At 70.1% G+C, this 114,057-nt stretch carries 96 protein-coding genes, 1 tRNA gene and 1 pseudogene (1 of these 98 only partly in view); 39 read left to right on the plus strand and 59 right to left on the minus strand.

Translation table 11 applies throughout. The features are described 5' to 3' along the window. The 11 genes from ABD927_RS07530 to ABD927_RS07580 all read right to left on the minus strand — a co-directional run. Positions 1 to 475: outer membrane protein assembly factor BamE (locus ABD927_RS07530; protein WP_425570208.1), on the minus strand; the 475-nt coding region annotated here is incomplete at its 3' end. Positions 476 to 498: 23 nt separating this feature from the next. Further along, entirely contained in the window at positions 499 to 4,233 is a 3,735-nt protein-coding gene (locus ABD927_RS07535; protein WP_345247924.1) for a YadA-like family protein, read from the minus strand. Positions 4,234 to 4,541: 308 nt separating this feature from the next. After that, positions 4,542 to 5,441 (minus strand): isocitrate lyase/PEP mutase family protein, encoded by a 900-nt coding sequence (locus ABD927_RS07540; protein ID WP_345247926.1) that lies wholly within the window; start codon positions 5,439 to 5,441, stop codon positions 4,542 to 4,544. A gap of 33 nt (positions 5,442 to 5,474) precedes the next feature. Next, positions 5,475 to 6,104 carry a 3-isopropylmalate dehydratase small subunit gene (gene leuD / locus ABD927_RS07545; protein WP_345247928.1) on the minus strand — a complete coding sequence of 210 codons (630 nt, stop codon included), beginning with the start codon at positions 6,102 to 6,104 and terminating at the stop codon, positions 5,475 to 5,477. A 26-nt stretch (positions 6,105 to 6,130) separates the two neighbouring features. After that, complete coding sequence (leuC, locus tag ABD927_RS07550) at positions 6,131 to 7,558, minus strand: 3-isopropylmalate dehydratase large subunit (protein ID WP_345247930.1); 1,428 nt, start codon at positions 7,556 to 7,558, stop codon at positions 6,131 to 6,133. Further along, the gene (locus ABD927_RS07555) at positions 7,555 to 8,538 is read right to left on the minus strand and encodes a tripartite tricarboxylate transporter substrate binding protein (RefSeq protein WP_345247932.1); all 984 of its coding nucleotides are present in this window, start codon (positions 8,536 to 8,538) and stop codon (positions 7,555 to 7,557) included. Before ABD927_RS07555 ends, leuC begins: the two co-directional genes overlap by 4 nt. 13 nt (positions 8,539 to 8,551) lie before the next feature. Next, positions 8,552 to 9,580, minus strand: a complete 1,029-nt coding sequence (locus ABD927_RS07560; RefSeq protein ID WP_345247934.1) for a tripartite tricarboxylate transporter substrate binding protein — start codon at positions 9,578 to 9,580, stop codon at positions 8,552 to 8,554. A gap of 133 nt (positions 9,581 to 9,713) precedes the next feature. Next, the gene (locus tag ABD927_RS07565; RefSeq protein ID WP_345247936.1) at positions 9,714 to 10,610 is read right to left on the minus strand and encodes a TauD/TfdA dioxygenase family protein; all 897 of its coding nucleotides are present in this window, start codon (positions 10,608 to 10,610) and stop codon (positions 9,714 to 9,716) included. 32 nt (positions 10,611 to 10,642) lie between these two features. Next, positions 10,643 to 11,653 (minus strand): Bug family tripartite tricarboxylate transporter substrate binding protein, encoded by a 1,011-nt coding sequence (locus ABD927_RS07570; protein ID WP_345247938.1) that lies wholly within the window; start codon positions 11,651 to 11,653, stop codon positions 10,643 to 10,645. A gap of 106 nt (positions 11,654 to 11,759) precedes the next feature. After that, positions 11,760 to 13,244, minus strand: coding sequence for an aldehyde dehydrogenase family protein (locus tag ABD927_RS07575; protein ID WP_345247940.1), 1,485 nt, complete (start codon positions 13,242 to 13,244; stop codon positions 11,760 to 11,762). Positions 13,245 to 13,525: 281 nt separating this feature from the next. Then, the gene (locus tag ABD927_RS07580) at positions 13,526 to 14,299 is read right to left on the minus strand and encodes an IclR family transcriptional regulator (protein ID WP_345247942.1); all 774 of its coding nucleotides are present in this window, start codon (positions 14,297 to 14,299) and stop codon (positions 13,526 to 13,528) included. 206 nt (positions 14,300 to 14,505) lie between these two features. Between ABD927_RS07580 and ABD927_RS07585 the strand changes: the two genes are divergently transcribed. Next, positions 14,506 to 16,146: a GMC family oxidoreductase gene (locus ABD927_RS07585; RefSeq protein WP_345247944.1), complete on the plus strand. Its 1,641-nt coding sequence runs from the start codon at positions 14,506 to 14,508 to the stop codon at positions 16,144 to 16,146. A 43-nt stretch (positions 16,147 to 16,189) separates the two neighbouring features. On the opposite strand, the gene ABD927_RS07590 is transcribed toward ABD927_RS07585, so the two are convergent. Next, entirely contained in the window at positions 16,190 to 17,515 is a 1,326-nt protein-coding gene (locus tag ABD927_RS07590) for a carbohydrate porin (RefSeq protein ID WP_345247946.1), read from the minus strand. A gap of 108 nt (positions 17,516 to 17,623) precedes the next feature. Here ABD927_RS07590 and ABD927_RS07595 point away from each other — a divergent pair, with 108 nt between their 5' ends. The 3 genes from ABD927_RS07595 to ABD927_RS07605 all read left to right on the plus strand — a co-directional run bounded on the left by ABD927_RS07595 (position 17,624) and on the right by ABD927_RS07605 (position 20,342). Continuing rightward, positions 17,624 to 18,241, plus strand: a complete 618-nt coding sequence (locus ABD927_RS07595; protein ID WP_425570209.1) for a UbiX family flavin prenyltransferase — start codon at positions 17,624 to 17,626, stop codon at positions 18,239 to 18,241. Positions 18,242 to 18,381: 140 nt separating this feature from the next. After that, positions 18,382 to 19,764: an APC family permease gene (locus ABD927_RS07600; protein WP_345247950.1), complete on the plus strand. Its 1,383-nt coding sequence runs from the start codon at positions 18,382 to 18,384 to the stop codon at positions 19,762 to 19,764. Beyond that, positions 19,761 to 20,342 carry an SAM-dependent methyltransferase gene (locus ABD927_RS07605; RefSeq protein ID WP_345247952.1) on the plus strand — a complete coding sequence of 194 codons (582 nt, stop codon included), beginning with the start codon at positions 19,761 to 19,763 and terminating at the stop codon, positions 20,340 to 20,342. Before ABD927_RS07600 ends, ABD927_RS07605 begins: the two co-directional genes overlap by 4 nt. Here the strand turns inward: ABD927_RS07605 and ABD927_RS07610 are convergent. From ABD927_RS07610 to ABD927_RS07620, 3 genes are all read right to left on the minus strand, one after another. Further along, on the minus strand, positions 20,291 to 21,424 hold the full coding sequence (locus ABD927_RS07610) for a toxin-antitoxin system YwqK family antitoxin (protein ID WP_345247954.1): 1,134 nt from the start codon (positions 21,422 to 21,424) through the stop codon (positions 20,291 to 20,293). The genes ABD927_RS07605 and ABD927_RS07610 overlap by 52 nt on opposite strands. Before the next feature lie 196 nt (positions 21,425 to 21,620). Continuing rightward, entirely contained in the window at positions 21,621 to 22,844 is a 1,224-nt protein-coding gene (locus tag ABD927_RS07615) for an IscS subfamily cysteine desulfurase (protein ID WP_345247956.1), read from the minus strand. Positions 22,845 to 23,018: 174 nt separating this feature from the next. Further along, positions 23,019 to 23,951 carry a LysR family transcriptional regulator gene (locus ABD927_RS07620; protein WP_345247959.1) on the minus strand — a complete coding sequence of 311 codons (933 nt, stop codon included), beginning with the start codon at positions 23,949 to 23,951 and terminating at the stop codon, positions 23,019 to 23,021. A 121-nt stretch (positions 23,952 to 24,072) separates the two neighbouring features. On the opposite strand from ABD927_RS07620, the gene ABD927_RS07625 reads away from it, so the two are divergent. From ABD927_RS07625 to ABD927_RS07640, 4 genes are all read left to right on the plus strand, one after another. Continuing rightward, positions 24,073 to 24,609 (plus strand): thiamine pyrophosphate-binding protein, encoded by a 537-nt coding sequence (locus ABD927_RS07625; protein ID WP_345247961.1) that lies wholly within the window; start codon positions 24,073 to 24,075, stop codon positions 24,607 to 24,609. After that, the gene (locus ABD927_RS07630) at positions 24,594 to 25,205 is read left to right on the plus strand and encodes a thiamine pyrophosphate-dependent enzyme (protein ID WP_345247962.1); all 612 of its coding nucleotides are present in this window, start codon (positions 24,594 to 24,596) and stop codon (positions 25,203 to 25,205) included. The genes ABD927_RS07625 and ABD927_RS07630 overlap by 16 nt, the downstream gene beginning before the upstream one ends. Before the next feature lie 90 nt (positions 25,206 to 25,295). Continuing rightward, entirely contained in the window at positions 25,296 to 26,273 is a 978-nt protein-coding gene (locus tag ABD927_RS07635) for a D-2-hydroxyacid dehydrogenase family protein (RefSeq protein ID WP_345247964.1), read from the plus strand. A gap of 35 nt (positions 26,274 to 26,308) precedes the next feature. Next, positions 26,309 to 27,304, plus strand: a complete 996-nt coding sequence (locus ABD927_RS07640) for a Bug family tripartite tricarboxylate transporter substrate binding protein (protein WP_345247966.1) — start codon at positions 26,309 to 26,311, stop codon at positions 27,302 to 27,304. A gap of 20 nt (positions 27,305 to 27,324) precedes the next feature. Here the strand turns inward: ABD927_RS07640 and ABD927_RS07645 are convergent, their stop codons facing one another. The 5 genes from ABD927_RS07645 to ABD927_RS07665 form a co-directional block, all read right to left on the minus strand. Further along, complete coding sequence (locus tag ABD927_RS07645) at positions 27,325 to 28,503, minus strand: M24 family metallopeptidase (protein ID WP_345247968.1); 1,179 nt, start codon at positions 28,501 to 28,503, stop codon at positions 27,325 to 27,327. 20 nt (positions 28,504 to 28,523) lie between these two features. Continuing rightward, complete coding sequence (locus tag ABD927_RS07650; protein WP_345247970.1) at positions 28,524 to 28,865, minus strand: hypothetical protein; 342 nt, start codon at positions 28,863 to 28,865, stop codon at positions 28,524 to 28,526. 23 nt (positions 28,866 to 28,888) lie between these two features. Then, positions 28,889 to 29,872 (minus strand): Bug family tripartite tricarboxylate transporter substrate binding protein, encoded by a 984-nt coding sequence (locus tag ABD927_RS07655; protein WP_345247972.1) that lies wholly within the window; start codon positions 29,870 to 29,872, stop codon positions 28,889 to 28,891. A gap of 80 nt (positions 29,873 to 29,952) precedes the next feature. Next, positions 29,953 to 30,696 (minus strand): transporter substrate-binding domain-containing protein, encoded by a 744-nt coding sequence (locus ABD927_RS07660; RefSeq protein WP_345247974.1) that lies wholly within the window; start codon positions 30,694 to 30,696, stop codon positions 29,953 to 29,955. Then, entirely contained in the window at positions 30,678 to 32,138 is a 1,461-nt protein-coding gene (locus tag ABD927_RS07665; RefSeq protein WP_345247976.1) for an amidase, read from the minus strand. Before ABD927_RS07665 ends, ABD927_RS07660 begins: the two co-directional genes overlap by 19 nt. A 104-nt stretch (positions 32,139 to 32,242) precedes the next feature. Here ABD927_RS07665 and ABD927_RS07670 point away from each other — a divergent pair, with 104 nt between their 5' ends. From ABD927_RS07670 to ABD927_RS07680, 3 genes are read left to right on the plus strand one after another with little or no spacing between them, the layout of a single operon-like run. Continuing rightward, complete coding sequence (locus ABD927_RS07670) at positions 32,243 to 33,160, plus strand: LysR family transcriptional regulator (RefSeq protein ID WP_345247978.1); 918 nt, start codon at positions 32,243 to 32,245, stop codon at positions 33,158 to 33,160. Positions 33,161 to 33,208: 48 nt separating this feature from the next. Continuing rightward, the gene (locus ABD927_RS07675) at positions 33,209 to 33,670 is read left to right on the plus strand and encodes an NUDIX hydrolase (RefSeq protein WP_345247980.1); all 462 of its coding nucleotides are present in this window, start codon (positions 33,209 to 33,211) and stop codon (positions 33,668 to 33,670) included. 52 nt (positions 33,671 to 33,722) lie between these two features. Beyond that, on the plus strand, positions 33,723 to 34,229 hold the full coding sequence (locus tag ABD927_RS07680; protein WP_345247982.1) for a hypothetical protein: 507 nt from the start codon (positions 33,723 to 33,725) through the stop codon (positions 34,227 to 34,229). Positions 34,230 to 34,254: 25 nt separating this feature from the next. Here ABD927_RS07680 and ABD927_RS07685 read toward each other — a convergent pair. From ABD927_RS07685 to ABD927_RS07705, 5 genes are all read right to left on the minus strand, one after another. Then, a tRNA-Val gene (locus tag ABD927_RS07685) sits at positions 34,255 to 34,329 on the minus strand. A 96-nt stretch (positions 34,330 to 34,425) separates the two neighbouring features. Continuing rightward, positions 34,426 to 35,142 (minus strand): DNA polymerase III subunit epsilon, encoded by a 717-nt coding sequence (gene dnaQ, locus ABD927_RS07690; protein WP_345247984.1) that lies wholly within the window; start codon positions 35,140 to 35,142, stop codon positions 34,426 to 34,428. Positions 35,143 to 35,207: 65 nt separating this feature from the next. Next, entirely contained in the window at positions 35,208 to 38,315 is a 3,108-nt protein-coding gene (locus ABD927_RS07695) for an efflux RND transporter permease subunit (RefSeq protein ID WP_345247986.1), read from the minus strand. Between the two features lie 10 nt (positions 38,316 to 38,325). Continuing rightward, complete coding sequence (locus ABD927_RS07700) at positions 38,326 to 39,435, minus strand: efflux RND transporter periplasmic adaptor subunit (RefSeq protein ID WP_345247988.1); 1,110 nt, start codon at positions 39,433 to 39,435, stop codon at positions 38,326 to 38,328. Positions 39,436 to 39,724: 289 nt separating this feature from the next. Beyond that, positions 39,725 to 40,525 (minus strand): class I SAM-dependent methyltransferase, encoded by an 801-nt coding sequence (locus ABD927_RS07705; protein WP_345247990.1) that lies wholly within the window; start codon positions 40,523 to 40,525, stop codon positions 39,725 to 39,727. Here ABD927_RS07705 and gloB point away from each other — a divergent pair. The 3 genes from gloB to fabI all read left to right on the plus strand — a co-directional run bounded on the left by gloB (position 40,524) and on the right by fabI (position 43,870). Beyond that, positions 40,524 to 41,339 carry a hydroxyacylglutathione hydrolase gene (gene gloB, locus ABD927_RS07710; RefSeq protein WP_345247992.1) on the plus strand — a complete coding sequence of 272 codons (816 nt, stop codon included), beginning with the start codon at positions 40,524 to 40,526 and terminating at the stop codon, positions 41,337 to 41,339. The genes ABD927_RS07705 and gloB overlap by 2 nt on opposite strands. Before the next feature lie 135 nt (positions 41,340 to 41,474). Further along, positions 41,475 to 43,034, plus strand: a complete 1,560-nt coding sequence (locus ABD927_RS07715) for a LysM peptidoglycan-binding domain-containing protein (RefSeq protein WP_425570211.1) — start codon at positions 41,475 to 41,477, stop codon at positions 43,032 to 43,034. A 38-nt stretch (positions 43,035 to 43,072) separates the two neighbouring features. Beyond that, a complete protein-coding gene (gene fabI / locus ABD927_RS07720) occupies positions 43,073 to 43,870 on the plus strand; it encodes an enoyl-ACP reductase FabI (RefSeq protein ID WP_345247994.1) in 798 nt (265 codons plus the stop codon). Between the two features lie 224 nt (positions 43,871 to 44,094). Here the strand turns inward: fabI and lldD are convergent, their stop codons facing one another. Next, positions 44,095 to 45,234: an FMN-dependent L-lactate dehydrogenase LldD gene (gene lldD / locus ABD927_RS07725; RefSeq protein WP_345247996.1), complete on the minus strand. Its 1,140-nt coding sequence runs from the start codon at positions 45,232 to 45,234 to the stop codon at positions 44,095 to 44,097. Between the two features lie 106 nt (positions 45,235 to 45,340). On the opposite strand from lldD, the gene ABD927_RS07730 reads away from it, so the two are divergent. Then, positions 45,341 to 46,069 (plus strand): FadR/GntR family transcriptional regulator, encoded by a 729-nt coding sequence (locus tag ABD927_RS07730; protein ID WP_345247998.1) that lies wholly within the window; start codon positions 45,341 to 45,343, stop codon positions 46,067 to 46,069. Between the two features lie 21 nt (positions 46,070 to 46,090). Here ABD927_RS07730 and ABD927_RS07735 read toward each other — a convergent pair whose 3' ends face one another. The 6 genes from ABD927_RS07735 to ABD927_RS07760 form a co-directional block, all read right to left on the minus strand. Further along, positions 46,091 to 46,885, minus strand: coding sequence for a 2-keto-4-pentenoate hydratase (locus tag ABD927_RS07735; RefSeq protein WP_345248000.1), 795 nt, complete (start codon positions 46,883 to 46,885; stop codon positions 46,091 to 46,093). Between the two features lie 25 nt (positions 46,886 to 46,910). After that, entirely contained in the window at positions 46,911 to 47,873 is a 963-nt protein-coding gene (locus tag ABD927_RS07740) for a Bug family tripartite tricarboxylate transporter substrate binding protein (RefSeq protein WP_345248002.1), read from the minus strand. 41 nt (positions 47,874 to 47,914) lie between these two features. After that, complete coding sequence (locus tag ABD927_RS07745) at positions 47,915 to 48,412, minus strand: aromatic-ring-hydroxylating dioxygenase subunit beta (protein WP_345248004.1); 498 nt, start codon at positions 48,410 to 48,412, stop codon at positions 47,915 to 47,917. A 9-nt stretch (positions 48,413 to 48,421) separates the two neighbouring features. Continuing rightward, positions 48,422 to 49,729 carry an aromatic ring-hydroxylating oxygenase subunit alpha gene (locus tag ABD927_RS07750; protein ID WP_345248006.1) on the minus strand — a complete coding sequence of 436 codons (1,308 nt, stop codon included), beginning with the start codon at positions 49,727 to 49,729 and terminating at the stop codon, positions 48,422 to 48,424. Between the two features lie 291 nt (positions 49,730 to 50,020). Further along, positions 50,021 to 50,149: a hypothetical protein gene (locus ABD927_RS07755; RefSeq protein ID WP_345248008.1), complete on the minus strand. Its 129-nt coding sequence runs from the start codon at positions 50,147 to 50,149 to the stop codon at positions 50,021 to 50,023. 55 nt (positions 50,150 to 50,204) lie between these two features. Beyond that, the gene (locus tag ABD927_RS07760; protein WP_345248010.1) at positions 50,205 to 50,546 is read right to left on the minus strand and encodes a hypothetical protein; all 342 of its coding nucleotides are present in this window, start codon (positions 50,544 to 50,546) and stop codon (positions 50,205 to 50,207) included. A gap of 143 nt (positions 50,547 to 50,689) precedes the next feature. Between ABD927_RS07760 and uvrA the strand changes: the two genes are divergently transcribed. After that, the gene (gene uvrA / locus ABD927_RS07765; RefSeq protein WP_345248012.1) at positions 50,690 to 56,593 is read left to right on the plus strand and encodes an excinuclease ABC subunit UvrA; all 5,904 of its coding nucleotides are present in this window, start codon (positions 50,690 to 50,692) and stop codon (positions 56,591 to 56,593) included. A gap of 82 nt (positions 56,594 to 56,675) precedes the next feature. Continuing rightward, positions 56,676 to 57,320 carry an aminotransferase class IV family protein gene (locus tag ABD927_RS07770; protein ID WP_345248014.1) on the plus strand — a complete coding sequence of 215 codons (645 nt, stop codon included), beginning with the start codon at positions 56,676 to 56,678 and terminating at the stop codon, positions 57,318 to 57,320. On the opposite strand, the gene ABD927_RS07775 is transcribed toward ABD927_RS07770, so the two are convergent. Together ABD927_RS07775 and ABD927_RS07780 are read right to left on the minus strand one after the other, a co-directional pair. Further along, positions 57,317 to 58,420 carry an AraC-like ligand-binding domain-containing protein gene (locus tag ABD927_RS07775; protein WP_345248016.1) on the minus strand — a complete coding sequence of 368 codons (1,104 nt, stop codon included), beginning with the start codon at positions 58,418 to 58,420 and terminating at the stop codon, positions 57,317 to 57,319. The genes ABD927_RS07770 and ABD927_RS07775 overlap by 4 nt on opposite strands. A 145-nt stretch (positions 58,421 to 58,565) precedes the next feature. Further along, positions 58,566 to 59,432: a tRNA threonylcarbamoyladenosine dehydratase gene (locus ABD927_RS07780; RefSeq protein WP_345248372.1), complete on the minus strand. Its 867-nt coding sequence runs from the start codon at positions 59,430 to 59,432 to the stop codon at positions 58,566 to 58,568. Positions 59,433 to 59,715: 283 nt separating this feature from the next. Here ABD927_RS07780 and ABD927_RS07785 point away from each other — a divergent pair, with 283 nt between their 5' ends. From ABD927_RS07785 to ABD927_RS07805, 5 genes and pseudogenes are all read left to right on the plus strand, one after another. Continuing rightward, entirely contained in the window at positions 59,716 to 60,903 is a 1,188-nt protein-coding gene (locus ABD927_RS07785) for an MFS transporter (protein ID WP_345248018.1), read from the plus strand. A 43-nt stretch (positions 60,904 to 60,946) separates the two neighbouring features. Continuing rightward, complete coding sequence (gene pdxH, locus ABD927_RS07790; protein WP_345248020.1) at positions 60,947 to 61,579, plus strand: pyridoxamine 5'-phosphate oxidase; 633 nt, start codon at positions 60,947 to 60,949, stop codon at positions 61,577 to 61,579. 56 nt (positions 61,580 to 61,635) lie between these two features. Continuing rightward, positions 61,636 to 62,667, plus strand: a pseudogene (locus ABD927_RS07795) (DUF72 domain-containing protein); the annotation flags it as partial. Between the two features lie 115 nt (positions 62,668 to 62,782). Then, positions 62,783 to 63,295, plus strand: coding sequence for a flavin reductase family protein (locus ABD927_RS07800; RefSeq protein ID WP_345248022.1), 513 nt, complete (start codon positions 62,783 to 62,785; stop codon positions 63,293 to 63,295). Between the two features lie 22 nt (positions 63,296 to 63,317). Next, a complete protein-coding gene (locus ABD927_RS07805; protein WP_345248024.1) occupies positions 63,318 to 64,142 on the plus strand; it encodes a hypothetical protein in 825 nt (274 codons plus the stop codon). Between the two features lie 56 nt (positions 64,143 to 64,198). Here ABD927_RS07805 and ABD927_RS07810 read toward each other — a convergent pair whose 3' ends face one another. From ABD927_RS07810 to purE, 3 genes are all read right to left on the minus strand, one after another. Then, positions 64,199 to 65,203, minus strand: a complete 1,005-nt coding sequence (locus ABD927_RS07810) for an L-threonylcarbamoyladenylate synthase (protein WP_345248026.1) — start codon at positions 65,201 to 65,203, stop codon at positions 64,199 to 64,201. A gap of 171 nt (positions 65,204 to 65,374) precedes the next feature. After that, positions 65,375 to 66,466 (minus strand): 5-(carboxyamino)imidazole ribonucleotide synthase, encoded by a 1,092-nt coding sequence (locus ABD927_RS07815; RefSeq protein ID WP_425570216.1) that lies wholly within the window; start codon positions 66,464 to 66,466, stop codon positions 65,375 to 65,377. Positions 66,467 to 66,591: 125 nt separating this feature from the next. Further along, positions 66,592 to 67,119, minus strand: coding sequence for a 5-(carboxyamino)imidazole ribonucleotide mutase (gene purE / locus ABD927_RS07820; protein ID WP_345248030.1), 528 nt, complete (start codon positions 67,117 to 67,119; stop codon positions 66,592 to 66,594). 198 nt (positions 67,120 to 67,317) lie between these two features. Here purE and trxA point away from each other — a divergent pair, with 198 nt between their 5' ends. Continuing rightward, positions 67,318 to 68,160 carry a thioredoxin gene (gene trxA / locus ABD927_RS07825; protein ID WP_345248032.1) on the plus strand — a complete coding sequence of 281 codons (843 nt, stop codon included), beginning with the start codon at positions 67,318 to 67,320 and terminating at the stop codon, positions 68,158 to 68,160. A gap of 35 nt (positions 68,161 to 68,195) precedes the next feature. Here trxA and ABD927_RS07830 read toward each other — a convergent pair whose 3' ends face one another. From ABD927_RS07830 to tkt, 6 genes are all read right to left on the minus strand, one after another. Next, positions 68,196 to 68,597, minus strand: coding sequence for a CCDC90 family protein (locus tag ABD927_RS07830; protein WP_345248034.1), 402 nt, complete (start codon positions 68,595 to 68,597; stop codon positions 68,196 to 68,198). Positions 68,598 to 68,702: 105 nt separating this feature from the next. Further along, positions 68,703 to 69,587, minus strand: coding sequence for a phosphoribosylaminoimidazolesuccinocarboxamide synthase (locus ABD927_RS07835; protein WP_345248036.1), 885 nt, complete (start codon positions 69,585 to 69,587; stop codon positions 68,703 to 68,705). 37 nt (positions 69,588 to 69,624) lie between these two features. Beyond that, positions 69,625 to 70,689: a class II fructose-bisphosphate aldolase gene (fba, locus tag ABD927_RS07840; RefSeq protein ID WP_345248038.1), complete on the minus strand. Its 1,065-nt coding sequence runs from the start codon at positions 70,687 to 70,689 to the stop codon at positions 69,625 to 69,627. A 58-nt stretch (positions 70,690 to 70,747) separates the two neighbouring features. After that, positions 70,748 to 71,953: a phosphoglycerate kinase gene (locus ABD927_RS07845; RefSeq protein ID WP_345248374.1), complete on the minus strand. Its 1,206-nt coding sequence runs from the start codon at positions 71,951 to 71,953 to the stop codon at positions 70,748 to 70,750. Continuing rightward, positions 71,953 to 72,963: a type I glyceraldehyde-3-phosphate dehydrogenase gene (gap, locus tag ABD927_RS07850; protein ID WP_345248040.1), complete on the minus strand. Its 1,011-nt coding sequence runs from the start codon at positions 72,961 to 72,963 to the stop codon at positions 71,953 to 71,955. Before gap ends, ABD927_RS07845 begins: the two co-directional genes overlap by 1 nt. 56 nt (positions 72,964 to 73,019) lie before the next feature. Continuing rightward, the gene (gene tkt, locus ABD927_RS07855; protein ID WP_345248042.1) at positions 73,020 to 75,068 is read right to left on the minus strand and encodes a transketolase; all 2,049 of its coding nucleotides are present in this window, start codon (positions 75,066 to 75,068) and stop codon (positions 73,020 to 73,022) included. A 124-nt stretch (positions 75,069 to 75,192) separates the two neighbouring features. Between tkt and ABD927_RS07860 the strand changes: the two genes are divergently transcribed. Beyond that, positions 75,193 to 75,933 carry a 16S rRNA (uracil(1498)-N(3))-methyltransferase gene (locus ABD927_RS07860; protein ID WP_345248044.1) on the plus strand — a complete coding sequence of 247 codons (741 nt, stop codon included), beginning with the start codon at positions 75,193 to 75,195 and terminating at the stop codon, positions 75,931 to 75,933. A gap of 187 nt (positions 75,934 to 76,120) precedes the next feature. On the opposite strand, the gene ABD927_RS07865 is transcribed toward ABD927_RS07860, so the two are convergent. The 4 genes from ABD927_RS07865 to ABD927_RS07880 form a co-directional block, all read right to left on the minus strand. Then, complete coding sequence (locus tag ABD927_RS07865; protein WP_345248046.1) at positions 76,121 to 76,567, minus strand: barstar family protein; 447 nt, start codon at positions 76,565 to 76,567, stop codon at positions 76,121 to 76,123. A gap of 3 nt (positions 76,568 to 76,570) precedes the next feature. Beyond that, entirely contained in the window at positions 76,571 to 76,966 is a 396-nt protein-coding gene (locus tag ABD927_RS07870; RefSeq protein WP_345248048.1) for a guanyl-specific ribonuclease, read from the minus strand. A 122-nt stretch (positions 76,967 to 77,088) separates the two neighbouring features. Further along, positions 77,089 to 79,389, minus strand: a complete 2,301-nt coding sequence (locus tag ABD927_RS07875) for an NADP-dependent malic enzyme (protein ID WP_345248050.1) — start codon at positions 79,387 to 79,389, stop codon at positions 77,089 to 77,091. 195 nt (positions 79,390 to 79,584) lie between these two features. Then, positions 79,585 to 80,499, minus strand: a complete 915-nt coding sequence (locus tag ABD927_RS07880) for an FAD-binding oxidoreductase (protein WP_345248052.1) — start codon at positions 80,497 to 80,499, stop codon at positions 79,585 to 79,587. Between the two features lie 153 nt (positions 80,500 to 80,652). Here ABD927_RS07880 and ABD927_RS07885 point away from each other — a divergent pair, with 153 nt between their 5' ends. After that, complete coding sequence (locus ABD927_RS07885) at positions 80,653 to 81,813, plus strand: pyridoxal phosphate-dependent aminotransferase (RefSeq protein ID WP_345248375.1); 1,161 nt, start codon at positions 80,653 to 80,655, stop codon at positions 81,811 to 81,813. A 43-nt stretch (positions 81,814 to 81,856) separates the two neighbouring features. Here ABD927_RS07885 and ABD927_RS07890 read toward each other — a convergent pair whose 3' ends face one another. Then, on the minus strand, positions 81,857 to 82,786 hold the full coding sequence (locus tag ABD927_RS07890) for a lytic transglycosylase domain-containing protein (RefSeq protein WP_345248054.1): 930 nt from the start codon (positions 82,784 to 82,786) through the stop codon (positions 81,857 to 81,859). Positions 82,787 to 83,433: 647 nt separating this feature from the next. Between ABD927_RS07890 and ABD927_RS07895 the strand changes: the two genes are divergently transcribed. Continuing rightward, positions 83,434 to 84,984, plus strand: a complete 1,551-nt coding sequence (locus ABD927_RS07895; RefSeq protein WP_345248056.1) for a UbiD family decarboxylase — start codon at positions 83,434 to 83,436, stop codon at positions 84,982 to 84,984. On the opposite strand, the gene ABD927_RS07900 is transcribed toward ABD927_RS07895, so the two are convergent. From ABD927_RS07900 to ABD927_RS07920, 5 genes are all read right to left on the minus strand, one after another. After that, positions 84,941 to 85,360 (minus strand): hypothetical protein, encoded by a 420-nt coding sequence (locus tag ABD927_RS07900; protein ID WP_345248058.1) that lies wholly within the window; start codon positions 85,358 to 85,360, stop codon positions 84,941 to 84,943. The two genes, ABD927_RS07895 and ABD927_RS07900, sit on opposite strands and share 44 nt — an antisense overlap. Then, positions 85,357 to 85,764 carry a phage holin family protein gene (locus ABD927_RS07905; RefSeq protein WP_345248060.1) on the minus strand — a complete coding sequence of 136 codons (408 nt, stop codon included), beginning with the start codon at positions 85,762 to 85,764 and terminating at the stop codon, positions 85,357 to 85,359. Before ABD927_RS07905 ends, ABD927_RS07900 begins: the two co-directional genes overlap by 4 nt. An 11-nt stretch (positions 85,765 to 85,775) precedes the next feature. Then, on the minus strand, positions 85,776 to 86,081 hold the full coding sequence (locus ABD927_RS07910) for an ElaB/YgaM/YqjD family protein (protein WP_345248062.1): 306 nt from the start codon (positions 86,079 to 86,081) through the stop codon (positions 85,776 to 85,778). A gap of 208 nt (positions 86,082 to 86,289) precedes the next feature. Further along, positions 86,290 to 87,777: a D-alanyl-D-alanine carboxypeptidase/D-alanyl-D-alanine endopeptidase gene (dacB, locus tag ABD927_RS07915; RefSeq protein ID WP_425570213.1), complete on the minus strand. Its 1,488-nt coding sequence runs from the start codon at positions 87,775 to 87,777 to the stop codon at positions 86,290 to 86,292. Between the two features lie 194 nt (positions 87,778 to 87,971). Beyond that, positions 87,972 to 89,555 carry a methyl-accepting chemotaxis protein gene (locus ABD927_RS07920; RefSeq protein WP_345248064.1) on the minus strand — a complete coding sequence of 528 codons (1,584 nt, stop codon included), beginning with the start codon at positions 89,553 to 89,555 and terminating at the stop codon, positions 87,972 to 87,974. 283 nt (positions 89,556 to 89,838) lie between these two features. On the opposite strand from ABD927_RS07920, the gene ABD927_RS07925 reads away from it, so the two are divergent. Further along, positions 89,839 to 90,945 (plus strand): S-(hydroxymethyl)glutathione dehydrogenase/class III alcohol dehydrogenase, encoded by a 1,107-nt coding sequence (locus tag ABD927_RS07925; RefSeq protein WP_345248066.1) that lies wholly within the window; start codon positions 89,839 to 89,841, stop codon positions 90,943 to 90,945. Between the two features lie 117 nt (positions 90,946 to 91,062). Beyond that, positions 91,063 to 91,914 carry an S-formylglutathione hydrolase gene (gene fghA / locus ABD927_RS07930; RefSeq protein ID WP_345248380.1) on the plus strand — a complete coding sequence of 284 codons (852 nt, stop codon included), beginning with the start codon at positions 91,063 to 91,065 and terminating at the stop codon, positions 91,912 to 91,914. Between the two features lie 134 nt (positions 91,915 to 92,048). On the opposite strand, the gene ABD927_RS07935 is transcribed toward fghA, so the two are convergent. Beyond that, the gene (locus ABD927_RS07935) at positions 92,049 to 92,966 is read right to left on the minus strand and encodes a LysR family transcriptional regulator (RefSeq protein ID WP_345248068.1); all 918 of its coding nucleotides are present in this window, start codon (positions 92,964 to 92,966) and stop codon (positions 92,049 to 92,051) included. A 154-nt stretch (positions 92,967 to 93,120) separates the two neighbouring features. On the opposite strand from ABD927_RS07935, the gene ABD927_RS07940 reads away from it, so the two are divergent. Next, complete coding sequence (locus ABD927_RS07940; protein WP_345248073.1) at positions 93,121 to 94,434, plus strand: 3-isopropylmalate dehydratase large subunit; 1,314 nt, start codon at positions 93,121 to 93,123, stop codon at positions 94,432 to 94,434. Then, positions 94,431 to 94,985 carry a LeuD/DmdB family oxidoreductase small subunit gene (locus ABD927_RS07945; protein WP_345248075.1) on the plus strand — a complete coding sequence of 185 codons (555 nt, stop codon included), beginning with the start codon at positions 94,431 to 94,433 and terminating at the stop codon, positions 94,983 to 94,985. Before ABD927_RS07940 ends, ABD927_RS07945 begins: the two co-directional genes overlap by 4 nt. 54 nt (positions 94,986 to 95,039) lie before the next feature. On the opposite strand, the gene ABD927_RS07950 is transcribed toward ABD927_RS07945, so the two are convergent. The 4 genes from ABD927_RS07950 to ABD927_RS07965 form a co-directional block, all read right to left on the minus strand. Further along, positions 95,040 to 97,169 (minus strand): TonB-dependent receptor, encoded by a 2,130-nt coding sequence (locus ABD927_RS07950; protein WP_345248078.1) that lies wholly within the window; start codon positions 97,167 to 97,169, stop codon positions 95,040 to 95,042. A gap of 60 nt (positions 97,170 to 97,229) precedes the next feature. Beyond that, positions 97,230 to 97,622, minus strand: a complete 393-nt coding sequence (locus ABD927_RS07955) for a hypothetical protein (RefSeq protein ID WP_345248080.1) — start codon at positions 97,620 to 97,622, stop codon at positions 97,230 to 97,232. A gap of 225 nt (positions 97,623 to 97,847) precedes the next feature. Beyond that, a complete protein-coding gene (locus ABD927_RS07960; protein ID WP_345248382.1) occupies positions 97,848 to 99,146 on the minus strand; it encodes a sensor histidine kinase in 1,299 nt (432 codons plus the stop codon). A gap of 83 nt (positions 99,147 to 99,229) precedes the next feature. Beyond that, positions 99,230 to 99,931 carry a response regulator transcription factor gene (locus ABD927_RS07965; protein WP_345248082.1) on the minus strand — a complete coding sequence of 234 codons (702 nt, stop codon included), beginning with the start codon at positions 99,929 to 99,931 and terminating at the stop codon, positions 99,230 to 99,232. Between the two features lie 135 nt (positions 99,932 to 100,066). Between ABD927_RS07965 and ggt the strand changes: the two genes are divergently transcribed. The 5 genes from ggt (at position 100,067) to ABD927_RS07990 (ending at position 109,330) form a co-directional block, all read left to right on the plus strand. Further along, positions 100,067 to 101,845, plus strand: a complete 1,779-nt coding sequence (gene ggt, locus ABD927_RS07970; protein WP_425570214.1) for a gamma-glutamyltransferase — start codon at positions 100,067 to 100,069, stop codon at positions 101,843 to 101,845. Between the two features lie 130 nt (positions 101,846 to 101,975). Next, the gene (locus tag ABD927_RS07975; RefSeq protein WP_345248084.1) at positions 101,976 to 103,598 is read left to right on the plus strand and encodes a glucan biosynthesis protein G; all 1,623 of its coding nucleotides are present in this window, start codon (positions 101,976 to 101,978) and stop codon (positions 103,596 to 103,598) included. Continuing rightward, the gene (gene mdoH, locus ABD927_RS07980; protein WP_345248086.1) at positions 103,582 to 105,861 is read left to right on the plus strand and encodes a glucans biosynthesis glucosyltransferase MdoH; all 2,280 of its coding nucleotides are present in this window, start codon (positions 103,582 to 103,584) and stop codon (positions 105,859 to 105,861) included. The genes ABD927_RS07975 and mdoH overlap by 17 nt, the downstream gene beginning before the upstream one ends. 135 nt (positions 105,862 to 105,996) lie before the next feature. Next, positions 105,997 to 108,201 carry a sulfatase-like hydrolase/transferase gene (locus tag ABD927_RS07985; protein WP_345248088.1) on the plus strand — a complete coding sequence of 735 codons (2,205 nt, stop codon included), beginning with the start codon at positions 105,997 to 105,999 and terminating at the stop codon, positions 108,199 to 108,201. Then, positions 108,188 to 109,330 carry a formylglycine-generating enzyme family protein gene (locus tag ABD927_RS07990; RefSeq protein WP_345248090.1) on the plus strand — a complete coding sequence of 381 codons (1,143 nt, stop codon included), beginning with the start codon at positions 108,188 to 108,190 and terminating at the stop codon, positions 109,328 to 109,330. The genes ABD927_RS07985 and ABD927_RS07990 overlap by 14 nt, the downstream gene beginning before the upstream one ends. On the opposite strand, the gene ABD927_RS07995 is transcribed toward ABD927_RS07990, so the two are convergent. Continuing rightward, positions 109,327 to 110,202, minus strand: coding sequence for a LysR substrate-binding domain-containing protein (locus tag ABD927_RS07995; protein ID WP_345248092.1), 876 nt, complete (start codon positions 110,200 to 110,202; stop codon positions 109,327 to 109,329). The genes ABD927_RS07990 and ABD927_RS07995 overlap by 4 nt on opposite strands. 167 nt (positions 110,203 to 110,369) lie before the next feature. Between ABD927_RS07995 and ABD927_RS08000 the strand changes: the two genes are divergently transcribed. The 4 genes in view from ABD927_RS08000 to ABD927_RS08015 are tightly spaced (at most 18 nt apart) and all read left to right on the plus strand, a layout consistent with a single transcriptional unit that may run on beyond the window. Continuing rightward, positions 110,370 to 111,365: a Bug family tripartite tricarboxylate transporter substrate binding protein gene (locus tag ABD927_RS08000; RefSeq protein WP_345248094.1), complete on the plus strand. Its 996-nt coding sequence runs from the start codon at positions 110,370 to 110,372 to the stop codon at positions 111,363 to 111,365. Continuing rightward, a complete protein-coding gene (locus tag ABD927_RS08005; protein ID WP_345248096.1) occupies positions 111,362 to 112,243 on the plus strand; it encodes an SMP-30/gluconolactonase/LRE family protein in 882 nt (293 codons plus the stop codon). The genes ABD927_RS08000 and ABD927_RS08005 overlap by 4 nt, the downstream gene beginning before the upstream one ends. An 18-nt stretch (positions 112,244 to 112,261) precedes the next feature. Further along, a complete protein-coding gene (locus ABD927_RS08010) occupies positions 112,262 to 113,857 on the plus strand; it encodes an AMP-binding protein (RefSeq protein ID WP_345248098.1) in 1,596 nt (531 codons plus the stop codon). Beyond that, positions 113,854 to 114,057: the 5' portion of a thiolase family protein gene (locus ABD927_RS08015; protein WP_345248100.1), read on the plus strand. The gene runs 927 nt beyond the window's last position; the window shows 204 of its 1,131 coding nt (coding positions 1-204); it begins with the start codon at positions 113,854 to 113,856; the stop codon falls past the right edge of the window. The genes ABD927_RS08010 and ABD927_RS08015 overlap by 4 nt, the downstream gene beginning before the upstream one ends.

The following is a 114,057-nucleotide window of genomic DNA, read 5'->3' on the forward strand; positions in this document are numbered from 1 at the left end:
GCGCGGCAGCCGCCGGCGGCGGCGTGCTGGGCGCCGGCCGCGGGTAGACCAGGTCGGCGCATTCCCGTTTGTCCCAGTTGCCGGCGTCGGTCTTCATATCCTTGTCGAAATGCAGCTGGTACTGGCAGGTGATGTACTCATTGCCCCTGCCGGTGCGGAAATTGAAGATGTAGTTCCAGGTATGGACGCCGAACACCCCTTCGTGGAAATGCGGCGCGCCCAGCAGGTCGTACACCTGGGGCTTGGTCAGCCCCGGGATCACTCGGCGCAGGTTGTCCAGGCTGACGAAGGTGCCTTCCTTGAAGGTCGCGCTGTCGCGCGCGGGGAACACCACGCTCATGCCGTTGCTGGCCGGCTGCGGCGCCGGCTTGGACGAGCCGCGGAACATGGAGCAGCCGCCCATCAGCAGCAGCGGAACCAGGCAGGCCGCCAGCCGCTTCGCATTCTTGTTGCTCTTGTGGGTATTGCGGATCATCCTGATCTCCGATGCGCGCGGGCCTACCATTGATAGCCCGCGCCGATCACGGCGCCGACCTTGCCCTGGGTGTTGACGTTGCCGGCGAACTTGTAGACCCAGCGGCCGTTTTCCGAAATGGTCGACACGCCGACCGCGATCGCCGACTGGCCGAGGTAGTGGCTGGCCGCGGCCGAAGCCATGCTGCGGCCCGGCGCGTAGGCCTGCGGCAGGCCGGCCACCGCCATCGCGGAAGCCGCGCCGGCGTTGGCGTTGCGCTCGATGCCGCGCATGTCGTCGCGCAGGCTGCTGATGCTGTTGCCGATGTCGGCGGTGGCGCCGCGCAGCTGCTGCACGTTGACCGCGTCGGTATCGGCCGAGCCGGCCGCCACGTTGGTGATCTTGCGTTCGGCGCCGGCCGCGCCCACCGATACTTCGCCGGCCGAACTCTGCGCCGCCGACAGGCCGTAGGCGCGGTAGTTGCTCTGCGCGCCCACCGTGGCCGACGAACCGGCGCCCAGCGCCACGCTGTTGGTGGCCGTGGCGCTGGCACCGTTGCCCAGCGCCATCGCATTGGTGGCGCCCGAACCCACCTGGGCGCCGTTGCCGAGCGACAGCGCGCCGCTGCCCTGGGCCTGCGCGCCGTTGCCGACCGCGATCGCGTTGTTGCCCGAGGCCACCGCGCCCGCGCTGAGCGCGGTCGCGTTCTGCCCGCTTGCCTGCGCGCCGCTGCCGAGCGCCGTGGCGCCCTGTCCGGCGGCCTGCGCGCCATTGCCCAGCGCCGTGGCGTTGGCGCCGGTGGCCGACGCGGTATTGCCGACCGCCGTGCTGGCCGCGCCGGAGGCCACCGCGCCCGCGCCGCCGGCCGCCGAGTCGGTGCCGCTGGCCACGGGCTTGGGCCGGTTGGCCGAGTTCTCGACCTGGAACATGCCGTCCTTGCCTTCGGTGATGTTGGTGACGTCGCCCGATACCGCCTTCAGCTGGCGGACGTTGGCGGCGTCGGTGTCTTCCGTGCCGTCGGCCACGTTGGTGATCTGCCGCTCGTTGCCGGCCGAACCGACCGATACGGTATTGGCGCGGTCGGCCACCGAATCGGCGCCGAGGGCGACGCTGTTGTCGGCGCTGGCCTGGGCATTGGAACCGAGCGCCGTGGCGCGGGCGCCGCTGGCCGTCGAGCCCGAGCCGACCGCCGACGATCCGGTACCGCTGGCGACCGCGCCGGAGCCGACCGCGGAAGATCCCGCGCCGCTGGCCTGCGCGCCGTTGCCGGTGGCGGTGCCGTCGTCGCCGGCGGCCGCGGCGGCGTTGCCCACGGCCACGCTGCGGCTGCCGGTGGCCGTGGTGCCGCCGCCGGCGGCCAGGCTCTCGGTGCCGGTGGCCTGGGCCTCGCCGCCGGCCGACCTGACCTTGAAGTACAGATTGGGATCGCCCTGCTGGATGTTCTTGATCAGGTCGTACAGGCTGGTGTTGCTGATCTGGTTGGTGGTGTCCTGCGTCCAGTGCCACAGCTGCGAGCCGTTGACTGCCTGGGTGCTGCCGGACGTCTCGGCGCCGGGGGCGACGTTGGAAATCAGCGTGGACGGGCCGCCCGGGTTCAGCGTGATCGAGGTGCGGGCGGTGCTGTCGTACTTGACCGCCAGGCTGTCCACGTCGTCGATCTGCTGGTTGAGCGCCTTCAGCTGCGCGACGTTGGCCGCGTCGGTGTCGTCGGCGCCGGCCGCCACGTTGGTGATCTTGCGTTCGGCGCCCACGCTGCCCACCGATACTTCGCCGGCCGAGGTCTGCGGCGCGGCCAGCGCGAAGGCGGCATAGCCTGTCTGCGCGCCCACCGTGGTGATCGAGCCGGCGCCGAGCGCCACGCTATTGGCCTGCGAGGCATTGGCGCCGCTGCCCAGCGCCACCGCATTGGCGGCGCCGGCCTGAGCGGCGCCGCCGGCGGCGACCGTGTCGGCGCCGGTGGCCGCGGCGCCGGCCAGCGTCGAGTTGGCGCGGAAATACTTGGTGCCGTTGTTGTCTATGTTGGTCACCGTGTTGCTGATGTTGGTGACGTTCTCGTTGGTCGCGTTCAGCTGCGAGCCATTGACGGCGTCGGTGCTGGTGGCGCTGACGTCGCCGTTGGCGACGTTGGTGATGCGCGTGCCGCCGGTGCCGCCCTGCAGCGTTACGACTTTCTTGGTGCCGTCGTCGTACTGGACGGCATTGGCGTCGCCGGTTTCGATCGTGGATTCCAGCGCCTTCAACTGGCGCAGGTTGACCGCGTCGGTGTCGGCCGTGCCGCCGGCCACGTTGGTGATCTGGCGTTCGCTGCCGGGCGCGCCCACCGACACGGCGCCCTGCGTGGGCACCGCGACCTTGCTGTAGGCCTCGACGCCGCTGCCGGTGCGGTCCGCCACCGACTGGTAGCCGAGCGCGACGCCGCCGGCCACCGTGGATGACGCGCCGGCGCCGAGGATGGTCTGGGCGTTGGCGTTGCCGAAGGCGTTGTCGCCGATCACCACCGAGTAGCCCTTGCGCAGCGAATAGTCGTCGGTCGGCACGCCGGGCTTGGTCGGGTCGGTGAAGATGGTGGAGGCATCTTCGTTCGGCAGCAGATGGCGCGCGCCGGTGCCGATCACGACTTCCTGCGAGCCGTTGGCGCTGGCGCCATCGCCCACCAGCACCTGGTTGTTCTGCGCGGCGGGCACGTCCCAGCAGGTGGCGCCGACCAGGTTGAGCACGTTCAGGCAGTTGTTCGCCGTGACGTAGTCGGGCGCCGTCGCCGTATCGGACAGCAGCAGGCCGTTCTTGTAGGTCAGGCCGGAATTGATGTTGGTGATGTAGTTGCCCGAGGTGACGCCGCCCAGCAGCGTCAGGCGCTGGTCGGGCAGCGAGCCGCCGCCGGACAGCGTGCCGGTGACCGGCGCCAGGTCGAGCACCGGCAGGCCGATCAGATTGACGACCCGGAAGCGCGCATTGATGTTGTCGCGGTTGACGCTGAGCGCGCCGGACCGCAGCCAGTCCTGCTGCGAATTGAACGCCGCCATGGTCAGCGGCGACAGCCCCTGGCCGACGCTGCCGAACAGGCCAGCGGTACCGACTACCAGGCCGGTGGGGGGCGCGGGCGACAGCGGCGGCGGCACCGAACCCTCGGGAGGCGGCGCCGCCGCCGCTGCCGCCATGGGGGCCGCCAGCATGTTCGACGACATGGAAAAGGTACTGGCGGCCGGGATCGGGGCGATCGCCTGAGCGGCCGAGGCAAGCGATGCGGGCTCGGCAGCCAGCGCGGCCGGCGCCAGCGCGGTCCGCGCGGTTGGCGCGGTTGCCAGTGCCTTGCGGTCGTCGGCCGCGGCAGCCTGGGCCGAGGGCGGCACGGCGTGCGGGGACGATGGCGCTGCCACGGCGGCCTGCGCCGTCGAGGCGGCGGTCTGCGCCGTCGAAGCGACGGTCTGCGCCGTCGAAGCGGCGGTCTGCGCCGCCGACGCAGCGGCGTTGGCCGGGGCGCCGCCCAGAGCGGCCGCCATCTGGGACTGCATCGGCGAAGCCGACACGGCCCGTGCTGGCTGCAGCATCTGCTGCTGCACGGCACCCACCGGCATGCCGATGCCTGCGCCTTCGGTGAGCCGGCTATTGAGCAGGCCCGGCACGCCGTTCATATCGGCAGCCGCGGCCGGCGCGGCCACCGCAGCCGCGGCCAGCACCGCCACCGCGCCCCCCGCTCGCCCGCCACGCCGCACGTTCTCCGCGGCGGCGATCCAGCACTGCAGCGCATCGCTCCATACGGTCCGATAGATCTTGTTCAATTCCCTGCCCCCCAATGATTCGAAGCGTCCGCGCGCATCCGCGAAGGCCTTGCGGCGGCGAGCGCCGGCTGTGTCGAGAGGCTTCGAGCAAGACCTATGCCATCGCGCCGCGCAAGTATTCGCGCGACGTGCCCGAACGGCGCAGATCGTTGAAACACAAGGGGATATCGACGATCGGGAGAGTTTCCGATGCTGCGATAGTCGCAGCGGAAAACGATGTGGAAGGGGTCCGGCGTTACGCTGCGTTACGGGAAATGAGATGGGGCGTTACGTAACGCGGCGCACGCGCGGGCTGGCGAACGCCGCCGTCAAAGCCGGGTCTGCTCGTCTTCGGGCACGCCATAGCGCGCTTCCGCCGCCTGGTGCTCGGGCAGCCCGACGATCTCGTTGAGATGCTTGAAGGTGGCCATGCTATCGCGCAAATGGCCGATGGTCCCGGTGCGCCGCAACTCGCCCAGCATCCGCTCGATCGGCGCAATCGCCGCCAGCAGTCCGTACAGCGCGAAGGTGGCCAGCCTGAACCCCATGCGCCCCAGTTCGTCGGCCGGGATGTCGGGCGACTTGCCGCTGGCGGCCATGTTGTACAGCAGCGGCACGCCCTTGAAATGGCGGGCCACCCGCTCGGTCTGCTCGCGGCCCACCGGCGCCTCGATGAACAGCATGTCGGCCCCCGCCTCGCGGTAGCGCTCGGCGCGCTCGAAGGCCGCCTCGATTCCTTCCACGGCGATCGCGTCGGTGCGGATCACCAGCATCAGGTCGGCGTCGACGCGCGCGTCGCAGGCGGCCTTGATCTTGGAGACCATCTCGGCGGCCGGGATCACCCGCTTGCCGGCCAGGTGGCCGCATCGCTTGGGCGAAACCTGGTCCTCCATGTGCAGCGCGGCGGCGCCGGCCTTCTCGAAATCGCGCACGGTGCGCAACACGTTCATCGCATTGCCATAGCCGGTGTCGATGTCGGCCAGCACCGGCAGTCCCGAGGCATCGACGATGCGCCAGGTGTTGTCCAGCATCTCGGAAGCGGTCAGCAGGCCGACGTCCGACATGCCCAGCCGCGTCACGCTGGTGGCGAAGCCCGACATGTACACCGCCTCGAACCCGGCGCGCGCCAGCATGCGGGCCATGAAGGCGTCGCCGGCGCCGGGCGCCATGACGCAGGCGTCGGGCTGGCTGGTGAGCCGGCGCAGGCGGGTGGTCAGTTTTTCGGTCATTGATGTATCTCCAATGGCGGATCGGACCGCCTCTCATGAAACGCCGGCGGGCGGGCGATGCCGCCAGGGCATATCGGCCCGCATGCGGCTTTCGTAGGCTTCGATCTCCGGCAGATGCTGCAGGATCAGGGCGATGTCGTCGAGGCCCTGCAGCAGCCGCTGCCGGGCCGTTTCGGCGAGGTCGAAAACGTGGCGCCGCCCGTCGGGACCGGTCAGCGATCGGGTTTCCAGATCGATCTCCAGGCAACTGCCCGGGCGCTCGCGCAACAGACGGCGCAAATCGGCACAGGCCGCTTCCGGCAGCACGACCGGCAGCATGCCGTTCTGCAGCATGTTGCCGTAGTACAGTTCGCCGAAGCTGGGCGCGACCACGGCCGAAAAACCGTAGTCGAGAACGGCGTAGACCGCGGCCTCGCGCCCGGAGCCGCAGCCGAAATTGGCTCCCGCGACGAGGATCTTCGCCGCCCGGTACGGCGCCTGGTTCAGTACGAAGTCCGCCCGTTCGCGGCCATCGCCGTCGAAGCGCAGGTCGTGCAGCAGATACTGTTGCAGGCCGTCGCCGCGCGCCTTCTTGAAGAAGCGGGACGGAATCAGCTTGTCGGTATCGACATTGTCCATGTCGAGCGGCGCGGCAACGGCCGTGATGCGGGTGAATGGCGACATGCGGGCTCTCCTCGCGTGGCGGGCCGTCAGGCCAGCAGCCGACGAACGTCGGTCAGCCTGCCGGTCACGGCTGCGGCGGCGGCCATGGCCGGGCTCATCAGGTGCGTGCGCGACCCTTTGCCTTGGCGGCCCTCGAAGTTGCGGTTGGAAGTCGCGGCGCAGCGCTCGCCTGGCGGCACCACATCGCCGTTCATCGCCACGCATGCCGAGCAGCCGGGGGCGCGCCATTCGAAACCGGCTTCGATGAAGACACGGTCCAATCCCTCCGCCTCGGCCTGCCGCTTGACCAGCCCTGAGCCGGGCGAGACGAACGCCGGCACGGCCGCCTTGCGGCCGCGCAGCACCGCCGCCGCGGCCCGCAGGTCTTCGATGCGGCCGTTGGTACAGCTGCCGATGAAGACGCGATCGACGGCCACCTCCTGCAGCGGCGTGCCGGGTGCCAGGCCGATGTAGCGCAGCGCGGCTTCCATCTGCGTCCGCCGCTGGGGATCGTCGACGGCTCCAGGGTCGGGTACCGACGCGCTGATCGGCAATGCATGTTCGGGCAGCGTGCCCCAGGTCACGATGGGCTCCAGCGTGCCGGCGTCGATCGCGACCTCGCGGTCGAAGCGGACGCCGTCGTCGGTCGGCAGCGTGCGCCAGAACGCCAGCGCGGCGTCCCAGTCGCGTCCGCGCGGCGCGTAGGGACGGCCGGCCAGATACTGATAGGTGGTGTCGTCGGGGGCGATGATGCCGCTGCGGGCGCCGGCCTCGATCGACATGTTGCAGATGGTCATGCGCTGCTCCATGCTCATCGCACGGATCGCCGTGCCGGCGTATTCGATGACGTGGCCGACCGCGCCGGCCACGCCGATGCGGGCCAGGATCGCCAGCATGACGTCCTTGGCGCCGACGCCGGGGCAGGGGCGGCCGTCCACCTCGATGCGCATGGTCTTGGGCCGCTTCTGCCACAGGCACTGGGTGGCGAGGATCTGCTTGTTCTGGGACGCGCCCACGGCGAAGGCAAGCGCCCCCAGCGCGCCATGCGTGGCCGTGTGCGAGTCGCCGCAACTGACCGTGAGCCCCGGTTGCGTGATGCCCTGCTCCGGCCCGATCACATGCAGGATGCCCTGCCGCTCGTCGTCCAGGCCGAAGTGTTCGAAGCCATAGTCGCGCGCATTCCGTTCCAGGTAGCGCACCAGCTCGCGCGATTCGGGATCGCCGATGCCGGCCAGACCGCGCTCCCGGCCGACGGTGGAGGCGAAATGGTCGGGCGAACCGAACACCTGGCCCGGCCGCCGCACCGTGCGGCCCTCCTTGGCCAGGGCGCCGAAGGCATGGAAGGAGCCTTCGGCCACGAAATGCGTATCGATGCCGAGCAATGCCTCGTCGCCCTGCTCGACGATCACGTGACGCCGCCAGATTTTTTCGAATAGCGTGCCGGACGTGGCCATGGTGCCCGCTCCCGTCGTCATTGCCCTGCCGCCACGTTGTTGGCGACTGCCAGTTCCGCCCACCGCGCCACGTCGCGGCGCAGGAAATCGCCGAAGTGGTCGGGCGAATCGCCCACCGTCAGCGCTCCCTGCTCGGTGATCAACTCGTGCATGGCCGGCTCGCGCACGATGCGGGCGATCGCGCCGTACAGCGCATCCACCGCCGCGCGCGGCGTGCCCGCGGGCGCCAGCATCGCATTCATGGTCACCATTTCGAGCGCCGGCAGCCCGGCATCGGCGAACGTGGGCACGTCGGCATAGCCTGTGAGCCGCTCTTTGTAGGCCACCGCCAGCATCCGCATCCGTCCTGCCTTCAGGAACGGCACGGCCGACAACAGCGTGGAAAAGCTGATGTCGATGCGGCTGGAGGCGACGTCGAGCAGCGCCGGCGCCGCGCCGCTGTACGGCACGTGCGTGAGGCTGATGCCGGCCAGGTTGCCGAACAGCGCGGCGGCCAGATGCGGCGGGCCGCCCGGGCCGCTGGAAGAATAGGTCAGCGCGCCGGGCTGCTGCTTGGCGAGCCGGATCACGTCGCTTACCGAGCTGGCCGGCAGATCGTTGCGCACCAGCAGAACCATCGGCATGAAGGCGACGTTGCTGACCGGAACGAAATCGCGGATGGGATCGTAGCCGACGTTCTTCATGATGGCCGGCCCGAGCGCGAAATAGCTCGTGGTGAACAGCAGCGTATGTCCATCGGGAGCGGCCCGCGCCACTTGCGCGGCGCCGATGGCGCCGCCGGCGCCGAGCTTGTTCTCGACCACGAACGGTTGGCCGAGTTCTTCGCCCAGCCGCTTGGCCAGCGCGCGCGCGAGGATGTCGGTGCTGCCGCCGGCATTGAAGGGGACCACCACGCGTACCGGACGCGTCGGGTACGGCCGGTCTGCCGCGCCCGCCGGCGCCGCCCATGCGACCCACAGCGCAGCGGCGATGAGCCATCTGCGGATGAAATGTCTGAACATTACTGTCTGTCTCCTATGCGTCGGCCTTGAGCCCGATGGAACGGATCAGCCGCGTGAACTTGTCGGATTCGCGATGCAGGAAGCTGCCGAACTGCTCGGCGCTGCCGGACGCGATGGTCATGCCGCTGGAGTCCGCCAGCTGCTTGAGTTCCGGCGCGCCCAGGGCCCAGTTGACGATTTCGTTGAGTTTGGCGATTTCGGGCGCGGGCGTGCCGGCCGGCGTCAGCAGCCCGTACCAGTTGGTCATGTCGAAGCCTGGCAGGCCGCTTTCGGCGATGGTGGGCAGGTCGGGCGCGATGGGCGAGCGCTCGGCGGTGGTGACGCCCAGGCCGCGCAGCTTGCCCGAGCGGATGTGCGGCAGGCTGCTGTAGATGGCGCAGAAATAGGCCGGCACGCGGCCGCTCTGTACGTCGGTCATGGCCACGCTGGGACCTTTGTACGGCACGTGCACGAGCCGGATGCCGCTCATCGCCGCGAACTGTTCGGCGGCCAGGTGGGGCAGCGAACCGATGCCCGACGAGGCGTAGTTGATCTGCCCGGGATGCGCCTTGGCCAGCGCAATGAATTCCTGCACCGAGTTCACGCCCAGCGAAGGATGCACCACCAGCACCAGCGGGCCCGAGGCCAGCAGCGCCACCGGCGCCAGGTCGCGGTCCTGGTCGTAGGGCAGGTCTTTGTACAGGCTGGCGCCGGTGGCATAGCCGGCGGCCACCAGCAGCAGCGTGCGGCCATCCGGCGGTGCCTTGGCGGCGACGGCGGCGCCCACCGTGCCGTTGGCGCCGCCGCGGTTCTCGACCACCACCGGCAGGCCCAGCCGTTCGGTGAATTTCTGCCCCAGCGCCCGCGCGAAGCCGTCGGTGCCGCCGCCGGCCGGATACGGCGAAATGATGCGCATGGTGCCGGCCGCGGGGTTCTGCGCATGCGCGCCCCCGGCCGCCGACGCGCCCGCCGCCAGCCCCGCCAGCGCCAGGCACAGGCGCCGCCGCGCGCCGTCTTCCGGGCCGCGGGCGGCGCCCGCGTCAAGCTCTTCGGTTCGATACATGGTCTCGCTCCTCGCTCATTCTTGTCATGGGCATCACTGCCGATGCCGCCCATCCAGGGCACAGCGGATCCGGCTCCGCCGGTCCGCCAGTGCCGCCCCTTGAGGGGCGCGCGTAAGCGCGTAGGGGGTGGGCTCAACTCGGCACGCGCTGCTCCAGATCGACCTCGACGCCGCGCGTCGCTTCCAGATCGCTTTCGTGCAACTGCCCCTTGATCATGATCCGGTACAGCTTCCTCAGCTGGGTCATGTCGTAGTCGGCATTGGCCTGGTGCATCACGCTGCGGTTGTCCCAGATCACCATGTCGCCGTACTTCCACTGGTGCCGGTATTCGTAGCGCTGCTGGGTGGCATGGGCCATCAGCTCGGCGATCAGGGCCTGCGCCTCGTCGTCGGGCATGCCGATGATCGAATCCATGCGCACCGGGTTCAGGTACAGGTATTTGCGGCCGTTCTCGGGATGGATGCGCACCAGCGGGTGGATGGCCGGCGGCGGCAGGTGGGCGGCCGTGTCGTCGTCGACCTTGATCAGCTTGCGCGGGCTGTACTGGCTGACGTAGACGTGCACGGCCAGCAGCTTGTCGATGCGCTTCTTCATCGGCTCGGCCAGGTCGTCGTAGGCCGCATGGACGTTGACGAACTGCGTGTCGCCGCCGCGATCGGGCAGCGCCACCGGATGCAGCACGGTGGCCTTGGGCGGCACCGGGTCGTTGGAATGATCGGTATGGAAGCTTTCGCCGACGATGTAATACTTGCCCGGCGCCACCTCCAGGTTCTTGACCTCGAAGATCGACGAATCCTCGGTGGTATCGCCCGAGCGGCGGTGGTGCGGCATGATCTCGCCGAAGATCTGCGCCGCCCGCTTGAAGCGCTCGGGCGGCAGGTCCTGGTCGCGGAACACCAGCACGCCATGGCGCGCCAGCGCGGCGTTCAGTTCGGCGCGCAGCCGGTCGGACACCGGCTGCGACAGGTCGAGGCCGCGGATCTCGGCGCCGGTCTGGTGGGGCGTCAGCGGGGTGATGGTATGGCTCATGGACTTCGCTCCTTGTCGAATGCGAACGGGGTTCAGTTCTCTACCCGGATCTTCGCGTCGCTGACGACCTTGCCCCATTTGGCGACCTGCGCACGCACGTAGTCGGCGGCCTCCTGCGGGGAACTGGTGGTGGCGTCGGTGCCGACCGCGGCCAGCCGCGAGATGGTTTCGGGGTCGCGCAGCGTGCGGCCGAAGGCGGCGTTGAGCTTGTCGACCACGGCCTGCGGCGTGCCGGCCGGCGCCAGGATGGCGTACCAGACCGAATCGCCCAGGCTGGGGAAACCGGCCTCGGCCATCGTGGGCACCGATGGCAGTTCGGGCGCGCGCTTGTCGCCGGTGACGCCGAGCGCCTTGAGCTTGCCGGCCTTGATCTGCGGCATCGCGGCCGGCAGCGACACCAGCGACATCTGCACTTCGCCGGCCAGCATGCCGACCACCGTTTCAGGCGTGCCCTTGTACGGGACGTGGACGAGGTCGATGCCGCGCTCGGTCTTCAGCAGTTCCCACTGCAGATGGCCGATGCTGCCGACGCCGGCGCTGGCATAGTTGAATTTGCCGGGCCGGGCCTTGGCCAGCGCCACCAGCTCGCTCACGCTGTTGGCCGGCAGCGATTCGGGCACCACCAGCACGAAGGGCTGCAGCCCCAGCATCGTGACCGGCCGGAAATCCTTGACCGGATCGAAGCCGACCTTCATCAGGCTGGGGATCACCGAAAAGCTGATGCTGGCCAGCAGCAGCGTGTAGCCGTCGGGCGCGGCCTTGGCCACCTGGCGCGCGCCGATGGCGCCGCCGGCGCCGGCCACGTTCTGCACCACCACCGTCTGGCCCAGTACCGGCCCCAGCGTGGAGGCGGCGGCGCGCGCGGTGGCGTCGCTGCCGCTGCCGGGCGTGAACGGCGTCACCAGCGTGACCGGACCGGCAGGATACGGCTGCTGCGCCTGCGCGCCGGCCGCGACCGAGATGCCGGCCAGCACGATCGCCGCGGCCAGCCTTGCGGCCGTGCGCGCGCGGTGGCCGGCCTCCATTCCGAGTGCCTTTTCCATCGTCTCCTCCTCGTTCGGCCGTCGGCCGGGGAATCCGGCCGCGGCGCATGTCGTTGCTGCTCTTGGTACGCCGAACGGTGGCTGCCGGCCCGGACGGCCGGCCCGGTCAGCGCGCGGTCGGCAGCATCACGGTTTTCAGCTGCGTGTAGTGATGCACGGCCTCGACGCCTTTCTCGCGCCCGATGCCGCTGTTGCGGTAGCCGCCGAACGGCGCCTCGACGTTGACGCCCAGGTAGCTGTTGATGCAGACCTGGCCGGCCTGGATCCGCGCCGCCATGCGGTGGGCGCGGCCGATGTCGGCCGTCCACACGCCGGCCGCCAGGCCGTATTCGCTGTCGTTGGCGATGCGCAGCGCCTCGTCCTCGCCGTCGAACGGGATCAGGCACGCCACCGGGCCGAAGATCTCTTCGCGCGCGATGGTCATGGCGTTGTCGACCTCGGTGAACACGGTGGGCTGCACGAAGCAGCCGCCGGCCAGCCGGCCTTCGCGCAGGCGCTGGCCGCCGTACGCCAGGCGGGCGCCTTCGCGCTTGCCGGTTTCGATATAGCCCAGCACGCGCTGCATCTGCTCTTCGGATACCAGCGGCCCCATGTTCGGGTCGTCGATGCCCGGGCCGATGGTGACCGCCTTCAGGTTGGCCACCAGCCTGTCGGTGAAGGCCTGCAGCACGGGCCGCTCGACAAGCTGGCGCATGCCGGCCGAGCAGCTCTGGCCGGCGTTCTGGATGACGGTCTGGGCGGCGCGGCGGGCGGCCTCGTCGAGGTCGGCGTCGGCGAACACGATGAAGGGCGACTTGCCGCCCAGCTCCAGCCCCACCGGGCAGATGCGCTGCGCGGCGCCGCGCATCACGCTGCGGCCGGTTTCCACCGAGCCGGTGAAATTGATCTTGCGCACCAGCGGATGGTCGACCAGCGCCTGGCCGGCCTCCTCGCCGAAGCCGGTCACCACGTTGAAGGCCTGGGCCGGCACGCCGGCCTCGATGCACAGCTGCGCCAGCTCGAAGGTGGTCAGGCAGGTCTGCTCGGCCGGCTTGACCACGATCGAGTTGCCCGCCGCCAGCGCCGGCGCGATGCCGCGTGCGGCCTGGCTGATCGGGCTGTTCCACGGCGTGATGTGGGCCGTGACGCCATAGGGCTCGCGCAGCGTATAGACCAGGTTGCCGCCCGGCGCGGGCAGCGTCTCGCCGTGGATCTTGTCGGCGATGCCGGCGTAGAACTCGAAATAGCGCGCGCAGGCCTCGACGTCGCTCGCCGAGGTCTTCAGCGGCTTGCCCGTGTCGAGGGTTTCCAGGTGCACCAGCCGCGCCTTGTTCCGGCGCACCAGTTGCGCGGCGTGGTTCAGGATCTGGCCGCGACGATGGGGATCGAGCGCGGCCCACTGGCGAAAGCCGGCGTCGGCGGCGCGGACGGCGCGGTCGACGTCCTGTGCGTCGCCGCGGGCGTAGCGGCCCAGGGGATCGCCGGTGGAAGGGTCGTAGCCTTCGAAATAGCGTCCGGCGGCCGGGGCCGTCCATTCGCCGCCGATCAGGTGTTCGTACTGCGCCCGGATGGCGTGTTCGTTGGAAGAGGACGTTTTTTCGCGCGTATCCAATGCGGTCTCCTGGTGCCGGCCGTCCGCCGTGCCGGACCGCACGATCAGAACGACCGTTTTTCTGAAATTCCGTCTGAAAGAACTTTTATTCTATTTCTTTACGATTCTCGGACGGCGCCATGGCCGCTGTCAAGCGTGCGGCGTACAACCGCGGTGCAGGCGGATGCGGATGGATACGTAGGCGGGGAGGAGACCGCGGGATGCGGCCCGGCGGCCGGGCAGCGAGGGGAAGGGGGAAGGCCGGGGCCGCGCGACGGGCGGCTCCGGCGGGTTTATCGGCGTCAGCCGACCGACGCCAGGCCGGCGGCGGCGGCCACGCCCGCATCGCCCGCGGGCTGCGGCCACTGGCCGCCCAGCGATTGCGTGGCGCGCTCGGCGGCGATCGCGATCAGCGTGCTCATGCGCTGCACGGCCAGCTCGGAAAAGCGCTCCAGCGGCCCCGACAGCGACAGCGCGCCCATCAGGATGCCGGAAGGGCCGAACACCGGCGCCGCCACCGCGCCGCACAGCGGATCGCGTTCGCCGAACGAGGTGTAGACCAGCGGCGCGTTGCCCGCGGCCGGCAGGCCTTGCGCGAAAGTGCGCAGCACCTTGCCGGCGGCGCCCTTGTACAGCGGCAGCACCATGCCGGGGCTGACGCGGTCCAGCGTGGAATGGCTGGAATCCACGCGGAACAGGCACAGGCGCGTGTCGTCGCCGTGCCGCACGTGGAACGACGGGCTTTCGGTGCCGCGCCCCACCAGCCATTCGAGCACCGGCTGGATGCTCTGCTTCAGGCCATGGGTGATGTCGAACGAGCGGCCGAACAGGAAGGCGAGCGGCCCGAGCGCATAGAGGCGGTCGGTACGGTGCACCACCAGGCCGCTGCGTTCGAGCGAGGCCAGCAGCCGCAGCAGCGTGCTTTTGTACATGCCGGTGGCGCGCGCCAGGTCGGCCAGCGAAAGCGGCGATTCGGCGCGCGCCAGCGCGATGGCGATGGTGAGCGCGCGGTCGACCGCGGCCACGCCGCCGGCGGGCGACGATGAAGAGGGGGACTCGGGGGCGATGTCAGGCATGGGGACGGGGAAGGACGGCGTGGCGCCACGAGGATGCCGAACCACCGTTCCACTAAACGGAATTATGCAACCCCCGATTATAAGAATGGCCCGCCTGCAGTGCAATGAAGGCCGCGGCGCAATACCGTCTTGACGTCGACTGGAGGACACCCAATACTAAAAGAGAACCTTTGTTTTGCACAAAAGAACAACCAGGAGACAGCAAGGTGTACGTAGACCATCTCCCCGCCGGGGCGGCCTTCGATTTCATCGTCGTCGGCGCGGGCTCGGCAGGCTGCGTGCTGGCCAACCGGCTGAGCGAAAACGGCCGCCACCAGGTATTGCTGGTGGAAGCAGGCGGCCGCGATACCCACCTTAACTTCCGCATTCCGCTGATGGTGGCCAACCTGCTGCGCGACGACCGCGTGACCTGGCCTTTCATGACCGAGCCCCAGCGGCACCTGAAAGGCCAGCGGATGCCGTGGCGCCGCGGCAAGGTGCTGGGCGGCTGCAGCTCGATCAACGGCAACGTGTTCGTGCGCGGCGACCCGGCCGAATACGACGCCTGGCGCGATGCCGGCTGCGCCGGCTGGGGCTACGCCGACCTGCTGCCCTACTTCAAGAAGCTGGAAGACTTTCCGCAGGGCGACCCGGCCGTGCGCGGCACCGGCGGCCCGATACACTGCACCCGGCTCGACGAACAGTCCGATCCGCTGTCGGAAGCCTTCGTGGCCGCCGCCGGCGAAGCCGGCTTCCCGCGTTCGCCCGACTACAACGACGGCCGGCACTACGAAGGCGCCTTCTATCTCCAATATTCCACGCGCCGCGGGCTGCGCAACAGCTCGTCGGTGGGTTATTTGAAACCGGCCGCGCGCCGCCCCAACCTGACGGTGCTGCTGGGCGCCACCGCCACCCGCGTGCTGCTGGCCGGCGGGCGCGCCACCGGCGTCGAACTGCGCCTGGGCGACACGCTGCGCCAGGTGCAGGCCCGCCGCGAAGTCGTGCTGTCGGCCGGGCCGCTGCAATCGCCCAAGCTGCTCGAACTGTCCGGCATCGGCAACGCCGCCGTACTGCAGGACCTCGGCATCCCGGTCGCGCACCACCTGCCGGGCGTGGGCGAGAACCTGCGCGACCATCCCAACGTGCGGGTCACCTTCCGCTGCGCCAAGCCGATCACCATCAACGACGTCGTGCGCAGCCCCTGGCTGAAGCTGCGCGAGGGGCTGCGCTTCGCGCTCAAGCGCGAAGGCCTGCTCACCGTCTGCTCGGTCACCGCCGGCATCAACCTGCGCTCGCGCGCCGACGCCCGCCAGCCCGACCTCGTCATGCGGCTGCAGCAGTTGTCGGGCGCCAATCGCTACGCCCGCACCCGCGCCCACGGCCTCGACCCGTTCTCGGGCTTCGCCATCGGCGCGATGGTGATGCAGCCGAAGTCGGTCGGCAGCGTCCATGCGCAGTCGCGCGATCCGCTTCAGCAGGCGCGGATGGATCCGCGCTATCTTTCGCACGAAGACGACGGCCGGCTGTTCCTGGAGGCGATGCGGCTGGCGCGCCGGCTGGCGAAGATGCCGTCGCTGCAGCCGCTGGTGCTGGAGGAAACGCGGCCCGGGGCCGAGGTGGTGGGCGACGACGAACTGCTCGACCACATCCGCGAAACGGTGGGCACCAGCTGGCACATGCTGGGCACCTGCAAGATGGGCGTCGACCCGATGGCGGTGGTCGACCCCGAGTTGCGGGTGCGCGGCGTGGGCGCGCTGCGGGTGGTCGATTCGTCGGTATTCCCGACCATTCCGTCCACCAACACCAACATCCCGACCATCGCCACCGGCGAAAAAGCCGCCGCCATGCTGCTGGCGGCGGCGCACTGAGCCTGCCGGCAACGCGGGCCCGCCGCCGCGCGGCGGCGCGGGCTCAAAACTCCGTGTGCACCCGCAGCGAAAACACCTTGGCCGGCCCGCGGTCGCGGTTGTAGCCGGGATTGCGGACGAACTGCGCGTCGGCCGTCAGCCATAGCCGCTTCAGCGGCCGCCAGCTGTAATAGCCTTCGACGATGCGCTCGCTGCCGTACGACAGCCCGCCGTCGCCGAGGAAGGCGCCCAGCCCGCCCCGCCGCAGGTACTCGCGGTGCGCCGACGACAGCCCGTTGAGCGCCAGCGCCAGCCCGGCCGTGTCGCCCGGCCGCGACCACGCGCCGCCGTCCAGCGCGAGGCCCGCGGCCAGCGCGCGGTCGATCTCGGTGAAGGCGTAGGTTTCGGTCTTGCCGTCGGCCCGGCTGGCGCGCAGGAACACGGAGGCGCCGGCCCCCACCGCCTGTTCGAAGCCGAAGCCGAACCCCGACTTGCTGTGCTCGGCGCGCACCGTCGCCAGGTCGGGCGCGCCGCCGCCGCCCTGCGCCGCCGCGATCGCGTCGTCGAAACTGCCCATGCGGGCATGGTTGCGGAAGGCCAGCACGCGGGCCGTGCCGGCGCGGCCGAACAGCGTGTAGTCCTTCTGGAACTCCACCTGGTCGCCATAGTGGCGGCCCAGATGGGTGTCGAGTTCCGTGCCGTTGGACTCGCGCGGCTGCATGAAGCGGCCGGCGCGCACCGCCCAGCCGTCGCCGATGTATTCCAGCGACGCGCCCCAGGTATAGCCGCGCGCGTCGGCGGCATAATCGAAAGCGCCATAGGTCATGAACGACCAATTCAGGAACTGCGTGCGCGGGTCGTGGCTGGCCTCGACGCCGTCGAACACGTCCAGCACCGAGAGATTGCCGGCAGTCAGTACCAGCCGCCGCGTGTCCACCGTGCCCGCCAGCTGGTTCATGTCGGCGTCGACGTCCTGCGTGGCGCCGCCCAGCCCCCAGGTCTGGCGCACGAAGGCGCGGGCGCGGTACAGGGTCAGGTCGGAGCCGGCGGTCTTGGCCAGTTCGCCGTTGCTCAGGCCGCCCATGCCGTGCAGGCCGGACAGCGCGGCGCCGCGCGCGCCTTCGCCGTTGAAATGGAATTCCGCGCCCTGCCACAGGCGGGCGCCGACGTCGATCGTGGCGGTGAAGGAATAGCTGCGGGCCGACGGGGCGCCCAGGCTGTTGGGGCCGTCGTAGGCGGCATCCATCGATGGCTTGCGCTGCCAGACGTAGGTGGATTGGGCATGCAGCGCGAAACGCTCGCCGGCATCGTCGCCTTGGGCGGACGCCGGCAGCCACGGCGCCGCGCAGGCAAGTGCGAGGCAGGCGCCGCCGAACCGGCGGAAAATCATGGAGCAACCCCTGGCGCGGCCAAAAGCCGTTAGCATAGCCGCCGCGGCATGACGCGCAAATGACCCGCGGCGCGCCTGTCGCGGCACCCGCACATTATGGAGACATCGATGAGCCGTTCCCGCGGCCCCAACCAGAAAAACCGCCTGATCGTCGCCATCACCGGCGCCAGCGGCTCCATCTACGGCATCCGGCTGCTGGAGGCCTTGCGCAGCATGCCGGACTGGGAAAGCCACCTGGTGGTGTCCGACGCCGGCGTGCTCAATACCATGCACGAGCTGGGGCTGGGCCGCAAAGACCTGAACGGGCTGGCCGACGCCGTCTACCACCCGGCCGACGTGGGCGCGGCCATCGCCAGCGGCTCGTTCCTGACCGAGGGCATGGTGATCGCGCCCACCTCGATGAAAACGCTGGCCGCCGTGGCGCATGCCTTCGCCGACAATCTCATCACGCGCGCCGCCGACGTCGTGCTCAAAGAGCGCCGCCGGCTGGTGCTGCTCACGCGCGAGGCGCCGCTGAACCTGGCCCACCTGCGCAACATGGTCGCAGTCACGGAAATGGGCGGCATCGTGTTCCCGCCGGTGCCCGCCTTCTACAGCAAGATGGCCACGCTGGACCAGATGGTCAACCACACTGTGCTGCGCACGCTTGACCTGTTCGGCGTGCATTCGGAACGGCTGGGCCGCTGGACCGGCCTGAAACACGGCTCGGTGGCGTCGGAGGAATGACGCCCGGACCGTGACCCGTCGTTCAGGAATATGTAAACTTCCTTGACCGCGCTGGCGGCTCGCGCCGGCGCGCTGGCATAGTCGCCCATTGCGACGCCGTCCGTCCGGGCGGCTTCCCCGTCCATCGTCCAGGATCCGCCATGAACCCAGGCCCGCAACGCCCGGCCGATCCCGCCCCGCGCCGCCTGCTGCGCACCGTCGACGTGATGGCGCTGGTGGTCGGCATCGTCATCGGCGCCGGCATCTTCAGCGCGCCGGCGCTGGTGGCCGCCAACGCCGGCACGCCGGGGCAGATGCTGGCGGCCTGGCTGCTGGGCGGGCTGATCGCCGTCGCGGGCGCGCTGTGCTACGCCGAACTGGCCACCGCCTACCCCGACGCCGGCGGCGACTACAGCTTTCTGCGCCTGGCCTTCGGCGACCGGCTCTCCTTCCTGTTCGCCTGGGCGCGGCTGACGGTCATCCCCACCGGTTCGATCGCGCTGCTGGGCTATGTGTTCGGCGACTACATGACCCAGGTGTGGCGGATCGGCCCGCACTCGGCGGCGCTGTACGCGGCGCTGATGGTGGCGGCGCTGACCCTGCTCAACATCGCCGGCCTGAAGGCCGGCAAGTGGACGCAGAACGCGCTCACGCTGGTGGAAGTGGGCGGCGTGGCGCTGATCGTCGCGGTCGGGCTGCTGGCCGCGCCGCCCGCCCTGCCCGCGGCCGTGCCCGCCGCGGCGCCGGCCGCCGCCAACTGGGGGCTGGTGCTGATCTTCGTGATGCTGACCTACGGCGGCTGGAACGAGGCCGCCTACGTGTCGGCCGAGGTGACCGGCCCCGGCCGCAGCCTGCCGCGCGCGCTGTTCTGGAGCCTGGCGCTCATCACCCTGCTCTATCTGCTGGTCAACGCGGCCTACCTGAGGATGCTGGGGCTGGCCGGCATGGCGGCCTCCGACGCCATCGCCGCCGACATGATGCGCCTGGTGTTCGGCGAGCCCGGGGCAAGGCTGATCGCGGCGCTGATCGCCGTCTCGGCGCTGACCTCGGCCAACGCCACCATCCTGGCCGGCGCCCGCACCACCTATGCCTTCGGCCGCGACACGCCGATGTTCGCGCCGCTGGGCCGCTGGAACCTGCGCCGCGACACGCCGGCCGCCGCGCTGTGGGTGCAGGGCGCGGTCGCGCTGGCGCTGGTGGCGCTGGGCGCGGTCACCCGCAGCGGCTTCGCCACGATGGTGGAATACACCGCGCCGGTGTTCTGGCTGTTCTTCGTGCTGACCGGCGTGTCGCTGTTCGTGCTGCGCCGGCGCATGCCCGGCGCGGCGCGGCCGTTCAGGGTGCCGCTGTATCCGTTCACGCCGCTGGTGTTCTGCGCCACCAGCGCCTACCTGCTGTACGCCAGCGTGCGCCATACCGGCATCGGCGCCATCGCCGGCCTGGCCGTGCTGGCGGCCGGCGCCCTGCTGCTGCTGGCGCGCCCGGACGCGGCGCGCACCCACGGCGCGCCATGGGTTCCGACCCGGCAAGGAGATCCCTCATGAATCCGGCTTCCCCCCGCGCCCTGTGGCGCGCCGCGCTGCTCGCCGTGGCCCTGGCGCTCGGCGCCGCGGGCTGCGCGGGCGGCGGACGCTATCTGCGCAGCCCCGACGTCATGTACGTGCCGACGCCGCAGTCGGTGGTCGACGCGATGCTCGACGTGGCCAAGGTCGGCCCGGGCGACGTGCTGTACGACCTGGGCTCGGGCGACGGCCGCATCCCCGTCACCGCGGCCCGCCGCTTCGGCATCCGCGCGGTGGGCTTCGACATCGACGCGCAGCGGATCCGCGAGGCCAATGCCAACGCCGCCCAGGCCGGCGTGGCCGACAAGGTGAAATTCATCCAGGCCGATCTGTTCGAGCAGGATCTGTCGGAAGCCACCGTCATCACGCTGTACCTGCTGCCGGCGCTGAACATGAAGCTGCGGCCCAAGCTGCTGGCGCTCAAGCCCGGCACCCGCATCGTCTCGCATGCCTTCGACATGGAAGAGTGGCAGCCCGACCGGGTACTGACGGTCGACGGCGAACGGATCTATTTCTGGACGGTGCCGGCCTCGGGCGGCGCGCCGTCCGGCCATTCGTGAACGCTCTGCAGCCGGCCCGCGTTGTCGTAGGTGGCCTCGGCGCGTAGCCGCCCGCTGCGGTCGTACTGGCGGTGCACGCCGGTGGGCAGGCGATCCTGCCGGCGCGTGATCACGTAGCTGCCCTGCGCGGCCGGCGTGCCGTCGTCGTAGAAGTCTTCCACCGTTACCGTCTGCACGTCGCCCTCGTACTGGTAGGTGGAAGTGCGGCGCGGCGAGCCGTTCAGGTAGAAAGTGCGCTCCACCGCGAGCTGGCCGTCGAGCCAGCGCCGCTCGCTGGTCATCACGCCGGTGGTCTCGTGGAACAGCTGTTCGGACTCCTTGACCAGCGTGTCGCCCTGGCGCGCCCAGCGCTCTTCGCGGATCCGCACGCCCGATTCGGCATAGCTGCGCTCGCGCCGCTCCGGCGGGCCGAATTCGGTTTCGGTGGACAGCTTGCCGTCGGGCCAGTAGGTGGACATCTGCAGCCGCTTGCCGGCCAGGTAGCTGACCTTCGCATGCAGCACGCCGCCGGGCAGGTACAGGTTCACCACCGACACCTTGCCGCGGTGGCCGCACAGCCGGGCGTCGTCGACCACGCTGCCCAGCACCGGCCGGTCGGCGCAGCGGATGTCGGTCAGCAGGCCCTGGTCGCCGTACTGCACGAAGGCCTCTTCCAGCCCGGCCGGGCCGTAGGCCGCCACCCGCTTGAGCCGGCCGTCGGGATAGTAAGTGATGCCGATGCCGGTGGCGCGGCCGTCGACGTAGGTTTCGTCGCGCAGCACCTGCCCCGATTCGGAAAACTCGCGCGCGCGGCCGTCGCGGCGGCCCTTGTCGTCGATCTGGTATTCGAGCACCGGCTTGCCGTTGCGGTAGACGCGGACCAGGCCGACCTGCTTGCCGCCGCTCAGCTCCTGCTCGCGCAGCAGTTGGCCGGTATCGTGGTCGACGCAGCGCATCAGCCCCGAACGGCCGGCGATGCCATGGCCGTTGAACGGATTGACCGCCACCCCGTCCACCTCGCAATCCTGCGCCGCCGCGGCCGGCACGGACGGCAGGACCAGCAACCAGCAGAGCAGACGGGCGAAGCGGAAAAGCTTGGACATGAACGGAGCCTGAAGAGCGGGCGCCGGCCGGCGCCCGGCCCCGCACCGGCCATCCTACCTTAAGCTTCCTGTATGCAAGCTGAGCGGCCCCTTGCGTCGCGCCCCGCCAGCCCAACTGCCATCCCGGATGCGGCGGATCCGGCTCCGCCGGTCCGCCCGCATCGCCCCAGGGGGGCGCGCGAGGCACGTAGGGGGGTCAATGCGCTGCCCATTGGATGGACTCGAGGTCGATGCCTTCCTGCACCATTTCCCACAGCGGGCTGAGTTCGCGCAGCTTGCCGACCTTGGACTTGACCAGCTCGACCACGAAATCGACCTCCTGCTCGGTGGTGAAGCGGCCGAGCGTGAAGCGGATCGAGCTGTGCGCCAGTTCGTCGCTGCGGCCCAGCGCGCGCAGCACGAACGAGGGCTCCAGCGAGGCCGAGGTGCAGGCCGAGCCCGACGACACGGCCACGTCCTTGATCGCCATGATCAGCGACTCGCCCTCGACGTAGTTGAAACTCACGTTCAGGTTGTGCGGCACGCGGTGCTCGAGGCTGCCGTTGACGTAGACCTCGGGGATCTCGCTCAGCCCGGCCAGCAGGCGGTCGCGCAGGCGGCCCACGCGCCGCGCCTCGTCCGCCATTTCCAGCCTGGCCAGGCGGAAGGCCTCGCCCATGCCGACGATCTGGTGCGTGGCCAGCGTGCCCGAGCGCATGCCGCGCTCGTGGCCGCCGCCGTGCATCTGGGCCTCGATCCGCACGCGCGGCTTGCGCCGCACGTACAGTGCGCCGATGCCCTTGGGGCCGTACAGCTTGTGCGCGGTAACGGTGAGCAGGTCCACGCCCAGGGCCTGCACGTCGACGGGGATCTTGCCGGCGGCCTGCACCGCATCGCAGTGGAACAGCACGCCGCGCTCGCGGCACAGGCGCGCCATGGCCGCGATGTCCTGGATCACGCCGATCTCGTTGTTGACCATCATGACGGATACCAGGATGGTGTCCGGGCGGATGGCGGCTGCCAGCCGCTCCAGCGGCACCAGGCCGTCGGGGTCGACGTCCAGATAGGTGGCCGAGAAGCCCTGGCGCTCCAGCTCGCGCACGGTATCGAGCACCGCCTTGTGCTCGGTCTTGACGGTGATCACGTGCTGGCCCTTGCCGCGGTAGAAATGGGCCGCGCCCTTGATCGCCAGGTTGTTGCCTTCGGTGGCGCCGGAGGTCCAGACGATCTCGCGCGGGTCGGCGTTGAGCAGCGCGGCGACGTGGCCGCGCGCGGCCTCGACGGCTTCTTCGGCCGCCCAGCCGTAGGCGTGGCTGCGCGAGGCCGGGTTGCCGAATTGTTCGTACAGATAGGGCACCATCGCGTCGACCACCCGGGGGTCGACCGGCGTGGTGGCGCTGTAGTCCATGTAGACAGGCAGGCGCAATGGAGTCTGGGGCATGTTCTGATCCTGGTGTAGCCGGCGGTTCCGCCAATGGCCGCCATGGTAGCCCGCCCGGCCCCGGCATAAGGTAATACCCCGGCTGGCAGCGTTGAAAAACCGGCCCGCCCGCCCTGTGTGGCATGCTCGCCACAGCCTGCCCGCCGGCCAGGCGCGGCCGCGCGCTTGCTCCCGTCATTCCCCCAGCCAGCGGCCCTCCAGCCACGACCCCGAGACCACCGCCCGCCGCGCCTCGCGCACCAGCAGCTCGAGCGCGCAGCGCACGGGCCGCGCCGTGGGCCGTCCGGCCGGCAGCGCCAGCACGATGGTGCGCGCAAGCGCCGGATCGGCCAGCGGGGCGCCGCGCAGCTTGCCGCTGCGCAGGTCGTCGGCCACCGCGATCGGCGGCAGGACGGTCAGCCCCTGGCCGCCCAGCACCAGGCTGCGCTGCACGCTCAGGGCATTGGTTTCGACCGCGATGTCGAGCGCGACGTTGGCCACGGCGCAGGCATGGTCGACCAGCGTGCGGATGCCGTGCGGCGCGCTGGGCAGCACCAGCCGGCGGCCGGCCAGTCCGGCCAGCGGCACCGGACGCGACGGCCGCAGGCCGCTGCGCGGCGGGCCGATGACCCACAAGGGCTCTTCGATCAGCGGCGACGTCTGGATATCGGCCGAGCGCCGGATGCCATAGAGCAGCGCCGCGTCCACCTCTCCCGATTGCAGCCATTGCAGCAGCGTGCCCGCATAGCCCATGGCGATGCAGACGCGGATGCCGGGGTACTCGGCGGCGACCGCCGAGGCGAAGGCGCTGGACAGCATGTCGATGCTGCTGGGCAGGAGGCCCAGCGTGACCAGGCCGCTGACGCCTTCGTCCACTCCGGCGATCTCGGCCCGGGCGCGGTCCAGCTCCAGCAGGGCCCGGCGCGCGTGTTCCGCCAGCGCCTGGCCCGCCCGGGTCAGGCTCATGCCGTAGCGCTCGCGCTCGAACAGCGGCGCGCCGACGTCGTCCTCCAGCAGGCGGATCTGCCTCGACACCGCGGGCTGCACCAGATGCAGCATGCGGGCCGCCCGGGTCACGTTACCGGTTTCGGCCACCGCCAGGAAGGCGCGAAGCTGCTTGAGATCCATGGATGAATACCCCGATGACGAACTGTGATTGCTCCATGCCAATTTTCTATTTCTGGCCGGATCGGATCAGATTTTATGATTCCTTGGTCCTCCACCTCCTCCACCCTTCCCGGCCCCATCCATGAGTCCATCGCATCCGGCCGCGCCGGCCTGGCAGGAAGCCATCTTCAGAATCCTCAAGCAGGGCGGCGTGCGGCAGATCGCCTACGTGCCCGACGCCGGCCACGCCCACCTCATCCGCAGCGCCATCGCCGATCCCGACATCGAAGACATCGTCCTGACCACCGAGGAAGAAGGCGTGGCCCTGGCCGGCGGCGCCTGGCTGGGCGGCCAGCGCGCGGCGCTGCTGATGCAGAGCAGCGGCGTGGGCAATTGCGTGAACATGTTCTCGCTGCTGCAGGCGGCCGACTTTCCTTTCTTCGCGCTGGTGACCATGCGCGGCGAATACGCGGAGTTCAACCCGTGGCAAGGCCCGATGGGCAGGGCCACCCAGGGCGCGCTGGAGCTGATGGGCATCCATGTGCTGCGCGTGTCGCGCGCCGAGGAAACGGAAGAGATCGTGAGCGCCGGCTTCGACGCCGCCTTCGAGGCGGGCGGCAAGGTCGCCGTGCTGCTGGGCCAGAACCTGATCGGGCGCAAGAAATGGACAAGCCATTGACGGCCCCGGCCGCGCACGGCCGGCGCGCCGACCGCCGGGCCTTCGTCGCCCGGCTGCTGGCGGGCGTGCCCGATGCCCTGGTGGTGGCCGGCCTGGGCTCGGCCTCCTACGACGTTTTCGCCGCGGGCGACCGCGACCGGAACTATTATCTGTGGGGCGCCATGGGCGGCTGCGTGCCGCTGGCGCTGGGGCTGGCGCTGGCCCGGCGCGGCGAGTCGGTGGTGGCGATCACCGGCGACGGCGAACAGCTCATGGGAATCGGCAGCCTGGCCACGGTGGGCGCCAAGCAGCCTCGCAACCTCACCATCGTCGTGCTCGACAACGCCCATTTCGGCGAAACCGGCATGCAGCGCAGCCACTCCGGCCTGGGCACCGACCTGGCCGCCGTGGCCCGCGGCTTCGGCATCGCCGACGCCTTCGCCGCCGACGGCCTGGACGCCTGCGACGACATCGCCCGCCGCATCCGGGCGCGCCAGGGCGTGGCCTTCGCCCAGGTCTTGATCGAGGCCGACGAACCGCCGCGCGCGCTGCCGCCGCGCGACGGCCCATTCATCAAGAACCGCTTCCGGGCCGCGCTGGGCCTGCAGCCGATATAGCCGCGCCTGCGCGGCCGGGCCCGAGCCCGGCCCTGGCGCGCTCGTTTTGAAGATGCCGGGGCTGCGCTCCCCGGGACCACAGGAGACCCCATGCGCATCGCCATCGCGGACGACTACCAGGATTGCGTCAGAAGCCTGGATTGCTTTTCATTGCTGGCCGGCCATGACGTGACCGTGTTCCGCACCGCGTCGCGCAGCCGCGCCGAGCTGGCCGGGCGGCTGCGCGACGCCGACGCGGTGGTCGTGGTCAGGGAGCGCATCGCCATCGACGCCGATCTGCTGGCCGCCCTGCCCCGGCTCAGGCTGGTCGCCCTGGTGGGCCGGCACAGCAAGCTGATCGACTACGCCGCCTGCACCCAGGCCGGGGTGATCGTCACCAACGGCGTCGAATCCTCGCCGATCGCGCCGGCGGAACTGACGATGGCGCTGATCCTGGCCTCGCGCCGCAACGTGGTGACCGAGGCCGCCCGCATGAAGGTGGGGATGTGGCCCGCCACGCTGTCCTATCGGCTCGCCGGCTCCACGCTCGGGATCTTCGGGCTGGGCGCGATCGGCTCGCTGGTCGCCCGGGCCGGCGCCGGCCTGGGCATGCGGATACTGGTGTGGGGCGGCGAATCCTCGCGCGGGCGCGCGGCCGAAGAAGGCTACGAGGTCGCCGCCTCGAAGGCGGAATTCTTCCAGCGCGCCGACGTGCTCTCCATGCACCTGCGCTACAGCCCGCGGTCGGCGAATTCGGTCACCCGCGCCGATCTCGCGCTGATGAAGCCGTCGGCGCTGTTCGTCAACACCGCGCGCGCGGAGCTGGTCGAAAGCGGCGCGCTCGAAGCCGCGCTGGCGGCGGGCCGGCCGGGCTTTGCCGCGGTCGACGTGTATGAAGACGAGCCGGTGCTGGACGGCAATCACCCCTTGCTGGAAATGGACAACGCGCTGTGCCTGCCCCACCTCGGCTGGGCGGACCGCGAAACGTTCGAGCTCTATTTCGGCGAGGCGTTCGAGCAGGTGCGGCGCTATGCGTCCGGAGAGGAACTGCGCGTCGTCAACAAGGAGGTTCTGGGCCGAGACAAGTAGTCCGACAGGCACGACGAAAACACAGGAGACGCAAAATGATCGAAGGCAGGATGCGGCCGCTCGGCCGCAGGGGGATGGCTGCGCTCATTCTCCACGCAGTGCTGGGTTTTGCGGGCGCGCATGCGCAATCCTATCCGGCCCGCGCGGTACGCATCATCGTGCCGCAGGCGCCGGGCTCCTCCGCCGACGCCATCGCGCGCATGGTGGCCACCAAGCTGGGCGAAAAATGGCCCGCCGCCGTCGTCGTGGAGAACCGGCCGGGCGCCAACGGCAACGTCGGGATGGACGCCGTGGCCAAGTCCGCGCCCGACGGCTACACGCTGGGGCTGGCCGTGCCGAGCACGATGACGGTCAACCCGCTGGTCTACAAGACGATGCCGTTCAAGCCGCAGGAAGACCTGGCGGCGGTTTCGCAGCTGACCGCGATCACGTTCGGCATGTTCGCCAATCCCCAGCTGCCCGCCCGGACGCCGGCCGAGCTGGTGGCCTATGCGAAGACCCGGCCGCAAGGCCTGAACTTCAGCTCGGCCGGGGTTGGCAACCTCGGCCACCTGGCGGCCGAGCTGTTCGCGGCGCAGACCGGCGTGCCGATGACCCACGTGCCGAACAAGGGCGACACGCCCGGCCTGATGGACGTGATGTCGGGCCAGACCGACGCCATGTTCGCGCCGCTGCCGTCGGGCGTCAGCTTCGTCCAGGGCGGCCGGCTCAGGTTGCTGGCGATCGCCTCGCCGCGGCGCTCGCCGCTGTTTCCCGAGGTGCCGACGCTGGGCGAATCCGGCATCCCGAACGTCGTGACCGAAGGCTGGACCGGCCTGGTCGTCCCCGCCGGCACGCCGCCCGCGACGATCGCGATCATCCAGAAGGCCGTGGCCGGCGTGCTGGCCGACCCCGAGGTGGCCGAGGCGATCCGCAAACAGGGATTCGACGTCGCCGGGTCCACCAGCGAGCAATTCGCCACGCTGATGCGCCAGGAGTCGAAGAAGTGGAGCGACCTGATCGCGGCGCGCAGCCTGAAGCTGGGCGATTGACGGCGCCCTGGGCTCGGCCGCTACCAGACGAGCGGATCGCGCGGATGGCGGGTGAGCAGTTCCCAGCCCGTCTCGGTAACCAGCACCATGTCGCCGATCATCGCGCCGCCCACGTCCGGCACGAACAGATGGGGATGGAGCTCGAGCAGCATGCCCGGCAGCGCCTCCACCGGCTCGCGCGGCCGGCCGTCCTTTTCCCAGGCATTGGGGAAGGCCTGGCTGGCGACGGGGTCTTCGTAGGCGTAGCCCAGGCCGTGGCCCGAGCGCGTGCGGCGCACTTCGCCCTCGGCGTAATGGCGGTGCAGCACCGTGTCCATCGCGTCGTCGACCCGGCATAAATCCTCGCCCGGCCGCAGCGCGTCGAGCGCGGCGTCGAACATGTCGCGGCAGATGCCGTACAGCCGGCTCTGCGCCGGCGTCGGGCCGCCCACCGTGCCGGTCCGCACGGCATGGCCCCAGTGGCCGTCGACAGTCAGCATCACGCCGGCCAGCAGCTGGTCGCCCGGCCGCGGCCCGCGCAGGCCTTCGTCCAGGTTGTAGCGGAAGAAGTCGGCCGCCGGCGCGACCGTCAGCCAGGTATCGCAGTAGTCGCAGCCGGCATCGCGCGCGGCATGGGCCATCGCGGCCTGCAGCCGGTAGCCGGGCAGGCCGGCGGGCACGGCCCGCGCCAGCGCGTCGAACACGGCGTCGCAGGCGGCGGCCGCGGCGCGGTGGAAGGCCAGTTCGGCGGCGCCCTTGCGCACGCGGTGCCGGGCGATGCGGCGGTCGAAATCGAACACCCAGTCGATGTCCGGCAGGGCCACCGCCTGCCAGACCGGCGCCGGCGTCTCGTCGTAGCCGAGCCAGGCGATGCGCCGGCCCGCCTCCCGCAGCAACGGCGCAGCGTGGCGGCCGAAGTCGCGCGGCGCCACGTGGCGCACGTCGTCGAACCACAGGCGGCTTTCGGCGGTGCGCGGCCGCATGTGGAATTTGCGGCCGGTCAGCAGCGATGGCGGCCGGCCCGGCCGCAGCACCAGCAGCGAAGGCGTATTGACGCCGTCGAAATCGCACAGGAAACGCAGCCAGGCATGCGCGCCGGCCTGGTTGCCCAGCGCGCTGCCGGGCGCATAGACGGCCAGCGCCGAGATGCTGGCCGCCACGAGGTCCGCTTCCACGGCCGCCACGCGCTGCCGCAGCAGGGCGGAATCGATACGGTCCATGTCCCGGCTCCCGCCGCCCGTCAAGGCGTGCCGGCCAGCCGGCCCAGGCGCCGCTGGCGCGACTTGACCCGCGGCCGGATCAGCGGCGCCCAGCGGCCCTTGTCCGACTCGGCCTGCCATTGCGGCGTATCGGGCAGGCCGGCCTCGGTCAGGTAGTAGAGCGCCGAATAGAAGAGCCAGCCGCGCTCGTTGGGCTCGTGGTCGCGGAAGCGCACCACGCCCAGCACGCCGGGCACGGTCAGGATGTTGGGAATGTGTTCGGTCTCGTAGATCTCGTTGAACAGCGCCTCGTCCGCCGGATCGATCTCGAAGCTCACCATGTAGAAGTAGCGCGCGCCGGGCGGGTATGCGGGGGTAGTCATCACGGTCGTCCTGGAAGTGCGGGTCATTCGGGCTGGATGCCCGAGTTCTTGATCACCTGGGTGTACTTGGCCAGTTCGCTGCGCACGAAGGCCGTCAGGTTCTCGGGGGTATTGTCGGGCGCGACCTCGGTGCCGAGCTGGCGCAGCCGCTCCTTGACGTCGGGCATGTTGCTGATGCGGTTGATCTCGCGGTTCAGCTTGTCGATGACGGGCGCGGGCGTTCCCGCCGGCGCGTGGATGGAATACCAGCCGTTGGCTTCGAATTCCGGCAGTCCCGCCTCGGCGAAGGTGGGCAGGTCGGGCGCCTCGGGCATCCGCGTCTTGCGGGCGATGGCCAGGCCGCGCACCTTGCCCGTGCTGACGTAGGGCATCAGCGCGGCCGCGGTGTCGATCACCAGGTCCACCTCGTGCGCCATCAGCGCCACGTAGCCGGGGCCTGCGCCCTTGTACGGCACGTGCAGCATCTGCACCCCGGCGACCTGGCTGAACACCATGCCCGAGGTATGCATCACGGAGCCCACGCCGCCGGAGGCGAATTTCAGGTCGCCCGGCCTGGCCTTGGCCAGCTTGATCAGCTCGCCCACCGAATGCGCAGGGACGTCGACGTTGACGGCCAGGATGACGGGCGCGATGCCCAGCAACGCGACCGGCGCGAAATCCTTGATCGGGTCGTAGCCGGGATTGCGGTACAGGTTGGGGCTGACCGCGTGGCTGGCGATCGACGACAGCAGCAGCGTATAGCCGTCGGGCGCGGCGCGGGCCACCTGGGCGGTGGCGATGGTGGTGCCGGCGCCGGGCCGGTTCTCGATCACCACCGCCTGCCCCAGCGACTCGGTCAGCTTCTGGCCGAACAGCCGCGCCAGCGTATCGTTGCCGCCGCCCGGCGCGAACGGCACGATCAGGCGGATGGGCCGGGTCGGATACGCCTGCGCGCGGGCGCCGGGCGCGATTGCGAACATCGACGCGAGCGTCGCGCATGCGAAGACCACCACATTCCTTGCTTTCATAAGGCACCTCTCATCCACGGTTGATAGCGCAGCAATAAACGGTGTGCCTCTTCCCTCCCCCTCGGCGGCGCGGTGCCCGCTCAGGGGCTGGCGGCGATCTGCGCGCCTTCGATGCCGTGGCGCGCCAGCGCGTCGCGCACGAAGCCCGAGCCGCGCGCCCATTCGACGAAGGCGTCGAACGCGGCGCGGGCCTCGGCCGGGCGGCCGGCCGGGATGATCGCCGCCTGCCGGATCACCATGAAGCCGCCGTCCAGCAGGCGCACGCCCGGAAAGCGCGGCAGGTCGGCTTCCAGCTGCTGGCGGATGCCGGCGCCGGCGGCGTGCCCGCCGGCCACCATGTCCTCGACCACCTGTTCGGACAGCGGTACCCGCAGCAGCCGCGCATGCCGCAGATGGCGGGTCAGGAACAGGTCGTAGGCGCTCTCCAGGCCCACGACCACGTCGATGCCCGGGCTGTCCACCTGTTCGTTGCGCTCGATCGGCGAGCCCGGCGGCACCACGTAGGAGCCGATGATCTCCAGGTAGGCGCCGGTGAAATGGATGCCCTCGGCCCGGCCCGGGTCGATCGCCATGAAGCCGATGTCGGCGGCGCCGCCGGTGACCGCGGCAAGCGATTCGGCGGCGGAGCGGTACTGGCCGAACTCGGCCGCCACGCCCAGGCGGCGGGCGAACTCGTGGCTCAGGTCCACCGCCACGCCGGCCGGCGCGGGGGCGCCGCCGCGGCTGCCGGTCAGGATGGGATTGCCCATGTTGAGGGCGACGCGCAGCGCGCCGGTGGGCGCCACGGCGGCCACGAGGGCGCGGGTTATGGGAATGGCGTCCATGGTCGGCCTGTGGCTCCTGGCGATGGGTAGGGGGAGGCGGGCGCCGCGCCGTCCGGCGGCAGGCGAAGGTGCCAATCGGTGAGCGCCTGGTAGCGGTGGGCGATGGCCAACAGCAGGTCGGCGCCGCCGCTGCCGGCGGCGATCTGGATGCCGATAGGCAAGCCCTGGTCGTCGAAGCCGCAGGGCAGCGCGATGCCGCACACGTCCAGCAGATTGAGCATGCGGGTGAAACGGATCGGCGGATCGAGATGATCCGCCCCGTCCAGCGCCACCGCGGTGGCGGGCGTGGCGGGCGTGACCACGGCGTCGAAGGCGGCCGCCGCCGCGGCCCGGTACGTGGCCTGCCACCGTTCGCGGGCACGCAGCGCGTCGATGTAGGCAGTGGCGGGGATGCGCGCGCCGGCCAGCAGGCGCCGGCGTACCGGTTCGTCGATCGGCTGCCCGGCGTCGGCCGCCAGCCTGCCATGTTCGGCGGCGCCTTCGGCCAGCATGATGGTACTGGTGACATCCGCCGCTTCGGCGAAGCCGCCGGGCCATGCGGCGGCGACGATGCGGGCGCCGTCGCGCCGCATGGCCTCCAGCGCGGCCTCGTAGGCCTCGCGCACCGGGCCGGCCACGCCTTGCAGGTCGGCCTCGCCCAGCCGGCCCAGCCGGACGCCCTGCAGGTCGCGCGCCTGCGCCAGCTGCGGCAACGCCCGCCCGGCATCGGCGCGGACGGCATCGTAGGCGGCGGCCGCGTCGATGGCGGAACGGGCGAACAGGCCGACGCTATCCAGCGTGCGGCTGAGCGGCAGCACGCCGCGGCGGTCGATGCCGCAGGCCTCCGGCTTGAAGCCGGTGATGCCGCAAAAGGCGGCGGGAACGCGTACGGAACCGCCGGTGTCGGTGCCCAGGGCCAGCGGCGCCATGCCGGCGGCCACGGCCACGGCCGAGCCGCTGCTGGACCCGCCCGGCACGCGGTGGGTGCGCTCGTCCCAGGGATTGCGGGGCGTGCCCATCTGCTCATTGGCGCCCCAGGCGCCCAGCGCGAACTGCACCAGATGGGTCTTGCCGAGAATGATGGCGCCGGCCGCCTGCAGCCGCTCCACCACGGCCGCCGAACGCGACGCGCGGCGGCCCGACCGGGCCGACAGCCCGAAAGTCGTGGGCCGGCCTTCGACCTCGATGGCGTCTTTGACGGCGACCGGCATGCCGTGCAGCGGCCCCAGCCAGGTCCCGGCCCGCAGCAGGCGGTCGGCCTGCTCCGCGGCGGCCAGCGCGCCGTCGGCATAGACCTCGACGAAAGCGCCCAGGCGGCCGTCATCGTCCCGGATGCGCGCCAGGCAGGCCGCCGCCAGATCCACGCAGCTCAGCGCGCCCTCGCGCAGCGCCCGGCTCAGTTCGTACAGCTGCGGAAGGCATGCGCTCTTTGGACTGGCGAGCGGCGCTGCGGGATTGGTCACTGCCGTGGGCTCCGGGCGGCGTTGGAAACATTGCCACGATATGACCAAGTTCGGCTAAGCTGACAGCGACAAATTCTTTCGGGAATTGATAAAAGCTTCTTATCATGCGGATCACCCTGCAGCAGATCGAAGCATTCTTCTGGTCGGCCCGCCTGGGCAGCTTCCACGCCGCCGCCCGCCACCTGAATTTCACCCAGCCGGCCATTTCCGCCCGTATCAAGGAACTGGAATCGACGCTGCAGGTCCGGCTGTTCGAGCGCCGCAACCAGCGCATCGAGCTCACCCATGCCGGCCGCAACGCCCTCAGCCACGCCGAGCGCCTGCTCGGCGCCGGCCAGGAACTGGAACGGATGCGCGGCGGCGAAACGCTGGAGGGCGTGCTGCGCTTCGGCGCCGACGAGTCGTCCGCCATGGCCGGCCTGACCGGCATCCTGGCGCGGCTGCACGCCATGCATCCCGAACTGCAGATCGAAGTGACGATCGACATCGGCACCGTGCTGCGGCAGAAGGTGGGCCGGCGCGAACTCGACGTGGCCATCCATTCCTCGCTGGGCGAGCTGCCGGCGCCGCACGTGGTCGAACAGGTATTGGGATGGGTCGCCTTCGACTGGGTGGCCGCGCCGGCCCTGGACGTGGCGCCCGGCCCCTTCGACCCGGCGCGGGCCGTGGCCTGCCCCATCGTCACCAACTCGCCGCCCTCCACCCTCAACAGCCTGGTGCGCAACTGGCTACAAGCCGGCGGCTACGACTTCAAGGTCCACAACGCCTGCAACTCGCTGTCGCTGATGCTGCGCCTGGCCGAAGCCGGCCACGCCATCGCCATCCTCCCCGCCTCCGCCACCCGCGACAGTTTGCAGGCCGGCACTCTGCGCACCCTGCCCGCCGACCCGCCCATCCCCCTCGTCGCCTTCGCCCTTTCCTACCTGGGCGAAGACCGCGGCGAAGAATTCACCGGCGTGATCGACATCGTGCGCGATGTGCTGACCGAAGCCGGCTACTTCGCGCTGCCGGCCCGCACGTGAGCTCCCTCAGGAAGGGCACCGCGGCTAAAATGCCCTAGGATCCTGCTCATGGATACCCGTTCGTCCTCTCGCCTGCTCGTCCTCGATGCCCGCGACCGCATCCTGCTGTTCCGGTTCGTGCACCGGCGCGGCCCGCTGGCCGGCCGCGATTTCTGGGCCACGCCGGGCGGCGGTCTTGAACACGGCGAGGACTTTGAGGCTGCCGCGCGGCGCGAGCTGCACGAAGAAACGGGTTTCAAGTCCGCCGAAATCGGCCCGCCGATCGCGCGGCGCTGCTTCGAGATGCAGATGCCGGACGGCACATACGTGCTTGCGGACGAAAGGTTTTTCGTGGTTCGGGTTCAGGAGCGGGCCCTGTCCAGGGATGGGTGGACCGATCTGGAGCGCGACGTGATGGCCGAGCATCGCTGGTGGACACTGGATGAACTGCGGACCACTCGCGATGCTGTTTTCCTGGACGACATCCTGGCCATCCTGGCCGGCGCGGGGATCAGTCCGGCACTACGATAGCGAGTTCTGTGCACGGCCGATTGAAGTAGCCGCATCATCAAGGAAGTGAGCAATGGAATCTGGCAACCGAAGAGAAGAGAAGGTCGACATCAGACTGGGCGCCGAGAACGCCTACCGCCTTTCCTGGACGGCTTACGCGAAGCCGATCATTGTCCTTTTGATAGTCTATGCCATCGCCTATCGGATTTATCTCTGGCGACCCGCCGCCGGGGTAGCTGTAGCAATAGCCTGGACTGCTATTTTCGCGCTGACGGTTTGCTCGAACCGAGCCGTTCGCCTCTATACGAACGATCAAGGCGTATGGGTGAGTAGTGGAATTTTTCCGTGGACCAAGGGCGTCAGCGGCGTGCGCTGGAGAGATATCGACGAGGCGGTTTTCTTCACGGGGTTCCTGGCCTGGGCTTTCAACTCCTACCGTATCCGTGTCGGGCACCGCTTCACAAAGTCCAGTGAGATCGTGCTGCCTTCCGTAGCGAACGGCCGCAAGGCCGTCGAGTACATCAATCAGCAGCTGGGCGAGCATATTCGAAGCGCAGCTCTTGCGCGTGACGCCTCTTAGCGGCGCTCTTGTTTCAAAGGATTCTTGGTGGGCGGTACAAGTTTCGAACTTGTGACCCCTGCCGTGTGAAGGCAGTGCTCTACCACTGAGCTAACCGCCCGTCGGCGCATGGCCGTCGGAGAATCCGGCTGTTTGGCAGCCGGGAGCCCGAGACTATAGCACAGTTTTCGGGCGCAGCGCGCACAAGGGCAGCGCTTTACGCCGCCTCGGCCGGCGCCTCCAGCCTGCGCCACAGCGTGGCGCCCTTGGACTCCTTGTCGAGGCCCTCCAGGTACGCCAGGTGGGCCGCCAGTTCCTCGGGATCGGGCGCGGTCACGGGCAGCACGTGCGGATCGAAGGCGCCGAAGTCGAGGGTGCCGCCGGCGGCGGTGTCGTCCAGTTCGATCACCAGGCTGTCCTGGCCGCGCGTCATCGCCAGCCACACCTCGGCCAGCAGTTCCGAGTCCAGCAGCGCGCCGTGCAGCACGCGGTGGGCGTTGGAGATATCGTAGCGGTCGCACAGCGCGTCGAGCGAGTTGCGCTTGCCGGGGTGCAGTTCGCGCGCCTGCAGCAGCGAATCGACCACGCCATCGCAGCATTCGCGGAACGGCGGGCGCTGCAGCCGGGCCAGTTCGGCGTTCAGGAAGCGGATGTCGAACTCGGCGTTGTGGATGATGACCTGGGCGCCGCAGATGAAATCGAGGAATTCGTCGACCTTGTCTTCGAAGCGCGGCTTGTCGGACAGAAACTCGGTGGTCAGCCCGTGCACTTGCAGCGCGCCCGGGTCGCTGTCGCGGTCGGGGTTCAGGTAGGTGTGGAAATTGCGCTGGGTGACGCGGCGATTGAAGATCTCGACGCAGCCGATTTCGATGATGCGGTGCCCCTGCTGGGGATCGAGGCCGGTGGTTTCGGTATCGAGGACGACGTAGCGCATGCGGGCTTCCGGGAAGACGGCGGGAAAGACAGGCGTCAGTGTAGCGAAATGCGCCGGGGCGGACATCAGCCCACGGTTTCGGGCTCGACCTGCGGCGGCAGCCCGTGGCCATGCCCCTCGCCGGCCTCCTCGCCGATCGGCAGCGGCCGCTTGCGCACGCCGGCGATCAGCGAGTACACGCAGGGCACCACGAACAGCGTCAGGAAGGTGCCCACCGTCATGCCGCCCACGATCACCCAGCCGATCTGCACCCGCGACTCGGCGCCGGCGCCCTGGGCCAGCGCCAGCGGCACCGCGCCCAGCACCATCGCGCCGGTGGTCATCAGGATGGGCCGCAGCCGCATCACGCTGGCCTCGATCACGGCTTCCAGCAGCGGCTTGCCGGCGTCGCGCAACTGGTTGGCGAATTCGCAGATCAGGATGCCGTGCTTGGTGATCAGCCCCACCAGCGTGATCAGCCCGATCTGGCTGTAGATCGACAGCGTGCCGCCCGACAGCCACAGCGCCAGCAGCGCGCCGGTCATCGACAGCGGCACCGACAGCATGATGATGAGCGGGTTGCGCCAGCTTTCGAACTGCGCCGCCAGCACCAGGTAGATGAAGGCCACTGCCATCGCGAACACCAGGTAGATGCTGCCGGCCGAATCGCGGAACTCGCGCGACTGGCCGTTCAGGTCGGTCTGCACGCCGGGCGGCAGGGTGCGGGCGGCGATGTCTCGCATGACGGCCAGCGCGTCGCCCAGCGCATAGCCCGGCGCCAGCGTGGCCGACACCGTGACCGATCGCAGCCGGTTGAAATGGTTCAGCGTCTGCGGCGAGACGCCTTCGCGCACGTGCAGCAGGTTGGCCAGCTGCACCATCTCGCCGCTGCGGGCGCGCACGTAGATGTCGGAAATGTCGTTCGGATTGGAGCGGTCGCGCGGGATCACCTGCACCAGCACGTCGTACTGTTCGCCGCTGTCCTTGAAGCGGGTGACCTGCCGCCCGCCCAGCATCGATTCGAGCGTGCGCCCCACGCGGTCGACGTCGACGCCGACGTCGGCCAGCTTGTCGCGGTTGACCTGCACGCGCAGCTCGGGCGTATTGAGCTTGAGGTCGGTCTGCACGTTCTGCACGCCCGGGTAGCGCGACAGCTCGGCCAGGAAATTGTCGACGATGCCCGCCAGCTCCGGGTACGAAACCTGGCTCATGATGACGAACTCGACCGGCGACGAACGCGCCGATTGCCCCAGCGACGGCGGATTGGTCGGGAAGGCCTGCACGCCGGGCAGCGCGGCGAACCTGGGCTGCAGTTCGCGCGCGATCTGCTGCTGCGATTTGCTGCGTTCGTCCCACGGCTTCAGGCGCAGGATGGCGTTGCCGTCGGTCACGATGGGGAAGCCGGCCACCGCCTGGTGCGCTTCCATTTCCGGGATGTCGGCGTAGATCTGCTCGATGCGGCGCAGGTAGTCGGTGGTGTAGCCCACGGTGGCGCCCTGCGGCGAGGTGACCCGGCCGTAGATGGCGCCGCGGTCTTCCACCGGAGACAGCTCGCTCTTGATGGTCTGGAACAGCGGCACGCTGCTGGCGCCCACCGCCAGCCCCAGCGCCACCACCCACCAGCGATGGCCCAGCGCGAAAGCCAGCGCGCCGCGGTAGCCGCGGTTGAGCCCGTCGAGCCCGCCCTCGATCAGGTTGTAGAGGCGGCTGTGCTTCGTTTCGTGGTGCAGCAGCAGCGAGCACATCATCGGCGTCAGCGTGAGCGCGACGAAGCCGGAAAACAGCACCGCGCCGGCCAGCGCCAGCGCGAACTCGATGAACAGCCGGCCGGTACGGCCGGTGGCGAAGGCCAGCGGCGCGTACACCGTGACCAGCGTGAGCGTCATCGCCACCACGGCGAAGCCGATTTCCTTCGAGCCCAGCAGCGCCGCCTGCATGCGCGACTTGCCTTCCTCGATGTGGCGGAAGATGTTCTCCAGCACCACGATGGCGTCGTCCACCACCAGGCCGATGGCCAGCACCATCGCCAGCAGCGTGAGCGTGTTGACCGAGAAGCCGAAGGCGTACATCAGCGAGCAGGCGCCGATCAGCGACACCGGTATCGTGACGATGGGGATCAGGCTGGCGCGCAGGTTGCGCAGGAAGAAGAAGATCACCAGCACCACCAGCACGATGGCCTCGACGATGGTGTGGAACACCGACTCGATCGATTTCTCGATGAACACGGAGGTATCGTACGACACCGCCAGCCGCATGCCCTCGGGCAGCGTCGGGTTGATCAGCTCGATCTCGCGCCGCACCTCGCGCGACAGGTCGAGCGGGTTGGCGGTGGACTGCTTGACCACGCCGATGTTGAGCGCCGGCTGGCCGTTGAAGCGCGAGGTGACGCGCTCGTCCACCGGCCCCAGGCCGACGGTGGCGACGTCGCGGATCCTGACGCTGTAGCCGTTCACGTTGGCGATGACGACGTTCTCGAACTGCTCGCGCGTGTTCAGGTCGGTGGCGGCCACCACCGAGAACTCGCGCGCGTTGGATTCGATCCGGCCCGACGGGATCTCCACGTTCTGCCGCCGCAGCGCGTCTTCCACGTCCTGCACCGTCAGGCGATAGCCGGCCAGCTTGCCGCGGTCCACGTTGATGCGCATGGCCGGCAGGCGTTCGCCGAATACCCGCACCTCGGCCGCGCCCGGCAGCACCGACAGCCGCGGCTTGATGAAGCGGTTGATGTAGTCGGAGGCCTGCATGCTCGACATCGCGCCGGCTTCCACCGCCAGGTACATGATGGGCTGGGTGTCGGCCTCGACCTTGGCGATGATGGGCTCGTCGATCTCGTCCGGCAGCCGGCCGCGCACCCGCGAGACCTTGTCGCGCACGTCGGCCGCGGCGGCGTCGGGCGACACCGACAGCCGGAAACGCACGTTGATGTTGCTGCGCTCGGAGCGGCTGGTGGAGGTCATCAGCTCGACCCCTTCGATGCCCGACAGCGAGTCTTCCAGCACCTTGGTGATCTGCGATTCGATCACCTCGGCCGACGCGCCCTTGTAAACGGTGGACACCGACACCACCGGCTCGTCGATCTGCGGATACTCGCGCACGGTGAGCCGCGAATACGAGATCAGGCCGACCAGCACCACCAGCAGCGACAGCACCGAGGCGAACACCGGCCGCTTGACGCAGATTTCGGACAGGACCATGGCGGCGGCCTCAGAGCCCGGCGGCCTGCGCCGTTTTCACGGCGGCGCCGGGGTGCAGCTTGTGGGAACCGGCCACCACCACCACGTCGCCCTCGGCCAGGCCCGAGACCACCTCGACCCAGCCTTCGCGGCGCTGGCCGATCTCGACCTGCACCCGCTGCGCGCGGCCTTCCTCGACGCGGAACACGAACTGCTCGTCGCCGGCCGGCGCCAGCGCCGCCTCGGGCACCATCAAGGCCTGCGCGCGCTCGGCCAGCAGCAGCCGCACGCGGGCGAACATGCCGGGGCGCAGCAGGCCCGCGTCGTTGCGGACCTGGGCGCGCATCACGATCGAACGGCCGCCGGCGTCGATGGCCGGGCTGATGGCGATCACCTTGCCGTCGAATACCTTGCCCGGCACGGCGTCGAGCGAGATCTGCAGCAGCTGGCCATTGCGGATCTGCGACAGGTACAGCTCGGGGATGCGGAAATCCACCTTGAGCGGATCGATCGCCTCCAGCGGCACCAGGTCCTGGCCGACGCCGACGTAGTCGCCGACCGACACGCTGCGCAGCCCGATCACGCCGTTGAACGGGGCGCGGATCTGGTTCTTCTCCAGCTTGACCTCGGCCAGCACCATCGCCGCCTCCTGCACCTTCAGCGCATTGTCGACCTCGTCCTTGGCCTGCTTGCTGATGAAGCCTTTCTGCTGCAGCTCGATCGACCGCTCGTAATTGCTCTTGGCCAGCGAGTGGTTGGCGCGCGCCTGCTGCAGCTCGGCGCGCGGCACGGAATCGTCCAGGCGCACCAGCACCTGGCCCTTGCGCACCCGCTGTCCCTCGGTGAACAGGATCTCGCTGATGCGGCCCGCGACTTCAGGCCGCAGCGTGACGGATTCGTCGGACCGCAGGCTGCCGACCGCGGTGATGCCGCGCTCCAGCGGCTTGCTGGCCACCGTCACGACCTCCACCGCCACCGCCTGGGCCTCGCGCTGGCGGGCCGGGGCCTCGCGCGCGGCCGGCGCCGCCACGCCGGCAGCGCCGGCCGCGCCGCCCTTGAACGCGCGCGGCGCGAAATACCCGGCGCCACCGCCAACGGCGAGCGCGGCGACCACGATCAGGATGACGGAGCTTTTCTGCATGGCGGGGAAGGCCGGGAGGCAACAAACTGTATCGTGCAATTTAGCATTGCCCGACTGCCGCGTGGCGACTATCGATTCCAATGGCCCACCACCGCGGCCCCAACCCCGGGCACCGCGGATCCGGCTTTGCCGGTCCGCCGGTGTCGCCCCTTGAGGGGTGCGGCGAAGCCGCAAGGGGTGGGCCTTCCTCTCCGGTCCGCCGGTGTCGCCCCTTGAGGGGCGCGGCGAAGCCGCAAGGGGTGGGCCTTCCTCTCCGGTCCGCCGGTGCCGCAAGGGGTGGGCCTATTCCTTAGGCAATCGGGCCTCGTCCGTGCCGCGCATGAGTGTTTACCCGGGTGGTAGCGACAGCGGCCGCCGAACGGGCCGGTTTCTGGGTTTTCCACGCCGGCCCGATGATCCGCAGGCCCGCCGTGCGCTTGATCGCCGACAGCACGTACAGGCCCCCGGCGAACGGCCACCAGCGCTCGCCGGCGTGTTCGAGGAACGCCCAGCGGCGCAGCCAGGTTTCGGAGCGGCAGGCCGGCACGTAGGCGCCGGCGCGGCTGGCGCCCACGTCGAACGACAGCAGTTCCAGCCAGTCCCGCAGCCGTGCCTGCGACAGCGCCCGCAGGCCGCGCGGCAGGAACGGCGTGCGCCAGTGCAGCAGCGGCGGCGCGCCCCACAGGCTCCACGGATTGAAGCCTGTGATCACCAGCCGGCCTTCGGGCATCAGCACCCGTTCGGCCTCGCGCAGCACGCGATGCGGGTCGCGCGAACACTCCAGCGTGTGCGGCAGCACCAGCAGGTCCAGGCTCTGGGCGTCGAACGGCAGGTCTTCGGCGCGCGCCACCGCCAGCGCCGTCCAGCGCGGCCGCTGCGCCGGCGCCGGCAGGCCTTCGGCCACCAGCCCCTTGAAGGCGATGCGATTGGCGCGCAGCCCATCGATCTCGGGCAGGCCGACCTGCATCGCATAGAAGCCGAACACGTCCCCCACCTGCAGGTCGAGCTGTTCCTGTTCCCAGGCCAGCGCATAGCGGCCGGGGTCGGTCGCCAGCCAGCGGGCGAGTTCTACAATCGGGGCATCCTGGTCGGCACTAAGGGGCATCGGCATGAATGATTCTGGCAAGGAAGAACGACGGGCGGCAGCCTCGCCGGTTTGCGCGCTGCGCGCGTTCAACGATAACTATATCTGGCTGGTCCGGCACGACACGCTGGCCGCGGTGGTGGACCCCGGCGACGCGGCGCCGGTGCTGGCCGCCCTGCAACGGGACGGCCTGCGACTGCACGCCATTCTACTGACCCACCACCACAACGACCATGTCGGCGGCGTGGCGGAACTGGTGCAGCGCACCGGCGCCACCGTGTTCGGCCCGGCCGGCGAGCGGCTGCCGCACTGCGACCGCCGGCTCGCGCAGGGCGACCGCGTGACGCTGCCCGAACTGGACCTGGACCTCGGCGTGCTGGACGTACCGGGCCATACCGCGGGCCACATCGCCTACTTCGGCCGCGCCGCCGGCGTAGAACCGCTGGTGTTCTGCGGCGATACGCTGTTCGCCGCCGGCTGCGGCCGGCTGTTCGAGGGCACGCCGGCCCAGATGCACGAGTCGCTGGCCAAGCTCGCCGCGCTGCCGGCCGCCACGCGGGTCTACTGTGCGCACGAATACACGCTGTCCAACCTGCGCTGGGCCGAGGCGGTCGAACCCGGCAACGGCGCGCTCGCCGCCTGGCACGGCGAAGCCCGCCGCCTGCGCGAGGCCGACCGCGCCACGGTGCCGACAACGATCGGCCTGGAACTGCAGGTCAACCCCTTCCTGCGCACCGCGGTACCCGCCGTGGCGCAGGCCGCCGCGCGCCACGCCGGCCAGCCGCTCGCGTCGCAGGTGGATGTTTTCGCCGCGCTGCGCGAGTGGAAAAACAAATTCTGACCGGGCTTATGTAACTGCTTGCATTGTCTGGCATCGGGCCGGCAAAAGCTGCGATTTTGTAAAACAACCTTGACGCCGACCCGGCCTGCTTCGTACTATGCCCGCGCTGAGTACGCCGGTATTCCCATGAAAAACATGCAATCGCGCCCCCGCGGCGTACTATTCACGCGGGGAGGCCTCCGCGATGGCATCCTGATCCTGGCCCCGTTCAAGTTCCTGGCTGCCGCCGCCGCTTTGGCGCTGGCGGGCTGCGCCGCCGTGGCACCGCCACAGGCGGACGGCGGATCGATGCATGCGTCGGCCAAGCCTGTCCTCGAACGCCCTGCCGCCCTGAGCGCAGAGCGCGCCACACTGCCCTCCATCGATTCGTTCGCCGGCTACGGCCAGGCCGCCGCTTCCGACGACGGCATGCGGCTCGACGCGCCGCTGGCGCGCCATACCTCGCGCCCCGGCCTGGCGCCGCTGGTGGTCGACCTGACGGTCCAGCCGACCGACATCTGGTCGCGCCTGCGCCGCAGCTTCGCCATCCCCAACATCGACACGCCGCTGGTCAAGGAATGGGAGGCCTACTACGCCGCCCGGCCCGACTATCTCCAGCGCAGCGCCGAACGGGCCAGCAAGTACCTGTACTACATCATCGAAGAAATCGACCAGCGCGGGCTGCCCAGCGAGCTGGCCCTGCTGCCCTTCGTCGAGAGCTCCTACGACCCGTGGGCGCTGTCGAGCGCCAAGGCCTCGGGCCTGTGGCAGTTCATACCGGCCACCGGCCACAACTACAACCTCAAGCAGGACTGGTGGCGCGACGAGCGGCGCGACCCGATCGCCTCGACCAACGCGGCGCTCGATTACCTGCAGTACCTGTTCGACTTCCACGGCGACTGGCAGCTGGCGCTGGCCAGCTACAACTGGGGCGAAGGCTCGGTCAAGCGCGCGATCGAAAAGAACGAGGCGCAGAACCTGCCCACCGACTACCTGTCGCTCGACATGCCCGACGAGACCCGCAACTACATTCCGAAGCTGCAGGCGATCAAGAACATCATTTCCAACCCGACCGCCTTCGGCCTGACGCTGCCGCCGATCGACAACCAGCCGTATTTCGTCACGGTCACCAAGAGCCGCACGATGGACGTCAAGACGGCGGCCCAGCTGGCCGAGATGCCGCTGGACGAATTCAAGGCGCTGAACCCCTCGTACAACCGCGGCGTGATCATCGGCGGCGACGAGCCCACGCTGATCCTGCCGGCCGACCGCGTTGCCGTGTTCGAGGCCAATCTGCAGGCGCACAGCGGCTCGCTGTCGTCGTGGCACCATCACACGGTGGCGCGCGGCGAAACGCTGGCCACCGTGGCCCGCAAGTACAAGACCTCGATCGCCACGCTGCGCAAGGCCAACAACCTCGGGCCGCGCAGCAAGGTGCTGGCGGGCGCCGTGCTGGTGGTGCCGGTGGGCGGCGCGGCCGAAGCCGCGGTCATCGCCAGCGGACCGGCCAATCCGGTGCGCTCGGCAGTCGCCCGCGCCCCCGCGCCCCGCCTGAGCGCGCGCACGTACAAGGTGCGGCGCGGCGACACGCTCAGCTCGATCGCGCGGAAGTACGGCACCACGGTGGCCCAGCTGCGAGCGCTCAATCACCTGAAGAGCTCGGCCCTGTCGATCGGCCGCACGCTGCAGATCCCGGGCACGGGCGTCAGCGGCTGATACACTGCCGGCGGTCAACTTCCAACACAGGTAACCGTATGGGATTTCTCGCCGGCAAGCGCATTCTCGTCACCGGAGTGCTGTCCAACCGCTCCATTGCCTACGGCATCGCCCGCGCCTGTCACCGCGAAGGCGCCGAACTGGCCTTCACGTACGTGGGCGAGCGCTTCAAGGACCGGGTGGCCGAGTTCGCCGCCGAGTTCGGCAGCAAGCTGGTGTTCGAGTGCGACGTGGCTTCCGACGAGCAGATCGCATCCACCTTCGCGGGCCTGGCCGGGCACTGGAACAAGCTCGACGGCCTGGTGCATTCGATCGGCTTCGCGCCGCGCGAGGCGATCGCGGGCGACTTCCTCGACGGCCTGTCGCGCGAGGCCTTCCGCATCGCGCACGACATCTCGGCCTACAGTTTCCCGGCCATGGCCAAGGCGGCGCTGCCGCTGCTGCAAGGGCCGGACGGCCAGGGCACCGGCTCGGTCCTGACGCTGACCTACCTGGGCGCCGAGCGCGTGGTCGAGAACTACAACACCATGGGCGTGGCCAAGGCTGCCCTCGAAGCCTCCGTGCGCTACCTGGCCTCGGCGCTGGGACCGCGCGGCATCCGCGCCAACGCCATCTCGGCCGGACCCATCAAGACCCTGGCGGCCAGCGGCATCAAAGACTTCTCCAAGATCCTCAAATTCGTCGAAACCCATGCGCCGCTGCGCCGCAACGTCACCATCGACGACGTCGGCAACGTGGCCGCCTTCCTGCTGTCCGACCTGGCAGCGGGGATTACTGGCGAAATCACCCATGTCGATGCTGGGTTCTCTACGATTGTTCCCGGGACGGGAGAATGAGGTTCTCGGGGTTCTTTGTGGGGTTGAGTACTTAAGGCGTTCGGAGCCCGTTGGGCGGCCCTGGGCGGCGCAGAGGAGGCGAGCGAGGCGCACGCGAAGGAAGGGCTCCGAAGCGGGCCCGTACGAGCGGGCCGAAGCGGTGTCCGGAAGCCCCACGAGGGGCTGGAGGACCGACTCCTCTACGCCCCACAGGCAAGCCCCACCCCCGTCGGCCGGTCAAGAACTCAACCTTCCCGATCCAACAAATCAACATTGATCTCGGCAATCGACTTAGCCCCGGTCAACGTCATCGCCACGCGCATTTCCCTTTCGATCAGTCCGAGCAGATTGGCCACGCCAGCCTCGCCGCCCACGGCCAGCGCATAGGCGAAGGCGCGCCCCAGCAGCACCGTGTCGGCGCCCAGCGCCAGCATGCGGACCACGTCGAGCCCATTGCGCACGCCGCCGTCGGCCAGGATGGCCAGTTGCCCCTTCACCGCGTCGGCGATCGGCGGCAGCGCGCGCGCCGACGACAGCACGCCGTCCAGCTGGCGCCCGCCGTGATTGGAAACGACGATGCCGTCGGCCCCGAAACGCACGGCGTCGCGCGCGTCTTCGGGATCCAGGATGCCTTTGATGACCATCGGCCCCTTCCAGAAGTCGCGGATCCACTCCAGGTCTTTCCATGAGATCGACGGGTCGAAATTGGCCGCCAGCCAGCCGATGTAGTCTTCCAGGCCCGTCGGCCGGCCACGGTAGGCCGACACGTTGCCCAGGTCGTGCGGACGGCCGAACAGACCCACGTCCCAGGACCAGGCGGGATGGCGCATCGCCTGCAGGTAGCGGCGCCATTCGGCGCGCGGGCCGCTCATGCCCGAATGGGCGTCGCGGTAGCGCGCGCCCGGCACCGGCATGTCCACCGTGAACACCAGGGTCGAGCAGCCCGCCGCCTGCGCCCGCTCGAGCGCGTTGCGCATGAAGCCGCGGTCTTTCAGCACGTAGAGCTGGAACCACATCGGGCGCGACAGGCCGGGCGCCACTTCCTCGATCGGGCATACCGAAACGGTCGACAGCGTGAACGGGATGCCCTTGCGGTCGGCGGCGCGCGCCGCCTGCACCTCGCCGCGCCTGGCCAGCATGCCGGCCAGGCCCACCGGCGCCAGCGCCACCGGCATCGCCAGCGTCTCGCCGAACAGGCGCGTTTCCAGGCTCAGTTCCGACATGTTGCGCAGCACCCGCTGCCGCAGCGCGATGTCGGCCAGGTCGTCGACATTGCGGCGCAGGGTGCGCTCGGCATAGGCGCCGCCGTCGACGTAGTGGAACAGGAAGGGAGGGAGCTTGCTCTGCGCGGCCGCGCGGTAGTCGGTGCAGGAGGAAATGATCATATCGGTCGTGGGTGCGAACGGGACAATGCGGGAGGCGAGGCCCAATCATCTCATATGCTAAACTGGTAACACCAAGTTGGTAGGACCAATGTAGGTATATAAGTCCATGATCTCATCCAATCCAGCCCCGCTTTCCGGCCAGGCCGGAGAAGCCGAAAAGCCCCTGATCACCAAGATCATGGCGTTTCTGAAAGACCGCCGTTTCGAGCCGGGGGAAAAGCTGCCGTCGGAGCGCTATCTGGCCGCCCGCTTCGGCGTGGGCCGCAATGCGCTGCGCGAGGCCATTGCCATGCTCAGCGCATTGCGGGTGCTCGAAACCAAGGCCAATTCGGGAATCTACTTGAAGGACACGGCCGCCGAAAGCAGTTTCGAGGCAATCGTGCTGCTGTCCGAGCTGGGCACCACCCCGTCGGCCCGCGAAGTGGTGGACATGATGGAAGTCCGCATCACCCTGGAATTGGATGCGATGACACGCGCCTGCGAACATCGCACCGAAGAAGACATCCGGCAGTTGCGGGAGATCCTGCGTCAGACCGACGCCGTGCTGGCCGCCAACGGCAACATGGTCGAGCTGGACCAGGCCTTCCATATGAAACTGGCGTCAAGCTCCCACAACGTGGTGCTGGTGCGCATTCTCCACGCCTTTTATCTCCTGTCGCTGCAGCGCCGGCGCGTCTACTTCGAAAATGTCGAGGCGGGCCGGGCTGCGGCAAGACAGCACCACATGCTGGTCGACGCCATCGAGCAGCGGAATGCGGCCGCGGCGCGGGAGATCATGCAAAAACACATGGGCGATGCGACCCGATACTGGTCGGAGATCCTGCTGGGAAGCTAGCCCCGGCGCCGCCCGGACGGGTCATCCGAAACGGACCGATACGTCGCCCAGGGTGTGGAAGCTGGCGCGGAAGTCGTCGCCGGCATTCGCGGCCGACGCCTCCACCCATCCGCCGGTCATCACCACCATGCCTTCTTCCAGCCCCTCCCCACGGGTGGCCAGATCGTTCACCAGTTCGACCACCGCATAGGCCGGATGGCCCAAGACCTGCGCGCCGGCGCCGGTGGCCAGCACCTCGCCGTTCCGATAGAGCGCGCAGCCCACGCGCGCCAGGTCCAGCCCGTCGAGCGCGCACCGCTGCGTGCCGATGACGTGCCGGGCGGACGACACGTTGTCGGCCACGGCCGAATAGGCGTCGAAAGGGCCGGGGACGTAGCGCGAATCCAGGATTTCGAGCGCCGGCGCGACGTGGGCCGTGGCGCGATATACGTCGTCGAACGTGCAGAACGGGCCGCGCAACGAACGCTTCATGACGAACGCGACCTCCGGCTCGATGCGCGGGCCGATCAGGGCGTCCGCGGCGATGCTGCCGCCGCTCGCCACGCCGGCGCCGGCGAGCAGCTTGCCGGCCAGCGGGGCGGCGAGCGACATCGCGGCCAGCCTGGCGCGCGTGGTAATGGCGACCTTGTAGCCGACGATGCGATCGCCGGCCGCCATATGCCGGCCGATCAGGGCCTGTTGAATCCGGTACGCGCCTGCGAGCGACGCGGTCCCGTCCGGGCGGGCGTCCGACGGCCTGGCGATGGGAACGCGGGTGCCGGCCGCCTCGTACAGCTGGCGCGCGATCGGTTCGGTGCGGGAGGTTACGGTGTTCATGCGGCGGATCCTGGCTGGACGTCCCTCATTGGGGAACCACGCCGGCGATGTCGATCATCGCCTTCGTGCGCTTCGATTCCTCCGCAATGCGCCGGGACAGCGCCGCGGGGCCGCCATCGAGCGGCATGAAATCGGGGATTTTCTTCAGGAAGTCCGGGTTCTTCAGTACGGCCCGCACGTCGGCGGCGATCTTTTCCGTCAGCTCCGGCGGCGTGCCGCCGGGCGCGAACAGGCTGTGCCAGATCGACAGTTGCAGATAGGGATAGCCCAATTCGGCGGTGGTCTTGATGTCCGGGTAGCGGGGATCGCGCTGGGGGCTGGCGACGGCAAGCGCCTTCAGGCGGCCCGCCTCCATCAGCTTCCCCGCCACCTGGCCGCTCGACAGGGACAGCTGCACCTCATCGCTCAGCACCGCCTGGATGGAAGGCGCGATGCCCTTGTAGGGCACCTCGAGCAGATCGAGCCCCTCGTTGTGGGCGAGGGAGGCCCAGGCCAGCTGCGGCGGACTGCCCGGTCCATAGGAGCCGTACGAATACTTGCCCGGGTTCGCCTTGGCCAGCCTGACGAACGCCGCCAGGTCGCCGGCCTGGACCGAGGGCGCGGCAAGCAGCATCTGGTTGGCCTGCACCAGCGGGGCGATCGGCGCCAGATCCTTGTCGAGATCGATGGGCTGGTCCTTGGTCAGGAACTTGTTCGAGATGACCAGCGCGTCGTGCGCGATCAGCAATGTGTAGCCGTCCGGGGGCGACTTGGCCGCGGCCACCGCCCCGACCCACCCTCCCACGCCCGGCCGATTCACCACCACGACCGGCTGCTTCCAGCGTTCGCCCAGATAGGGCGCCATGGTGCGGGCCAGCGCGTCCAGCCCGCCCCCCGCCGCGACGGGAACGATGATGGTCACCGGGGAGTGCGGGAAGGACTGCACGTCGGTGCCGGCCTGTGCGGCACAGGCCGCGCCGAGGGCCAGGGCGGCCACTGTTTTTTTCATGATGTCTCCGTTTGTCGGGATGATCCGCCAGGGCGGTCGGGTCAGAGGATGAAGCTGAGCTTGCCGTGGGGCCGCAAGGCTTCCATGTCGAGCATCGCGCGGCGTTCCTGGATCAGCCAGTCGCCGTCGACGCGCTTGAGGGTGTGGACGTAGCGGCCGACGTAGGTGTCGGCCTGGCCGTGCGCGAATTGCCAGACCGCGAAATTGGCGGCAGCCCGTGCGGTATCGGCCCCGGCCTCCAGAACGCGGACGTTGGTCACCAACCTGCGCGTCCGCGACCGGGGGTTCTCGGCCCAGTTCACCTTGCCCATCAATTGCTCCACCCGCGATCTCAGCATCACCGGCGTATCGGCGACGAGAAACAGCGCGGTGCGAGGATCGGCATCGGGAGCATCCAGCGGAGGCACCAGATACCTGGCGTCGTCAGTCAGCAGCCTCATCCATTCGGCCAGCCGCCACTCGTCCAGCAGCGCGGCCTCGGCGACGAAAATGCGCTGGGCATCGTGTACGGTCAGCGTCGCGTTCGATACGGTTTCCATGTCGTCGTCTCATGCCAAGGCAGCGGTGGGCCGGGCCGCGCGGTCGGTACAGTCGGTATCCCCCTTGCGATCGAGCATGAGGGCGTGCCAGCGCCGCCAGAAGGCTCGCATCTGCAATTCGTCGGTGGCGATCGGCGCTGCGCGCTTCATGCCCCGGGAAATGTCCGACCAGGGGGCTTCGCGCCAGGCCGCGTAGCCGCGCTGGCAGCCTTCCAATGCGCTCACGTCGTCGGGCGTGCCGAAGCCGGCCGGCCCCAGGAAGGAAATGAAATTCTGGAAACGCTGCGCCCGCAGCGTGGGGCTGTCGCTCTTGGGCATGAGGCCCCAGGCCTCGATTTCCATGTAGTCCGGCGCCACCGGGTAGAAGGTGCGCACCGTCCGCCAGGTGGAGATCAGGATGAGGTTCGGAAAGATGAAGACATTCCGGTCGAAATCGCATGCCTGGTGGGCGTAATCGACGCCATGCTCGGCCTCGATCCGCCTGCGCCGTTCGGCAAGTTCGGCGGCGGCGCCGGCCTCCAGCGCGGTGTTGTGCTTGGCTTTTTCGGAAACGGCGTGTCCATTGCCCAAGGCGCGGCCCGCGCTGCCGGGCCTGGCCATCTGGTCGACGTTGGTGCGTATGCCCAGATCGTTCAGGTATTTCTTGAAAAAGCGCTGATGGGTCGGAATGCCGTGGTAGGAATCGATGCTGTTCTCCACCAGCAGCTTCCAGTTCGCCCGCATGCCGTAGGCCTGCGCGCCCTGCACCACTTCCAGTTCCGCAGGCGAGCCGGCGGAATCGACCACGTAGTCGATCTGCTGCCGGGCCTCGGGCCCCAGGTAGCTCGCCAGGTCGACGGCTTCCTTGTCGAAGCAGACGAACATCAGGCCTCGATAGCTTTCGAAGCGAGGGACCGCGGACAGCCCGTGCTCGCCCGCATCGAAGGCTTCGGAATAGGCGTCCGCGCCGGGCACGCCGATTAGCTTGCCGTCGAGGTCGAACGTCCACGCGTGGTAGAAGCAGTTGAAGCTGCGGGCGTTGCCCGACTTTTCGCGGCAGACCGCGTTGCCGCGATGGGAGCACGCATTGACGAAGGCGCCGACGCGCCCCTCCCGATTGCGCACCAGCAACAGCGGCCGCCCTCCGACCTTGCGAGTGATGAAATCGCCGGGCGAGGCCACTTCGGACTCATGGCCGGCATACAGCCAGCAACGGTCGAAGACGCGGTCGCGCTCCAGTACGAAAATGGCCGGGTCCACGAATGCCTTGCGATGCACGCGGAATATGCCGCAGTGGCGATCGTCCTCGACCAGGCGCTCGATCTCCTCCAGGTCCATATGGCTGTCCTCCAAATTGGTTCCACCAAAATGGTATCACACGTCTGATGGGGCAAATTTGGACCTACATCATGTAGGAGCGGACGATGCGCGGCGGCAAAAAACAAAAAGCCGTGGCATCTTTCGATGCCACGGCTTTCCAGAAGCAGTGCGTACGGCCTTCAGTTACCTGCGGCGCTACGCACTTCTATCGCATACCGCAACCCATCCAGGATGCGGCGGATCCGGCTCCGCCGGTCCGCTCGCATCGCCCCTCGAGGGGCGCGCGCAAGCGCGTAGGGGTGGGCTTAACTACGCCCGCTTGACCTTCTCGAGCATCTTGAAGATGCCCTTCGGGGCGCCCACGAACAGGCGCTTGAAGCCCTTGCCCAGGCAACGGCGCTCAAGGGTGTTGCGGCGCGTGCGCTTCTTTTCAGCCATGTCGATCTCCCAGCTTGAATCTTGAATTAGGTCAACCAGCGATTCTAGCCCGAATTCAGTGGATCTGGGGAGGAACCGCTTCGGTTTCGATCGCGGTCGAGCCCGTCAGGCCGACGCCGCCGAGGAATTCGGCGGTCTGTTGCTCGGCGCGGCCGAGGATGCGGCCCAGGACCTTGTCGGTCTGGTGGCTGACGACTTGCCAGGTGTGGGTGACGACGGGAACGGTGTAGACCACCAGCACGATGGCGGCCAGCAGCACGGCGAGCACGGCCAGCACCGCCAGGCGCAGGCTGCGCGGCGGAGGGAGCGCGGCGTCGCCGAGCGTCGGAACGGGGATGTAGAATCCGGCTTCGACGCCCAAGGGATCGCTAGAGGGGTAGAGATCGCGCTTGTGCATAGGGATAATACTAACGCCGCGACCTATATAGGCCGGTTCCGCAGTTGTTACAAAAGCTTATCAAACGTTGCGGTTTTCCCTAATGGGCGGCTGGGCTACGATGACAGGATTGCCGTACCGGAATACGGCCCCATCTGACGTCAATGACTTCCGCCTCCTCCTCCCAGGATTCCCCAGACGCCGCCCCCGCCATCCGCGTGACCGGCGCCCGCCAGAACAACCTCAAGAACCTCAGCCTCGACATTCCCACCAATGAACTGGTGGTGGTGACCGGCGTGTCCGGCTCGGGCAAGAGTTCGCTGGTGTTCGACACGCTGTATGCCGAGGGCCAGCGCCGCTACGTCGAGACTTTCTCGCCCTACGCGCGCCAGTTCCTCGACCGCATGGACAAGCCCCAGGTCGACCGCGTGGAAGGCATTCCGCCGGCCATCGCGATCGACCAGACCAACCCGGTGCGCAGTTCGCGCAGCACGGTCGGCACGATGACCGAGCTGAACGACCACCTGAAGCTGCTGTTCGCGCGCGCCGCCACGCTGTACGACCGCGACACGGCGCTGCCGGTGCGGCAGGACACCGCCGACACCATCCACGATTCGCTGGCGCAACGCGCCGAACGGGCAGGCGACCCGCGCCTGGCGGTCACCTTCGCCGTGACCGTGCCCGCCAATTTCGGCGAAGACGAGATCCGCGCCTTCCTGGAGCGCCAGGGCTACACCCGCGTGCACGCGCGCCGCAGCGAAGGCAACGGCAAGGACGCGCACCAGGTGCTCGACGTGGTGCAGGACCGCTTCCGCTTTTCCAATGCCGGCCGCGCGCGCGTGATGGAGGCGCTCGACACCGCGCTGCGGCTGGGCGCCGGCCGGGTCGACGTGCGCGTGCTGGGCGACGATGGCGCCGAGCGGGAGGTCTGGAAGTACAGCGACGGCCTGCACTGCCCGGAAAGCGACATTGGCTACGCCGCGCCCACGCCCAGCGCGTTCTCGTTCAATTCGCCGCTCGGCGCCTGCGAGACCTGCCGCGGCTTCGGCCGCGTGATCGGGATCGACTACGGCCTGATCGTGCCCGACGAGAACAAGACGCTGCGCGGCGGCGCGGTCAAGCCGTGGCAGACCGCGAGCTACAAGGAATGCCAGGACGACCTGGTCAAGTACGCGGGCCGCGCCGGCGTTCCGCTCGACGTGCCGTGGAACCGGCTGACCGACGCCCAGCGCGAATGGGTGCTGGGCGGCACGCCCGACTGGAAGGGCGGCAACGAGGCCTGGAAAAAGCAGTGGTACGGCGTGAAGCGCTTCTTCGACTGGCTGGAAACCAAGGCCTACAAGATGCACATCCGCGTGCTGCTGTCGAAGTACCGCGCCTACACGCCCTGCCCCGCCTGCCGCGGCTCGCGGCTCAAGCCCGACGCGCTGCTGTGGCGCGTGGGCAGCAAGGCCGACGCCGACGCGGTGCTGCCCGAAAGCGACGGCAAGTACGCCCGCTTCCGGCCGGTCCACGCCAAGTGGAGCGCGGCCCAATTGGCCGCCCTGCCCGGCCTGACCATCCACGACCTGATGCTGCTGCCGATCGAGCGCGTGCGCCGTTTCTGCGACGCGCTGAAGTTCGACGGCGTGCTCGATGCCGCCACCGAGCTGTTGCTGGAAGAGATCCGCGCGCGCCTGAAATTCCTGTGCGACGTCGGCCTCGGCTACCTGACGCTGGACCGCCAGAGCCGCACGCTGTCGGGCGGCGAAGTGCAGCGCATCAACCTGACCACGGCGCTCGGCACCTCGCTGGTCAATACGCTGTTCGTGCTCGATGAGCCTTCGATCGGGCTGCACCCGCGCGACATGGGCCGCATCGTCGAGGTCATGCACCGGCTGCGCGACGCCGGCAATTCGCTGGTGGTGGTGGAGCACGACCCGCAGGTGATGCTGGCGGCCGACCGCGTGATCGACATCGGCCCCGGCCCGGGCGAGCGCGGCGGGCGCATCGTGTTCAACGGCACGCCGGCGCAGTTGCGCGGCGCGCCCACCCTCACCGGCGATTACCTGTCCGGCCGCCGCCACGTGGCCGCGCCGCGGCCGATGACGGTCACCGCCGGCACGCCGCGCCTGATCGTGGAAGGCGCGCGCGAGCACAACCTGAAGAACCTGCACGTGGAATTCCCGCTGGGCCGGCTGGTGTGCGTGACCGGCGTGTCGGGCTCGGGCAAGTCGACCCTGATCCAGGACGTGCTGTATCCGGCGCTGCTCAAGCTCAAGGGCAAGCCGACCGAGTCCCCGGGCGCGCACGACCGCATCCTGGGCGACGACTGGCTGGCCGACGTGGTGATGGTCGACCAGTCGCCGATCGGCAAGACGGCGCGCTCGAATCCCGCCAGCTACGTGGGCGCCTTCGACGGCATCCGCAAGCTGTTCGCGCAGGCCCGGCTGTCGAAGGAGCGCGGCTACACGGCCGGCATGTTCAGCTTCAACGCCGGCGACGGCCGCTGCCCCACCTGCGGCGGCACCGGCTTCGAGCACGTCGAGATGCAGTTCCTGTCCGACGTCTACCTGCGCTGCCCGGACTGCGACGGCACCCGCTTCCGGCCCGAGGTGCGCGAAGTCACCATCGAGCGCGGCGGCCGCAGCGCGTCGATCTCCGACGTGCTCGACATGACGGTGACCGAGGCGCTGGAATTCTTCGCCGGCGAACGCGACATCGAGTACGGGCTGGCGCCGCTGGCCGACGTCGGGCTCGAATACGTGCGGCTGGGCCAGCCGGTGCCGACCCTGTCGGGCGGCGAGGCGCAGCGGCTCAAGCTGGCCGGCCACCTGGCCGAGGCAGCGCGCTCCGGCATTTCCACCATCGGCGCCAAGCTGTCGAAAAAGGGCAGCCTGTTCCTGTTCGACGAGCCCACCACCGGCCTGCACTTCGACGACATCGCGCGGCTGATGGGCGCGTTCCGCAAACTGCTGGCGGCTGGCCACACGCTGATCGTTATCGAACACAACCTCGACGTGATCCGTGCGTCGGACTGGCTGATCGACCTCGGGCCGGAAGGCGGCGACGCCGGCGGCTTCATCGTCGCCACCGGCACGCCGCAGGACGTGATGGCCCATCCGGATTCGCACACCGGCCGCGCGCTGCGCGAGTACGAGGCGGAGATCGGCACGCTGGCGGCGGCCGAGGAAGCTGCGGCGCGGACCACTGCGGCGCTGGCCGACGCGGCCGACGCCGCGCGCGAAGCCGATGCGCTGGCGGCGCGCGCAGACGCGCTCGCGGTCGCCGAGCCCGCGGTGCCTTATGGCACGGCGGCCAATGCCGCCGGCACCGCCGATGCCCCCGCCGCTGCCGCTGCGCCCGAGCCGGCAGCGAACGACACCGACGCCGGCACGCCGCTGCAGAACCTGCTGACGCGCCGCCGCCACGCGGCGCAGTCGATCCAGATCAAGAACGCGCGCGAGCACAACCTGAAGGGCGTCGACGTCGAGATCCCGCGCAACCTGTTCACGGTCATCACCGGCGTGTCGGGCTCCGGCAAGTCGACCCTGGCCTTCGACATCCTGTTCAACGAAGGCCAGCGCCGCTATCTGGAATCGCTGAACGCCTACGCGCGTTCCATCGTGCAGCCGGCCGGCAAGCCCGACGTCGACGCCATCTTCGGCATCCCGCCCACGGTGGCGATCGAGCAGCGCACCAGCCGCGGCGGCCGCAAGTCGACCGTGGCGACGATGACCGAGACCCACCACTTCCTGCGCCTGCTCTACATGAAGCTGGGCACGCAGTACTGCCCCAACTGCGACATCCCGGTCGAGCCGCAGACCTTCGACCTGATCGTCAGCCGCATCATGCGCGACCTCAAGGGCCGGCACGTGGGCATCCTGGCGCCGCTGGTGACCGCGCGCAAAGGCTACTACACCGACCTCGCCAAGTGGGCCGCCAACCGCGGTCACAGCCACCTGCGGGTCGACGGCGCCTTCGTGCCGACCGCCAAGTGGCCGCGGCTGGACCGTTTCAAGGAACACGACATCGACCTGCCGGTGGCCGACTTCCTGGTCGATCCGGCGCACGAGGCGCAGCTGCGCGACGCGGTGCACGAGGCGCTCGAGCATGGCCACGGCATCCTGCGCGTGGTGTGGCCGCTGGAGCGCCTGCGCGCCAGCATCGACGGCGGCGATGCCACGCTGGCGCCCGAGCTGGAGGAACTGGTGTTCTCGGTCAAACGGGCCTGCCCATCGTGCGGCACCAGCTTCCCCGAGCCCGATCCGCGCATGTTCTCGTACAACTCCAAGCACGGCTGGTGCCCGTCCTGCTTCGGCACCGGCGTCAGGCTGCAAGGCTTCGACGCCGAACAGACCGGCGAGGAGACCGCCTGGAATGCCTGGTACGAGGGCGAGGTGCTGCCCTGCCCGCAATGCCAGGGCCAGCGCCTGAACCGCAATGCGCTGGCAGTGCAGTGGCGCGGCAAGTCGATCGCCGAACTGGCCTCGATGTCGGTGCGCGAGGCCGCGGCCTTCTTCCTCGGCCTGGAAACCTCCGGCCGCGAAGCCGAGATCGCGCGCGACATCCTGGCCGAACTGCGCAGCCGGCTCGAATTCCTGCAGGAGGTGGGCCTGGGCTACCTGGCGCTCGACCGCGCCGCGCCCACGCTGTCGGGCGGCGAGGCGCAGCGCATCCGGCTGGCGGCGCAGCTCGGCTCCAATCTGCAGGGCGTGTGCTACGTGCTGGACGAACCCACCATCGGCCTGCACCCGCGCGACAACCGCATCCTGCTGAACGCGCTGTCGCGGCTGGAAAGCAAGGGCAACACGCTGGTGGTGGTGGAGCACGACGAGGACACCATCCGCCGCGCGGCCCACGTGATCGACATCGGCCCCGGCGCCGGCGTGCGCGGCGGCCGCGTGGTGGCGCAGGGCACGGTGGACGACATCGTGGCCAACGGCGAATCGCTTACCGGCCGCTATCTCGCCCACCCGCTGCGCCACCCCTTGCAGGCGCGGCGCCCGGTCGACGCCGCCACGCCGTCGGTGACGGTGCGCGGCGCGCGGCTGCACAACCTGCGCGACGTGCAGGCGCGCTTCCCGGTCGGCCGGCTGACAGTCGTGACCGGCGTGTCGGGCTCGGGCAAGTCGACCCTGGCGCGCGACGTGCTGCTCGACAACCTGCAGCGCCGGGTCGGCAAGGAAGCCAGCGGCTGGACCGGCTGCGCCGGCATCGACGGCTGGGAGCGCATCGACCGGGTGCTCGAAGTGGACCAGACGCCGATCGGCAAGACGCCGCGCTCCTGCCCGGCCACCTACGTGGGCTTCTGGGACAACGTGCGCAAGCAGTTCGCCGACACCGCCGAAGCCCGCATGCGCGGCTGGAACGCCGGCCGCTTCAGCTTCAACACCGGCGGCGGCCGCTGCGAGGTGTGCGAAGGCCAGGGCATGCGCACCATCGAGATGAATTTCCTGCCCGACGTGAAAGTGCCGTGCGACGTATGCGGCGGCAGGCGCTTCAACCGCGAGACGCTGGCCGTGCACCTGCGCGGCAAGAGCGTGGGCGACGTGCTGGCGATGGAGATCGACGAGGCGGTCGACTACTTCGCCGCGCACCCGGCCATCCTCAATCCGCTGCAACTGCTGCAAAGCGTGGGCCTGGGCTACCTGACCCTGGGCCAGCCGTCGCCCACGCTGTCGGGCGGCGAGGCGCAGCGCATCAAGCTGGTGACCGAGCTGGCCAAGGCCCGCATGGAAGAAGGCGTGCTGCGCACCGGCCGCGCCAATCGGCAGCCGCACACGCTGTACGTGCTGGACGAACCCACCGTGGGCCTGTCGATGGCCGACGTGGAAAAGCTGATCCGCGTGCTGCACCGGCTGGTCGACGCCGGCAATACGGTGGTGGTGATCGAGCACAATCTGGACGTGATCGCCGAGGCCGACTGGCTGCTCGACATGGGCCCGGAGGGCGGCAGCGAAGGCGGCCAGCTGGTCGTGCAGGGCACGCCGGAGCAGGTGATGGCGCAGCGCGCGCGATCCCACACCGGCGCGGCGCTGCACGATTTCCTGGTGCCGCGCGACGAAGCCGCGATGGCCGCGGGATGAGGCGCGCGCACACGCGGCAGGGGCGGCCCCGGCCGCACGGACGGAAGCGCGGCGACGCGCCGGCAACGCGGAAGTTGCGTCGATGCGCCCGCGCCTGATCGAGACCGTGCGCGTGGCGGCCGACGGCGGCATGCCGCTGCTGCCGTGGCACGTCGAGCGCCTGGCCCGGTCCTGCGCCGCGCTCGGCTACCGCTGGCCGGCCGAGCGTGTACAGCGCGCCGTCGCCCGCGCGGCCGCCGGGCTGCCCGAAGGGCAGGCGCACCGGCTGCGGCTGGAATTGGCCGACGACGGCGCCGTCGATATCGGCCATGCCGTGCTGCCGCCGCTGCCGGAACGGCCGCGCGTCGCGCTGGCGCCCGGCCGCCTCGACTCGCGCCAGCCGCTGCTGCGCCACAAGACCACTTTCCGCCCCTGGTACGCCGAGGCCGCCGCCTGGCTCGACGCGCACCCGGACCATTTCGACCTGATCTACCTGAACGAGCGCGGCGAATGCTGCGAGGGCAGCCGCAGCAACCTCTACCTGCGGCTGGACGGCCGCTGGTACACGCCGCCGCTGGAATGCGGCGCGCTGCCGGGCGTGCAGCGCGCGGCGCTGCTGGACGACGAGGCGGTGGAGGAACGCGTGCTGACGGCCGCCGACCTGCAGGCCGCCGACGCGGTGCGGCTGTCGAACGCGCTGCGCGGCTGGTTCGACGTAAAACTGCATGAGGCTTCCCCGATCGCCTAATCGCCCGGCCGGCGATCGCCTAGGAAGGCCTGGCGCACTTCGCGCGCGGAGGCGCCGAATAGCCGGCGGAAGGCGCGGCTGAAGGCGGCCTCGTTCTGGAAGCCCCAGGCGCCGGCGATGTCGCCGATGCGCCGGTGCGCGTGCTGCGGCGAGGTGATTTCGCCGAAGCAGCGGCGCAGGCGCCGCTCGCGCAGGTAATGGGAAAAGCCGCCGTAAGGCGTGAACAGCCGGAACAGCGTGGGGCGCGAGACGCCGAACCGGCGGCAGATTTCGTCGGGACACAGCTCGGGCGAACCGAGATGGGCCTCGACATGGCGCTTGATGCCGTCCAGCGCGGCACGGCGCAGGTCGGACGCGGCCGTTTCGGCGGCGCCCGACGCCGGGCCGGCGCAGCCGGCGATCATGGCCGCGCTGCCCTGCAGAATCATCTGCCCTTGGGCCGCGCTCAATTGCGCGGCGCGCGCGCAGACCGAGACCAGGTGTTCGGACAGGATGCGGCCGGCGGCGGTATCGCCACGGATCACCAGGCCGTGGGCGGCGTCGGGCCGGTCCAGCAGCGGCTCCAGGATCGGCCGCGGGATGACCAGCAGCGTATAGCGGAAGCCCTGCGCCGCGCAGCTGACCGGCCGCGTCATGTCGAACAGCGCAACGTCGCCCGCCTTCACCTGCACCGCCCGGCCGCCGGCGTCGCCGCGGCAGCCGCCGCGGCGGAAGGCCTGCACCATGTAATGATCGACCCCGCCGCGCGCGGCCAGCGCGGCCGGGCGGCTGAACTGCTGGGGCGCCGATTCGACGCTGCCCAGCAGCATCGACCCCAGCCGGTAGGTCTGCATGCGCGCATGGAACGATGCCAGGCCGCCGGCCGGCGCCACGTCGAACAGGCCGGCGATCGCGTCGCACCAGGCGCGGAAGGCCTCGGCGCCGGAAGAGAAGTGGCGGCTGTCGAACGACGACGTGGGCAGATAGCGGTGATGGCCGCCGGCCGGCACGGCCGGCGCCCGCCGGGGTGTCTCCGCGACGTCCGGCGCGGCGCCCCGCCATGGCGGCCATCCGGCGTCGGTGGCGGGAAAGGCTGCGGGAAACGGCGCCGCGTCAGCCATGGCGATGGTCCTTGCTCGGGGGTTTCGGTAGGGGGCCAGGCATGCGGACGTCGGATGGCGCCGCATATGTTGCAAATCATGTCAGCGCTCAAAAGAATACCGCAAGACCCTAGGAAATTCCTACCGCAACACCTAAGAAATCGGACTACAACGGCGCACTGTGCTTCCGGCGCGACGACTTCCGGCCGGCATCGTCCAGCACCGCAGCCAGCGCCTCGTGCGCGGCGGCCAGGCCCATGGCGGCGGTGACCGTGACGATCGAACCGTAGCCGGCGCACGACAGTCCTTGCGGCGCTTCCGCGCCGGCTCGCGCGTCCAGCCATTGGCCGGGCAGGCGAGCCGGCTGGTCCACCCACAGGGTCCGCACCTTCATGCGCGGCAGGCGCGCGGCCTTGCCGCCGGCGCCGCCGCCCGGGTAGCCATGGCGGCGCCGCAATTCGTGCCGGATCTTGGCCAGCAGCGCGTCGTTGCGCGCCTCGGACAGGTCGCCCGCGCGCAGCGCGAGCGGGTCGGTCTTGCCGCCGGCGCCGCCGCATACCACCAGCGGCAGGCCGGCCCCGCGCGCGTGCAGGATCATGGCCAGCTTGGCCCGGACCTGGTCGGTGCAATCGGCCACTGCGTGCAGGCCCGGCGCCAGCAGCGCCGCCACGTTGTCCGGGGTCAGGAAGTCGTCCACCAGGGTCAGCCGGCAGCCGGGATGGATGGCCCGGATCCGGTCCGCCATCGCCTCGACCTTGGCCTGGCCGAGCGTGCCTGACAGCGCATGCACCTGGCGGTTGACGTTCGATTCGGCGATATGGTCGAGATCGATCAGCGTCAGCGCGCCCACGCCGCAGCGCGCCAGCGCCTCGGCCGTCCACGAGCCGACGCCGCCCAGCCCCACCACCGCCACCGAGGCGGCCGCCAACAGCGCCGGCGCCTGCGGCCCGTGCAGGCGGCGCACGCCGCCGAAGCGCCGTTCCAGGTCGGCGCCGCCGGCATCGCCGTCGGGGTCCAGGGGATGATGGGCCATGCCATGGGCGGGCGCGACAGGCAGGGCGGCCGACGGCCCGGCGGCCGGCGAAGTGGGCAAGGCGGCTGCGGAGGGGGCAGCGGGAGACGACGGCATGATGCGGGCGGACGCGGAACGAAGAGACGTTCCGATAGTAGCAGCGCGCGCCTGCGCCGGGGCGGGGGTAGAATGGACGCTCCCATAACGCATAACCGCCGATCCGACGCAATCGGCCGGGCCCGCCCGGGCCCCTCTTCTCGCCTTGGCAGACATCGCCCCTCGCCATTCCCCGGCGGTCCGGCCCATGCCGGCGGCCAGCCTCGACACACGCAGCGTCCTGCTGATCTGCACGCTGGCGGTGCTGGCCCATTTCGGCCTGACCGGCGGCCGGGTGGCCGTGGCGCTGGGCGCGCTGGCGCAGGGGTCCTCCAGTTTCACGGTGGGCGTGATGATGGCGCTGTTCGCCGTGCTGCCGATGCTGCTGTCGGTGCACAGCGGCCGCTGGGTCGACCGCATCGGCGTGCGGCGCCCGATGCGCGTCGGCGCCTGGCTGCTGCTGGCGGGCAGCGCCCTGCCCTGGATCATCCAGGACACGCGCGTGTTCTTCCTGTCGAGCTGCGCCACCGGCATCGGCTGCATGGTGTTCCAGATTGCGTGCCAGAACCTGGTCGGCATGCGGTCCGCGCCCGACGACCGCATGCTGAACTTCGCCCGGCTGGCGCTTTCGATGTCGGTGTCCGGCTTCGGCGGCCCGCTGCTGGCCGGGCTGGCGATCGATCATCTGGGCCACCGCTGGGCCTTCGGCCTGCTGGCGCTGTGCCCCATGATCGCGCTGATCGTGCTGCAGCGGCAGCGCCACCGCTTCGCCCGCGGCGGCAGCCACGCGCCGGCCGCGGCGGCGCGGCAGCAACTGGGCGACCTGCTGGCCGATCCGATGATGCGGCGGGTATTGCTCGCCACCGTGCTGCTGTCGGGCGCGTGGGACCTGAACTCCTTCATGGTGCCGATCTACGGCGCCTCGATCGGCCTGTCGGCCACCACCATCGGCGTGATCCTGTCGGCGTTCGCGTCGGCCACCTTCGTGATCCGCCTGCTGCTGCCGTGGATCCAGCGCCGCCTGCAGCCGTGGACGCTGCTGCGGGGCGCGATGGGGATGGCCGGCTCGGTCTACCTGGCCTACCCCTTCTTCGCCGAGGCGCCGATGCTGATCGGGCTCGCCTTCCTGCTCGGCCTGGCGCTGGGCAGCGGCCAGCCCAGCCTGCTGTCGCTGCTGCACGCCTATTCGCCGGCCGGCCGCATGGCCGAAGCGCTGGGCCTGCGCATGAGCCTGATCAACGGCGGCCAGTTCTGCCTGCCGCTGGTCTTCGGCGCCATCGGCACCGTGGCCGGCCACGGGCTGCCGTTCTGGACGATGGCGGCGCTGCTGCTGCCCGGCGCCGTCCTAACCGGCCGCGGGATCCGCCAGGAGGCGGCCCGGCCGCCGCAGCGCTAGCGCTATAGTGACGGCTGACGACTTTTTACCCGGAGTTTGCGCCATGTCGGTCGCCGACCTTCGCCAGAACTACCAGCTCGGCGCGCTGCTGGAAGCCGATGCCCCGGCCCGGCCGCTGGACCTCTTCACCCGCTGGTTCGACGACGCCGTGCGCGACGTGGCGCGCGATCCGAACGCGATGACGCTGGCCACCGTCGACGAGCGCGGCCGGCCGGCGGCGCGCACCGTGCTGCTCAAGGGCTTCGACGCGCGCGGCTTCGTGTTCTTCACCAACTATCTGTCACGCAAAGGGCGCGATCTCGCCCACTGCCCCTTTGCCAGCCTGCTGTTCTTCTGGCCGGTGCACGAACGGCAGATCCGCATCGAAGGCCGGATCGAACGCGTGGACGAACGCGAGTCCGACGATTACTACCGCAGCCGGCCGCTGGCCTCGCGCATCGGCGCCTGGGCGTCGGAGCAGAGCGCCGAGATCCCCGACCGCGAGGTGCTGCGGCAGCGCGAGGCGGAATTCCGCGCCCGCTTCGGCGACGATCCGCCGCGGCCGCCGCACTGGGGCGGCTACCGGCTGGTGCCCGACGGCTACGAGTTCTGGCAGGGGCGGCCGTCGCGGCTGCACGACCGGCTGGCCTACCGTCCCGACGGCGACGCCTGGAAGATCGTGCGCCTGGCGCCCTGACGAACGATGATCCACGCCGCCTGGAGCGAGACGATGCCGGCCGGGCCGCCGACGGTCCGGCCATGACGCAGCAGGCTTCGTTCTTCGCCGATGAACCGGCGCCGGCGCCGCGCAAGAAACCGCGCGCGGGCGGCGTGCCGCCCGCCGAGCCGTCCGCGGCCGTGCGCGAACTGGCCGCGGCGCTGCCGCCCGGCTTGTACCTGGGTACCTCGTCGTGGTCGTTTCCGGGCTGGAACGGCCTGGTCTACGGCGCCGAGGCCAGCGAATCGCTGCTGGCGCGCGAGGGCCTGGCTGCCTATGCGCAACATCCGCTGCTGCGCAGCGTCAGCCTCGACCGCGGTTTCTACGCGCCGCTGACGCGCGAACAATACGCCCGTTATGCCTCGCAGGTGCCCGACGGTTTCCGCTTCGTGGTCAAGGCACCGAACCTGGTCACCGACGCGGTGCTGCGCGGCGAGCGCGGCGTGCCGGCGGGGCCCAATCCATCCTTCCTCGACGCCGCACTGGCGGCCGAATGCTTCGTCGCGCCCTGCGTGGAGGGGATGGGCGACAAGGCCGGGCCGCTGGTGTTCCAGTTCCCGCCGCTGCCGCCGGAGGTGCTGGCCGATCCGGCGGGCTGGGTAGCGCGGCTGGAGGCCTTCCTTGCGGCCCTGCCGCCGCTGCCCGCCGCCGACGGACACCGGCGGCCGTTCTACGCCGTCGAGTTCCGCGATCCGCAAGTGGTCACGCCGCGCATGATGCGGATGCTGGCCGCGCGCGGCGTGCGCTACTGCGTGGCCATCCATGCCCGCATGCCGCCGGTCGAGCGGCAGCTGCAGGCGGAGGCGGCGACCGGCCCGGGCCCGCTGGTCGTGCGCTGGAGCCTGCTGGCCGGCCAGCGCTACGAACAGGCCAAGGCCCGCTTCGCGCCGTTCGACAAGATCGTCGTGCCCGATCCGGCCACGCGCGCCGCGCTGGCGGCCGCCGCGCGGCGCGCCGCCGATGCCGGCCAGCCGGCCTGGCTGGTCGCCAACAACAAGGCCGAGGGCAGCGCCCCGCTCACGCTGCAGCTGCTGGCGGCGGCCATCGCGCCGCCGGCGCAAGGCTGATGCGGGTCGCCGGCGTGGCGTAGAATCGAGGGTTCCCATCGACGATCGCGCCGCCGCCGCGCCTTCGCCCGTCCACCTTTTGCCCCAGGCGCCTCCGTACGGCGCCTTGCCCCGGATGCCAGCAGCCCGCCCGGATTTCGATTCGTCCGCCTTTCGCTCCGCCCTGGGCCGGTTCGCCACCGGCGTCACCATCGTCGCTTCGCTGGGCGACGACGGGCGGCCTTTCGGCCTGACGGTCAGTTCGTTCAACTCGGTGTCGCTGGAACCGCCGCTGGTGCTGTGGAGCCTGTCGCTGGCGTCCGGGTCGTTCGAGGCGCTGGCGCGCAGTTCGCACTACACCGTCAGCGTGCTGGCGGCCGACCAGCTGGAACTGGCCAAGCGCTTCGCGGCACGCGGCGCCGACCGCTTCGCCGGCGTGCGCTGGCGGCCCAGCGCGCGCGGCCTGCCCATCATCGAAGACTGCGCAGCCTGGTTCGAATGCTACAACCGCAGCCGCTACGCCGAAGGCGACCACGCCATCTTCGTCGGCGAGGTCGAGCGCTGCGCCCATACCCAGGCCATGCCGCTGGTGTTCCACGCCGGCGACTTCGACCTGACACCGCGCGACGGCCGCCGCCGCAGCGCCTGACCTCACCACGGAACCACCGCCCATGCCCCGTCCCCGCCTGCTCGCCTGCCTGCTTTGCGCATCGCTGCTGACTGCCTGCAACGGCTATTTCGGCGCCAGCGATGGCGACGAAGACGGCAACGGCGGCGGCAGCGCCAGCGATGCCCAGGGCATATGGGTCGGCACCACCAGCGACCGCTACCGTTTGCACATGCTGGTCACGCCCCAGAACGAACTGTGGGCACTGTCGTGGGACGAATCCTTCAACCAGGTGAGCCGGCTGACGCAGGGCAGCGGCTCGCAAAGCGGCAAGACCTTCACCGGCAGCGGCAAGAATTTCGCGGCCGGCGATTCGGCCACCGTGTCGTCGGCCACGCTGACCGGCACGGTCGAAAGCCAGGCCACCTTCAACGGCGGGCTGGGGCAGAACGTCACCTTCACGTCCAGCTACGACGGGCAGTACGGCAACCGTTTCGCGCTGGGCGATTTCGCCGGCACCTGGCAGGGCTTCGACAGCAGCGGCAGCGCCGTCACCTTCACCGTACAATCCGACGGCCGCTACCGGGCGTCATCGCAGATCAGCGGCCGCAGCGACGCCTGCAACGTCGACGGCCGGTTCGCCGCGGCCCCGTCGGACAAGAACTACGCGACCACCACGATGACCTTCGGCAGCGCTACCAACTGCCTGAGCCAGCATGCCGGCCTGAGTTTGCAGGGCGTGGCGCTGCGGCTGACCGAAACCGGCGCCGACCCGCTGCTGCTGGTGGAAGCCACGGACAGCGGCAAGACTGTGGCATGGTTCGCGTACGCGCGCCTGCAGGCCGCGACGGGCGACACGTCGGACGAAGACGGCACGGACGAAAACTGACGTCGCGGGGCCGGTCGCAATCACTGCCATGCCGATCCGGCCTCGCCTGGCGAGCCCTAGACTGGCGTACCCGGCCCCGAGCCGACCGCGGCGCGTCCCAGGCGATCGCGCACGCCGGCCCAGCGCTCGCCGTCCGGCGGGGCTTCCACCAACAGCAGATCGAGGCCGTGGCCATCCAGCGCCCGCAGCGCCGCGTACAACTGGTGAGCATAGGCCTCGGGCTCGGCCGGGGCGGCCAGCCAGCGCGCGGCGCCGCCGGGGTCGCGACGCGACCACGCCCCCACCGCCTGCCCGGCCGCACGCGCGGCAGCCAGGCGCGCCGGCAGGGCTTCGGCCGCAACAAGTTCGAGCGGCGTACGGGGCGCATAATGGGCGGCCAGCGCCCCCGATACCCGCGGCGTGGCGCGCAAGGCCTCGGCCTGGGCGCGGGTCAGCACCGGGCGCCCGAGCGTGCGCGCCAGATCGGCCGCTGCGATATGGCCGGGCCGCAGCAGCACCGGCGCGTCGCCCGACACGTCGACGATGGTCGATTCGATGCCGACCTCGCAGGCGCCGCCGTCGAGCACCAGCGGCACCGCGTCGCCGAACTCGCCCGCCACATGCTGCGCGGTGGTGGGGCTGACGCGGCCGAAGCGATTGGCCGACGGCGCCGCCACGCCGCCGCCGAACGCGGCCAGTACCGCTTGCGCGACCGGGTGCGAGGGGCAGCGCAGGCCGACCGTGTCCTGCCCGCCCGTCACGGCGTCGTCGACGCCTTGCGCGCGCGGCAGAATCAGCGTCAACGGCCCCGGCCACCAGGCGTCGATCAGGCGGCGGGCATCGTCCGGCACGCGCGCGGCCCAGCGCGACAGGTCGGCGCCCGGCGCCACGTGGACGATGACCGGATGATCGTTGGGCCGGCCCTTGGCGGCAAAGATGGCCGCGACCGCCGCCGGATTGGCCGCGTCGCCGGCCAGGCCGTAGACGGTTTCGGTAGGCAGCCCGATCAAGCCGCCGGCGCGCAACACCGCCACCGCCTCATCGATGGCAGCCTGCGTCGGGAAATCAATACGAGCCGCCATCTCAGCGCTCCATGACGCCACGCGCCTTCCACGACGCATGCCCCCCCCGCGCCGCCCCTTCCAGGATGCGGCGGATCCGGCTCCGCCGGTCCGCCCGCATCGCCCCTTGAGGGGCGCGCGAAGCGCGTAGGGGTGGACCTTGCCTTGCGCGCGCAGCGCGTAGGGGTGGGCTCATAATGCGATGCCCAGCGCGGCGGCGGCCTGGGCCGCGGCCTCGCCCGCCTCGGCGGCGGTCGCGCCCAGACAGGTGACGTGGCCCATCTTGCGGGCGCGGCGGGCCTCGGTCTTGCCGTACAGGTGCAGCTTGGCCGACGGCACGGCCAGCACGTCGCGCCAGCGCGGCTCGGCCTGCCGGCCGCCGGCGAACCAGGCGTCGCCCAGGATGTTAAGCATGACCGCCGGCGCCAGCAGCGCGGGCGAGCCGAGCGGCATGCCCGCCATCGCCCGCGCCTGCTGTTCGAACTGGCTGGTGGCGCAGGCGTCGATGCTGTAGTGGCCGCTGTTGTGCGGGCGCGGCGCGATCTCGTTGACCACCAGGCGGCCGCCGTCGAGCGCGAAGAATTCGACGCACAGCACGCCGTGGTAGTCGAGGCCGGCGGCGATGTCGAGCGCCGCCGCGGCGGCGCGGCGCCCGAGCGCGTCAGGCGCGCTGGGCGCCGGCACGGTGGAAATGGCCAGGATGCCGTCGCGGTGCACGTTCTCGGCCACGGGGTAGGTCACGGCCGCGCCATCGAAGCCGCGCGCGACCACCACCGAAATCTCGAACGCCAGCGGCAGGCGGGCTTCCAGCACGCAAGGAACGCCGCCGAAGGACTCGAACGCGGCCTGGGCCTCGGCCGGGCCGGCCACGCGCGCCTGCCCCTTGCCGTCGTAGCCCAGGCGGGCCGCCTTCAGGATGCCGGGATACAGCGAGGCCGGCGCGGCCTGCAGGTCGGCGCCGCTGCGCACGGCCAGGTGCGGCGCGACGGGCACGCCCAGGGAGGCGATGAAGGTTTTTTCGGCGATGCGGTCCTGCGCGATGCCGACCGCGCGGGCGTCGGGGCTGACCTGGCAGCGGCCGGCCAGGAATTCGAGGCTGGCGGCCGGCACGTTCTCGAACTCGGTGGTGACGGCGGCGCAGCGCTCGGCCAGCCGGGCCAGCGCCGATTCGTCGTCGTAGGCGGCGCGCAGGTGCAGGTCGGCCACCGCGCCGGCCGGACAGTCGTCCGCCGGGTCGAGCACCGCCACGCGGTAGCCCAGGCTTTGCGCGGCGTGGCAGAACATGCGCCCGAGCTGGCCGCCGCCGAGCAGGCCTAGCCACTGGCCGGGCGGGACGACGCCCGGCGCGCGGACCGGGCGATCCTGCGGTTGCGCAGCCTGGCCCGGGAACGGATGATCCTGGCGCGCGCTCATTGCGGCCCGCCCGGCGGCACCACCATCGCGCGGGCGGCGGCGGTCTGGCGGTCGCGGTAGGCGACGAGGCGGGCGCGCAGCGCGGCGTCGGTGGTGGCGAGGTTGGCCACCGCGTGCAGCGCGGCGTTGGCGGCGCCGGCCTCGCCGATCGCGAAGGTGGCCACCGGCACGCCCTTGGGCATCTGCACGATGGACAGCAGCGAATCCTCCCCGCGCAGATAGCGCGACGGCACCGGCACGCCGAACACCGGCACCGGGGTCAGCGCGGCCAGCATCCCGGGCAGGTGGGCGGCGCCGCCGGCGCCGGCGATGATGGCGCGCAGCCCGCGCGCCGCGGCCTGGCCGCCGTATTCGACCATGTCGAGCGGCATGCGGTGGGCGGACACCACGCGCGCTTCGAACGGCACGCCGAATTCGGTCAGCACCGCGACCGCATGCTGCATGACCTCCCAGTCGCTGGAGGATCCCATGACGATGCCGACCAGGGGTGGCGCGGACGGAGCGGAAGACGGGGGGCTGGACATGAAGGCGGATCCGGCATGGCCGGAACGAGAAGCGGAAACCGTGGATTTTACCCGCCGCGCCCCCATCTGGCCGTCATCCGCGCCACAACCGGCGCCGCATCAAGCACAATTCGTCTGATTCGCCGCATGGCGTACCCGCCTGCCGCACGCGCAGCGGGGCGCCCACACGAACCAATACCAATATTCAGGATTCCCGGTATGGATGTCACGCTAGCCAATTTCGAACGCGAAGTGCTGCACGCCTCGCGCGAAAAACCCGTTCTGGTCGATTTCTGGGCGCCGTGGTGCGGCCCCTGCCGCACGCTCGGCCCGCTGCTGGACAAGCTGGAACGCGACTACGGCGGCCGCTTCAGGCTGGTCAAGGTCAACGTCGACGAAAACCAGGAGCTGGCGGCCCATTTCCAGGCGCGCAGCATCCCGCTGGTGGTGGCCGTCGTCAACGGCCGGCCGGTGGACCAGTTCACCGGCGCCTTGCCGGAAGGCCAGCTGCGCAGCTTCATCGACCGCCTGCTGCCGCTGCCGCACGAGGAAGAACACCAGCGCGCCGTCGCCGCCTGGGAAGCGAGCGACACCGATGCCGCCGAAAAACACCTGCGCACGGCGCTGTCGCTCGACCCCGGCTACGACGAAGCGCGCCTGGACTACGTGGAACTGCTGATCGCCACCAGCCGGCCCGAAGACGCCAAGGCCCAGTTCGAGCGGCTGTCGGCCCGCATCAAGGCCGATCCGCGCTACGCCGCGCTGGAAACCACGCTCAACGCGGTCGAGCAGGCGCAGGAGCTGCCCGAGGAAGACGAGATGCTGGCCCGCATCGCCAAGGACCCGGCCGACCTGCAGGCGCGGCTGGAACTGGCCAACAAGCGCATCGCGCGGCGCGCGTGGGCCGGCGCGATGGACGAGCTGCTGGAGATCGTGCAGCGCGACCGCGGCTTCCAGGACGACATCGGCCGCAAGACGCTGATCGCGGTGTTCGAGATGGCGTCGGCGCAGCCGGAACTGGTGTCGCAGTACCGGCGGCGGCTGTCGGCGCTGCTGTTCTGACAGGCATGGCGGGCAGGCGCCCGCCGCCCGGGCGCTCAGAGCAGCTTGACCAGCGTGGCGAACACGCCCAGGCCGACCACCATCAGCGTGCCGAGCTTGATGGTCATGCGCTGCTCCAGCAGCTGGAGATCTTTCCGGATGCCGGTCTCGAACAGATTGAGATCTTTCCGAATGCCGGCCTCGACCCGTTCGAGATCCGTTCGGATACCGGCCTCAACCAGCTCAAGATCCTTTCGGATGCCGGCCTCGACCAGCTCAAGATCCTTCCGGACGGCGACCTCGAGCCGCTCGCCGTCCTGCCTGGTCATCAGCGTGGTGCCCGCTTCCTTCAACGCTTCCGCCAGCGCCTCGACCTTGGCCTCGGCCTGGGCAGCTGGCATGCCCGCGGCCTGCAGCCGCTTGCAGTACTTGAGCGTATCGAAGGCAAGTGCGGTCATGACGTTGTCGGAATGGCAATCCACGGCAAGATTCTACGCCCCTTGCCGTACGCCGGAATGGGGGTTGTGATGAATTTGTCATCCCCCTTGGAGCGGCGGCGCCCTTCACACCCCGACCAGCCGGACCTTGGCCTCGCGGTATTTGTCGGCCGTGCGCTCCAGCACGTCGGCCGGCAGGCGCGGCGCCGGCGCGGTCTTGTCCCAGTCCTGGGTTTCGAGCCAGTCGCGCACGAACTGCTTGTCGAAAGACGGCGGGCTGGTGCCGGGCACGTAGGCGTCGGCCGGCCAGAAGCGCGACGAATCCGGCGTCAGCACCTCGTCCATCAGGTGCAGCACGCCCTTGGCGTCTAGCCCGAACTCGAACTTGGTGTCGGCGATGATGATGCCGCGCCCGGCGGCGTATTCGGAAGCCAGCTGGTAGATGCGCAGCGAAACGTCGCGGATCTGCTCGGCCAGCGCCGGGCCGACTTCGCGCACCACGTGCTCGAAGTCGACGTTCTCGTCGTGCGAGCCGAGCACGGCCTTGGCGGCCGGCGTGAAGATCGGCTGCGGCAGCTTCTGCGCCTGCAGCAGGCCGGCGGGCAGCCGGATGCCGCACACGCTGCCGGTCTGCTGGTAGTCCTTCCAGCCGGAACCGATCAGGTAGCCGCGCACTACCGCCTCCACCAGCACCGGCTTGAGGCGCTTGACCACCACCGCACGCCGCGCCACCTGCCCTCGCTCGGCGGGCTCGACCACCGATTCCGGGTCGATGCCGGTCAAATGGTTGGGAATGATGCCCGCCAGCCGCCCGAGCCAGAAGTTGGTGAGCGAGTTGAGCACCTCGCCCTTGCCCGGGATCGGGTCATCGAGGATGACGTCGAACGCCGACAGGCGGTCGGTGGTGACGATCAGGAGCTTGTCGTCGCCCACCGCGTACATGTCGCGCACCTTGCCGCGCGCGATGAGCGGCAGGGACCGCAGGGTGGACTGGTAGAGCGGTGCGGACATGATGCGGGCCTGGGGTGGACGGGTTCGGGAACGGCGCTTACTGGACGATCTGCGCCAGCTTGCCGGAAGCGTACTGGGCGGCGATGTCGGCCAGCGGCACGGCCTTGATCTTGCCGGCGTTGCCGGCGGTGCTGAACTGCGTGTAGCGCTCGACACAGATCTTCTTGGCCGCGGCGCGCGCCGGCTTCAGGTATTCGCGCGGGTCGAACTTGTCGGGGTGCTCGGCGAAGAACTGGCGGATGGCGGCGGTCATCGCCAGCCGGATGTCGGTGTCGATGTTGATCTTGCGCACGCCGTGCTTGATCGCTTCCTGGATCTCTTCCACCGGCACGCCGTAGGTTTCCTTCATGTCGCCGCCGAACTCGCGGATGACCGCCAGCAGGTCTTGCGGCACGCTGGAGCTGCCGTGCATCACCAGGTGGGTGGTGGGCAGGCGGCGGTGGATTTCCTTGATGCGGTCGATGGCCAGGATGTCGCCGCTGGGCTTGCGCGAGAATTTGTAGGCGCCGTGGCTGGTGCCGATGGCGATGGCCAGCGCGTCGATCTGGGTGCGGCGGGCGAAGTCGGCGGCCTGCTCGGGATCGGTCAGCAGCTGGTCGCGGGTCATGGTGCCCTCGGCGCCGTGGCCGTCTTCCTTGTCGCCTTTCATCGTTTCGAGCGAGCCCAGGCAGCCCAGCTCGCCTTCGACCGAGATGCCGCGCGCGTGCGCCATCTCGACCACTTTCTTGGTGACGTCGACGTTGTAGTCGTAGTCGGCGATGGTCTTGCCGTCTTCCTTCAGCGAGCCGTCCATCATCACGCTGGAGAAGCCGAGGTTGATGGCGCCTTCGCAGACCTTGGGCGACTGGCCGTGGTCCTGGTGCATGACCACCGGGATGTGGGGATAGCTTTCGACCGCCGCGGCGATCAGCGCCTTCAGGAAGCCTTCGCCGGCATATTTGCGGGCGCCGGCCGAGGCCTGCATGATGACCGGGCTCTCGGTCTCGTCGGCAGCTTCCATGATGGCCTGGACCTGTTCCAGGTTGTTGACGTTGAACGCCGGGATGCCGTAGCCGTTCTCGGCCGCGTGATCGAGCAGTTGACGCATGGAAACCAGAGGCATGATGGACTCCTGATGGAAGTTCTCGGGCGCCGGGCGGCGGCGCCCGGCGCGTATGTCGTTAGTGGCCGGCGGCCTGGGCCCGCTCCTGCAGGACCGCCACCGCCGGCAGCGTCTTGCCTTCCAGGAATTCCAGGAAGGCGCCGCCGCCGGTCGAGATGTAGCCGACGCGGTCGGCGATGCCGTACTTGGCGATCGCCGCCAGCGTATCGCCGCCGCCCGCGATCGAGAACGCCGGCGAGGCCGCGATCGCGCGCGCCAGCGTTTCGGTGCCGCCGGCGAAGGCGTCGAATTCGAACACGCCCACCGGGCCGTTCCAGACGATGGTGCCGGCCTGCGCCAGCAGCCCGGCCAGCCTGGCGGCGGTGTCGGGGCCGATGTCGAGGATCATGTCGTCGGCCTCGACCTCGGCCGCGGCCTTGGTCTGCGCCGGCGCATCGGCCGCGAAGCGCTTGGCGGTCACGACGTCGGTCGGGATCGGCACGGCGGCGCCGCGCCTGGCCATCAAGTCGATGATGGCGCGCGCCTCGCCCACCAGGTCGGGCTCGGCCAGCGACTTGCCGATCGGCAGGCCCTGGGCCAGCATGAAGGTGTTGGCGATGCCGCCGCCCACGATCAGCTGGTCGACCTTGTCGGCCAGGCTCTTGAGGATGGTGAGCTTGGTCGATACCTTGGAGCCGGCCACGATCGCCACCAGCGGCCGCTTCGGGTCGTGCAGCGCTCGGCCCAGCGCGTCGAGCTCGGCCGCCAGCAGCGGGCCGGCGCAGGCCACCGGCGCGAAGCGGGCGATGCCGTGGGTGGTGGCCTCGGCCCGGTGCGCGGTGCCGAAGGCGTCGTTCACATACACGTCGCACAACGCCGCGAGCTTCTTGGCCAGCGCTTCGTCGTCTTTCTTCTCGCCCTTGTTGACGCGGCAGTTCTCGAGCAGGACCACCTCGCCCGGCGCCACCTGCACGCCGTCGACCCAGTCGGCCTGCAGCCGCACCGGCCGGCCCAGCAGCTCGGACAGCCGCTTGCCCACCGGCGCCAGCGAATCGGCCGGCGTGAGCGTACCTTCGGTGGGTCGCCCCAGGTGCGAGGTGACCATCACCGCGGCGCCCGCCTTCAGCGCCAGCTCGATGCCCGGCACCGAGGCGCGGATGCGAGTGTCTTCGGTGATGTGGCCGGCGTCGTCCAGCGGCACGTTGAGGTCGGCGCGGATGAACATCCGCTTGCCGGCCAGGCGGCCCTGGCCGGCAAGCTGCTGCAGCGTCAGGACCGCGCCCATCACTTGGCGGTCGCCAGCGCGACGGTGGTGTCCAGCATGCGGTTGCTGAAGCCCCACTCGTTGTCGTACCACGAGCTGACCTTGACCAGCTTGCCGATCGCCTTGGTTAGCGTGGCGTCGAAGGTGCTGGAAACCGGGTCGTGGTTGAAGTCGCTCGACACCAGCGGCTCGTTCGAATAGGCCAGGATGCCCTTGAGCGCGCCCTGCGAGGCTTCCTTCATGATCGCGTTGACCTCTTCCACGCTGGTCTCGCGGCCGGCGGTGAAGGTCAGGTCGACGATCGACACGTTGATGGTCGGCACGCGGATGGCGAAGCCGTCGAGCTTGCCGTTCAGTTCCGGCAGCACCAGGCCGACCGCGGCGGCGGCGCCGGTCTTGGTCGGGATCATGTTGTGCGTGGCCGAGCGCGCGCGGCGCAGGTCTTCGTGGTAGACGTCGGTCAGCACCTGGTCGTTGGTGTAGGAGTGCACGGTGGTCATCAGGCCCGAGACCACGCCCAGCTTCTGGTGCAGCGCGTAGACCAGCGGCGCCAGGCAGTTGGTGGTGCACGAGGCGTTCGAGATGACGGTGTGCTCTTTCTTCAGCACGCCGTGGTTGACGCCGTAGACGACGGTGGCGTCCACGTCCTTGCCGCCGGGGGCGGAGATGACCACCTTCTTGGCGCCGCCCTTCAGGTGGGCCGAGGCCTTTTCCTTGCTGGTGAAGAAGCCGGTGCATTCCAGCACGACGTCGACGCCCAGCTCGCCCCAGGGCAGCTCGGCCGGGTTGCGGTTGGCCAGCACGCGGATGCGGTCGCCGTTGACCACCATCGAATCGCCGTCGACCTCTACGGTGCCGGGAAACTTGCCGTGCGCCGTGTCGTAGCGGGTCAGGTGGGCGTTGGTCTTGGGATCGCCCAGGTCGTTGATGGCGACGATCTCGATGTCGTGCTTCTTGCCGTCTTCATAGTGGGCGCGCAGCACGTTGCGGCCGATGCGGCCGTAGCCATTGATCGCGACACGGATGGTCATGTTGTTTCCTCGATCGAAGTAAGAATTCGTTGATGGAACGTTCGGCCGGTATCCCGTCAGCCGACGACTTTTCTGACAGCACTCACGACCCGCTCGGCGGTGAAGCCGAAATGCTTGAACAACACGCCGGCCGGCGCCGATTCGCCGAAGGTGTCGATGCCGACCACCTCGCCGTCCAGGCCCACGTACTTGCGCCAGTAATCGGTGACCCCGGCCTCGACCGCGACGCGCGGCAGCCCCTTGGGCAGCACCGATTCGCGCCAGGCGGCGTCCTGCCGGTCGAACACGTCGGTGCACGGCAGCGACACCACGCGCACCGGCAGGCCCTCGGCCGCCAGCGCTTCCTGCGCGGCCAGCGCCAGCGCCACTTCGGAACCGGTGGCGACGATGATCGCGCGCGCGCCGGGCGCGTCGCGCAGCACGTAGCCGCCGCGCGCGATGGCGGCGACGGTGGCCTCGTCGCGCTCGACGAAGGGCAGGTTCTGGCGCGACAGCAGCAGCGCGGTCGGGCCGCCGGCGCGCACGTCCATGCCGACGCTGGCCGGGCGCGACACCGCCGCGCCCCAGGCCACCGCCGTCTCGGTGGTGTCGCAGGGCCGCCAGACCGACAGGTTGGGAATCAGACGCAGGCTGGCCGCGTGCTCGATCGACTGGTGGGTGGGGCCGTCTTCGCCCAGGCCGATGGAATCGTGGGTGAAGACGAACACCACCCGCTGCTTCATCAGCGCCGCCATGCGCAGCGCGTTGCGGGAATAGTCGGCGAAGGTGAGGAAGGTGCCGCCGAACGGCAGGTAGCCGCCATGCAGCGCGATGCCGTTCATGATGGCGCTCATGCCGAATTCGCGCACGCCGTAGTTGATGTGGCGGCCGAACTGCAGGCCGTCCTGGCCGGCGCGCACCGGCGCGGCGCCCTTCCAGTCGGTGTAGTTGGAGCCGGTCAGGTCGGCCGAGCCGCCCAGCAGCTCGGGCAGCGCCTCGACCAGCGCGGTGATGGCCAGCTGCGAGGCCTTGCGCGTGGCCACGGTTTCCTTCCTGGCGGCGGTGGCGGCCACGAAGGCGGCCAGCCGTTCGGCAAAATCGGCCGGCAGTTCGCCGCGCATGCGGCGGCCGAACTCGGCCGCCTCGGCCGGGAACTGCGCGGCGTAGCGGTCGAACAGCGCGTTCCACTCGGTTTCGGCGCGGGCGCCGGCGGGGCGGGCGTCCCATTGGGCGTAGACCGCGGTGGGGATCTCGAACGGCGCGTGCGGCCAGTTCAGCGCGTCGCGGGTGGCGGCGATTTCCTTGTCGCCCAGTGGCGCGCCGTGGACCTTGTCGGTGCCGGCCACGTTGGGCGCGCCCTTGCCGATCACGGTGCGGCACACGATCAGCGTGGGGCCGCCATGGGCGCCGGCCTGGGCCTTGGCCTTGGCGATGGCGTCGGACACGGCCTGCGCGTCGTGGCCGTCGACGTCGCGGATCACGTTCCAGCCGTAGGCCTCGAAGCGCTTGGCGGAATCGTCGGCGAACCAGTATTTGATCTCGCCGTCGATCGAGATGCCGTTGGCGTCGTACAGGACGATCAGCTTGGACAGCTTGAGCGTGCCGGCCAGCGACGCCGCTTCGTGCGACACGCCTTCCATCAGACAGCCGTCGCCGACGAAGGCGTAGGTGTAGTGGTCGACGATGGGCAGGCCGGGCCGGTTGAACTCGGCCGCCAGCAGCGCCTCGGCCAGCGCCATGCCGACCGCGTTGGAAACGCCCTGGCCGAGCGGGCCGGTGGTGGTTTCGACGCCCGGGGTGATGCCGACTTCGGGGTGGCCCGGCGTGCGCGAGTGCATCTGGCGGAAATTGCGCAGTTCGTCGATCGGCAGGTCGTAGCCGGTCAGGTGCAGCAGCGAGTAGATCAGCATCGAGCCGTGGCCGTTCGACAGCACGAAGCGGTCGCGGTCGGCCCAGGCCGGGTTGGCGGGGTTGTGGCGCAGGTGGCCGTGCCAGAGGGCGACGGCGATGTCGGCCATGCCCATCGGCGCCCCCGGATGGCCCGAATTGGCCTTCTGGACGGCATCCATCGACAGCGCGCGGATCGCGTTGGCCATGTCGGGGGAAAAAGCGGCTTGCTTGCTCATTGAGACACTCGATCCGGCGGAAAATCCCGCTGCTACAAAGCTTTCGAGTTTAACATTCGCGTTGGTCAGGCACCCTGCGCAGGGTACGCCGGCCGCCACGATTGTTACATCCGCCATCCTGCCGATGCCTTTGCCCCGCTTCCACCTCGAACACCCGCTGGCGCCCGAATCCCGGGTCGCGCTGCCGGATGCCATCGCCCATCATGCCACCCGCGTACTGCGTCTGCGCGACGGCGACGAGCTGGTGCTGTTCGACGGCGGCGGCGGCCAATACCCGGCGATACTGGAACTGGATGGCCGCGCGGCCTGGGCGCGCACCGGGCGCCACGACCCGCGCGAGGCGGAACTGCCCGGCCGCGTGGTGCTGGCGCAGGCCATCCCGGCCGGCGACAAGATGGACTGGGTGGTGGAAAAAGCGGTGGAAGTAGGCGCCGCCGAAGTCCAGCCGCTGGCGGCCGCCCGCAGCGTGCTGCGCCTGTCGGGCGAACGCCTCGACCGCCGGCTGCTGCACTGGCGCCGCGTGGCCGTGGCCGCCTGCGAGCAATGCGGCCGCAACCGCGTGCCGCACGTGGCGCCGCCGCTCACGCCGGCGCAATGGCTGGCGCGCGATGGCGCCGCGCCGCTGCGCCTGTTCTGCGATCCCGACGCCACGGTCCGCATGACCGACCTGCTGGCCGGTCTGCCGCAACCGCCGGCCGCCGTCGAACTGCTGGTCGGCCCGGAAGGCGGCTGGGCGCCGGAGGAATACGAACTGGCCGGGCGGCACGGCGTGCAGGCGGTGCGCTTCGGCGAGCGCATCCTGCGCACCGAAACTGCCGGCACCGCGCTGATCTCGGCGCTCAGTGCGCGGCTCGGCTGGATCTGAAGCGCGCGGCGAAAGCGTGGACATGATTTTGCGGTATTCCCCGCGCGGAACAGGCTGCCGCGCCGTCCGCCCGGGAAGTGGGCCAGGCCTTGCAGCGTAAGCAAAGAAGGCAGCGCCAGGTGTAGCACCTTGCATCGGATTCGCAGCGCTTGTAACGCGGTGCCGGGCGCGGAGCCGGCAGTGCGGACTAGTCCAGCGGGTGGAGGGCCGACGGCGCGGCCGCGCCGTCGGCCTTTTCCAGGATGAAAGCGAAGACCTTGCCGTTCTCGCGCGCGAACTCGACGGTGTCTTCGCACACCTGGGCGATGGCGGGGGCGTGCTCGGCCAGGCCCGGGTCGTCTTCGTGCAGGCCGCGCAAGGCCAGCACCATGCCCACGTCCTGTTCAAGCACGGTGTCGGTCAGGCAATCGTAGAGGGCGTCCAGATTGCCGCCGAAATGCTCGGGAAAGTCCACCGCGTTGGCGATCGCGCGCAGGACGGCGGACTTGCTCTTGGCGCGGGTGCAATCGACGTCGAACACGGCGATCTTGAGGCTGTCGGCGGCGCGGCGCAGTTCGGCCGGCTCGACGCCGGTACGGTATAGCGTCCCGCCTTTTTTCAGGCACTCGCGCAAAGAGGTCGCGTCGAGGGACATGGATCACTCCCGGATGCGTTGAAACGATGCGTAGTGATCGGCGGTGTACCAGTACTCGCCGCTGGTGGCCGGATCACCGGTACCGCCTTTGCCGGCAACAATGCGCCGGGCGCCGCGATCGCGTGCGCCCGGCGTGGGGACCGTGTACTCGGTATAGTAACCACGCGGCCGCTGGGGCAACAACCGCTCCCGGTTGAAAAAAACCACACCGTCGCGCGGATGCGTGAACGGCCCGCCGCGGTGGATCAGTATCAGCACCTGCCGCGCCTCCGGCGGCAGCTCCGAAACCGACACATTGGCGATGGTCCGCACCGGCGCCCGCGCCGGCGCCGCGCCGCAGAAGGCCAATCCGAACAGAATGGCGGCCAGCCACCGCCGCCAGCCCTTCGCCTGCATCATTCCCTCCTTACTCCAATCTCCCGGCCTGCCCCGGCCCTATCCAGGACGCCGCGGATCCGGCTCCGCCGGTCCGCCAGCGTCGCCCCTCGAGGGGCGCGCGAAGCGCGTAGGGGTGGGCCCATTCAACAGCGTGCGTTGGCGTCCATGATGGTGAGCGCCGTCATGTTGATGATGCGGCGCACGGTGGAGCTGGGCGTAAGGATGCTGACCGCGGCGCTGCAGCCCAGCAGGATCGGGCCGATCGCCACGTTGTTGCCGGCCGCCGTCTTGAGCAGGTTGTACGAGATGTTGGCCGCCTCGATGGTGGGGCATACCAGCAGGTTGGCCTCGCCCTTCAGCGTGCTGTCGGGCAGCACCTTGTTGCGCAAGGCCTCGTCGAGCGCGCAGTCGCCATGCATTTCGCCGTCGATTTCCAGCCACGGCGCCTGCTCGCGCACCAGCGCGAGCGTTTCGCGCATCTTGACCGCCGAGGCCGCGCTGCTGCTGCCGAAGTTGGAATGCGACAGCAGCGCCGCCTTGGGCTCCACGCCCAGGCATTTCATTTCCTCGGCCGCCCGGATCGTGATCTCGGCCAGCTGCGCCGCGCTCGGGTTCTCGTTGACGTGGGTGTCGACCAGCACCACCGTGCGCTGCGGCAGCACCAGGAAATTCATCGCCGCGTAGACGTTGCTGTCGGGCCGCCGCCCCAGCACCTCGTCGACGAAGCGCAGGTGCGAATGGTAGGCGCTGACCGTGCCGCAGATCATGCCGTCGGCGTCGCCCTGGCGGATCATCATCGCGCCGATCAGCGTCAGGCGCCGCCGCATCTCGATCTTGGCGAACTCCTTGGTCACGCCCTTGCGCTTGGTGAGCTCCCAGTAGGCGTTCGAGTAATGGCGGTGGCGCTCGTCGAACTCGGGATTGGTGACTTCGACGTCCTGCCCCAGGCGCAGCCGCAGGCCCAGCTTTTCGATCCGGCGCGCCAGCACGGCCGGCCGGCCGACCAGGATCGGGCGCGCCAGGCCTTCGTCGACCACCGCCTGCACCGCGCGCAGCACGCGTTCTTCCTCGCCCTCGGTGTAGACGATGCGGGCCTTGCCGCCCTCGCGCACGGTGCGGCGCGCCGCCGCGTACAGCGGCCGCATGAAGGCGCCCGAATGGTAGACGAACTGCTGCAGCTGCTCGCAGTAGGCGTCCATGTCGGCGATGGGCCGCGTGGCCACGCCGGAATCCATCGCCGCGCGGGCCACCGCCGGCGCGATGCGCACGATCAGGCGCGGGTCGAAGGGCTTGGGAATCAGGTACTCGGGGCCGAAGGCCAGGTCGGCCGCGTCGTAGGCGGCGGCCACGATCTCGCTCTGCTCCTGCCGCGCCAGCTCGGCGATGGCGTGAACGGCGGCGATTTCCATCTCGCGCGTGATGGTGGTGGCGCCCACGTCGAGCGCGCCGCGGAAGATGTACGGGAAGCAGAGGACGTTGTTGACCTGGTTCGGGTAGTCGGAGCGGCCGGTGGCGATGACCACGTCGTCGCGCGCCGCCTTGGCCAGCTCGGGCAGGATTTCCGGGGTCGGGTTGGCCAGCGCCAGGATCAGCGGCCGCGGGCCCATCGCCGCCACCATTTCCGGCTTCAGCACGCCGCCGGCCGACAGGCCCAGGAATACGTCGGCGCCGCTGATCACCTCGGCCAGCCGGCGGTGTTCGGTGGGCTGCGCGTAGCGGGCCTTGTCGGGGTCCATCAGGGCCGTGCGGCCTTCGTACACCACGCCTTCCAGGTCGGTCACCCAGATGTTGGCGCGCGGCAGGCCCAGGTCGACCAGCAGGTCGAGGCAGGCGAGCGCGGCGGCGCCGGCGCCGGAGGTGACCAGCTTGACCTCCGGCAGCCGCTTGCCTACCACCGCCAGGCCGTTGAGCACCGCGGCCGCCACGGTGATGGCCGTGCCGTGCTGATCGTCGTGGAACACCGGGATGTTCATGCGCTCGCGCGCCTTGCGCTCGACGATGAAGCACTCGGGCGCCTTGATGTCTTCCAGGTTGATGCCGCCGAAGGTCGGCTCGAGCGCGGCGATGATGTCGACCAGCTTGTGCGGGTCGGTTTCGTTGACTTCGATGTCGAAGACATCGATGCCGGCGAACTTCTTGAACAGGACGGCCTTGCCTTCCATCACCGGCTTGGAGGCGAGCGCGCCGATGGCGCCCAGGCCCAGTACCGCGGTGCCGTTGGTGATCACCGCCACCAGGTTGCCGCGGCCGGTGTAGCGGAAGGCATTGGCCGGATCGTCGACGATGGCCTCGCAGGCGGCCGCCACGCCCGGCGAATAGGCCAGCGCCAGGTCGCGCTGGGTCACGAGTTGCTTGGTGGGGGTCACCGAGATTTTGCCGGGGCGGCCGTATTCGTGGTATTCGAGCGCCGCTTTGCGCAAATTGGGATCGAGGGGCTGGGCCATTGAGGAGTCTCTGTCCTGCGGAATGCTAGTTATCTTGCAAGCTGCGGATTATCCGCCCCTGCCCGGGCTAACACAACCTGACAGACTCCCCCCTGGTCCATGCAAGCACGCGACCCATCAAGGGCACGGCGGATCCGGCTCCGCCGGTCCGCCAGTGCCGCCCCCTGGGGGGCGCGCGCAAGCGCGTAGGAGCCTCTACCCCGGCAGCAGTCCCGCGGGGTCGAACAGCGACTTGACCATCGCGTCCTGGCGATCGGCCGGGGTCTCGCGCAGCGAGTCGCGCACCGGCCGCGGGGCGCCGCGCTGCGCCGGCGGGGCGCCGGCTGGGCGGGCCTGCAATTGCACCCGCGCCACCCAGGCCAGCGTGCCGCCGCTGCCCAGCAGCACGTGGCCCGGATTCGGAACCGGCGCCGCCGCCCCGGGCGCGGCATACGGCACCAGCCCGTCGAGCCGGTAGCGCGCCGGCCAGGCCGGCTGCGCCAGCATCGCGACGGCGTCGCGCTCGCCCGCCAGCTGGAACAGGCTGGCCACCAGGCGCCCGCCGGCCGCGGAGCGCAGCGATTCGGTCGAGTCGGCGCCGAACGGCCCCAGCCGCTCGAACTGGCCGGAGGCCAGCAGCACGTCGGCCGCCAGCAGGCCGGAGTCGGCGCAGCGGCCGGGCAGCCAGTCGCCGGCGCGGGCCAGCCAGGCATCGACGGGTTCATCGTCGCCGCCTTCATCCCACTGCCACGGCAGCCCGGCCAGCCTTTCGCGGATCGCTCCGGCACGGCAGCCGGCCTGCACCGTCAGCACGCCGCGGGCGGCATCGACCGCCTCGATGGCGTCGAATGCGGAGGTGTCGAGCCGCAGCCAGTGGCGATCGGGCGGCAGCGCGGTCTCGTCGGCGCCGGACGGCACCGGCAGCACGCCGAACTCGGCGCACAGCGCGCGCGCGTGGTAGACATCCTGCTCGCGCCGCACGGCAAGGCGGCCGCGGCCCGGGCCGTCGGCCGACGCGGTGTCGTCTTCGACGCGGCCGCCCGTCACCCGCGACAGGCGGTGGCAGAACTGGCGCCACGGCGAACTGCTCAGCAATTGAGGCAGCAGGAAAGCACGACGTCCGGGTTTCATCGGCGGGGCAACGGAGCGGTGGCGGTGGCGGTGGCGGTGGCGGTGGCGCGGCGGATCATCTGCGCATTGTAGGCGAACCGCAATCGGCGCAGCGGGCCCGGTGACGCAGCCTCCGGTACCATGGCGTCTGTTCTCCCGCTCGCCTCTTTCGCCATGCCGCGCCTGTCTTCCCGCGTCGCCCGGATCTCGCCGTTCCATGCCATGGAGGTCGCCAAGCACGCCGCGCGCCTGCAGGCCGCCGGGCGCGACGTGATCCAGATGGGCATCGGCGAACCCGACTTCACCGCCGCGCCGGCCGTGGTCGAAAGCCTGGAACGCGCGGCCCGCGCCGGCCACACCCAGTACACGGCCGCGCTCGGGCTGGCGCCGCTGCGCGAGGCGATCGCGGCCTTCACCGCGCAGCGCTTCGGCGTGCCCGTCGATCCGGCGCGCGTGATCGTCACGGCGGGCGCCTCGGGCGCGCTGCTGCTGGCCTGCACCGCCCTGGTCGAGAACGGCGCGCAGGTGCTGATGCCGGATCCCACCTACCCCGCCAACCGCCACATCGTGACGGCGGCCGGCGGCACGCCGCGGCTGATCCCGACCGCGCCGGCCGACCGCTTCCAGCTCAACGCCGGCCACGTCCGTACCCACTGGACGGCGCAGACGGCGGGCGTCGTGATCGCGTCGCCCGGCAATCCCACCGGCACCTCGATCGCGCCCGGCGCGCTGGAAGAACTGGTGGGCGAAGTGCGGGCGCGCGGCGGCTTCGCCATCGTCGACGAGATCTACCTGGGACTGCGCTACGAGGGCGAACGCCGCTCCGCGCTGGCCCTGGGCGACGACGTGATCGTCGTCAACAGCTTCTCCAAATACTTCCAGATGACGGGATGGCGCCTGGGCTGGCTGGTGGTGCCGCCCGGCCTGGTCGGCGCCTTCGAACGGCTGGCCCAGAACCTGGTGATCTGCGCCCCGACCCTGTCGCAGCACGCCGCCCTGGCCTGCTTCACCCCCGAATCGCAGGCCCTGTTCGAGTCGCGGCGCGCCGTCCTGCGCGAACGGCGTGACTACCTGCTACCCGAATTCGCCCGGCTGGGGCTCGACATTCCGGTCGCGCCGGACGGGGCCTTCTATATATATAGCGATGTGCGCCGCCACGCCGCCGACAGCGCCGCGTTCGCCGCCCGCCTGCTCGACGAGGCCGGCGTGTGCGCCGTGCCCGGCATGGATTTCGGCGCCGCCGGCGCCGACCGCTATCTGCGGTTTTCCTATGCGACGGGGCTGGACCGGCTGCAGGAAGCGGTGCATCGCCTGGGCCGGCTGCTGGGGGCGTAAGGGGAAAGAACACGGCGCCGCGGTTGCGGCGCCGTGGCGGTCATCACATGACCGTGGCAGACGCCGCGGCCGCGCGCGGCGCGGGCGCCGGCGGGATCAGTTCGGCCGTCGCCGCCTGCTGCGGCTCGGCAACCGGCTTGTCGGCGGGCATGCCGGCCGCGGAGGCCAGGCGCCGCCGCTCGGCAAGCACCTTATCGCCGTAGGGACTGTCGCCGGTGGGGGTCGTACCCACGTACATGCGCAAGCCGGCCACCAGCGAGCCGCCACGCACGATGCAATCCTTCAGGATCAGCGCGCCCACGTGGATGTTCGCCACCGGGTTCCATGCAGCCTGTTCGCCGCCGAAGCTCTGGAATTTGTCGACGTGGACCTTGGTCAGCACCTGCATCAGGCCCTGCGCGCCGACCTGGCTTTCGGCAAAGGGGTTGAAGCTGGACTCGATGGCCATGACAGCCAGCAGGAGCAAGGGATCGATGCCCATTTCCTGGCCCACGCCATAGGCGGTGGAAACCAGCATGCGGGTCGCTTCGTTGGAAACCCGGTATTTGCGCGCGATGTAGCGGCCCAGGGATTCCAGCTGGGCCGGCGAAGCCTTGGCCACCGGCAGCTTGGCGGCCGAACGGCCGTCGCCGACCGATTCGAGGAAGGCCACGCTGCGGTTCCGCACAACCGGCGCGACCACGGCATCGGCCGACGCCACGGCGGCCGCCGGCACGGCCGGCACCGCTGCGACGGGCGCCGGTTCGGCCTCGGCGACCGGCGCGGCGGCCGGCGCATCGGACGAGCCGGCTTCCATATCCACATACAGCAGGCGGGCCTGGGCGCGCAGCTCCGGAGACAGCTGCAACGCACCGAAAAGGACCAGCATCGCCAGGCCCAGATACAACGTATACGAACGAGATGCGTCGGCAAACCCTTTGCGGATCCTGACCGTCATCTGCTTCAGCGGCGAGCGCGACTGCGCATCGACCATGCCATTTTCCTCCTTGCGGGGGCGGACCAAAAAAAACGCCGCTCCCCGGAGCGCATGCTCCAGATCGTGGCAGGCCCAGCCTGCTTGGCTGAACATCGCACGGCCGCCGGAATGGCGGCCAGTACACCTGCATGACCCGGTACCGCGTGGCACCGATGCAGTCATGCCTGTTTCGGGCGGAGGGCGCGTTCGCGCCGAGGACTCTCCAGTTGTGGGCGCCCGACGGCCCGTTGACATCGCCTGAGGTCCTGGACGGACCTTCCCGGACCGGCCGGCATCCCCGAAGGGGCTGCCGCGCAGCGGGCGGGATCACGTGCCGCAGACTTCGTCCGCCCCGGCTGGCGGGGCATGTCGAGGACAGAAGGCGGCTACAGGCGTACCCTGAAAGTGACCGGATTGTAGGAAGGCCCTTCGGCAGAGGTCAACCGTAAATTTGGATGGTCCGTCCCCGAAATCGGGGCGATGTTTCTACCGGCAAAGCCGGTGCCGCACCCTGTTTTCCGTATGTGGAAAGATCAAATTAAGTAAGCACTAACTAATAAATCGCCGAAAAAATGTTTGGATACACATGTGGAAATGTGGCAAATGCCGCATAATCCCCCGCCTTTTCCACGTTTTGCCTACCGATATCCAGCCCGAGACCTGCCGTGAAATACCGCGACCTCAGAGATTTCCTGCGCCAGCTCGAGGCCGGCGGCCAGCTCAGACGCATCGCCACGCCGGTGTCGGCACGCCTGGAAATCACCGAAATCAGCGATCGCGTGCTGCGCGCCGGCGGCCCCGCACTGCTGTTCGAGCACGTATTGCACGCCGACGGCCGGCGCGCGCAGATGCCCGTGCTGGCCAATCTGTTCGGCACGCCGGGCCGCGTCGCGCTGGGCATGGGCGCCGACGACGTGGCCGCGCTGCGCGACGTGGGCGAACTGCTGGCTTCGCTGCGCGAACCCGAGCCGCCGCGCGGCTTCAAAGACGCGCTGGCGAAGGTTTCGATGCTGAAGTCGGCCCTGTGGGACATGGCGCCGCGCGAAGTCCGCAGCGCGCCGTGCCAGGAGGTCGTGCTCGAGGGCGACGCGGTCAACCTGGCCCGGCTGCCCATCCAGCACTGCTGGCCCGGCGACGTCGCCCCGCTGCTTGCCTGGGGGCTGGTGGTCACCCGCGGGCCGCAGCGCAAGCGCCAGAACCTGGGCATCTACCGCCAGCAGCCCATCGGGCGCAACAAGCTGATCATGCGCTGGCTGGCGCACCGGGGCGGCGCCCTCGATTTCCGGGAACACGCAATGGCCTATCCGGGCCAGCCCTTTCCAGTGGCGGTCGCGCTCGGGGCCGACCCCGCCACCTTGCTGGGCGCGGTCACGCCGGTTCCCGACGCGTTGTCGGAATACCAGTTCGCCGGGCTGCTGCGCGGCGCGCGCACGGAAACCGTACGCTGTCTGGGCAGCACGCTCGCCGTGCCGGCATCGGCCGAGATCGTGCTGGAAGGCCACATCCTGCCTGCCTCGGATCCGCGCGCCGCGGCGCCCGCCGCCTTGCCGCCGGGCACGCCGCCAGCGCCCGACACCGGCTACGAAATGGCGCTGGAAGGGCCCTACGGCGACCACACCGGCTACTACAACGAGCAGGACTGGTTTCCCGTGTTCACCGTGGACCGCATCACGATGCGGCGCGACCCCATCTACCACTCCACCTACACCGGCAAGCCGCCGGACGAGCCGGCCGTGCTGGGGGTGGCGCTGAACGAAGTCTTCACGCCGCTGCTGCGGCGGCAACTGCCCGAGATCGCCGATTTCTACCTGCCGCCCGAGGGCTGCAGCTACCGGCTGGCGGTGGTGTCGATCCGCAAGCAGTACGCCGGCCACGCCAAGCGGGTCATGTTCGGCATCTGGAGCGTGCTGCGCCAGTTCATGTACACCAAGTTCATCGTGGTGGTGGACGACGACATCGACGTGCGCAACTGGGCCGACGTGGTCTGGGCGATCACCACGCGGATGGACCCGGTGCGCGACACGGTGCTGGTGGACCGCACGCCCATCGACTACCTCGACTTCGCTTCGCCAGTGTCGGGCCTGGGCGGCAAGATGGGGCTGGACGCCACCAACAAGTGGCCCGGCGAGACCGAGCGCGAATGGGGACGGCCGATCGCGATGGACCCGGCCGTCAAGGCGCGGGTGGATTCGATCTGGGACGAACTGGGGCTATAGCGCCCTGGCGGCGGCGCGACCGGGCGGGATCGGACTTCACCGCCTGCCACACCCGCCAGGCCTGCCAGGCGCCCACCCCGAGCCCGCCCAGCTTCAGCAGCCGGAACGCGCCGCGCAGCGGCAAGCGCGCCAGCAGCATCGAGGCGGCCGACGACAGGATGGGATAGCGCCGCACCAGCCGCCAGGCGCGGAAGGCGGTGGTCAGCGCGCCTTTCGACCCCACCCTCGAAGAAGCCTTGGACATTACCGAACGCAGCAGATTCGACGGCGACAGCGCGCTGCGGACGCGGCCGACGTGGGCGGCGAATTCTATGCGCTCGATCGACGCGCGCGCCAACAGCAATTCCTTGCGCGCCTGCATGCGGGGGGTGCTCATGATCCGCTCCGTCCTGCCGGCTCGTCGGATACCGCGGCCAGCATGGCCCGGTCGCGCTCGAGTTCGGCCAGGGTTTCTTCGAAGGCGATCGGCGAACCGGCCGCCTGCTTGCGCACCGCCAGCAGCATGCCGATACCCAGCACCAGGTATACCAGGCCGACGATCGTGATGGCGTGCAGGCGGTAGGAGGTATCCCAGAACAGCACGACCAGCAGGAACGAGAACATCAGCAGGCCGAGGGTCAGGCACAGCAGGCCGGCCAGGGCCAGCAGCAGCATGCCCATCAGCCGCGACTTCTCTTCCGCCAGCTCGATGGAGATGAGCTCGAGCCGGGTGCGGAGGATGCCGACCACGGTGGCCGACAGCGCCCGCAGCGATCCGAGCAGGTTGGAGGGGCTGGACACGCGCGTACCGCTCAGCGGCGGCTGTTGACGAGCAGGCCGGCCAGGAAGCCGATCGCCGCCGCCACGCCGATCGCCCGCCAGGGGTTCTCGTGGACGAAATCGTCGGTAGCGCGCGCCGCCACCTTGCTGCGCTCGTATACCGAATCCTGCACGTCGTACAGCGTTTCCTTGGCCCGCTTGAGCGAGCCGAGCGCCCTTTCGCGCAGTTCCACCGCGCGGTCGCCGGTGCTGGCGGCCGCTTGCCTGAGCAGGTCTTCGGCATCGTTCAAGACGACCTTCACGTCGGTGATGAGCTTTTCCTTTCCGGCTGCAGACATATGCGGCTCCTGTGCGAGAGTTGTCATTCTTACAACGATGATAGCAGCCTGGTCTTGCTGCACAAGCGTTGGTCGGCCCCGGCACATCATCGGGTAACACCTGCAACGCGACACTTGCATCCCCTGCGGCGAAAGAAGCGTCGCAGGAAACGTGCCAGGCCTGGCGTCGGCACCTGCGGGCGGGAGCCAGGCGGTACGGTGCGTGCCCTCATTGTCCGGCCAGCCACGCGATCAGCCGGTCGTTGAACGGGTCGACCTGGCGCGCGTTGGGATCGTTGACCAGGCTGGCGACCAGGTAGCGCCGACCGCTGGCACCCGTCACGTAGCCGGCCAGCGCATGCACGTCGCGCAGCGAACCGCTCTTCAGGTGGGCCTCGCCCGCCGCGGCGGTGTTCTGCAGCCGGCGCCGCACGGTGCCGTCGACCCCGGCGATGCCGAGCGAGGACACGAATTCCGGCATCACCGGCGAACGCCACGCGGCCGCCAGCAGCCGCACCAGGCTGGCCGCCGAGATGCGGCCGTCGCGCGACAGCCCCGAACCGTTGTCGAGCACCAGTTCGGGAAACGCCAGCCCGCGCGCGGCCAGCACTTCCTGCACCGCCTGCCCGCCGCTGGCCACGGTGGCCGGCCCGGGTTCGCGCGCCGCGCCGATGTCGAGCAGCAGCATGCGCGCCATCACGTTGTTGCTGAATTTGTTGATGCGGCGGACGATGTCGCCCAGCGGCGGCGAGGCGTGGCTGGCGAACGGCACGGCGTCGAGCGGCACCTGCCCCTGCCGGATGCGGCCGTCGAGCGTGCCGCCCATTTCCTCCCACAGCGTGCGGAACACCGCCTCGGCATGCGCCGGCTGGGTCAGCGCCAGCCGGTACAGGTCGAATTCGCCGCAGTTGCCGGCCACCGTGCCGGAAATCCGCAGCGACACGCCGCGCGAGGTCAGGAAGGGTTCGGTGCGCACCGACGGCGAGCCGGGGCACGGCGTGTCGGACCACGCCGGCGCGCCTTCCAGCCTGACGCCGGGCAGCGGCGGGTCCATCGCCACCCGCCAGCGGCGCGCCGCGAGGTCGGGCATGAACAGCAGCCGCACCGCGCCATAGCCCACCATCCAGGCGTCGGGGCTGGCGTTGTAGGGGCGCGTGGGGTCGCCATCGAAAGCGCCGGTGTCGATCTCGACCTTGCCGAACACGGAGCGGTCGACCACCAGTTCGGGAATGCGGCGTACGCCCCGCACGCGCAATTCGCGCAGCAGCAGCCACAGGTCTTCCAGCTGGAATTGCGGATCGCCGCCGGCGCGCAGATAGAGCGGCCCGGACAGCGAACCGTCGGCCAGCCGGCGGGTGCCGGGCTCGACCATCAGGTCGGTGCGCCAGACGTGGGCCGGCCCGAGCGCGTCGAGCGCAGCGAAGGTGGTGACCAGCTTCATGACGGAAGCCGGGTTGCGCGGCTGGTCGGGCTGCACGCCGATCAGGCGGTGGCCGTCGGTATCCTCCACCACCAGGGACAGCGACTCGTCGGGCAGGCCGGTGGCGGCCCAGTCCGCCGCCAGGTCGGGCGGCAGGCCCTGCGCGGCGGCCGCGGCGCAGGCCAGCAAGCCCAGCAGCGCCAGCAGCCCGGGCCATCCGCCGCGCCTGTGCGGGCGGCCGCGCCGCCTTCGATCTTCGTTAGCGTATCCGGATTCCGTGCCTGCTGCGCTCGCCACCGATATCTCCTTCCGCCTTGCCAAAACAGGCAGAGGATACTGGAGCCCACCCCTACGCGCTTCGCGCGCAAGGAGAAGGCCCACCCCTACGCGCTTCGCGCGCCCCTCGAGGGGCGATGCGGGCGGACCGGCGGAGCCGGATCCGCCGCATCCTGAAGGGGCGGCGCAAGTTCATGCGCGTCGTAGGAGCTTCGTTAGCTCTGCAGGGAGCCTTGGTAGCGCACCAGGAGTTGGCGCATGTGCTCGACCGAGCCGCGCAGGGCGTCGGTGGCGCCGGCCAGGGCCGATACCGAGGACGCGGTGCGCTCTACTTCGTGCGAGATGTCTTCCATGCTGGTGGCGACTTCCTGCGAGGCGGCCGATTGTTGCTGCAGCATGTCGGAAATGTCGCGCGAGCGGTCCACCACCAGCATGGACGACGAGCGCACGCGCTCGAAGAAGCCGGCGCTTTCGCGGATCTGCGTGCCGCTGCGCTGCACCGATTCGACCGCGTCCTGCATGGAAGCCGCGGTGCTGGTGGCGAACTGGGTGATGGCCTGCAGCGCCCGGGCGATGTCGTCGGTGCTGCCGGCGGTGCGGTCCGACAGCGTGCGCACCTCTTCGGCCACCACGCCGAAGCCGCGGCCGTTCTCGCCGGCGCGGGCGGCCTCGATCGCGGCGTTGAGCGACAGCAGCCGGGTCTGGTTGGCGATCTCGCTGATGGCCTGGGTCACGCCGGAAATGGTGGACACCAGCGCGTGCAGCGAACCGATCTGGTCGTTGGTGCGGCCCACGGCCTCGGCCACCGACGAGGTGCCGCGCACCGATTCGCCGATCTTGCTTTCGGCGGTGTCGACCTCGGACAGCGCCGACTGCGACAGCGACAGCGCCGTGGCGGTGTGCTGCGAGGCCTCGCGGATCGCCACGCTGGTCTGCTCGACCGCCGCCGCGATGCGGGTCAGGCGGTCGCGCTGCTCTTCGATGACCCCGCTGATGGCCCCGATCTCGCGCGTGACGCTGTCGGCGCCGGCCTCTACCGAGGCCGCCACCTGCAGCACGTCGCACAGCGTGGCGCGCAGGTGGATGCGGGTGGCTTCGATGCGCATCGGCAGCCCGCCGAGATCGAACTGGTGCTTCTGGATCGATTCGGTCAGCACGCCCTGGCCGATATGGTCGAGCGCGCGGCCGGCGCGCGCCAGCGGCAGCGAGATGCGGGCGCGCCACGCCGCCGCGCCCAGCGCCACCAGCGCCGCCTGGCCCACCGGCCAGCCCCAGTGCGGCAGCAGCCAGCCGCCCACCGCCACCGCGATGGTGGCGGCGGCGATGCCCACCGCCCAAGGCGCCAGCGAATGGCGCCGGCCGGGCCGCGGCGTGGCCGGGAAGGCGGCCTTGCCGGCGGCGATGTCGGCGTACAGCTTGGCGGCCTGCTCCACTTCGGCCCGCTGCGGCGCGCTGCGCACCGACATGTAGCCGACCAGGCGGCCGTTTTCGTGCAGCGGCGTGACGTAGGCCTCCACCCAGTAGAAGCCGCCGTCTTTCGAGCGGTTCTTGACCAGGCCGCGCCAGGGCTGGCCGCGCTTGATCGTGGCCCACAGGTCGGCGAAGGCCTGCGGCGGCATGTCGGGGTGGCGGACGATGTTGTGCGGCTGGCCTTCCAGTTCCTCGCGGGTGAAGCCGCTGATCTCGACGAAGGCGGGATTGGCGTAGGTGATGCGGCCGGACAGATCGGTACGGGTGACGATGGGGCGGTTCCTGTCGACGAAGCGTTCGAGCGACGTGACCGGCTGGTTATTGCGCATGATCTGGTTGTTATCGGAAAAGCAGTGCGTTATCGGAAACAACGCATGGTTGACGGCAGTAAAGCAGATTTATTTAGAAGAATATGGTCCCCGAATATGGCCCCCCGGGCGCTTCGCGCTCCCCCAGGGGGCGACGCTGGCGGACCGGCGGAGCCGGATCCGCGGCGTCCCGGGTCGGGGCAGAGGCTCGCGGGCCGGGTCTCGCGAGGCACGGGGAGCACTACAATGCCGGGGAACCGTGCGCCCGCGCTGCGGCGCAGCAGCCATCTACCGGAGAAGCCCGATGAAGACCAAAGCCGCGATCGCCTGGAAGGCCGGCGCCCCGCTCACCATCGAAGAAGTCGACCTCGAAGGCCCGCGCGCGGGCGAGGTGCTGGTCGAGATCAAGGCCACCGGCATCTGCCACACCGACTACTACACGTTGTCGGGCGCCGATCCGGAGGGCATCTTCCCGGCCATCCTGGGCCACGAGGGCGCCGGCGTGGTGCTCGAGGCCGGCCCCGGTGTCTCCAGCGTCAAGGCGGGCGACCACGTCATCCCGCTCTACACGCCCGAATGCCGCCAGTGCAAGTTCTGCCTGTCGCGCAAGACCAATCTGTGCGGCGCGATCCGCGCCACCCAGGGCAAGGGCCTGATGCCGGACGGCACCTCGCGCTTCTCGCTGGACGGCAAGCCGCTGTTCCACTACATGGGCACCTCGACCTTCTCCAACTACATCGTGGTGCCCGAGATCGCGCTGGCGAAGATCCGCGAAGACGCGCCGTTCGACAAGGCCTGCTACATCGGCTGCGGCGTGACCACCGGCGTGGGCGCGGTGGTGTTCAGCGCCAAGGTCGAGGCTGGCGCCAACGTGGTGGTGTTCGGCCTGGGCGGCATCGGCCTGAACGTGATCCAGGGCGCGAAGATGGTGGGCGCCGGCAAGATCATCGGGGTCGACCTGAACCCGGCGCGCGAGGCGCTGGGCCGCCAGTTCGGCATGACGCATTTCATCGACCCGAAAGAGGTCGGCAACGTGGTCGACCACATCCTGCAGCTGACCGACGGCGGCGCCGACTACAGCTTCGAATGCATCGGCAACACCGCCACCATGCGGCAGGCGCTCGAATGCTGCCACAAGGGCTGGGGCCAGTCGTACATCATCGGCGTGGCGGCTGCCGGCCAGGAGATCTCCACCCGGCCGTTCCAGCTCGTGACAGGCCGTGAATGGAAGGGTTCGGCCTTCGGCGGCGCGCGCGGCCGCACCGACGTGCCCACCATCGTCGACTGGTACATGGACGGCAAGATCAAGATCGACGAACTGATCACGCACACGCTGCCGCTGGAGCGCATCAACGAAGGCTTCGACCTGATGAAGCGCGGCGAGTCGATCCGCTCGGTAGTGCTGTATTAGGCCCCCCCTGCGCGCTTCGCGCGTCCCCCAGGGGCGACGCTGGCCGACCGGCGGAGCCGGACCGGCGGCGTCCTCGATGGACCCGGGCAGTTTTCCAATGCATTCGCATCGATGAGGATCAGGATGCTCGAGTTGCTGAGCGAACATCGCTGCTTCGGCGGCAGCCAGCGTTTCTATCGGCACCCGTCGGCGGAGATCGGCCTGCCGATGCGGTTTTCGGCTTTCGTGCCGAGCCGCGCGGCGCAGGGCCGCGTGCCGGTGCTGTTCTATCTGGCCGGGCTGACCTGTACCGAAGAGACCTTCATGATCAAGGCGGGCGCGCAGCGCTTTGCCGAGCGCCACGGCATCATGCTGGTGGCGCCCGATACCAGCCCGCGCGGCGCCGGCATCCCGGGCGAGGCCGACAGCTGGGACTTCGGCGTGGGGGCCGGGTTCTACGTCGACGCCACGCAGGCGCCGTGGGCGGCCAATTACCGGATGGACAGCTACGTCACGCGCGAGCTGTTCGGGCTGGCCACCACCGAACTGCCGGGCGACGCGGGGCGCGCCGGCATCTTCGGCCACTCGATGGGCGGCCATGGCGCGCTGGTGCTGGCGCTGCGCAACCGCGACCGCTACCGTTCGGTGTCGGCCTTCGCGCCGATCGCCGCGCCCGCCACGTGCCCGTGGGGGCACAAGGCCTTCGGCAACTACCTCGGCCCCGACCGCGATGCCTGGGAAGCGTACGACGCCAGCGCGCTGATGCGCCGCAGCCGCGCGCCCTTCCCCGGCGGCATCCTGGTCGACCAGGGGCTGGCCGACGGCTTCCTGGCCGAACAGCTGCGCCCCGAGGCCTTCGAAGAAGCCTGCCGCCAGGCCGGCCAGCCGCTCACATTGCGCCGGCACGAAGGCTACGACCACGGCTATTACTTCATCTCGACCTTCATCGAAGATCATCTCGCGTTCCACGCGCGGGCGCTGGGCGCCTGACGGGGCCAGAGGGTGGCCCCGGCCTGCGGTCTCGCCATGGCCCGGCGTCCTCATCCGCCAGCTCGACAGCCGGCTGGAGCGCCTGCGCGCCGCCGTCGCCAAGCGCGTGCGGCCGGGCATCCCGCAGCGGGACATCAACCGTCCGCCAGCCGCCGCGCCTCGCCGGCGCAATATTCAGCCAGCGTGTCGACGAACAGCCGCACGCGCGGCACCAGGAAGCGCGCCGGCGCGCAGGCCGCGTAGGCGGTGCTGGCGTCCGACAGCCAGTCGGGCAACAGGCGCCGCAGGCTGCCGTCGGCCACCGCGTCGCCCACCACGTAGCGTGGCAGGTAGGCCACGCCCAGGCCGGCCTGGGCGGCGCGCAGCAGCGCCGTGCTGTTGTTGGCCCGCATGAGCGGCCGCACCTTCAGTTCGACCGCACGCCGGCCTTTGCGCAGCGGCAGCGCCGGCCAGTGGGCGGGGCCCTGGAACGACAGGAAGCCGTGCCGCCGCAGGTCGTCGGGCTGGCGCACCGGCGGCGCGCCGTCCAGGTAGGCGGGACTGGCGTACAGGCCCCATTCGATCGGCATCAACGCGCGCGCCTGCAGGCCCTCGGGCAGCTCGCGCGCGATCACCACCGCCACGTCCAGTTCCTCCTGCCGCGGATCGACGATGCGGTCGGTCAGTTCCAGGTCGGCCTGCACGTGCACGTTGCGGCCCACGAATTCGCACAGCGCCGGCGCCACGGTGCGGTTGCCGAAAGTGACGGGCGCCGCCACCCGCAGGTTGCCGGCCGCCTCGTCGGCGTACTGGCGCACGAAGGCGTTGGCGCTGCGCTGCTCGGCCAGCAGCCGCGCGCAGTAGTCGTAGTAGGCGCGGCCCACTTCGGTCACGTCGATGCGGCGCGTGGTCCGCCGCAGCAGCGTCACGCCCAGGGCTTCCTCCAGCCGCGCCACGTCCTTGCTGACGGCCGATTTCGACACGCCCAGCGCGGCGGCGGCGCGGGTGTAGCTCATGGTGTCGACCACCCGGGCGAAGGCGGCCATGCAGGCGAGCTGCTCGATGGCGTTCAACTGTCCGCTCCTGGAAACAATAATGGCATTTTATCTGCCATCGTTCTTGGCCTTCCCAGGCCGATGATACGTTGCCCCTCACGCGCCGCGCCCATCGCGGCGGCCGGCACCGTGCCGGCGGCGATGCGCGGCGGGCACTTTCGAGGAGCTTTTCATGCAGCAGACGCTCAGCCAGAAAATCCTGGCCCGGGCCGCCGGCCGCGCCCATGCCGACATCGGCGACTTGCTGTGGGCCAAGGTCGACGTGCTGATGTCGAACGACCCCTGTATGCCGGGCGTGGCCGGCATCTTCAAGCGCGAATTCGGCGCCGCCGCCAAGGTGTGGGACGCCGGCCGCTTCGTCATGATCCCGGACCATTTCATCTACACCGCCGACCCGCTGGCCAACCGCAACGTGCGCCTGATGCGCGAGTTCGCCGCCGAGCAGGGCATCCGGCATTTCTACGACGTCGGCACCCCGGGCTACCGCGGCGTCTGCCACGTGGCGCTGGCCGAGGGCGGCCACGACCGGCCGGGCGAGGTGCTGCTGGGCACGGATTCGCACACCGTCACCGCGGGCGCCTTCGGCACCTTCGCGATCGGCGTCGGCAACACCGACGCCGCCTTCGCGCTGGGCACCGGCACGCTGCCGCTGAAGGTGCCGGACACCATCCGCGTCGAACTGCATGGCCGCATGCCGCCGGCGGTCATGGCCAAGGACGTGATCCTGGAGGTGATCGGCCGCCTGGGCGTGGCCGGCGCCACCTACATGGCGCTCGAATTCGGCGGCGAAGCGGTCGACGCGATGACGGTGGAAGAACGCATGACCCTGTGCAACATGGTGGTCGAATGCGGCGCCAAGAACGGCATCATGGCGCCCAACGCCGCCACGCTGGACTACCTGCGCGCGCGCACCGACGTCGGCTTCGACGCGCTCGAGCCCGACCGCGGCGCCGCCTATGCGCGCGTGCTGGAGATCGACGTCGGCGCGCTGCGCCCGCGCGTGGCCAGGCCGCACGCGCCCGACAACGTGGAAGACGCCGACCGGCTGGGCGACGTGCGCCTGGACCGCGCCTACATCGGCTCGTGCACCGGCGGCAAGCTGGAAGACTTCGTGGCCGCCGCCCGCGTGCTGCGCGGCCGGCAGGTGGCGGTGCCGACCTTCGCCGTGCCGGCCACCAAGGAAGTGCTGCACGGCGTGATCACCACCCGCATCGACGGCGAATCGGTGTACGAGATCCTGACCGGGGCCGGCGTCTCGCTGTCGTCGGAGCCGAGCTGCGCGGCCTGCTGCGGCGGACCGGCCGACACCTTCGGCCGGGTCGATGCGCCGCAGGCCGTGATCTCCACCACCAACCGCAATTTCGTCGGCCGCATGGGCCACAAGCAGGCCCGCATCTACCTGGCCTCGCCGTACACCGTGGCGGCCTCGGCCATCGCCGGACGCATTGCCGATGCCCGGCCTTACTTCGAAGGGAGCGCCGCATGAACGGCAGGATCATCCGCGGCCGGGCCTACGTGCTCGGCGACCACATCGACACCGACCAGATCATCAGCGCCGAACACCTGAAGCTCGACCCATCCTCGCCCGACGGCTATGCCGGGCTGGGCCGGCTGGCGATGTGCGGACTGCCCGACGGCTTCCCGCCCTTCGTCGACCCGGCCTCGGGCACGTCGCCCTACGCCATCATCGTCGCCGGCGACAACTTCGGCTGCGGCTCGTCGCGCGAGCACGCGGTGATCGCGCTCGGCGCGGCCGGCGTGCGGGCGGTGGTGGCCCGTTCGTACGCGCGCATCTTCCTGCGCAATTGCGTGTCGACCGGCGAACTGCTGCCGGTCGGCTGCGCCGCGCGCCTGAACGAGGCCGTGCGCACCGGCGACGAGATCGCGGTGTGGGTGGACGAACGGCGCGTGGGCACGCCCGACGGCCGGGTCGACGCGCCCATCGAGCCGGTGGGCGAACTGGCCGGCATCGTCGAGGCCGGCGGCCTGTTCGCCTACGCCCGCGCGGCCGGCAGGATGCCGGCCCGCGCCGGCTGACGGCCGGTTCCGCCGCGGCGGTCCGGACGCCTGCCAGGCCGCCGGGCGGCGCCGTCAGAAGGTGGTGCGCAGGCCCACGCGCACCGCGCGGCCGCCCAGCGGCGCGATGTCGCGCAGGATGGAGGTCGCCGTGCGCGCTTCGCGGTTGGTCAGGTTGTCGCCGCGCAGGTAGACCAGCGAGTCCATCCCCTTCCAGCGGAAGTGGTAGGTGACGGCCGCGCCCACCAGGGTGTAGCTGCCGGTCTCGGTGTCGCCGGAGGGCACGTGCTTCTGTGCCGCCACGTAGGACACGTCGACCCGCGCGCCCCACGGGCCGCTGCCGTATACCAGCGAGGAGCCCAGCCGCCACGGCGCCAGCCGGGGCAGCGCCTCGCCGGTGTCGCGGTTGACCCCGCGCACCAGGTCGCCGCGCAGTTGCAGGTCGAGCTTGTCGGCGCCGGACAGCAGGCCGCGCGCGAGCGGCGCGCTGCCCTCGGCCTCCAGCCCGTATATCTTGGCCGGCACGCCCAGGTAGCGGTATTCCGGCAGCGAATCGGGCGTGCCCGGCGCGACCAGTTCGCCGTCCTCGTCGCGGATGTTGCCGGTGGACGCCAGCGCCAGGTAGTTGCTGAAGCGGCTGTAGTAGACCGACACGTTGCCGCGGTAGTCGCCGCGCTGCATGCGCAGGCCGAGGTCCAACGAGACGGCCTTCTCCTTCTCGGCATTCGGGTCGCCCAGTTCGTAGGTGCCCGTGGCCACGTGCGGACCGTTGGCGAACAGTTCGTAAAAGGTCGGCGCGCGCTCGGTGTAGGCCAGGCTGCCGGTGGCGGTGAGGTCGGAATTCAGCTTGTACAGCAGGCCGGTCGACAGGCTGCCGGCGGTGAAATCGCGCTTGGCGTCGGAGAAGCGCGGATTGCCGCCGGCGCTGGCGTCGACGCTGGCGTGTTCGGCCCGGCCGCCGAAGTTCAGTTTCAACCGGTCGGTTTGATCCAGCGGCAGTTCCTCGAACAGGAACAGCGCCGCGGTGTCGGTATCGGTGGACGGCACGAAGGCCTCCTCGCCCAGCGCCGAGAAGGTGCTGTGCGTGAACTCGGCGCCCAGCACGCCGCTCATGCGCCCGATGGGCGCGTGCTGCGCCTCGATGCGCGCGTCCCAGCCGCGGTTCTTGAAGGTGGTGCCGACCTCGCCGTCTTCGATTTCGCGGTGTTCGTAGTCGGTGTAGTTGAGCTTGCCGCGCAGCGTGCGGAAGAAGCCGTCGCCGCCGCCCAGGTTGCGCGCCTCGCCTTCCAGCGCGAAGCGGTCCTGCTTCATGTCGATGCGCACGTCTTCTTCTGCCACGGTGCCGTAGTTGGCGCGGTAGCCGTTGTAGCTGGCCCCCACGTAGCCGTCGTCCCAGGTGTAGGAGCCACCGACCGCGCCGCCGTTCTGGCGCGCGCTGCTGTTGGGCAGGCGGCCGTAGGGTTCGCTTTCGCCGGGCTCCAGCGGCTCCTCGCCCCGCAGCCGGGCGCTGCGCGCGTAGCCGGGGATGTGCAGGTCGCTGGTTTCGCGGTGGAAGGCGTCGGCGTGGATGGCGATGCTGCCGTTGCCGGCCTCGACCTTGGCGCTGCCGCCGCGCTCGGCGTCGGCGCCGCCGCCGGTCAGGTCGACCGCGCCGTGCACGCCTTCCACCGGATACTTCGGCACGCGGTTGTCGATCACGTTGACCACGCCGCCCAGCGCGCTGCCGCCGTACAGCAGGGCGGCGGGACCGCGCACCACCTCGACCCGGTCGACCGCCAGCGGGTCGATCGGCACCGCGTGGTCGTAGGACAGCGCCGAGGCGTCGAGCGAGGCGCCGCCGTCCTGCAGGATGCGGATGCGGTCGCCGTCCATGCCGCGGATGACGGGCCGGTTGGCGTTGGGGCCGAAATAGCTGGACGACACGCCGGGCATGCCATCGAGCGTGTCGCCGAGCGAACTGCCGCGCCGCACCGCGAGGTCGTCGCCGTCGAGCGTCGACACCGCGGGCACGAGGTCGATCAGGTCGCTGCCGAGCGGGTTGGCGGTGACGACGATGCCGCGCAGCGTGGGGCCTTGCGCGGCGGCCGGCTGGGTAGCGGCGGGCGTGGTGCCGACGGGCGCGGTCTGCGCCGACGCGGCGGCATGGAAGGCGAGCGCGACGGCCGCGGCGAGCGGCGTCAGTCGCGAAGAGGGCGAGAAATACATGGGATGGCCTCGAAAGTGCGATGGACGTCGCACGCGAGGCCGGACGGCCCGCGTGCGGGATTACGACGACGTGCTGTCCATCGCGGGCGGGGCGCGGGAAAGGAAGCGGCGCGGCGACGCCAGGTCGGGCTGACGCGCCGCGGTAGAAGCCACGGCCATGCCGCACGGCGGCCGCAAAGCGGGTTCGGAGGTAACGACCGGCGGCCCGCTGTCGAAGGTGGCGCCGTCGAATAGCACACAGGAATGCTCGTCACCGCCCAGCCAGGGCGTCCATTCGTGCTCGGCGCCGGCCTGCCCCGCGACAGCGATCCCGGCCGTGCCGCCATGGCGCACCTGGTGGGCCAGCCCGGCGAACTGCGCAACCAGCAGCGCCGCCGCCAGCAACCCGCCCAGCCAGAGGCGGGCCTGGCCAGGGCGGCGCAGCCGGTTCATCGGGGTCGCGCGGGGCGGCATGGCGAGTGGAAATCCTTAGGAAAGCAGCGGCGGATCGGATACCCGTGGAACCGCGAGTCGGCTACTGTACCAGTTCTGCAACAAGGTTGCATCAGCTATCCATGGCGCTGCGCCCCTCCCTGACGCATGAAACTGCGCCATCCCGTCCAGGATGCGGCGGATCCGGTTCCGCCGGTCCGTCCGCATCGCCCCTCTAGCGGCGCGCGAAGCGCGTAGGGGCGGGCCTCAATCGAACTGCAGCGTGAAGCGCGTGCCCCGCTGCGCGCCCTCCGTCCGCGAACTGACGGACAGCCGCCAGCCGTGCAGGTCGCACACCCGCTTGGCGATCGCCAGCCCGAGCCCGCGCCATGCCGATTCGGCCTCGCCGCCGCGCCGGTCCTTCAGGCGGCCGCGATAATAGCGCTCGAACAGGAACGGCAGGTCGGCCGCCGGGATGCCCGGCCCGTCGTCGGCGAAGGACAGGCCGCCGTCCTCCATCCGGATCGTCAGCGTGGCCGGCGCCGCATGGTCGATGGCGTTGCGGATCAGGTTGCGCAGCACGATCAGCAGCCCGTAGCGGTCGAGACTGGCCACGGCGTCGCGCGGCACTTCGTCGACCAGTCCCAGCCCCGCGCGGGCGGCCTGTTCGCGCAGCCCGCTCCAGGCGTCGCCCAGGCATTCGGCCAGCACCACGGTTTCCTTGGGGCCGGGCTCGGCGCTGCTGATCGCCCGGGTGGCGTCCAGCGTGGCGGCGATCTCGTCGACGCTGCGGGTGATGCGCGCCAGCCGCTCGCGCACCGGCGCCGGCACATCGCCGTCGAGCCCGGCCAACTCGGCGTCGGTGCGGATGGCCGTCAGCGGCGTGCGCACCTCGTGGCTCAGGTTGGCGGAGAACTCGCGCTCGCGCGCGATCGAGCGGTCGACGCGGTCCTGCACGCGGTTGAAGGCCTCGATCAGGCGCCCCGCCTCGTCGTCGCGGTCGACCCGGATCACCGGCGCCCCGGGCGCCCAGCCGGCGATGCGGTCGGTCACCTCGACCATCGGGCGCACCACCCGCCCGGCCACCACCCGCGACAGGCAATAGCCGGCCAGCACGCAGGCCAGCCACAGGCCGACCAGGATCGCGCCGAAGCGGTAGACGCGCGCCTCGTTGGCGGTGGCGTCGTAGACGACGTACACGCGGCCGCCGCCGGCATCGGCCACCACCACGTGCCATACCTGCTCGCCCGGTTCGAGCTGGCGCGCGCCCAGCGGCATTCCGCGCAGCGGCGCCGGCAGCTCGGCCGGCTCGACATGGTTGGCCGCGTACCAGGCATGCAGGCTGGGGCCGAGCGAAATCTCGCCGTGGGCCGGCGGCTCGATCTCGTGGTTCTCGATCCGGTGCACCAGGCGGCTGGCCTCGGTCATCACGATCTGGTCGACCAGGGCGTCTTCCTGCTGCGCCAGCACCAGATACACCAGCACCGCCTGCAGCGCGACGAACAGCGCCACCGCGCCGGTCAGCGCCCACGTCACCCGCAGCCTGAGCGACCGGCGGGTAGACAGCACGCTGGACACGGCGGCCGACCGCGCGGGGGCCGGCGGCGCCTCGTGCCGCGGCGCGGCGTCCTCCCCGCGGCCCGGCGCGTTCACGCCGGCGCCCCCTTGCCCGCCACCAGCCGGTAGCCCTGGCCATGGACGGTGTCGAGCCCGTCGAAGCCGGCGTCGGCCAGCGCCTTGCGCAGCAGGTGAATCTGGCTGCGCAGCGCGTCGCGCTCGGGCACGTCGCCGCCCCACAGCGCGTGCTCGAGCTGGCTGCGCGGCACCACGCGGCCGGGGTCGCGGATCAGCGTTTCGACGATGCGGGCGCCCTTGGGCGTGAGCCGCACCGGGCGTCCGGCCACGCTGACGGTGCGGGTGCGGGCGTCGAAGGCCAGGTCGTGGAAGCGCCGCACCGGGTTGGCCACCTCGCCGCTGGCGCGCTTGAGCAGCGCGCGCACCCGCGCCTCGACCTCGGCCAGCGCATACGGCTTGGTCACGTAGTCGTCGGCGCCTTCGGAAAAGGCGGTCAGCTTCTGCCCCAGTTCGTCGCGCGCGGTCAGCAGCAGCACCGGCGTCGGCAGCGCCAGCTCGTTGCGCAGCCGGTGCAGCACGGTCATGCCGTCGGCGCCGGGCAGGCCGATGTCGAGCAGGATGGCGTCGAAGCCGTCGGTGCCCAGCCGGTACAGCGCGGACTGGCCGTCGTAGGCGGCGTCGACCACGAAGCCCTTGGCTTCGAAATAGGAATACAGGTTGGCGGCGATGGCCGCGTCGTCTTCGACGATAAGCAGGCGGGGATGCGGCTCGGTCATGGTCGGCCCGGAAGTGCGGCCCTGGGCCGCCGCGGCGGCCTGCGGGCTCCGAACCGCAAGTGTATGCCCGTTCGCGCCGGCGAATTGCGGTAAGGTCGCCCTTGCGGCGACGGTGCCGCGACAGGATGCTTCACGATGCGAAACCCATGCCGGACACGCGGCCGCGCGGCAACCCTGGCCTGCGCCGCCCTGCTGGCCGCCGTCATGGCGCGGCCGGCCAGCGCCGACGGCCCCGACGCGAACCCGGAAATCGACACCGGCCGCGTCGAGCGCCAGGCGCTCTATGCCCGCCGCCACATGGCCGTGACCGCCAATCCGCAGGCCACCCGCGCCGCCGAAGGCGTGCTCGACGCCGGCGGCAGCGCGGTCGATGCGGCGATCGCGGCGCAGATGATGCTGGCGCTGACCGAGCCGCAATCCTCGGGCCTGGGCGGCGGCGCCTTCATGATCGTCTATTCCGCCCGCGACGACGCCGTCGCCGTGATCGACGGCCGCGAAACCGCGCCGGCCGCCGCCGGCGGCGCGCGCTTCCTGCGCGGCGGCCGGCCCATGCCCTTCCCCGACGCAGTCGACAGCGGCCTGTCGGTGGGCGTGCCGGGCGTGCTGCGCGCGCTCGAGCTGGCGCACCGGAAATACGGTCGGCTGCCATGGGCGTCGTTGCTGCAGCCGGCCATCGACGCCGCCGAGCGCGGCTTCCCGGTGTCGCCGCGCCTGGCGCGGCAGATCGCCGGCAACCAGCGGCTGGCGCGCAACGCGGCGGCGCGCGCCTATTTCTACCGCGCCGACGGCCGGCCGCGCGCGGCCGGCGAGCGGCTGCGCAACCCGGCGCTGGCCGACACCCTGCGCCGGATCGCCCGCGGCGGCGCCGACGCCTTCTACCGCGGCCCCATCGCCGCCGACATCGCCGCCGCCGTCGCGCACGCCACGCCGCCCGGCGACATGACGGCGGCCGATCTGGCCGGCTACCGCGCCATCGAGCGCCCGGCGCTGTGCCGGCCCTATCGCAGCTATACCGTCTGCGGCGTGCCGCCGCCCAGCTCCGGCGGCATAGCCGTACAGCAGATGCTCACCCTCATGAGCCACACGCCGATCCGGCGGCTGGCGCCCGAATCGGCCGCGGCGGTCCATTATTTTTCCGAGGCCGGACGGCTGGCCTACGCCGACCGCGACCGCTACGTGGCCGATCCCGCCTTCGTCGACGTGCCCACCGATGCGCTGCTGGACCCCGCCTACCTGGCGCGCCGCGCCGCCCTGATCGCGCCCGATCGCAGCATGGGCCATGCCGAGCCGGGCGAGCCCGCGCCCGGGCTGCGCCAGGCCTACGGCGCCGACGACACGCCCGAGCTGCCGTCGACCACCCATCTTTCGATCGTCGACGACGACGGCAACGCGGTGGCCATGACCTCCACCATCGAGCAGGAATTCGGCAGCAAGCTGTTCGTGCGCGGCTTCCTGCTCAACAACGAACTGACCGACTTCGCGCTGTCGCCGGCCGACGACCAGGGCCGGCCGGTGGCCAACCGGGTCGAGGCGGGCAAGCGCCCACGCAGCGCGATGGCCCCCACCATCGTGCTGCGCGCGCCCGGCGCCGGACCGCGGCTGCGGCTGCTGGCGGGCTCGCCGGGCGGCAGCGCGATCCCGAACTACGTGGCCAAGATGCTGGTCGCCACGCTCGACTGGGGGCTCGACGTACAATCGGCGGCAGACCTGCCCAACATGGGCAGCCGCAACCACGCCACGGAACTCGAACGCGGAACGCCGCTCGAAACGCTGGCCCCGGCGCTGCAGGCGTTGGGTCATCGCATCAGCGTGCAACCGTTTCCAAGTGGCGTGCACGCCATCGAAGTCCTCGGCAACGGCCTGTTGCGGGCCGGCGTCGACCCGCGCCGCGATGGTGCGGCTGCCGGCCGCTGAGGCCGGCCCAAGGTCCGCACCGCTACATCTGGTATTACTTGTAGGGGGGCCGGTATCCTACCTGTCGTCTCGGCCTTCTAAAATCGAGGGCTGCGCCGATGCCCCCAATCGTGTCATCCGAAGAGGTTCCGTGACTGAGCTTTTCCTCCCTGCCCTGCGGGCATGCGCCTCCCGTCTGTCCGCCGCCGGGCTGGCGCTGGCCTGCGCGCTGACCGCCGCCGCCCCCGCCCGGGCCCAACAGGCCTTCGATTTCTACGATCTTTCGCAACGCGCCAAGAGCATGGCCGGCGAAAGCTACAAGGCGCCCGCCAGCACCCTGCCCAAGGAACTGCGCGACCTGAAGTTCGCCGAATACCAGCAGATCCAGATGCGCCGCGAGAAGTACTACTGGGCAGGCAGCAAGACGCCGTTCCAGCTGGTCTTCAACCACCAGGGCATGTACTTCGACCTGCCCGTCAAGGTCAACGTGGTCGATGCCGAAGGCGTGCATCCGGTCAAGTACGACCCGGCCGATTTCGATTTCGGCGGCCGCAAGCTCGACCCCAAGCTGCTGCAGGATCTCGGCTTCGCCGGCTTCCGGCTGCTGTACGCGCTCAACGACGGCGGCAAGCGCGACGACGAGCTCGCCTCCTTCCTGGGCGCCAGCTATTTCCGCATGGTGGGCAAAGGCCAGGTCTACGGCGCCTCGGCGCGCGGCCTGGCGATCGACACCGCGGTGCCCTCGGGCGAGGAATTCCCGCGCTTCGTCGAATACTGGATCCAGCGGCCGTCGTCCGCCGACAAGCACATCGTGGTGTTCGCGCTGCTCGATTCGCGGCGCGTCACCGGCGCCTATCGCTTCACGATCACGCCCGGGGAAGACACCACCGTGCAGGTGCGGTCGCGCATCTTCCTGCGCGAGCCGGTCGCCAAGCTCGGCCTGGCGCCGATGACCAGCATGTTCCTGTACGGCACCAACCAGCCGCCGACCGGCCCGGTCAACTTCCGTCCCGAGCTGCACGATTCCGACGGCCTGTCGTTCCACGCGGGCAACGGCGAATGGCTGTGGCGGCCCCTCAACAACCCCAAGCGGCTGGCCACCAGTTCGTTCTCGATCGAGAACCCGCGCGGCTTCGGCCTGATGCAGCGCGGCCGCGAATTCGAACGCTACGAAGACATCGACGACCGCTACGAGCTGCGCCCCTCGCTGTGGATCGAGCCCGAAGGCGACTGGGGCAAGGGCCGGGTCGAACTGGTCGAGATCCCCACCGCCGACGAAACCAACGACAACATCGTCGCCATGTGGGTGCCCGAGACGCCGCCCAAGCCCGGCGAGGCGTTCGACGTCAACTACGCGATGCGCTGGACCCGCGGCGACGCGAAACTGATCGGCCCCGGCCTGGCGCGGATCGAGCAGACCCGCCGCTACGCCGGCGAAACCAAGGGCGCCGACATGATCCGCCGGCCCGACGGCAGCACCGCCTTCCTGATCGATTTCAGCGCGCCGGCCGACGCCGCCGCGCCCGCCCGCAAGAAGGCCGCGTCCAAGCAGCCCGATCCGGTGTCGCTGAGCTTCTCCACCAACGGCAACGCCGACGTGCTCGAAAACAGCCTGCGCCGCAATCCGGCCACCGGCGGCTGGCGCGTCACGCTGCGCATCAAGGTCAAGGATCCCACCCGGGCGGTGGAAATGCGCGCCGCGCTGGTCAGCGGCCAGACGCCGCTTTCCGAAACCTGGAGCTACCAGGTGCCCGCCAATGAAACCGCTGAATAAGGCCGACGCGGCCCCGCTGGCCGCGGCCGACCCGGCGGCCGAGGAACTGTGCCGCGCCTACGGCCCCGAACTGGCCGACAGCGGCGTGCTGGGGCACGACGCCGACGGCACGGTGCGCATCGCCTCGACGCCGCCGCTGCGGCGCACGTCGATGGTGCCCGAACCGTGGATCACCAATCCGCTGGTGCGCGGCTGGCGCCTGCTGGCCGGCAGGAAAGAGCGCGCCGCGCGCAAGGCGCAGCGGCTGGAGGCGCCGCCCAAGCCGCGCTGGCGCTCGGCCGGCCAGGCGCGCCGCATGGCGCTGCTGGTGCTGGTGCTGGCGCAGACCTCGGTGGCCACCTGGTACATGAAGGCGGTGCTGCCCTACCAGGGCACGCAATGGCTGGAAAAAGCCATCCTGCTGCTGTTCGCGCTGCTGTTCTGCTGGGTGTCGGCCGGCTTCTGGACGGCGCTGATGGGCTTCCTGCAATTAATGATCGGCCGCGACAAATACAGCATTTCGGCCACCGTGGCCGAGAACGTGCCGATCGCGCCCGACACCCGCACCGCGGTCGTCATGCCGATCTGCAACGAAGACGTGGCGCGCGTGTTCGCCGGCCTGCGCGCCACCTTCGAATCGGTGGCGCGCACCGGCGAGCTCGACAAGTTCGACTTCTTCATCCTCAGCGACAGCTACAAGGCCGACATCTGCGTCGAGGAACACCGCGCCTGGGTCGAGCTGTGCCGCGCGGTACGGGGCTTCGGCAAGATCTTCTACCGGCGCCGCCGGCGGCGCGTCAAGCGCAAGAGCGGCAACATCGACGACTTCTGCCGCCGCTGGGGCTCCAGCTACGACTACATGGTCGTGCTCGACGCCGACAGCGTGATGAGCGGCGAATGCCTGCGCCGCCTGACCGTGCTGATGGACGCCAACCCCGCGGCCGGCATCATCCAGAGCGCGCCGCGCGCCTCCGGCATGGAAAGCCTGTACGCCCGCGTGCAGCAGTTCGCCACCCGCGTCTACGGGCCGTTGTTCACCGCCGGCCTGCACTTCTGGCAACTGGGCGAATCGCACTACTGGGGCCACAACGCCATCATCCGGCTCGAGCCCTTCATCCAGCACTGCGCGCTGGCGCCGCTGCCCGGCAAGGGCAGCTTCGCCGGCGCCATCCTGTCGCACGACTTCGTCGAAGCCGCGCTGATGCGGCGCGCCGGCTGGGGGGTATGGATCGCCTACGACCTGCCGGGCAGCTACGAGGAATTGCCGCCCAACCTGCTGGACGAGCTGCAGCGCGACCAGCGCTGGTGCCACGGCAACCTGATGAACTTCCGGCTGTTCCTGATCAAGGACCTGCATCCGGTGCACCGCGCGGTGTTCCTGACCGGCGTGATGTCCTACCTGTCGGCGCCGCTGTGGTTCCTGTTCCTGGCGCTGTCGACCGCGCTGCTGGCCGTGCACACGCTCACCGAGCCGCAGTACTTCGTGGCGCCGCACCAGCTGTTCCCGATCTGGCCGCAATGGCACCCGGAAGAAGCGCTGGTACTGTTCTGCTCCACCGCGGTGCTGCTGTTCTTCCCCAAGATCCTGAGCGTGCTGCTGGCCTGGGCGCAGGGCAGCAAGGGCTATGGCGGCCCGGGCAAGCTGCTGTCGAGCATGCTGCTGGAAGTGCTGTTCTCGATGCTGCTGGCGCCGATCCGCATGATCTTCCACACCCGCTTCGTGGTGGCGGCCTTCCTGGGCTGGTCGGTGCAGTGGAAATCGCCGGCGCGCGTCAACAACGAAACCTCGTGGCGCGAGGCGCTGCGCCGCCACGGCCTGCAGACGCTGCTGGGCGTCTGCTGGGGCGCGCTGGTGGCCTGGCTCAACCCCAACTTCCTGTGGTGGATGGTGCCGATCCTGTCCTCGCTGCTGCTGGCGGTGCCGCTGTCGGTGCTGTCGAGCCGCGTGAGCCTGGGCCGCGACGCCTACGAGGCCTCGCTGTTCCGCATCCCCGAGGAAACCGACCCGCCGCTCGAGCTGCGCGCCACGCGCTTCTACGACAACGCCAACCGGCAGCAGACCCCGCCGCGCTTCGTCGACGCCTTGCGCGACCGCGCGGTCAACGCACTGGCGCGCGCGATGGCCACCGGCCGGCACCGCCCGGTGCCGCTGATCGAACGCAGCCGCGCGGCACAGCTCGAACAGGCCCTGCAGGCCGGCCCCGAGCGGCTGCCCGAGCCGCAGAAGCTGCGCCTGCTGGACGACCCGGTGGTGCTGGGCCGCCTGCACCTGGCACTGGAATAAGCCCCTCTCTCCAGGGCCCCGCTACCATATTCATGGTATGGGGCCGCACGCGCGCGCGTGGAAAAATGTTTCCATTTTGTTCAGGGATGCCCTTCCTGGACGAGCGCGCCCGACCCGGCCACCTGGAGAGTACCCTTGCCCAAGAAGAAACTACCGGCCCTGTTCGCCGCCGCGCTGGCCGCCATGGCCCTGGCGTCGTGCGGCGGCAGCGGCGACGACGCGGTTTCCAGCAACGAGCCGCAGCCCGGCGACACCGGGCAACGACCCAACATCCTGTTCGTCGTCATGGACGACGTCGGCATCGACCAGATGGCCTCGTTCGGCTATGGCGGCGCCACCGGCCCCCGCATGCCCAACATGGATGCCATCGCGGCCGCGGGCGTGCGCTTCCGCAATACCTGGTCGATGCCGGAATGCTCGCCGGGACGGGCTTCGTTCTTCGTGGGCCGCTATCCGTTCCGCACCGGCATCTACCAGGCGATCGGGCCGAACGATCTGGCCAACGCCCAGGTCTCGCCCTACGACGTGACCGTTCCCAAGCTGCTCAAGCAGGCCAACTACGAAAGCGCGATGTTCGGCAAGTTCCACCTGGCCGGACCCGAGAACAACCAGGCAGGCGTCTCGACTCCGCGCGAGCTGGGCTGGGACCACTTCTACGGCTGGATCGGCGGGCTGCCCGGCTCGATCGACACCACGGCCGGCGGCGTGGGCGCCGAAAAGCAATACGTATGCGGCTTCGTTCCCGGCCCCCTGGCCGGCCACACCGGCGGCACCGACGCCGGCGCCTGCTACCACCCCGACAACAGCTGCACCCAGGTTTCCCGCACCTCGCCCGCGCAGGACGCGGCCGGCCTGCAATGCCTGGAATCGGGCGGCATCTTCGTGCCCGGCGAGACCTGCGGCCCGACCGCGCCGGCGTCGCTGGACTTCAACCGCGAGAACGCCTATTACGTTTCGCCGCTGGTCATCATCGACGGCGACCACACCGAAGAGGTGCCGCTGAGCGATCCGCGCGCCCGCGGCTACCGGACCCGTATCGAAACCGACGCCGCCATCGACTGGATCAAGTCGCGTGCCTCGTCCGACCGGCCCTGGATGGCGACGGTAAGCTACAGCGCCGCCCATACGCCGTGGCAGCAGCCGCCGGCCAGCCTCACCCCCGGCACGGGCGGCCCCGCCACCGACGGCTGGGATTGCAACGGCTCGGTGCAGGGCCGCCTGATCCAGGACCAGATGACCGAGGCGATGGACACCGAATTCGGCCGGCTGCTGGTCGAGACCGGGCTGGCCACCCGCGGCGACGACGGCAAGCTGGTCTACGACCCCAAGGCCGGCAACACCGTCATCGTGATCGTGGGCGACAACGGCACGCTGGGCTCGGCGGTCAAGCTGCCGTTCAGCGGCTCGCAGGCCAAGGGCACCGCCTACCAGACCGGCGTGTGGGATCCGCTGATCATCGCCGGGCCGCAGGTGGCGCAGCCCGACCGCGACGTGGACCACATGGTCAACATGGTTGACCTGTTCCAGTTCTTCGGCGAGCTGGCCGGCGTCGACGCCCACCAGGCCGTGCCGCGCACGATCGACTCGGTGGCCCTGCTGCCCTACCTGACCAATCCCGGCCAGGCCAGCCTGCGCACCGTCAACTTCACGATGGGCGGCTTCAACCAGCAGGCGGGCGGCGCGCGCAACGCCCCCTGCGTGATCAGCACCAGCTGCACGCAGATCCCGGTGTCCAAGAGCGTATGCGAAGACAACCAGGGCGTATGGTGGGGACCGGGCTACGACGACCCGTCGGTGATCGACAACGGCGGCGCCGGGTACACGAGCTGCGCCGCGGTGGACCAGGCGCTGTCCAAGGACGGCCAGGCGCAGGTCGACATCCTGCCCGAGATCTCGCTGGCCATCCGCAACGACCGCTACAAGCTCGTCCGCAACACCCGGCAGACCTACGACGCCGGCACCGACACGATCGGCTCCAGCGTGACCGAGGAACTGTACGAGGTGGACCAGTCCGCGCCGACGCCGCTGCTCGATACGCCCGACCGCAACCTGATGCCGCCTTCGACCTCCGACGCCCAGGCCGCCTACGACGACCTGAAGGGCAAGCTGGACGACCTGCTGGCGTCCGAGCCCAACTGCCCGGGCGACGGCAACAAGGACGGCATGGTCGACGGCCAGGACATGTCGAACGTGCAGAAGATCATGCAGGACTGGGGCCTGTCGAGCGTCTACGATTTCATGGTCGGCGGCGTGCTCGACGGCCTGACCAACGGCACCGACCAGAACATCGTGAACCAGAACCAGGGCGTGAAATGCCCTCAGACCCATGGCGTCTACTGACAGCAAACCCGCCCGCCGCCGCCTGCTGCTCGGCGGCGCCGCGCTCGGCACCCTGGCCGCCGGCGGCGCGGCCGGCTGGCTCGCATGGCCGCGGCAGCGGCAGCCGGCCAAGCCCACCATCATCCTCGGCGACGGCGTCTCCTCGCCCAAGGGCATGGCCTGGATCCCGGGCGGCACCTTCCAGATGGGCAGCGACAGCAAGCTGGCCCAGCTGAACGAAAAGCCCGCGCATCCGGTCCACGTGGGCGGCTTCTGGATGGACACCACCCACGTCACCAACGACGAATTCGCCCGCTTCGTGATCCAGACCGGGTACGTCACCACCGCCGAACGCAAGCCCGACTGGGCCACGGTCAGCGTGCAGCTGCCGCCGGGCACGCCGCGCCCGCCCGACGACGTGCTGGTGCCGGGCGCGATGGTCTTCGTCGGCACCCACGCGCCGGTCGATCTCAACGACTACGCGCAATGGTGGCGCTACGTGCCGGGCGCCGACTGGCGCCACCCGCAAGGCCCCGCCAGCTCGATCGACGGCAAGGGCGACCACCCGGTGGTGCAGGTCAGCTACGAAGACGTGCAGGCCTACGCCCGATGGGCGGGCAAGCGCATGCCGACCGAGGCCGAATGGGAATTCGCCGCGCGCGGCGGGCTGGACCAGGCCACCTACGCCTGGGGCAACGACTTGCTGCCCGACGGCAAGCAGCAGGCCAACTACTGGGATACGCGCCAGCAGCCCTTCCCGGTGATCAACCCCAAGGCGGGCGGCGCCACCGGCACCATGCCGGCCGGCACCTTTCCCGCCAACGGCTACGGCCTGTTCGACATGACGGGCAACGCCTGGCAATGGGTGGCCGACTGGTACCGCGCCGACTACTTCCTGCGACAGGCGCAGGCCGCCAAAGGCACCATCGACAATCCCAAGGGCCCGGCCGATTCGTTCGACCCGTCGGAGCCCGGCGTGCCGGCCAACGCGCCCAAGCGCGTCATCCGCGGCGGCTCGTTCCTGTGCAACGAGAACTACTGCCTGTCGTACCGCCCCAGCGCCCGGCGCGGCTCCGACCCGTACAGCCCGATGTCGCACGTGGGCTTTCGCCTCGTGAAGGACGCGCCGCCTCCCGCCCAGGCGGCCTAGGACCGCACCGAGGCGATCCAATCGCGGAACGCCCGCAGCGGCTTCTGCTCGGCGCGGCTTTTTTCGTAGACCAGGTAGTACCCGAGGCCGGTCTTCACCGGCTCGGGAAAGGGCGTGACCAGGCCTGCCGCCGCCAGGCTGCCTTTCAGGTACGTGGTCTGCGAGACGGCCACGCCCAGTCCTTTCTGGGCGGCCTGGTAGACCAGCGCCGCCATCGCGAACCGCGTGCCGCGGGCGCCCAGTTCCGGGTCCAGCCCATGGGCCTTCAGCCAGATGGGCCAGACTTCCGGGCGGATTGTCGAGTGCAACAGATGTTCGGCCGCGACGTCGGCCGGCGTGTGCAGCCGCCTGGCGATCTCCGGCGTGCAGACCAGCACGTTCTCGTCGGGATAGATGAGGTCGGCGACGCCGTCTTCCCATTGCCCCGTGCCGATGCGGACCACCAGATCGGCCTGGTCCAGCATGCAGTCCCCCGCGTTCAGGAAGGTCGAGATATCCAGCTGGATCTGGGGATGCAGCGCATAGAACGACGTGAGCCGCGGCAGCAGCCAGTAGATCGCCATCGTGGGCTGCAGTTTGACGCGCAACGAGTTGGACGACGCCCTCCGGGCCAGGTCGTCGACCGCCCGCAGCAATTGATGAAACGACGCCTCCGTCTGCACCGACAGCGTGTGGCCCTCTTCGGTAAGGACCAGGCGGCCGCCGGTGCGGTGGAACAGATCGGTACCGATCAAATGTTCGAGCTGGCGCAGTTGCTGGCTGACCGCGCCGGCCGTCACATTCAGTTCCGCCGCGGCCTTGGTCACGCTCTGGAGACGCGCGACGGAAATGAACACCCGCAGGCCCAGCAACAGGGATTTGCTCAATCTCATCAAGGAATCCACACCAAGAATCGCGGCCGCCGCAGGCGTTTAGCCGCACTGAATGGTTTTTTAGAAATAATTGATCGTTTTTGCGCGTGACGCAAACCTATCATCACGATTGCGTGCCTTCACCGGCACGGCGATTCATAACAACGAGACGAGATAGGCCTGCCGACATGAACGCTCACCTCCCCTCCCAGACCGTACCGGCGCGGCGACGCGCCCGCCTGTTCCTGTGCGCCGCCTTGCTGCTCCCGGCGCCGGGGCTGCTGCACGCGCAGCTGGCCCCGGATCGCGTCATCCGGCTGGTGATTCCATTCGCCGTGGGCAGCAGCACCGACGCGGTCAGCCGCATCATCGCGCCGGAGCTGGGCAAGCGGCTGGCAGCGACGGTCATCGTCGACAACCGCGCCGGCGCCAACGGCGCCATCGGCGCCGTCACGGTGGCGAAGGCCGCGCCCGACGGCCTGACCTTCCTGGTCGGCGGCGCCAGCGTCAACGTCATCAATCCCGCGCTGTACAGGTCGCTGCCCTACGATCCGGTCGCAGACCTGATGCCCGTGGCGCGCATCGGCATGTCGCCGATGATGCTGCTGGCGCATCCCAGCCTGCCCTTCAAGGACGTGGCCGGACTGATCGACTACGCGCACAAGCATCCGGGCAAGCTGGCCTACGGCACGCCCAACAGCGTCACGATGGTCGGCATGGAGAATTTCAAGATCCGCGCCGGCGTGGACATCCTGTCGGTGCCGTACAAATCGAGCCCGCAGGCCGTCACCGACCTGGTGGCCAATCAGGTCCAGGTGCTGATCTCCGAATTCGCGACGGCGATGCCGCTGGCCAAGGCGGGCAAGGCGCGCGTGATCGCGGTCACCAGCCCGGCGCCCTCGCCGATGCTGCCCGGCGTACCGACGGTCGCCGAGGTGCTCGAGGGCTTCGACGTAACCGGCTGGCTCGGCCTGTTCGCGCCGCGCGGGACATCGCCGGAAATCATTTCGCGGGTGTCGTCGGTGTTCGTGGAGGTGCTTTCGCTGCCGGAGATCAGGGAAAGGCTGAGGATACTCGGCTTCGACGCGGCGCCGCTCGACAGCGCGGCCTTCGGACCCTATTTCACATCGCAACTGAACGGATGGAAGAAACTGGTCCACGACGCCGGGATCCAGCCCGAATGAACGTGTCGCGCTTCAGCGCCCACAACGCCGAACTGGGCGAAAGCCCCCGCTGGAACGGCAGCGAGCACGCCCTGTATTGGGTCGACGTCGTCGGGCGCACGCTGCATCGGCGCACGCCGGGCCGGGACGACGAAACGAGGTGGCCGCTGCCCGGCCTGCCGGGCGCGCTGGCGTTCAGGCGCGCGGGCGGACTGCTGCTGGCCCTGCGCAACGGCATCGTGCTGAGCAACGCGCCCGGCCAGCCGTGGCGCGCCGTCGACCTGCCCGGGATCGATTTCGCCCGCGAGCGGATCAACGATGGCGCGACCGACAGCCTGGGACGTTTCTGGTTCGGGACGTTCTCGCCGCAGCTGGCGCCCGGCCGCGGCTCTCTGTATCGCCTCGATCCCGACCTGAGGCTGTACCGGATGGACAGCGGCTTTTCGATGTCCAACGGCATCGCCTTCAGCCCGGACGAGCGCTCCATGTACTTCGCCGACACCCATGGCGGCCGCATCTGGCGCTACGACTTCGACGCCGCCGCCGGAACGGTCTCGGCGCGCGAGCCGTTCGTCGATTACCAGGAGCGCCACGGCCTGCCTGACGGCTGCTGCATCGATACGCTGGGCCGGCTGTGGGTGGCCGAGGTGGGCGGTGCGCGGGTGGCGTGCTATGCCGCGCACGGCGATCCGGCCCGCGCGCCCGAAATCGCGATCGACCTGCCCGTATCCAAGCCGACGGCCGTGGCGTTCGGCGGCGACGGCCTGTCGACGCTATTCATCGCCACGCAGTGGCGCGGCCTGCCGGCGGCCGAACGTAAACGCCAGCCGCTGGCCGGCGCCTGCCTGGCCGTCCTCGGACCGGCCCGCGGCATCCCCCCGCATCCCTTTGCAGCTTGAAAAGAAGGAAGCAAGATCATGGCACTACCCGAGGCCCGCACCCTGCCGCGCCTGCTCGATGAAATGGCCGGGCGCTTTCCGGATCGCAATTTCGTCACCGACGGCGAGCGGCGCGTGTCGTACGCCGAATTCCGCCTGCAGGTCCGCGCGCTGGCCAAGAGCTTTCATGCGCTGGGCGTGCGCAAGAACGACAAAGTCGCGCTTCTATTGGGCAACCAGCTCGAATGGCTGCAGGTCTATTTCGCCGTGGCCGCGCTGGGCGCGGTGCTGGTTGCGGTCAATACCTGGTGGCGGCGCAGCGAGCTCCGCCACGCATTGGCGATCACCGACAGCACGGTGCTGGTCATGGCCGACCGCTTCGGCAGCTGCGACTACACCGCCGAGCTGGCCGCGATCGGCGACCTGGCGACCGAACTCCCGGCCCTCCGCCACATCGTTTGCCTGGGCGAGGACCCGCCCCCGGCCGCCCTCTCGTTCCAGGCGCTGCGGCAGCTCGGCGCAAACGTCGATGACCGCGACATCGATGCGGCCGGCAACGCCGTCCGGCCGGACGACGTGGCGCTGATCGTATTCACCTCCGGGTCCACCGGCCGGTCGAAGGCGGCGATGCTGGCGCACCGTGGCCTGATAGAAAATCCCTGCCATATCGGCGAACGCATGCACGTGACCGAGCACGACCGCCTGCTGCTGGTGCTGTCGCTGTTCTGGAGCGCCTCGGCATGCAATGCGCTGTTCAACCTCATGACCCACGGCGGCTCCGTCGTCCTGGCCCGCCGTTTCGACGCCGGCGCCATCCTGAAGCAGATCCAGGACGAGCGCTGCACCGTGTTCTATACCTTGCCGAACATCGTGCATGCGCTCTACCAGCATCCCGACCGGGGGCGCTACGACCTGTCCAGCCTGCGCACCGGCATCTGCCGCGCCGAAGTGGTCCACCTGCTGGCGGAAATGGGCGCGCAGGAATATTGCACCACCTACGGGCTGACCGAGGCCTACGGCAACAGCTGCGTGGCCGATGGCCGCCTGCCGCTGGAATTCCGCCGCGCCGGCGCGGGCTTTCCGCTGCCGGGCACGGAACTGCAGATCGTCGACCCGGCCACCCGCCGGCCGGTGCCGCCGGGCATGGCCGGGGAAGTCCGGCTGCGCGGCTACGTCATGGCCGGGTACTACAACGATCCCGAGCGCACGCGCGAGGCCATCGACGACGAAGGCTGGCTGTACACCGGCGATCTGGCGATTCTCGACGAGCGGGGCTTTCGCTTCCAGTGCCGGCTCAAGGAAATGATCAAGACCGGCGGCATCAACGTGACGCCCGGCGAAGTGGAAGACCTTCTGCAGGCCCATCCCGGCGTGCTGCAAGCGGTGGTGGTGGGCGTGCCCGATCCCGTGCGCGAAGAGATCGTCGCCGCGATGGTGGTGCCGCGCGACGGCCATCCGCTGACCGCGCAGGAACTGGCCGGCCATTGCCGCGCGGCGGCGGCGGCCTATAAGGTGCCGCGCTTCATCGACATCGTCGATGCCGGCGCCATGCCGTTGACCGATACCGGCAAGGTGAGCAAGCGCCACGTGCAAGAACGCCTGGCGCGCAAGTACCTCGAGGCGGACGCACGATGAGGCAGGTCGCGCTGGTGGCCGCCCATGCGACGCGGCAGGGCCTGCATCCCGGGAAGACCGCCTGGGAACTTGGCGTCGAAGCCTTCAAGGGGGCGCTGCGGCAGGCCGGCATCGCGCGCGACGCGATCGACGGGCTGGTCACGCAGGCGGCGCAGGACGGCTCGGGCCTGATGGACTCGACGCGCTTTGGCCAGATGGTG

The sequence above is a fragment of the Pigmentiphaga soli genome (assembly GCF_039541095.1).
GTDB lineage: Bacteria > Pseudomonadota > Gammaproteobacteria > Burkholderiales > Burkholderiaceae_B > Pigmentiphaga > Pigmentiphaga soli.

Coding starts and splice junctions, on each gene's coding strand:
- ABD927_RS07540 (WP_345247926.1), bottom strand. CDS start 5,441: ATGACCGAAAAACTGACCACCCGCCTGCGCCGGCTCACCAGCCAGCCC.
- leuD (WP_345247928.1), bottom strand. CDS start 6,104: ATGTCGCCATTCACCCGCATCACGGCCGTTGCCGCGCCGCTCGACATG.
- leuC (WP_345247930.1), bottom strand. CDS start 7,558: ATGACGACGGGAGCGGGCACCATGGCCACGTCCGGCACGCTATTCGAA.
- ABD927_RS07555 (WP_345247932.1), bottom strand. CDS start 8,538: ATGTTCAGACATTTCATCCGCAGATGGCTCATCGCCGCTGCGCTGTGG.
- ABD927_RS07560 (WP_345247934.1), bottom strand. CDS start 9,580: ATGTATCGAACCGAAGAGCTTGACGCGGGCGCCGCCCGCGGCCCGGAA.
- ABD927_RS07565 (WP_345247936.1), bottom strand. CDS start 10,610: ATGAGCCATACCATCACCCCGCTGACGCCCCACCAGACCGGCGCCGAG.
- ABD927_RS07570 (WP_345247938.1), bottom strand. CDS start 11,653: ATGGAAAAGGCACTCGGAATGGAGGCCGGCCACCGCGCGCGCACGGCC.
- ABD927_RS07580 (WP_345247942.1), bottom strand. CDS start 14,299: ATGCCTGACATCGCCCCCGAGTCCCCCTCTTCATCGTCGCCCGCCGGC.
- ABD927_RS07590 (WP_345247946.1), bottom strand. CDS start 17,515: ATGATTTTCCGCCGGTTCGGCGGCGCCTGCCTCGCACTTGCCTGCGCG.
- ABD927_RS07595 (WP_425570209.1), top strand. CDS start 17,624: ATGAGCCGTTCCCGCGGCCCCAACCAGAAAAACCGCCTGATCGTCGCC.
- ABD927_RS07600 (WP_345247950.1), top strand. CDS start 18,382: ATGAACCCAGGCCCGCAACGCCCGGCCGATCCCGCCCCGCGCCGCCTG.
- ABD927_RS07605 (WP_345247952.1), top strand. CDS start 19,761: ATGAATCCGGCTTCCCCCCGCGCCCTGTGGCGCGCCGCGCTGCTCGCC.
- ABD927_RS07610 (WP_345247954.1), bottom strand. CDS start 21,424: ATGTCCAAGCTTTTCCGCTTCGCCCGTCTGCTCTGCTGGTTGCTGGTC.
- ABD927_RS07615 (WP_345247956.1), bottom strand. CDS start 22,844: ATGCCCCAGACTCCATTGCGCCTGCCTGTCTACATGGACTACAGCGCC.
- ABD927_RS07620 (WP_345247959.1), bottom strand. CDS start 23,951: ATGGATCTCAAGCAGCTTCGCGCCTTCCTGGCGGTGGCCGAAACCGGT.
- ABD927_RS07625 (WP_345247961.1), top strand. CDS start 24,073: ATGAGTCCATCGCATCCGGCCGCGCCGGCCTGGCAGGAAGCCATCTTC.
- ABD927_RS07630 (WP_345247962.1), top strand. CDS start 24,594: ATGGACAAGCCATTGACGGCCCCGGCCGCGCACGGCCGGCGCGCCGAC.
- ABD927_RS07635 (WP_345247964.1), top strand. CDS start 25,296: ATGCGCATCGCCATCGCGGACGACTACCAGGATTGCGTCAGAAGCCTG.
- ABD927_RS07640 (WP_345247966.1), top strand. CDS start 26,309: ATGATCGAAGGCAGGATGCGGCCGCTCGGCCGCAGGGGGATGGCTGCG.
- ABD927_RS07645 (WP_345247968.1), bottom strand. CDS start 28,503: ATGGACCGTATCGATTCCGCCCTGCTGCGGCAGCGCGTGGCGGCCGTG.
- ABD927_RS07650 (WP_345247970.1), bottom strand. CDS start 28,865: ATGACTACCCCCGCATACCCGCCCGGCGCGCGCTACTTCTACATGGTG.
- ABD927_RS07655 (WP_345247972.1), bottom strand. CDS start 29,872: ATGAAAGCAAGGAATGTGGTGGTCTTCGCATGCGCGACGCTCGCGTCG.
- ABD927_RS07660 (WP_345247974.1), bottom strand. CDS start 30,696: ATGGACGCCATTCCCATAACCCGCGCCCTCGTGGCCGCCGTGGCGCCC.
- ABD927_RS07670 (WP_345247978.1), top strand. CDS start 32,243: ATGCGGATCACCCTGCAGCAGATCGAAGCATTCTTCTGGTCGGCCCGC.
- ABD927_RS07675 (WP_345247980.1), top strand. CDS start 33,209: ATGGATACCCGTTCGTCCTCTCGCCTGCTCGTCCTCGATGCCCGCGAC.
- ABD927_RS07680 (WP_345247982.1), top strand. CDS start 33,723: ATGGAATCTGGCAACCGAAGAGAAGAGAAGGTCGACATCAGACTGGGC.
- dnaQ (WP_345247984.1), bottom strand. CDS start 35,142: ATGCGCTACGTCGTCCTCGATACCGAAACCACCGGCCTCGATCCCCAG.
- ABD927_RS07695 (WP_345247986.1), bottom strand. CDS start 38,315: ATGGTCCTGTCCGAAATCTGCGTCAAGCGGCCGGTGTTCGCCTCGGTG.
- ABD927_RS07700 (WP_345247988.1), bottom strand. CDS start 39,435: ATGCAGAAAAGCTCCGTCATCCTGATCGTGGTCGCCGCGCTCGCCGTT.
- gloB (WP_345247992.1), top strand. CDS start 40,524: ATGAATGATTCTGGCAAGGAAGAACGACGGGCGGCAGCCTCGCCGGTT.
- ABD927_RS07705 (WP_345247990.1), bottom strand. CDS start 40,525: ATGCCGATGCCCCTTAGTGCCGACCAGGATGCCCCGATTGTAGAACTC.
- ABD927_RS07715 (WP_425570211.1), top strand. CDS start 41,475: ATGCAATCGCGCCCCCGCGGCGTACTATTCACGCGGGGAGGCCTCCGC.
- fabI (WP_345247994.1), top strand. CDS start 43,073: ATGGGATTTCTCGCCGGCAAGCGCATTCTCGTCACCGGAGTGCTGTCC.
- lldD (WP_345247996.1), bottom strand. CDS start 45,234: ATGATCATTTCCTCCTGCACCGACTACCGCGCGGCCGCGCAGAGCAAG.
- ABD927_RS07730 (WP_345247998.1), top strand. CDS start 45,341: ATGATCTCATCCAATCCAGCCCCGCTTTCCGGCCAGGCCGGAGAAGCC.
- ABD927_RS07735 (WP_345248000.1), bottom strand. CDS start 46,885: ATGAACACCGTAACCTCCCGCACCGAACCGATCGCGCGCCAGCTGTAC.
- ABD927_RS07740 (WP_345248002.1), bottom strand. CDS start 47,873: ATGAAAAAAACAGTGGCCGCCCTGGCCCTCGGCGCGGCCTGTGCCGCA.
- ABD927_RS07745 (WP_345248004.1), bottom strand. CDS start 48,412: ATGGAAACCGTATCGAACGCGACGCTGACCGTACACGATGCCCAGCGC.
- ABD927_RS07750 (WP_345248006.1), bottom strand. CDS start 49,729: ATGGACCTGGAGGAGATCGAGCGCCTGGTCGAGGACGATCGCCACTGC.
- ABD927_RS07755 (WP_345248008.1), bottom strand. CDS start 50,149: ATGGCTGAAAAGAAGCGCACGCGCCGCAACACCCTTGAGCGCCGTTGC.
- ABD927_RS07760 (WP_345248010.1), bottom strand. CDS start 50,546: ATGCACAAGCGCGATCTCTACCCCTCTAGCGATCCCTTGGGCGTCGAA.
- uvrA (WP_345248012.1), top strand. CDS start 50,690: ATGACTTCCGCCTCCTCCTCCCAGGATTCCCCAGACGCCGCCCCCGCC.
- ABD927_RS07770 (WP_345248014.1), top strand. CDS start 56,676: ATGCGCCCGCGCCTGATCGAGACCGTGCGCGTGGCGGCCGACGGCGGC.
- ABD927_RS07775 (WP_345248016.1), bottom strand. CDS start 58,420: ATGGCTGACGCGGCGCCGTTTCCCGCAGCCTTTCCCGCCACCGACGCC.
- ABD927_RS07780 (WP_345248372.1), bottom strand. CDS start 59,432: ATGGCCCATCATCCCCTGGACCCCGACGGCGATGCCGGCGGCGCCGAC.
- ABD927_RS07785 (WP_345248018.1), top strand. CDS start 59,716: ATGCCGGCGGCCAGCCTCGACACACGCAGCGTCCTGCTGATCTGCACG.
- pdxH (WP_345248020.1), top strand. CDS start 60,947: ATGTCGGTCGCCGACCTTCGCCAGAACTACCAGCTCGGCGCGCTGCTG.
- ABD927_RS07800 (WP_345248022.1), top strand. CDS start 62,783: ATGCCAGCAGCCCGCCCGGATTTCGATTCGTCCGCCTTTCGCTCCGCC.
- ABD927_RS07805 (WP_345248024.1), top strand. CDS start 63,318: ATGCCCCGTCCCCGCCTGCTCGCCTGCCTGCTTTGCGCATCGCTGCTG.
- ABD927_RS07810 (WP_345248026.1), bottom strand. CDS start 65,203: ATGGCGGCTCGTATTGATTTCCCGACGCAGGCTGCCATCGATGAGGCG.
- ABD927_RS07815 (WP_425570216.1), bottom strand. CDS start 66,466: ATGTTCTGCCACGCCGCGCAAAGCCTGGGCTACCGCGTGGCGGTGCTC.
- purE (WP_345248030.1), bottom strand. CDS start 67,119: ATGTCCAGCCCCCCGTCTTCCGCTCCGTCCGCGCCACCCCTGGTCGGC.
- trxA (WP_345248032.1), top strand. CDS start 67,318: ATGGATGTCACGCTAGCCAATTTCGAACGCGAAGTGCTGCACGCCTCG.
- ABD927_RS07830 (WP_345248034.1), bottom strand. CDS start 68,597: ATGACCGCACTTGCCTTCGATACGCTCAAGTACTGCAAGCGGCTGCAG.
- ABD927_RS07835 (WP_345248036.1), bottom strand. CDS start 69,587: ATGTCCGCACCGCTCTACCAGTCCACCCTGCGGTCCCTGCCGCTCATC.
- fba (WP_345248038.1), bottom strand. CDS start 70,689: ATGCCTCTGGTTTCCATGCGTCAACTGCTCGATCACGCGGCCGAGAAC.
- ABD927_RS07845 (WP_345248374.1), bottom strand. CDS start 71,953: ATGGGCGCGGTCCTGACGCTGCAGCAGCTTGCCGGCCAGGGCCGCCTG.
- gap (WP_345248040.1), bottom strand. CDS start 72,963: ATGACCATCCGTGTCGCGATCAATGGCTACGGCCGCATCGGCCGCAAC.
- tkt (WP_345248042.1), bottom strand. CDS start 75,068: ATGAGCAAGCAAGCCGCTTTTTCCCCCGACATGGCCAACGCGATCCGC.
- ABD927_RS07860 (WP_345248044.1), top strand. CDS start 75,193: ATGCCTTTGCCCCGCTTCCACCTCGAACACCCGCTGGCGCCCGAATCC.
- ABD927_RS07865 (WP_345248046.1), bottom strand. CDS start 76,567: ATGTCCCTCGACGCGACCTCTTTGCGCGAGTGCCTGAAAAAAGGCGGG.
- ABD927_RS07870 (WP_345248048.1), bottom strand. CDS start 76,966: ATGATGCAGGCGAAGGGCTGGCGGCGGTGGCTGGCCGCCATTCTGTTC.
- ABD927_RS07875 (WP_345248050.1), bottom strand. CDS start 79,389: ATGGCCCAGCCCCTCGATCCCAATTTGCGCAAAGCGGCGCTCGAATAC.
- ABD927_RS07880 (WP_345248052.1), bottom strand. CDS start 80,499: ATGAAACCCGGACGTCGTGCTTTCCTGCTGCCTCAATTGCTGAGCAGT.
- ABD927_RS07885 (WP_345248375.1), top strand. CDS start 80,653: ATGCCGCGCCTGTCTTCCCGCGTCGCCCGGATCTCGCCGTTCCATGCC.
- ABD927_RS07890 (WP_345248054.1), bottom strand. CDS start 82,786: ATGGTCGATGCGCAGTCGCGCTCGCCGCTGAAGCAGATGACGGTCAGG.
- ABD927_RS07900 (WP_345248058.1), bottom strand. CDS start 85,360: ATGAGCACCCCCCGCATGCAGGCGCGCAAGGAATTGCTGTTGGCGCGC.
- ABD927_RS07910 (WP_345248062.1), bottom strand. CDS start 86,081: ATGTCTGCAGCCGGAAAGGAAAAGCTCATCACCGACGTGAAGGTCGTC.
- ABD927_RS07920 (WP_345248064.1), bottom strand. CDS start 89,555: ATGCGCAATAACCAGCCGGTCACGTCGCTCGAACGCTTCGTCGACAGG.
- ABD927_RS07925 (WP_345248066.1), top strand. CDS start 89,839: ATGAAGACCAAAGCCGCGATCGCCTGGAAGGCCGGCGCCCCGCTCACC.
- ABD927_RS07940 (WP_345248073.1), top strand. CDS start 93,121: ATGCAGCAGACGCTCAGCCAGAAAATCCTGGCCCGGGCCGCCGGCCGC.
- ABD927_RS07945 (WP_345248075.1), top strand. CDS start 94,431: ATGAACGGCAGGATCATCCGCGGCCGGGCCTACGTGCTCGGCGACCAC.
- ABD927_RS07950 (WP_345248078.1), bottom strand. CDS start 97,169: ATGTATTTCTCGCCCTCTTCGCGACTGACGCCGCTCGCCGCGGCCGTC.
- ABD927_RS07955 (WP_345248080.1), bottom strand. CDS start 97,622: ATGCCGCCCCGCGCGACCCCGATGAACCGGCTGCGCCGCCCTGGCCAG.
- ABD927_RS07965 (WP_345248082.1), bottom strand. CDS start 99,931: ATGACCGAGCCGCATCCCCGCCTGCTTATCGTCGAAGACGACGCGGCC.
- ggt (WP_425570214.1), top strand. CDS start 100,067: ATGCGAAACCCATGCCGGACACGCGGCCGCGCGGCAACCCTGGCCTGC.
- mdoH (WP_345248086.1), top strand. CDS start 103,582: ATGAAACCGCTGAATAAGGCCGACGCGGCCCCGCTGGCCGCGGCCGAC.
- ABD927_RS07990 (WP_345248090.1), top strand. CDS start 108,188: ATGGCGTCTACTGACAGCAAACCCGCCCGCCGCCGCCTGCTGCTCGGC.
- ABD927_RS07995 (WP_345248092.1), bottom strand. CDS start 110,202: ATGAGATTGAGCAAATCCCTGTTGCTGGGCCTGCGGGTGTTCATTTCC.
- ABD927_RS08000 (WP_345248094.1), top strand. CDS start 110,370: ATGAACGCTCACCTCCCCTCCCAGACCGTACCGGCGCGGCGACGCGCC.
- ABD927_RS08005 (WP_345248096.1), top strand. CDS start 111,362: ATGAACGTGTCGCGCTTCAGCGCCCACAACGCCGAACTGGGCGAAAGC.
- ABD927_RS08010 (WP_345248098.1), top strand. CDS start 112,262: ATGGCACTACCCGAGGCCCGCACCCTGCCGCGCCTGCTCGATGAAATG.